This is a genomic window from Paraburkholderia sp. BR10141 (genome assembly GCF_056155635.1).
On the sequence record NZ_JBMIQH010000013.1, the window covers coordinates 1 to 110,720 of the forward strand.

Below are 110,720 nucleotides of genomic sequence, written 5' to 3' on the forward strand. Positions count from 1 at the left end.
CAGGCGCAGCTCTTCGGGCGTGATGCGGAAATGCACGCCCGACCAGTGCAGGCCCGCGCCGCCCACGCCTTCGCCGGGCAGAAACGCGGCGAGCTGGCGGTAGGGCAGGGCCGTGTCGTTCACGCCGTGGCGGATCGAAACCGTGGTCTTCGAAAGATCGAGAAAGAGCTTCTTGCGGATGTTGTACGTGAGCTCGTCGATGGTGTTGGGGTACGCACCGTCCGGGTAGGTGTCGCGATACTCGCCGCGCTCGAGCGCCACCACCTTCAGACCCGCTTCGGTCAGTTCCTTCGAGAGGATCGCGCCGGTCCAGCCGAAGCCGACCACGACGGCATCGACGTGAGGTTTTTTGATCGCCATTCAGGTACGCTCCCCGTTGATCGAGACCGGGCCGTACGGATAGGGCTTGCCGTTCTGGTTCACGAAATCCATGAAGTCGGCGCGTGCGCCGGGAAAGCCGATCATCTTCCACGCAGCCATGTTGCGGTTGCCGCCGTGGATCGGGTCGCAGAAGTAGCCTTCGCGCGTGTTCTGCAGCAACTGCCCGAAGAACACGGAGGCCGGCACGCCGTCCAGTTCGACCTTGCCCGCCTCGAGCGCGCCGAGCACGCTGTCGCGCGTGCTCGCGTCGAGCGCGTCGAAGTCCTTGCCGTAGGCCTTCGTGCAGTACGCGTTCACGGCCTTGATGCCGAGCCGGTAGATGTCGCGCGGCACGAGCTTCAGCTGGTAGCCGAGTTCGGGCACGCCTTGCTGGAACGGCCCCTGCATGTACCAGAGTGCGCCGTGCGCGTAAGGCGTGTCCATCTGCCGGTCGATGAATTCGGGCACGCCGGCTTCCAGCGCGCCGGGGCCTTCGGCGTCGGCGGGAATCAGACGGTCGGTGGCGGCTTCGACAAAGGCCCACTCGCGCGCGTCGAAAAAGCGCGGCTTGTAGGCGACGGCCTGATGGGCTTCTGGCTTGACGTTGGGCGCAGAGGCGGCGCTGCCCGCCGCGGCGGTTTCGCTCGACGGCTGCTTGCCGCCCTCGCAGCCCGCCAGTGCGCTGGCGGGCACGAGCACCGCTGCCGTGCGCAGGAAGCCGCGGCGTGTCGTGAGAGGAGAGTCTGACATAGTTGAAATCCGTATCAAGACTGCGCGGCCGGCTTCGGCTGAGGCGGCAAGCGGGGACTGGAGATCACCAATTGGTGAAGCAGACCACTGATTGCTCCGGCAATCAGGACGCGGTACCAACGAGGGTTAGATCGCGGCCAGTAAGCGTACCGATTAGCGCTACCAACGATGCATTTCTATGGGTACTGGATCGGGTGCCGTATGCCACGGGCCTCGTCCTTTTGAGTCAGATAAAGATACATTCGGCATCCTAATTTATATCAATGCTCAGCTGCGTGGTCACAATAAGCGCTGTGCCGATGAGCACGACCTCGAACCCAATCCGTATGTCCAGAAGTAACGGAAACGTTACCCCTTACGGCACCAAGTAGGCCTATGTGCATGACAAGCTGGCCGAGGAGACCCAAGCCACTAAGCGGGGAGACACTCTACGCCGCCGCGTCAATGGCTTTAAAGATCATTAGTCTCTCGGGTTGGCCAAGTCGGCCGCTTCCTGAAATCCACAACAAGCCTTCCGCCTGAAAGCCAATCTAGAGTAAGCCAAGCGTAGACGCAAATGCACTTTGGGTTACATGTGACACGGCGCTACTTCCCATCGACACATAGATGTAGGTAAGCCATTGTGCAGTGGACCGCTACACCGATTGCAGCCTAGAGTGCTGTCATGTCCCGTTGTTCACTGACTGCATAGCACCGTCCTCACCAAAATTTCACTTCGACATTACTGTCCTCTCACGACTTTCGGGCACATCCACACCAATAATGCTCCCGTCGTAACCATCTCTTTGAAGTAGATGGTATGGACGCGTCGCAATGGTGATGCTGCAGAAGCGGAACCAAAACGCCCGTAGGCCATACTGTCGTAATCCGGCAAGACCGGACTGTTGACCATAGCCTCATATCTAACGAGAGGACCATGATGAGCATGTACGCAAGGGATTTGCTTGAGCTACGCCGAGAAGATCCGACGTCGACAGAACTACCGAAGATGGCGATGAACATCATCGCTGCCGGCACACGAGATCAACGTGAAGGCTGCTGACATGAACGCAATCGAACGGTGGCGCTCACGACCGTTGCAGTTCCGTGCCTTGACTCGCTGCGATGAATGCGGCGAATTGAAAGAGGACGCCCAGAAGCGCGTGAACTATTGCTCGAATATTACAGTCATCTGTTGTACGAAGTGTTTCGCGGAAATGACTGAAGGTCATGAGGCGGAGTGAGTCAACAAACTGCGATTTCCGGTAAACCACGACGCCTCAGTGACTCAGCATCAGCCACCGAGCGCGATTCATTCCTGCGCACGTGGCTCCTGCGTAACCGTTAGCGGCGGGTGATCGCGCAACCAATCGCTGCGCCCCATCTGTGCAATGATTTCGCAAAACTGCGGATAACGATACAACCGGTGTGACAAAGGAAAATATCTGGAAAAGTAAAATAAATTAGTGTCGCGAATTTCGCACGCTTCGCGGGCGTAGCGAATCACCTCATCCTCCCTCGCCACCGCACAAGCCGTGATAGCGAGCGCCGTTGGCGTAACATATTCACGACGGGCTCGGGCCTGCATTTCGGCGAAAATCGCATCGGCGTCAGTGGCTTTGCCCCAACTTGCGAGTGCCACGGCAAGCCAGGCCATGGACCAGGGGTGCCGGCCGGACATGGCCAATGCCGATTCTCCCGCCGCGATAGACTCTTCGAACTGGCCGTTCAACAGCAGTGCCATTTGCAGCACCCAGTTAGCAAGGAAGCTCTCGGGATCGAGATGGACGGCGCGCCGGCTGACCTCCACGCCTTCCCCGGTTTTGCCCGCCACAATACAGGTCAGTGCGTATAAGGCGTGTGCGTAGGCTGATAGGGGGTCCGCTGCCAGCGCTAGCTTCGCTTGCTCCATTCCCTCCGCCAGCCGCCCTTCCGAGAACTGGAGATAAGCACTCCCGTACCAGCCGAGTGCCGAGATGTACTTCGGATTCAGTTGTAGCGCGCAAAGAAACTCACGCTCGGCCTCCGCTGTGTTCCAGGCCCAGAGCAGGTAGGCGAGAGCCAAGGTGCAGTGTGCTTCGGCGAGCGAAGGATCTAATGCCACCGCGTGCCGAGCGGCCTCTATGGCCTTGGGCATGAAAGCCTGAGGAGCCGCAAACCCGTAGAAGCAAAGCATCGAGTAGCAATCGGCAAGATCGGCCCACGCCAATGCATAGCCTGGATCGAGATCCACTGACCGCTGGTAACAGGCGAGGGCACGTGAAATAGCGGGACCCCTCTTGTAGAGCAGAGCGTGACCCTTCAGGTAGGACTCGTATGCCTCGAGATTCGGGGTTCCAGGATTAGTCAGGTTTCTCGTATTCCACGGGAACGTGATCTTCAACCGCTTCACTATCGCTTGGGCAATCTCTTCCTGAATAGCGAAAACATCGTTCATCTCACGGTCATAGCGCTCCGACCAGAGATGATATCCGTCCACCGCAGACACAAGTTGCGCCGTGATACGCAGGCGATTATCCGCTCTGCGCACACTTCCCTCGAGAACGGTGCGCACGTTCAGTTGCTCGCCCACAATCCGCAAGTCGATGTGCTTACCCTTGAACGAGAAGGCGGAGCTTCGTGCCACGACGTGAAGCTCCTGGATCTGGGCGAGCGCGTCGATGATTTCTTCAGTGATCCCGTCGGCAAAGTATTCTTGCTCCGGATCTGCGCTCATGTTGACGAACGGCAGGACCACGATGGAATCGCTTACCACACTCTCAGTGGGCGCAGGCGTGGCGCTGCCTGCAGTTACCGGTGCAAGCAGTCGATAGCCTCGTTTCGAAATTGTCTCGATGACGCGCGGATCGCGGGCATCGTCGACAAAGGCGCGGCGCAACTCAGCGATGCAGCGCTTCAATACATCCTCGGTCACCACGGTCTTGGGCCACACAGCTTGAAAGAGCTGCTCTTTGGAAACCGTGTCTCCCGGGTGCTGGGCCAAACACACCAGCACTTCCATTACTTTCGGCTCGACGCGAACGGTCCGGCCCATGGAAGAGATGCTGTTGAGGCTGGGGGTGACCACCCAGTTCCCCACTCGGAGGTCGTCCATCGGGTCTCTCCACCAGCCGGTCGGTTATCAGAATTATAGCTTTGCTGAATACCGTCCGCACGAGCATCCGCCTGGTCAGGAACGGTATAGCAAGTCTGGACAACTACCGTAAAGGCTCCATCGATATTATTAAAGGCAGGCCGGAACACTGAGCGTCGTGACGGAGGGCACATCGACACGGATTGGATTCGAGGTGCGCCACCAAAGGCTCCGATCGCCGAAAGCCATTCCTCACTAAAATTCCCCGCCTATATCACCGTCTCCTCACGACTTCCGGGCACTTTCAGACTAACAATGGTCCCGTCGGAGCGATCTATTTTGAAGGGAATACTTAAGTTTTCGTGAGCCTTCGACGTGCGCATCTCTTCCGGGAATGGCCAGAAGTGCAGCGCGCGCCAATACGGGCGCAGATTGGAAAAGCTCGCGCTGGTAGCGCGCCTGAAGGGAAGGACCGCGATGGAATATGAACTCAGAAGTACGGTGGATGCGCTCCCGGGCCTGGTCTGGACCGCACTGCCGGACGGTCGCATTGAATTCGTCAATCGCCCCTGGTCGGACTATACGGGTCTCTCCGTCGAGCACGCGTGCGGCGAGGGCTGGCAGTCTGCGGTCCATCCCGAGGACCGGCCCGCGCTGCTTGAAGCCTGGCGAGCGGTCGTTGCTTCCGGCGTGCAGGGCGAGTTGGAAGCGCGAATGCGTCGCTTCGATGGCACGTATCGCTGGTTTCTATGCCGTGTCAGTCCGGTCGTCGACGCTGCCGGCAAAGTCGCGAAGTGGTGCGGGATCAACACGGATATCGAGGACCGTAAGCAGGCCGAAGCGGCCCTGAAGGCACACGAGGAGCGCTTTCGGCTCATCGTGGACGGACTGCCTACGCGCGTCATTCTCTTTACGCCGGACGGGGACGTGTTTCAAGCCAACCGCCATACGCTCAAATATTCAGGGGCGACGCTCGAAGAACTGAAGCAGTGGACTAGCAGAGACTTTACCCACCCGGATGATCGACGTGCGACTGTTGCCCGATTTTATGCGTCACTCAGAACCGGCGAGCCTTACGATTTTGAGTCCCGTCATCGTCGCGCGGACGGCGTCTATCGATGGTTTCGCGTACAAGGCTTTCCGTTGCAGGACAAGGAGGGGCGAATCGCTCTCTGGTACTTCCTGCAGACGGACATCGACGAGCGGAAGCGAGCCGAGGCGCTGCTTGCGGGCGAGAAGCGCCTGCTCGAAATGATCGCCATGGGCCTGCCCTTGCCCACGGTTCTTGATGACTTATGCCGGCTGGTCGAGCAGATCGTGAGCGACTGCTTCTGCAGTATTGCGCTGATCGAACCCGGCGACATGACATTCCAGCAGGTGAATGCGGCAGGCCTCGCTTTGACCTACACCTATCCTTCGAGTGGCGGCCGCGTCCACCTGGACTTGGGACCCTGCGGATTAGCAGCGTCGCGCAGCGAGCAGGTCGTCGTATCAGATATCGCGTCTGATTCACGCTGGCCCACGGCATGGCGCGACCTGAGTCTCGCACATGGTCTGCGCGCGTGCTGGGCGACCCCGATCCTGTCACGTACAAACGAAGTGCTGGGAACATTCGCGTTATTCCGGTCGGAGCCTGGAACCCCCTCTCCGTTTCAATCCGATCTAACAGGACGGCTTACACACCTTGCGAGTATTGCGATCGAGCGTGCACAGGGCGAACTCGCACTGAAGCGAAGCGAGGAGCGCTTCCGTGCGATCGTGGACACGACGCCGGACTGCGTGACGGTCCTCGCAAACGACGGGACGGTATTGTGCGCCAACTCGGCTGCACGCCGCGCTTTGAGATCGGTGCGTGCGGAAGGTGTGATCGGAGCGTGTTACTTCGATTTCGTGGCTCCTGAACATCGCGCGCGCTATGTCGAGTTCAACAGAAACATTTGCTCGGGACGGGACGGCGTCCTGGAGTTCGACTTCATCTCGCCACACTATGAGCGACGGCACCTCGAAACCCATGCCGCGCCGATGCACGATTGCGACGGCGCAATCGTGCAACTGGGCGTTACACGTGACATCACGGCACGCAGGAAGGCGGAGGAGCAACTGCGCAAGAGCGCGGCGCTGATGGCCAAAGTCGAGCAGCTCACCTTGAGCGGAAGCTTTAGCTGGCGCCCAGAGACTGGTTCATTCACCTGGTCGGAACAGCTTTATCGCATCTTCGGCTTCGAGCCAGGGGTGAGAGTCACGATGGATACGATCGCCACGCGCGTCCACCCCGGCGACCTTCATCTATTGCACGAAATGATCGAGCGGGCGAAAGACGGCCAGCACCTGGAGTTCGAGCACCGCCTGCTCCGGTCCGACGGCTCGGTCAGGTACGTGCGCATACAGGCTCACGCGACGCGTAGCCCACAGGGCTGGCTGGACTACATCGGTGCGGTACATGATGTCACCGAGCGCCGGGAGTCCGAAGAAGCGCTCTACGGCCTGCGCGTCGAATTAGCTCACGCAAGTCGGGTCAACAGCCTGGGTGCGCTGACCGCCTCGATTGCGCACGAGATCAACCAGCCGCTGGCCGGCATCATGACCAACGCCAGCACTGGCTTGCGCATGCTGAGCGCCCAGCCGCCCAATGTCGAAGGTGCGCTCGGGACCGTAAAGCGCACGATCCGGGATGGACATCGCGCCTCGGAGATGATGACGCGTCTGCGCGCACTGTTCAGCAAGAAGGCGGTGACGAAGGACGCCGTCGATCTGGTTGAAGCCGCGAACGACGTCATCGAACTGCTGCGCGCAGAGATTCGGAACAAACGGATCGTGCTACGACTGGAAACTGCCGACAACCTGCGGCCGGCCACAGGCGACCGGATCCAACTCCAGCAGGTGGTGCTGAACCTGCTTCTCAATGCCGTCGAGGCGATGAATGGCATCGATGATCGTCCACGGCAGATGCTGGTCAAGATAGAGCGCGAGGATGGCGACCACGTGCGATTCGCTGTCACTGATTCCGGCGTGGGCATCGACCCGCAGCATGCGGGCAGGCTATTCGACGCGTTTTTCACGACCAAGAGGGAAGGGATGGGCATCGGGCTGTCCGTATGCCGACGCATCATCGAGAGCCACGGTGGCCGCTTGTGGGCCAGCTCGAATGAGCGCTTTGGCGCGACGTTTTCATTCTCGCTACCGTCTCGAGCCGAATTCGAGGCGCCCGCGGCCCGTTCTGTCGATAGGAGCTTGCCGGTGCGCCCGGACGCAGAGCAGTTCGTGAGCGACCTGTGATGGTCGAACGCTCGCTTATCGTGGTGGTCGACGACGACGAGTCGGTGCGCGAATCGCTGCCTGACCTGTTGCACGAGTTCGGCTTCGCAGCGCAGGCCTTTGCTTCGGCGGAGGCGTTCCTGGCCTCCAGCTGTGTAGGCGAGGCGCACTGCCTGATCGTCGATATGTGCATGCCCGGCATGTCCGGCCGGGACCTGCAGCGCGAACTGGTGCGGCGCCGGCAAACCGTTCCGATCGTCTTCATTACAGCGCATGAAGATGAATCCCTCCGCCCACGCGTGCCAGGACAGGGCGCCGTTGAATGTCTCTTCAAACCATTCAGCGACACCGCTCTGCTCGGGGCGATCCGGGCCACGCTCCGCGTCAAATGATTCGTCCAGGCGCTTACGAATGGAGTTTTCAATGACACCATCTCATGTAGTTGAACGTGAATCGGAACTTTCGCCGGCGCAAGCCACGCCGGTCGTCTTCGTCGTCGACGACGACGTCTCGGTGCGTGAGGCACTCGAAGCCATGATTCACTTTGCCGGTCTCAGGGCAGAGACGTACACCTGCGCACAGGACTTTCTCAAACGTCCGCGCGACAGGGCCCCGAGCTGTCTGGTGCTAGACGTCATGCTTCCCGATCTCAGCGGCCTCGACCTTCAGAATCTTATTGCCGCCGAGCGTTCCGACACGCCGATCATCTTCATCACCGCCTTCGGCGACGTGCCGATGACCGTGCAGGCCATGAAAGCTGGCGCGGTTGAATTTTTCACCAAGCCCTTTGACGACCAGGTCCTGCTCGATGCCATCCGGCATGCCATCGAGTGCAGCCGCGTGGCGTTGAACGAGGAAGCCGAGCTGCAGTCGATCAAGGATCGCCACGCTTCACTCAGTGGGCGCGAGCGCGAGGTCATGGCGTTGGTCGTGACCGGACTTCTGAACAAGCAGGTGGGGGCCGAGATCGGCATCGCCGAGATCACTGTGAAGATGCACCGCAGGCAAGTCATGCGAAAGATGAACGCCCACTCGCTCGCCGAACTGATAAGCCTGGCGCGAAGACTTCATCCTGACCGCGCGCCGAAGGCCGCGCTGCAAAAAGTCGCGTAAAGCGGTCGGCATATCGCTGGAAGACTACTCGAGCGACCTGACCATGCACCAGGAAGCCGTGTGCGCTCCGGCTCCCGCTTCTCCGATCGGCCAGCGACGAATTCGGGCATCGATCCGGGAGTGTCGAGCACGGATGCAGCGCGGCGTTCGTATGAGCGCTTGCACGTACGCGCCATGCGTCTGACGCGCAAGTATCGACGCTGCCCGCCTGGTGCGCTGATTCTGCCGATACAATGCGGCCCGGAAGCTCACGTTTGGTCGTCGGTCGTGCGTTTTCTTACGCTCAGATGGACGCCAACACTGTCTCCTGCTGACGACGCGATGGCGAACGATGCAACGCACGCCGCTTTGCCGATGCACTCAACCGTCGAGAAGATCGCAATGGCAACGCTGCGCGAATACTCAAGAGGTAACGCTGGTGCTATGGCGAACACGCCGACTCCACAGATGAACGTGAAAACCTGACGGGTAAAGCGCAGGTTGGCTATAGCGGCCGTGCCAATGAAGCCGAGCAGTACCTTCGACGCTACCAAGGCAAGCAGCCCGGTCCGATCAAGCGCGCCACCAAGCTCCAAAGGTGTCTCAATCACTGCCCAGACGCATACCGCGATGACAGATGCGTTGAACAGCAGGTTCCTGTTTTTTGCTAGCTCGACGAGGTTCTTTGAAATACGTTCGGATAAAACGTCCTTGTAGCCCATCGGGTTGATCATATTGGCTGTTTTCTTGCGATCCACGAGAAATCCTCCTCTGGGCGGGAAACCTGTCCTTATCGCGCAGCCGCCATGGAGCCAAGCTACGTTCAACGGATTGAGCAGGCGTTTCTGTTAAAGGGCGGCAATGCTGCTGCCACGGCTTTAGCGGCACAGCACAGTGCAATGCACATAGCGGCCATTTACGGAGAATCTGTGCCGACGTAGGGGATGCCATGCGTCGGCGCGTGGAAGACCTGCGTTTGGAGCATCGGCCTGTGAACGAATTTAGGCCATGCCCAATGTGGCCGCAATGACACTTTGGGTGAGGGGTGAAACGAAATTCACTCGCGTCGACGCGTCGACCTTCCTACACCATTGTGCATTTGAGTCGGGCGCCGCCTTGCGCTTAACCTTATCTCTGAAAGGCGACTATCAGGACGACTCGATAGGCAATCGCGGCAGCAAGGCGTCTCGATGATTCGGTAGGCCGAGCGGGTACATCGAGGGGCCCATCGAATGAAGTTCCGCTCCGGGTTGTGCAGTCTTCCTTCGCCCCTTTCCCTGCCGCTTTTAGGGCGGCCATAGAGCAAGGTGCCTTTATGAGAGAAATATGCCGGAAAGTTCTTTGTCGCTCTGCCGTAATCGCGGGGCTATCAGGCCTCGGTGGCTGCAGCTGGGTCCTGTTTAACACGAAGGGCAGCGTCGGCCTTCAGGAGCGCGACCTCATCATCCTGTGCGTCGGGTTGATGCTGATCGTGGTCTTGCCGGCCATCGTGCTGACCTTTGTATTTGCGGGGCAGTACCGGGCGTCGAATCACAACGCCACGTATATGCCCGAGTGGGCGCATTCCACACGGATCGAAGCAGTGGTGTGGGGTATCCCGATCCTGATCATCGTCACGCTGGCAACCATCGTGTGGAAATCGACACACGAGCTGGATCCGTACCGGCCGCTCGATGTGCCCGGCCAGCCCATCAACGTCGAAGTCATCGCAACTGACTGGAAGTGGATCTTCATCTATCCAGACCTCGGTATTGCCACAATCAATCAACTGGTATTCCCTGCACATCGCCAGGTGGCGTTTAGCATCACCTCGAACTCGACGATGGGGACGTTCTTTATTCCCCAGCTCGGCGGCCAGATCTACGCGATGGCGGGCATGCGAACCCAGCTGCACCTCATGGCAAACGAGGAGGGGAAGTTCCGCGGCATGTCGGGCAACTTCAACGGACCCGGCTTCTCCGACATGAAGTTCATTGCGACCGCCACCAGCGAGGATGACTTCCAACGCTGGGTGAGGCAGGTCCAGACCTCACCTAATCGGCTCGATTTCTCCACCTTCCAGAAAGTGGCGAAGCCCAGCCAGGGTACTGCCATTGTGCAATTCTCGCGGGTTCAGCCAGGTCTTTTCAGGGCTGTGATCGACCAGTTCGTTGCTCCGGGAGCGGACGCCGCGGCACATACAGCTCTCAACGTCAGCGCTTCGTCGAAAAGAGAGGAGTAACCCATTCATGTTCGGCAAATTGACATGGGCGGACGTGCCACTGCACGAGCCGATCATCGCGGTCACCCTCGCGGGCATTGTGGTCGGCGCCGTGGCGGTTCTGGCCGCGATCACATGGTTCAAAAAATGGGCTGTGCTCTGGAACGACTGGATTACTACGGTCGACCACAAGCGCATTGGCATCATGTACATCTTTGTGGCAATCGTGATGCTGATCCGCGGCTTCGCCGACGCCATCATGATGCGAACACAGCTTGCGCTCGCCGGTCCCGGGCACCAAGGCTACCTCCCGCCGCATCACTACGACCAGATCTTCACGGCGCACGGCGTAATCATGATCTTCTTCGCGGCTACGCCGTTCGTCGTTGGCCTGATGAACATCGTCGTGCCGCTTCAGATCGGGGCTCGTGACATGGCGTATCCCTACCTGAACGCCTTCAGCTTCTGGCTGTTCGTCGTGGGCGTCGTGCTCGTCATGCTGTCGCTCGGCGTCGGCGAATTCGCGCAGACAGGCTGGGTCGCCTATCCACCATTGTCGGACATAGAGTTCAGCCCTGGAGTGGGGGTGGACTACTACATATGGTCGCTACAGGCATCAGGTCTGGGGACGCTGTTGACGGGCGTGAACCTCTTCGTGACCATTCTCCGGATGCGAGCACCTGGGATGACGCTGATGAAGATGCCGATCTTCACGTGGACGGTGTTCGTCACTAGCGTGATCATCATTGCCGCCTTCCCGATCCTGACCGTTGCGCTGGCCGCGCTCGCACTCGATCGCTACCTGGGCTTCCATTTCTATACGAATGAGTTCGGCGGCAATCCGACGATGTACGTGAACCTTATATGGGCGTGGGGGCATCCTGAGGTGTATATCCTCGTTCTCCCGTCGTTCGGGATCTTTTCCGAGGTCACATCGACGTTCGCGCGCAAGAAGCTGTTCGGCTATAACTCGATGGTGGGCGCGACGCTGGCGATCGGTATCCTGTCGTTCCTCGTCTGGCTGCACCACTTCTTCACGATGGGTTCGGGCGCGGACGTCAATAGCTTCTTCGGTATTATGACGATGATCATCGCCATTCCGACCGGAGTGAAGATCTTCACTTGGTTATTCACGATATACCGCGGGCGCGTCGAGTTCACGACGCCCATGCTCTGGACGCTGGCGTTCCTCGTGACTTTCACGATCGGCGGCATGACCGGCGTTTTGCTCGCCATTCCGGGGGCCGACTTCCTCCTTCACAACAGCCTGTTTCTCGTCGCCCACTTCCACAATACGCTCATCGCCGGCGGGTTGTTCGGCTATTTCGCCGGCTTGAACTACTGGTTCCCAAAGGCCTTCGGTTTCAAGCTTAACGAGCGTCTCGGCAAATACTCGTTCTGGTGCTGGGTCATTGGCTTCTATCTCGCGTTCATGCCGCTTTACATGCTCGGCTTCATGGGCATGACCCGGCGCCTGAATCACTACGACAACCCCGCCTGGACGCCGTATCTCCTGGTCGCGTGGGTGGGGGCTGTCTTCATCCTTGCGGGGATTGGTTTCCTCATCGCGCAGATTCTTGTCGGTATCCGCGACCGCAAGCAGAACCTCGACGTCACGGGTGACCCGTGGAATGCGCGCACGTTAGAGTGGTCGACGTCATCGCCGCCGCCGTTCTACAACTTTGCCGTGGTGCCGCGCGCGGATGCCGTCGACGCATTCTACGAGGCGAAGAAGCGCGGAGTGCCGCCGCCCGCGAGGAAATACGAGCCGATTCATATGCCGCGCAGCACCGGTGTGCCGTTCATCCTGAGCGTATTCATCCTGCTGCTGTGCTTCGCGCTGATCTGGCACATCTGGTGGCTCGCGGGTGCAAGCTTCTTTGCCACGATCGCGATGGTGATCGTCCGCTCTTACGACGACGATACGGATTACTACGTTCCGGCCGACGAAATCGAACGGATCGAGAAAGCACACGTTCCTCCCATGAAGCGAGATCTGAACCATGTCTACGCAAACACTAATTGAATCAATCGGGGCCGGGGAGGAGCATGCGCAGGATGGCCACGACATAGGCTCGCGCAAGGTACTGGGCCTATGGATCTACCTGATGTCGGACTGCATCCTGTTCGGTTCGCTGTTCGCGTCGTACGCGGTATTGAGCGGCGCATTTGCAGGTGGTCCCGGCCCGAGGGACATCTTCGAGCTGCCATACGTGCTCGCTGAGACGTTCGTGCTGCTGCTTTCCAGCATCACCTGTGGCTACGCGATGCTTGCCGTGCACCGGCGCGATCAGGGCAACGTGCTCCGGTGGCTGAGCCTGACTTTCATTCTGGGCGCTGTCTTTATCGGCATGGAAATACACGAGTTTGATCATCTGATCTCGTTCGGCTTCGGACCGCAGCGCAGCGGGTTCCTGTCTGGCTTCTTCGCGCTCGTCGGCACGCACGGTCTGCATGTCGCATCCGGCCTGCTGTGGATGGCGGTTGTCCTGCACCAGGTGGCGATCAAAGGACTGACACCGGCCAATGTGACACGCCTCTCGTGCCTGAGCCTTTTCTGGCACTTCCTGGATCTTGTCTGGATCTGCGTGTTCACGATTGTCTATCTGATTGGAGCATTCTGACCATGGCAAGCGATGCGACTACCCGCGCCGGCCAAGCCCACGGCAGCGCGAGGTCCTACAACACGGGCTTCATCCTCTCGATCGTCCTGACGGCCATCCCGTTCGCGCTGGTCATGCATCCGATGCTGCCGCGTGCGACGACGCTTCTCGTGGCGGTGATATTCGCGGTCCTGCAACTCGTGGCGCACCTCGTGTACTTCCTGCACATGAGCCGGTCCTCGGAGGGCGGCTGGAACCTGATCAGCTTCGTATTCACGCTTGTGATCCTGTTCATTGTCGTGGCGCTCTCGGTCTGGATCATCTGGAGCATGCACTTCAACATGATGATCCACTGATCCAGCGCACGCATCCGACGAAGAACACCCTGCACCATGTATCGACCTTACCTGCAACTGACTAAGCCCGGCATTGTGATCGGCAATCTCGTCGCCGTCACGGGCGGTTTTCTGCTGGGTTCGCACGGCAGTGTCGACTGGTTGCGGGGCGGCCTCGTTGCCGTCGGCGTCATGCTGGTCGTCGCGTCCGGGTGTGTGATCAACAATGTGATCGACCGGGATATCGACGGCCTGATGGCGCGAACACGCAATCGTCCCATGGTAACCGGCTGTGTACCGGTGCCGTTCGCGTTACTGTATGGTGTCGTGCTCTGCCTCGCAGGCATAAGCGTGCTTTACGCTGGCTCGCGTTCGCTCCTGCCCCTCGCGCTGATACTCGTCGGCTACGCCGTGTATGTTGGACTGTATAGCCTTTACATGAAGCGCAATTCGGTATATGGGACGCTGGTCGGCAGCATTGCCGGCGCGATGCCGCCAGTCGTCGGATATTGTGCGGCGACCAGCCGGTTCGACACCGCCGCCGTCACATTGCTAGTCATGTTCAGTCTCTGGCAGATGCCCCATTCGTATGCGATCGCCATCTTCCGGGCCCAGGATTATCGCGCGGCTGCCATTCCAGTTTTTCCGGTTGTCTGCGGCTTTGCGGCCGCGAAGCGCCACATGTTGGCCTACATTGTCGCCTTTACGGCGGCCACCCTGACGCTCGGCTTCCTGGGGTATGCTGGCAAGATCTATATGCTCGCGGCGCTGGTGGCGGGGCTGTACTGGTTCGGGCTCGGCGTTGCGGGACGCACCGCGGCAAACGAGGGCAGATGGGCACGCAAGATCTTCTTTGCATCGATCATCATCGTGAGCGTATTGAGCGCCGCGATGTCGGTGGATGGCTGCCCGCCTCAACCGGCATCCCATCTCGCGCCGATTGCGAGGGGTTTCCGGGGGTAGTGCGCTGCGAGCTTGCTACTGTCCTCGGCACTTTCCTCATATTGCAGCGCGAAGCGCACCACACCCTTCGTGTCGATTGCGTAAGCGAATACCGGGTGTTCCATCGAACACGAGCTACCGGACGGGACGTTCCGGTAGTACGCTCCGAAGGATCGGGCGGTTTCAACTGTCTGTTGCGCGTCGCCGTATAGTCCGATAACCGTCGGCTCGAAGGCCGCGGTGTAGGCCTCCAGAATCGCCGGCGGGATCAAGCGAAATAACGACTGTCTTCGGCCCCTTACCCTGATCTCCGAGCAGCCGTTTGATCTGTGCAGCGCGAGCCAGAGTCGTTGGGCACGCGTCTGGACGCCGCATGTATCCGAAGAGAAGCAAGGCCACATTGCCCAGGAAGTCCTCAAGCGTTCGCGGATTGCCGTTGGTATCGCGCAGATAGAGCGTCCCCGGTAGCTTCGTCGATGACAGATCGATACCGTGCAGCTTCGATGAGATTCTTTTGCCGTTCGAGAAGGAGCGTAGCACCGAGCAGACGGCGGCGACGTGGTAACGGAGCATTTTGGGACGGACGGCGCTTCATGGCCTCGGACATGCTGAAATCCCATGAGTCGGAGGCAGTGGCGACGCTGGTTGCGTGCGGCGCACAGCGTGTCGTTAGCATGACCAACGATACACCTCTATCCGTGCCGGCCGCGGGCGGTATACCAGGGGCAATAGCAGCCGACGGCGACCATCGGAACAGGCTCGACATGTAACCCTTCGACCAGCTTGTTGAGAATCGGCTCCACGAAACTGTTGTTCGAACTACAGACAAGGCCCGTGCTGTAGGGTCCCGCGTAGGCGAGCTTTCCATTCGCATCCCAAATCGCGATAGCGGGACTGGCCGGTATGCGCTCCATTCCTTCGATTCCCCGTAATGGCTTGATTTTGCCTCGCAGAAAGGCCGGTAACTGTCCGTGGGTACCGGGCTTGCGCACGCTGTAGAAGTCAATATCCGCATCCCTGAACATCGTGATGAGATAGTTCAAGTGGGCGCCGGTATTCTCGTTACAGCTTACGCAGTCGGGGTCCCAGAAATGCACGACACGAATGCGTCCGGTATTACCCGCGAGGTCCGGCGGCAGACGCAGGTCGGCGTCTTCGAAGAGAACAGGCTGATTCGAGTAACTGGACACTCCACCAACGCCGAGGTATCGCCACAGTGCAACACCGGTCCCGACCAGAATGCATACAGCTGCACAGAGAAACAGGATGAATAGGCGGCGACGCATCAGGGGAACGATTGATTGAGGGGGGTGCCCGGTATCGGAAACATGTGCGGCAGGCGAAGTGTCGCGGCTTGTGATCAGCGTCGGAACCGATCATAGACAGTGTGGCCGACGAGTCGGTTGCCGCACGCAAAGCGCAACAGGGTAGTGCGGCTGGCCGAACAAAATTTTCCTAGAAATCGCAATCCCGAGATTTGCGAACGAGGTCGATAGCCTCCCTCAAAGTCATTGCGGTTACACCATTCTTCTGCGTCTTGATGCGGGGCAGTGTTATGTAGGTGCGGCATAGCTGACGGTAATACTCGTCATGGGCCTGCTCACTTAGCCAGTTGAGCCGTTCGCTGTCCGCATTGCTGGTATGGGCTTCGACCAAGTGCTTGCGAAGCAGCTCGATCTCGTTGGCGACTTGACGAAGGGTTTCGGCCACTTCACCTGTCATCCATTCTGCCTGTTTTCTTATCTGTTCAAGATCAACGCACATAATCAGGTATTAAAAATATTGCAATAATGTTGTCTGGACAACGTTCGCTTCCCACGCGGACTGTGAGAAACAATCTGGCTTATTCACTCAGCTCGCGGCTCAGCATGGCCGCCACAATCAACGGTGCGCCGATGAGCGCGAGCTCGAACCCAATCCCCATGCTCTGGAGGGGAAGACACTCCACGCCTTTCGGCACGAGGTCGCCAACGAAACGCAGGGTTATGCGTGTGACGAGGTGGCCGAGGATGTTCAGCCCGCAAAGCAGGTAGGGAAACCATGCTGCGGTGGAGGGGCGCAAACCGTGGCGAAAGGCCCTTCATGTAGTCTCTCGCGTCGATCGTGCCAGCCGCTTTGATCAAGTCCACAACAAGGCCTCCGTCTACGAATGAATTTAAAGTAAGCCCTGCGCAGTCGCAATTCCACTTTGGGTTACATATAAGATGGCGCTTCGTGCCGCCGGTACGAAGGCTTACCTAAACCATTGTGCAATGGACCGGTGCACCCCTGGCAACGTAGAGTTTCCGTCATGTCACTGTCCACTGACCGCATCGGGTGCGTGACTTTCGCGTTCATACTGGTCCGGATTAGCCTCCTGTTCCCGGCGATGAACGGCTACAACCTGTACCAACCCGCGATTTCCGTGGCTAGGTGAAGGGCAGGACTCACGCCGCGGGGAACGCGATTCAGGTAAACGGCTTGTTTCCAGGAGCAGGCAATGAGGACGAAAGAGTACGCTGCAGAAGACGTTGCACGGGTCCAGGTCGAAATTCTCGAACAGGCAGAAAATACACTCCTTATTCGATGGGTTGAGCCCGGTCGATGCCATTATGGCGAGCAACGTTGGCGTCGTCGTTCCGCGAGGGTGTCGGGAGTGTGTGTTGTGTCGCAACGAGCAATCCGACGCGGCGATGCCGTATTTCGCCCGGCTGAGCGGCCCGTCCCGGCGAACGGATCGGCGATGATCTCGGTGGAGGCGCTCAGGTCATTCGAAATAGTGCCAAGGGAATTCCGATTGACGCGCGTACGCCGGCGACTGACTCACCAACCTAACTGTGAGGCTGCGCAGGACAGGGACGAGTCCATCGAGCGCGAGTAGTTCGCGCAAGACTTCGCGGCACGGGAGTCAAGCCAACGGGATCCGGCTCTCGCGTCTAGTCAGGATTCACTTCCACATTTCTGGCGTTGCGCCGCAGCGCCGTTTCCTGGAGGCTCGCATTGCTGCTCGTGAAAATCTCTCATTTGCTTCGATGTGCCGCGGTCGGCTCAGCGCTCGTCTCGAATGTGACTAACGCAAACGAAATTGGTAGCAGGCTGGATTGCCATTTTGGCGCCCACGAGTTCATTGAACAGTTGGTCGAGGAAAAGGAGATCGATCCGGTACCGATGAATGTGTCAAGCAACTCGGTCAACGCGTACCGGCTGAGGCCGAATCAAGACTTGACAGCACTCGGATTCAAGGTGCGAGCTGTCTTTGGCTTCTCCCCGAACGACGAGATGTTCGCCCAGAAGAGCGGTGGAGGTACTGTGTCCCACCAGGTCTATGGTGTTGTCGTCCTGGCAGGGAAAGAGGCGGTTAGTGAGCGCCTTCTTGAAACGGGAAGCTCGGCGACAGTCAAGGAAGTCATGCCGCTCGTCATGTCGGCCGTCGTTTGCGAGATATAGCTTGCCTTCGACCGTCCGCTGCTCCTCGACCGGTTGGGCTGTGCGGTCGAAATGTCGGGCGGCACCCGAAGGGCAACACCATTCCCCGCTTTTTCCGGTTCACGTCCGCGTCGTACGAAATCGAGCCCCCGTGCTGTCGACGAATCCGGACCGGACGAAAGAGTGCTGCCTCGGCGATCGCGAATCGTATGGGAATGTGCTAACTCATCGTAGTTTTGGACCGACGTGGGGAAATGCACGTTTCTCCTGCCTGAAGGTAGCCGCGGTCGCGCGTCAAGTGTGGGCCGGTGCTGCTCGATGTGCTCTGCTGCGACTCTGTGGAAGAAACGTCGGGAGTGCGCTGTGCGGGCGCAAGACGGCACATTGGTTCGCAGGCACGGAACGCGCCTTGCTGCCGACTTCGTATCCGACCGGCCGGCACAGACAGCGATGACTTACGGAACCTTCCCATCTTGGCTTGACACGCTTTCACTCGCCTGGATCATTTTGGGCGCTATTTGTGCTGTTGCTATCGTGGTCGACGAAGTTCGACACCCCCAGAAGATGTGGATCATGAATGTCGTCTGGCCCCTAACGGCGTTATTCGGCAGCGTCCTATGGATTGCCGCCTACTACGCGTGGGGACGGAGTGTTGGCGACGCTCGACGCAGGAGCGACGCCCAGCCGTTCTCCGCGACCGTGATGAAAGGAACGAGTCACTGCGGCGCCGGCTGTGCACTCGGCGACATCATCGTCGAATGGACCGCATTTGCCTTTCCCGCATTGGCAGTCTGGTTCGGATGGCACACAGTGTTTGACGACAAGACGTTTGCGGTCTGGATCCCGGACTTCCTCGTCGCCTTTCTGCTCGGCATCGTGTTTCAATATTTCACGATCAAACCCATGCGCGGGCTGTCGGCAACCGAAGGCGTGGTCGCGGCAGTCAAAGCGGATATCGCGTCGATTACGGCGTGGCAGGTCGGCATGTATGGACTTATGGCCATCATCCAGTTCCTGTGGTTCAAGCCGGCCTACGGGATGGTCGCGAACGTTGGGACTGCTGAGTTCTGGTTCGCCATGCAGCTCACGATGCTCGCAGGATTCGCAACCAGCTACCCTGTCAACGTGTGGCTGATCCGTTCTGGGGTGAAGGAAAAGATGTAATTCTGCATGGGATCTGCGGCGGGCCTCGCCCGGCCGGTGCAGATATATTGCAATGAACGCGTCCTGATGTTTTCCAGCAGTCGGGAAGCTTCCACCGCGTCAAGACCAGGCACGTAGCGCGTTCTGATATCCTCGCCTCTCATTCTGGCTGTCCAGGAGTAGCGACATGCGTTGGATAGTGACCGTTGTGTTAGCAATCGTATGTACGTGTTCCGCGCTGGCCGATCCGGCTACTTTTAACGCAGGGGTAATCCGTCTCACGGTGGTGGGCGATGCTGCTCCTTTCGACACCGTTGTCTTTTACCCTACGCATGAGCGCGAGGTGCCATGGCAAGCGGGTCCATTCACTGTCGAGGCGACACTCAATGCTCCGCCTGCACTGGATAGCCGCTTCCCGGTTGTATTGATTTCGCACGGACGAGGGGGAGGCCCGTTAAGCCATCGTGAATTGGCGACCGCTCTGGCTCGCGCCGGATTTATCGCGGTCTTGCCGACGCACGTAGGGGACGCTTCGGGCTTTCCCCGCGCGCCGTCCCAAGCCCAGATTCTGATCGACCGTCCCCGGCAGGCAGAGGTCGCGCTTAATGCAGTGCTCGGAGATCCACGGTTTTCGGCAAGCGCCGATGTCAACCGGATTGGCATGATTGGATACTCGGCGGGTGGCTACACCGCACTGATCCTGGCGGGAGCGAAACCCGATTTTACCTATGCCAGTGCGTACTGCGCAAATCACGATGATCCGGGGTCATGTCCGCGTTCAGCAACCAGCAATCGTGCGCACGGCACTCAGGTTAAAGTAGCTGTACCTGCTGAACTGATAGCTTGGCAACCGCCCGTTGATCACCGCCTGAAGGCCCTGGTGCTGATGGATCCACTGGCCATGATGTTTGGGGCACCTGGCTTGTCCGCTGTGCGCGTACCGACCATGCTCTATCGCCCGCAGGATGACAGCTACCTTGGTTCTGCGAGCAACTCTCTTGCTGTCGTCTCAAGCTTGCCTACACCGCCTGCGGTTCACATCGTGCCAGGCAATCACTTCGTTTTCATCGATCCTTGCCCGGCCTCGGTCGCAACCAATGGGGCGCTGATCTGTCAGGACGCGCCCAGGATTGATCGCGTGGAGGTCCATCGTCAGATCGACCATGAGGTCGTGGACTTCTTGCATGCAAATCTATAACGCATCAGGTCGACCCTGTGTTGCGGATCATGACACCGCGATAGGGTGTGCGGTCTTCAGTCCTGCTCCGACGCCCGCGTCGCTTCACGTCCCAGCTTTGCCTCTCGCCGGGACCTTTCATTGAGGATCTGATGGCGCCGGTGGTCCGTCATCTTTTTCCAGCCGCGGGCTTCCTCACGCGTCCGATAGCAGCCCGTGCAGAACCCGGTCTTGCCATCGAACGCACACAGGTCGATGCAGGGCGATTTGGCAGCCATGGTTTACGTGGCGGCGCGAGGGGCGTTCACTTCGACCGTCACATGGGACAGCCCCTTAAAGCGCTTGAGCGCCGCGTGATAAAAGCCGGGGCTGCGTTGTGCTTCACTGGTGACGACTGACACCACCGCACTCATGTGGCCCGGACCGACCCGCCAGACATGGAGATCGAGCACGGCGTCACCGTTGTCTTCAATAATGTGACGAACGTTTTCGGCCATGCGCTTATCCAGATTCATGTCGAGCAGAATGCCTCCCGTATCGCGCATCAGGCCCCACGACCAGTTAGCGATCACCAGGGCGCCGATCACGCCTGCGAGCGGATCCATCCAGACCCAGCCGAACGCACGGGCGAGCAGGAGGCCGATGATCGCGAGCACGGAAACTGCCGCGTCTGCGATGACGTGAATGTAGGCCGAGCGGATGTTGTGGTCGCGGTTCGCGGCAGCATGTGCGTCTTCGTGACTGTGATCGTGCTCTTCGAATTCGATTGACTGCTCGCCATCGGGCAAGCCGACAATCGCCCTGAATGCATGCGGCTCGGGAATGTCATCTTTCGACTCCAGATAGCTCCCACGGTCGGCAAACGCGAAGGTCTGACGCGAACCGTCGGGGCGGACCGTCGTGACTGATACCGCGTCGGCGGTCAGGTTCGAAGAAGCCGTCTCAGGCGTAATACGGAAGACGGGTGGCACGCCATCTTCGAAGATCGACACGGCGAAAACTCCAGCAGTACCGAAGATGCGATGCGCCTCTTCCTCATGACCGTGTTCGTCTTCATGTCCGTGCCCGTGGCCGTGGCTGTGCCCATGTCCATGACTGCGGCTGTGATGGTTGCCGCTGAGCAGCCAGACGCTTGCAAGATTCACCAGCAGGCCAAGAACGGCGATGGGGATCGCCTGGCCGAAGTGAATGGGCACGGGCGAGAGAAAGCGCGAAACCGCCTCGTACCCGATCAGCAGCGCGATCATGGCGAGCACAATGGCGCTGGTAAAGCCCGCGAGATCGCCCAGCTTCCCCGTACCGAATACGAAGCGGCTGTCGCTCGCATGCTTTCGCGCGTACGTATACGCGAGCGCAGCGATGAGCATCGCGCCGGCGTGTGTCGACATGTGCAGGCCGTCGGCAACGAGCGCAAGCGAGCCAAAAAGACTTCCGCCGACGATCTCGGTCACCATCATCGCGCTGCACAGCGCAATCACCATCCACGTCCTGCGCTCGTTTTCCTCGTGGGCAGCGCCCAGGAAGATATGGTCATGTCCCGCCCCGAAGGCGGCATCCTCGAACTTGCTCATGCTTGTCTCACTTGAAGTAGCTGTGGACTACTTCGATCAGTTGCTCTGTTCCGCTGCCATGCTCGTCGTCCGGTTCTGCATCGACGAGATGGGTGCGAATGTGGTCCTCGAGCACGACGGCGAGCAGCCCGTTCATGGCGCCACGACAGCTCGTGACCTGTTGCAGCACGGCCATGCAACCGCGTTCTTCTTCCAGTGCCCTTTCAATCGCTTCAACCTGCCCTTTAATCCGGCGAATGCGGTTAAGCAGCTTCTGCTTTTCGCGAATCGTATGGCTCATACCTGTTCTCCCGTTTGCGGGCGAAGTCTATCACCAATAGGGTAAGGGGGTATACTAAAAATCACTTGTGGATCGCGGCAGCATGCATTTGGGACAATCGCCGCGCGCTTCGGGGAGTAGCCGCTCCGGACGCGATGTTCGCTGCTGCCGAAGCACGACTGAGCGGCCTGGGAGAGCGGCCACAAGGCGAAAGTGTTTGCGCCTGGCAGACTCTCCGTATGGAGATAGCCGCCTTTCTCTTCCTTGAAGGGAATACCGAAGGCCCGACTGCAGCCCGCCCAACCGCTTACGCATTCGCAGTGGCAATGGCTGCTCTCAGGACCACAACTCCCCATCCAGGTATCGCCCGCTGAACCTGTTGCCATCTCCGAGGCACGGAATAAACCGGCTAGCGAACTGTTGTAATAAGCAACCCGTTCGCGACAGATGCTTTGAGTCCGACAACACTCGTGGAGACTTTCATGGCGAAAGAAAAGTGGAGCTTGTTTCGCTGGATTCCCAAGCAGCACGCAGCCACCGCGGTGGAGGAAAAGCTTATGTCGCATAACGGGTCAGCGCTGTGGGTGTTTGACCTTGAGCAGTCCTATCGGCCAGGGCGGGCAATTTCCGGGAATGCCTGGTTAGTGGCCTACGATCTCGACCGAACTGCCGAATCCAATATCAAAACTCGTCAGCATATCGATTTCGAGTCGGCGGGCTTCCGTGGGGAGGCGGCTCATCCCGCAGACGTCATCATCAAGGAAAACGAGAAGGGCGCCTATGGTATCGGGCGAATGCGCCAGAGCACCACCAAATTTCACGTTACCGCCCGGTTCGCCACGAAGAACGAGGTCGCCAGCGCCCTCGGACTGGACAAGAAGGAAGTTACCGATGGTTATCGTCCGGGCAGGACCTGGCCGACGTGAGTTTCCAGGAAGTCGTCGAAGCCACCAGAGTGACACGCTGTCACGCCGGTACGGTTGATCACACAGGGGCTTGGCTGCGAGTGTCTGTGCTCTGGCCGATGACGGTCGGCGCGAAGTTCGGTAACGATATCCTTCCCTTCGGCTGTGAGTTAGCCCGCAAGCGGACGTTGGCCATCGACCGCGCCTGGGTCAGTGGGCGTCGCTCCAAGTCCGTTGAATGGCAACGAGGCCAGCAGCAGCTCTGCGGGCTGCGTCTGCGGTAGGGATCGGGGGTCGCGCAAAGCCGATCAGCACTCGCCTTTTTTGGCGTGTCCCGGAGGGCAGTGCCATCCTTTGTCGTGATGGTGATGTTTTTCCCAGTCATCGCGATTCCAGTAGCGATGTCCATCCCAATATCGGTCGTCGTGCCATCCAGGCGTGACGACCACGGCAGCGGGTGGGGCAACCACGACAGGCGCGCCTACATTGATGCCGACATTGACATCAGTCGCGTGGACGGCACTGGTGAGGCTGACTGCAGCGGCGGCGAATGTCAGATGCGCGAGCGCGGGATTCTTCATGAACCAGTCCTCAAAATATGAACGCGTGCACGAGTCGGAACTTGCCCGATAACAGGAACAGGGCGTCTTCCGACGGAATGTTGCGCCTCGTTGCCCTGTTTCCGACAACGATTCTGCTCGTGTGCGGCATCATTTTCGCAGAATCCCTGCGATTCTGATCGTCGACGCCATGCAGTAGCCTTTGCGGGACCAGGACCGCGACACCATAAGGCAGCCTTAAGGCTGCCTCCCATACCATCGCCGATTCGAGTCATTCAAGTGATGCGACGCATCATCCACTGACCGTCTTCGGCCTGTCCCTGCTCACGCCGTGTCTCACGCTGCCATTGTCGACGTTCACCCTGAGAACTGCACGACGATTTGTTGCGTTGCGCATGAATTGGTTCACTCGCGTGCCACGGGGGCGATAGAGAACGTGCTTATTACGACCCCAAACCGGTGGCTGCTTCTCTGCGTGCTGCTGCTTGGCGCTTCGCTCGGCCTTCTTGTTGCTGTGCTGCTGGGCATCCGGATCTGGCCATGAGGCGAGCCTTGCTTCAGGATGGACGTTGCGCAATGGAGCGCACCGCATCAAGGGGACTTTCGCGCACGCCCATTTCACGCGCGAGCGCCGCAACCTTTGCCGGTCCCTTCCGCTGGGTGGCCGATCTGATGCTCGCCAGGCGGTACGCTGCTCTCGGCGGCGACAACGCGCGGTAGTCGCAGGTAGCCGTGGGACGATGCTGCGCTGCGCGCCATTTGCAACGCATCGGACCCGATGCCGAATCGGACCTCAGGTGCCGTTTCACCTGTCGCGCGCCGACTCAATGCGGTGGCGGGAGGCGTCTGAAACGATTCCATAGCTTCTTTAGCGTTTGATGATCTGCAGCGACGCGTGAAGAGAGATAGCCTCGGGCATAAGCCGCGCCTGGCGCTGCGTCCCTCGACCTGCGCGAAACGGTCCGCAGAAGCTGATCGGCGACCACCGCATCGTTACGCCAGCCGAGATCGTCCTGAAGTGCAGTCAGCGCTTTCACGTAGTGCTGCACGGCCCGTTTCGGGAACAACGACGCAAAGAACTCTGTCGCATACCGAACCTTCTTCGCCGCGATACGCGCGCGGTGCCGGCGGTGATCGTCGAGATCGGCGAGGCCCTTGCCACGCTTGATCAGCCTGCTGTGCCTGCGCCGCAGCACCTTGTCGGCGAACTGCCTCGCGGGGCTGTCAAGCGCTGCGCGTTGTTTGCCGGTCATATCGTCGCGCCATTTTTTGCAGGCCAGCCACAGCGCGAGTTCGAGCACCAGACGCGTGTAGCGAACCGACTCGACCGCGGCCGCCGCACGCTGCCGGTTGTCGACGGCGACCAGCGTGCACGCCTGCCGCACCGGCATGAGTTCGTCTGCATTGCCGTCCGCGCCCGCCCGATCGAGTGTGGCCCCGGCAAGGACCTCCCAGTCACGCGCGGCGCCGAGTTCCGCCGCGATCCAGCGCAGTTCGTCGTCGAGCCCGGAATAGGGAGGAATCGCCTTGGCGAACAGGTCCAGCGCCGAGCGCAAACGTCGCAGTCCGACCCGCATCTGATGAACGCTTGACGGATCATGACCGGACACGACGCCGCGCTCGTTGGCATGCACCTGCGAGAGGCAGTTATGGACGATCGTACAGAACACGTCCTCAATCGAATTGTCTTTCGACAAGCGCACGGGTTCGGCCTTCACGGGCGCGGCGTGCTCGGCCACGAGCAATTCGTAGCCGATATCGGCCTTGCTGCGATGGTCGATGCTCAGCGGTACGGTCTTCAGAAGTTCGAGCGCCGTCGCATGGAGCGCCTCCGGCTTGCCCTGTTTCAGTTCGAGTTCGACAGCGGCGAGCGGCACCGAGCGCGTTTGCGCGTCGACAGTTCCCTCGTCGAGCGCTATTTCGAGTTCGTCTTCCGACGGCAGGTGCAGCGCGATTGCAGTGCGATGGATGCGTGTGACGAAAACAGGAGCGAGTTGCGCGGCGACGGCCTGATCACGGATCAGCCTGCCGCAATCGCTATCGGCCGATATGGCGTCATAGAGCAGCGCCAGATCGGGCGTGTCCCTTTTGATCGGCATTTCATATTCGGCCCTGTCGAACACACCGGCCTCCACAGCGCCCTCGAGCTTCAACGTCTGGATTCGCCGCTTTCCGACGGCGCGTACGCGCAGCGAGGCTTTGCAACGGTGGAGGGCCAGTTCCGGCGTGTCGAAGTACGTGCTGTTCAGGAATTCCGGTCGATCGGCAGTGGCCTGAGCGCGCGCCAGCAGCGGTGCGCCACGAAGCTTGGCGAGGTCCTCCGGGGCGATTCGTAGCTTTAACTCCCGTTCCATGATTGCCTCCATGCCGCGCGCCGCATCATCACACAATCCCGGACGCGCAAGTTTCGGTCCGCATCGATTACGGGAAACCAGGCTGCCCGGTAGCCAAATCAGTCTTTGGTCGAGCGGCCGTAGATGGCCGCACTATGTCGCACGATCGCCTGTGGCGGTCATCACCGTGTTCGATAACACTGCCCCGCAGGCACGACAGGTGCGCTACTCGAATGGACCGGATCCGCACGACGTCCTGTGCAGCGGACCGCCCCTTTCGAAAATAGACCATGAAAAGAACACTTCTCACTTTTGCGATCGTTATGTCACTTCCAGTGATTTCACCGACGTCAGCGGTGGCGGCTGGCTGCATGAAAGGCGCTGCCGTGGGTGGCGTTGCGGGCCACGTCGCGGGTAAGCACGGCACGGCAGGCGCCGCGGCTGGGTGTGCCGTCGGACACCACGAGGCAGCGAAGAAGCAGAAGGCGGCGAGTGACGCCGCGGCGAGCAAACCAGCGAGCCAATAGTTGGCGATCTCGGTAACCTCGCGGGGCCATCGAGGGTCGCCATGCTCGCGCGCCACGGCGCGGCACCGTGCTGCTCCGTTCCGCGCGCGAGGGTGCGCGTCGTGCCTGCGCCATTGGCGCAGGGCTCGGGCGGCAGACGCGTGCCGTCGATGAAACGCACGGCGCAGACTTCGGCGGCGCTTGCATTAGCAGAAAGAGCGAGGCAGGCGTGCGTTCACGCGCTCGTCCCCGCACTCTGCACGTGAGATTCGAGCGCGCCGACCACGTCGAACAGGTCGCCGACAAGCCCCACATCGGCCACCGAGAAGATCGGCGCGTCCGGGTCCTTGTTCACGGCGACGATGAACTTCGAGTCCTTCATGCCGGCGAGGTGCTGGATCGCGCCCGAGATGCCGAACGCCACATACACGTCGGGTGCCACGCTGCGGCCGGTCTGTCCGACCTGCGCGGCGTTCGGCGCATATCCGGCATCCACGGCGGCGCGCGAGGCGCCGAGCGCCGCGCCGAGCTTGTCGGCGAGCTTGCCGAGACGCGCCATGTTCTCCTGCGAAGCGAGGCCGCGTCCACCCGCGATCACCACGCGCGCGCTGCCGAGGTCTTGGCCGCTCTGCCCGGCGGCGCGGCGCTCGATTAGCCGCGTGGCTGTGAACGGCGCACCGGGTGCGAGCGCAACGACCTGCGCCGCGCCACCTTCCGCCTCGACCGGTGCGAATGACGAAGTCCGCACGCTGGCATAAGTGCGCGCCGTGGCGCTCGTCACCGTCGCGATCACGCTGCCCGCATAGAGGCCGCGCACGAACTGCGTGCGCTCGCGAATGGCGATTACGTCGGCGATAAAGGCGTCTTCGGTGAGCGCCGCCGCGCGCGGCAATGCAGCGCGGCTGGAGGCGCGGTGCGCCGCGAGCACCGCCGAATACCCTTCAGCGAGGGCGTGCAATTGCGCCGCGATCGTTTCCGGTGTGAGCGCATCGGCTGCGCCAGCGGATGCGACCAGCACGCGCTCGACTCCACTCACATGCGCCGCCGCTGCTGCGCTCGACGCATCGAATACGAGCAGATCGACGGGTTGCCCCAGTTGCAGCGCCGCGCCAATCACGCGCAGCGTGACATCGGAAATCGATCCCACGTCGGCATCGGCCAGAACCAGCGTTCTCATAGTCAAACTCCCACGGATTCAAATACGCGTCGATCGGCGAGTGCGGCGAGCAGCGCGTCGACACTGTCCACCTTCACACCAGGCTCGCGTACGGGCGGATCGTTCAGTTTCAGCACGTGGCTGCGGGCGCTCGACACGCCGCCGAGCGCGTCCGCCTCTCGCGTGGCGAGCGGCTTTTGCTTCGCCTTGACGATGCTCGGCAGTGTCACGCGGCGCGGCTCGGCCAGGCGCAGATCGGCGCTGATCACGGCGGGGCCGTCGAGTTGCCACGTGGCGGTGCCCGCATCGTCGCCGCAGCTCGCGCGCCAGCCGCCGTCGATGGCGTCGAGCGCGCTCGCATTCAGCGCCTGCGGCCAGCCCAGCAGTGCGGCGAGCATGGCGGCCACGCCGCCCACGTCGCCGTCGATGGCCTGCTTGCCGCACAGCACGAGACCGTAGTCGACCTCGTTCATGTGTGCGGCCACGAGCCGCGCAACGGCGAGCGAATCGAGCGTGGCCGTGGCGGCCCCCGTGTCGATCAGCACCGCGTCGTCGGCGCCCATGGCGAGCGCGGTGCGCAGCACGTCCTGGTGCGCGGGCAGGCCGCAGGTCAGCACCGTGACGTGCGAGGCCACCCCGGCTTCCTTCAGTTGCAGCGCTTTCTCGAGCGCGCATTCGTCGAACGGATTGAGCGACATCTTGAGCCCTGCCGTTTCGATCGCGCCGGCGCTGCTCACGCGCACGCGCACGTTCGGGTCGACCACGCGCTTGACGGGTACGAGAATGCGGACAGTCATCTGTTTTCTCCTGTTTGCATGAGAAAGCACATTGCGCGCTGGTGTTACGACACCGCGCCGAGACCGTACTTGCCGGTCAGCAGCGCGCCGCTCGCAAAGCGTTCGAGTGCGTACGGTTCGAGAGAGACGTCGGTGGCCAGGCCGAGCGCGTGCTGGGCGAGCAGCTTGCCGATGCCCGGCGAGAGCTTGAAGCCGTGACCCGAGAAGCCGAAGCCCACCGTGAGGCCTTCCACATCGGCAACGTTGCCGAGCACGGGGTTCCAGTCGGGTGTGACGTCGTACACGCCGGTCCACGACGAGGCGAGCCCCGCCGTTTCGTAGGCGGGAAAGTGTTCGGCCACCTGTGCGCCGACTTCGGCCACATAGTCGAGGGAGATCTCGCCCTGCTCGGTCTCGGGCGCATTGAGCGTTTCGCCCACCACGCCTTCGGAGACCAGCATCTGGCTGCCGCCGTAGCTGCGGAAATAGAGCATCCCCGGCGAGCCGAGGTCCTTGAATGCGGGCATGGCGAACGTGTAGGGGGCGGCTTCGCATTCGAGCGCGAGCACGGTGTGGCGCTCGGGCTTGACCGGCAGCGGCACGCCGATCCATTCGGAGAGTTCAGGGGTCCAGATGTTTTGCGTGCTGACGAGCGTGCCGCAACCAAAGCGTCCCGCCGACGTTTGCACGCCCACCACGCGGCGGCCTTCGCGCACGAGGCCGGTCACGCGCACCCCTTCCATGATCTTTACGCCGCGGCGGCGCGCAGAGCGTGCGAAGCTGGTCGCGACGAGATAGGCGTCGGCGAAGCCGGCTTCTGGCTCGAAGCCGATCAGCGCGGCGTCGTCGAAGGTGGCGATCGGCAGGCGCGCCTGCGCCGTCTGGCGGTCGAGCAGTTGTACCTCGATGCCCATTTCCTGCTGGGCGCGCAGCGAGGCTGCCAGCGGGTCGAGCTTGTGGCCCTCGGGCGCGCTGATCATGTAGCCGCATTTGACGAGGCCGCAGGAGGCTTCGTCGTCCCCGAGATAGTCGGCGAAATTGTTGAAGGCCCACCAGGAAGCGCGGGCGAGTTGGACGTTCTGGCGCACCGAGTAATGCGTGCGCAGCAGCCCGGAAGACTGCGAGGTGGTGCCCGCCCCGATCGTCCCTTGATCGAGGACGAGAACGCTGTTCGCGCCGAGCGCGGCGAGATGGTGGGCGACGGACGTGCCGATGACGCCGGCGCCTATCACGACATAGTCGAAGTGGCTCATGGGGCCCTCGTGGGTGAACGATGGGCAAATTCTGCGTCCCTGCTGCCCGCCATTATTTTGTATTAGGCAAACTTATGGTTCATCGACGCAATTGCTCATCGTCCGTGTGTTGAGCCGTCCGGGCGGCACCATGTGGAAGACGACGCGGTAGCGTCATTTGCGCAGACTTCCGCGGAGCTCCTCATGAGACGTACCCAGGCGCCAATCGACCTCAACGCCTTGCAGGCTTTTCTCGCGGTGTGCGAGACCGGATCGATGACCGGCGCGGCGAAGCAGCTCGGCGTGAGCCAGAGCGCGGTGAGCCAGGCCATCGCGGCGCTCGAGCGAGATCAGGGCGTGGTCCTGTTCGATCGCGAAAGCCGGCCTCCCCGGCCGAACGTCGCGGGCCGCGCGCTGCTCGAACTGGCGGGCCCGCTGCTCGAGCATGCGCAGATGGTCAGCGCGCGCATCGGCGACACATCGAACGCGGGCAGCTTGCCCGTGCGGCTTGGCTGCGTGGATTCGTTCGCGGCGACCGTGGGCCCGGAGCTGATTCGCGCGGTGTCGGGCTCGGCACGGCAGATTGCGTTGTGGTCCGGTTTGACCCCCGGCTTGAGCAAGCAGTTGCACGATCGCGAGCTCGATCTCGCGGTATGCACGCAGACGACGCTCAACGACGCGCGCATCGTCGAGGCGCCGCTCTTTTCGGAGGCGTTCGTCGTGGTCGTCTCGCGCGCCTTGATTGCCGAGCGCGGGAACATCGACTGGCGCACGCTTGCGCTCGAAATGCCGATGATCCGCTATACCCCTCGCTCTGTGATCGGACAGCAGGTCGAGCGCTATGCGCGGCACCTCGGCATCAACAGTCCGCGCCGCTATGAATTCGACGCGACCGATCCGCTCCTGAGCCTCGTCGCGGCCCGGCTCGGCTTCTCGATTTCCACGCCGTTGTGTCTCTGGCAAGCGCGCCATTATTTGCCTGAGATCGCCGTGTTGCCGCTGCCGGCCGGACGGCTCGGGCGGCGCGACTTCTTCCTGCTGCATCGACAGGGCGAGTGGGACGCGTTTGCGCACGAGATCGTTGCGTTGACGCGGCGCGTACTTGACGCCTCCATCAGGCCGGCACTCGCGCGCGCGCTGCCGCAACTGCCCGAAGACGCATTGATGTAGCGGATCTGCAATATTTTTTACGAGAGGCGGCGCTCGACGCGTTAAGGCGCTCGCACCGATGCTCGTGCGTACATAAGTATTTCTGATAACCGAGCGTAAGCCCGCGTCCCGATTCAGTGCAGCAGCGCACGGCAGACAGGAAAAACGCGCACCGTCAGCAGGCAAACGCCGGTGCAAGCGAATTGGGAAAGTAAGCGGGACAGGGCCGGCGTGCGTGCCAGATGTTTATCTGCAGGAATTTTTAGTTCATGAAGATAAACATGGCACGGACGTTGCATAAGAAGCAGCACAGGCGAGGCTGCAAGGCTTGCGCCTCAGTCGGCGGTTCCCGGCGGATAGATGAAGATCGACAGGAACTGGATGGGCGTCTTGATGAGGCGCTCGGGGCCGTGAGGAATATCGGCCTGGAAAGTAAGCGTGTCGCCGGGATGGAGGATGTAGGTTTGCTGGCCGTGGCGGTATTCGATCACCCCCTTGAGCATGTGGATGAATTCGGTGCCGGGGTGTTCGAAGGTCGGGAAGCGTTCTGCTTCGTCCTCCATGGTGATGAGGAAGGGCTCGAAGGCTTTGCGCGGGCCCTGGTCGTAGGCGAGCAGATGGTAGGTATGGCCGCGTTTGGTGCCCTTGCGAACGACTTCCATGCCCGCGCCTTTCTTGACGAGTTGCGCGTCGCCTTGCGGCACGTCGAAATTGCGAAAGAGCGCGGAAAGGGAGACGCCGAGCGCCTGGGCGATGCGGTGCAGGACGTCGAGTCCCGTTGAGGTCTGCGCGTTCTCGATCTTCGAGAGCATGCCGCGGCTGATGCCGGCCTGGTCGGCGACCTGGGCGATGGTCAGGTCGTGGCGCTGGCGCAAGTCGCGAATGGTGGCGCCCAGAAAGCGCTCGAGCGCAGTTTTGTTGTCGTCCCCAGCGTGCATGATCGGCCTCGGTAGAAATGCTTGACGCGTAGCTGGCCGGCACGCAGTGGCGCGCGCCGGCTGTTTCACGCCATGAAGCATTGTTGCATGGCAGGAAAAGAAGTTCCAGACGGAGCGCGTAACGAGAAGTGCAACGAGTGCGCAATGGCGGGTGCGCATGAGCGCCCTGAACGATGGCCAGCAAGTCCCCGGAACCGGCCCAGGCACGATGTGCCCAGCCTCTTTCAACCGCAAACGGAGTTGGTGCAAGGAGTGACGATGAATCTGAACGACGCGAGTAAGCTGCCGCTCAGCGAGCCCGGAAGCGTGCCCCGTTTCGACTCGGCAGAAAACGCGCAGGGCTGGCTTGCTCAGCAGGGCGTGAAATACGTTTTGGCGCAGTTCGTCGACATCCATGGTGTCGCAAAGGCCAAGTCGGTGCCGGTCGCGCATTTGAAGACGGTGCTCGAGGCGGGAGCCGGCTTCGCAGGGTTTGCGATCTGGGGTGTCGGCATCGAGCCGAACGGCCCCGATTTCATGGCCGTCGGCGATCTCGCGACGCTCACGCCCGTTCCCTGGCAGCCGGGCCTCGCACGCATCGTCTGCGAGGGGCACGTGAACGGCGAAGCGTGGCCGTTCGATTCACGCGTCACGCTCAAGCGCCAGGTAGCACGCCTGACCGAGCGCGACTGGACCCTTTTCACAGGACTCGAGCCGGAATTCTCGCTGCTGCGCCGCTCCGCTAGCGGAACCCTCGAACCGTGCGACCCCAGCGACACGCTGGCGAAGCCGTGCTACGACTATAAGGGGCTATCGCGCACGCGGGTGTTTCTCGAGCGGCTCACCGAAGCACTGCGCTCGGTCGGCATCGACGTCTATCAGATCGACCACGAGGACGCCAACGGCCAGTTCGAAATCAACTACACGTACACCGACTGCCTGACGTCGTGCGACCACTACGTGTTCTTCAAGATGGCCGCATCGGAGATTGCCAACGAGCTAGGCATGATCTGCTCGTTCATGGCGAAGCCGTTCGCGAACCGGCCCGGCAACGGCATGCACATGCACATCTCGATCGGCGACGGCAAGCGCAATCTGTTCGCCGACGGCGGCGACCCGCTGGGCATGGGCCTGTCGAAGCTTGGCTACCAGTTCACCGCCGGCATTCTTGCGCACGCCCCCGCGCTCACCGCGCTGTGCAATCCGACCGTCAACTCGTACAAGCGCCTCGTGGTGGGGCGCTCGCTCACCGGCGCGACGTGGGCGCCAGCCTATGTGAGTTATGGTGACAACAACCGCTCGACCATGGTGCGCATGCCCGGCGAGCGCATCGAACTGCGTCTGCCGGACGGCTCCTGCAACCCGTACCTCGCAACGGCCGCCGTGATTGCCGCGGGGCTCGACGGGATCGACCGGCAACTCGATCCGGGCGCGCCGGCAAACGAAAACCTTTACGAGTGGTCGTCCGAGCGACTTGCCGCGCACGGCATTGCGGTGTTGCCGCAAAACCTCGAGCAGGCGCTCGACGCGCTCGAGGCGGACACACTGATCTGCGAAGCGCTCGGCCCCCTGGCCGGTGAGTTCCTCAAGCTCAAGCGCATGGAATGGCTCGAATACATGCGGCACGTGTCCGACTGGGAACTCAAGAGCTACCTCGAATTTTTCTAAGGAGAACACACAATGTGTGGAATCGTAGGGTTGCTGGTGAAGACGCCGGCGCTACGCGAGCGGCTCGGCGAGCTGATGGTGCCGATGCTGATCGGCATGACCGAGCGCGGACCCGATTCGGCGGGGCTTGCGGTGTTCGGCAGCGAGGTGGATGCGAGCCAGCGCAAGCTGAGCCTCTACGCGGGCTTCACGGACGAGGGCGCGCAATTTCCCTGGGCCGCACTCGCCGACGCACTCAACCACGCCATGGACGTCACCGCGCGCTTCGACGTGAAGGGCAATCATGCAGTGCTCACGCTCCAGGGCGATGCGGAGCGCGTCAAGGTGTGGTTGCGCGAGCACTATCCGAAGCTCTATCTGCTTTCCACTGGACGCTCGATCGATCTCTACAAGGACATCGGCTCGCCGGCCGAAGTGGCCGCGCGCTATGACTTCGCGAACCTCAAAGGCTCGCACCTCGTCGGCCACACGCGCATGGCCACGGAATCGGCCGTCACGCCGGACCGCGCGCATCCGTTCACGGCGGGAGAGGACTTCTGCCTCGTGCACAACGGATCGCTTTCGAACCCATATGGCGTGCGGCGCAAGCTCGAGCCGCTCGGCATCCGCTTCGATACCGACAACGACACCGAAGCCGCTTGCCGTTTCATCGAATGGCGTTTGCGCGAGGGCGATGCGCTGCCCGAGGCGCTGCAAAAAGGCTTCGAGGAGCTGGACGGCTTCTATACGTTCCTGATGGGCACGACGACCGAGCTCGCGCTGATCCGCGATCCGTTCGCGTGCAAGCCGGCCGTGGTCGCGGAGAACGACGACTACGTAGCGATTGCCTCTGAGTTTCGCTCGCTCGCGCATCTGCCCGATATCCGCAATGCGAAGGTCTTCGAACCCGCTCCCGAGGAGATGTACGTATGGAAAGCCTGAATTTCGACCTCGAGACGCAGACGGTCCGGGACCTGAACCAATACCTGCACGGCGACACCGCGGCGCTGGCGGGGCAGCGCATCGCCGTCACGTCGCCGAATGGGGCACACAACATCGCCGTGGGCGTAGATGCCGACCTGCATGTGACGATCAAGGGCCACGCGGGCTACTACGCCGGCGGGATGAACCAGCAGGCGACGATCGTGATCGAGGGGAGCGCCGGCACGGGCGTCGCCGAGAACATGATGAGCGGCAAGGTGCATGTGCGAGGCTTCGCCTCGAACGGCGCGGGCGCTTCTGCGCACGGCGGACTGCTCGTGATCGACGGCGACGCGGGTCTGCGCTGCGGAATCTCGCTCAAGGGCGGCGACATCGTGGTGGGCGGCTCCGTGGGCAGCTTCTCGGCCTTCATGGCACAGGCGGGCCGCATGGTGATATGCGGCGACGCGGGCGACGCGCTGGGCGATTCGCTCTATGAAGCGGTGCTCTACGTGCGCGGCGAAGTGAAATCGCTGGGGGCGGACGCGCAGTACGAACCGATGAGCGATGCCGATCTCGACGCAGTGCGCGTGTTGCTGGCGGCGGGCGGGCTGGATCACGATCCAGCGTCCTTCAAGCGAATCGCGTCGGCACGCACGCTCTATCACTGGAATGCCGACGCCAACCAGGAATATTGAACACACGCTCTCTGAGAAGGTTCCCAATGGATGCCAAACCCGTTCAATTCGTTCGTTTGCAGCACGAAGAGTCGCACGGCTACGACCGCAAGACGATCGACTATATCCACTCGGCGGCACAGCGAGGTCTCTATGAGATCCGCGGTCTGGGCGCGAAACGCCACGTGCCGCATTTCGACGACCTGCTGTTTCTCGGCGCCTCGCTGTCGCGCTATCCGCTCGAAGGGTACCGCGAGAAGTGCTCGACCCAGACCGTGCTGGGCACTCGCTTCGCAAAGAAACCTGTCGTGCTGGATATTCCGGTCACGATTGCGGGCATGAGCTTCGGCGCACTGTCCGCGAACGTCAAGGAGGCGCTAGGGCAGGCCGCGACGGCGATGGGCACGTCCACGACCACCGGCGACGGCGGCATGACCCAGGAGGAGCGCCGCGCTTCGAAGACGCTGGTCTATCAGTGCCTGCCGTCGCGCTACGGCTTCAATCCGGACGACGTGCGCCGTGCCGACGCGATCGAAATCGTGATTGGCCAGGGCGCAAAGCCGGGTGGTGGCGGGATGCTGCTCGGGCAGAAAGTCAATCCGCGCGTGGCGGCGATGCGTACCTTGCCAGCCGGCGTCGATCAGCGCTCGGCGAGCCGCCACCCGGACTGGACCGGTCCCGACGATCTGGCGATCAAGATCCAGGAACTGCGCGAAATTACTGACTGGAACACGCCCGTGTATGTGAAGGTCGGGGCAACCCGCACGTTCAACGACGTCAAGCTTGCGGTACATGCTGGCGCGGACGTGGTCGTGATCGACGGCATGCAGGGGGGCACCGCGGCCACCCAGACCTGCTTCATCGAGAACGTCGGGATTCCGACGCTGGCTGCGGTTCGCCAGGCGGTGGATGCTCTCGAAGAACTGAATATGAAAGGGCAGGTGCAGCTGATCGTTTCGGGCGGCATACGGACCGGAGCCGACGTAGCCAAGGCGCTGGCGCTCGGTGCAGACGCCGTCGCGATCGGGCAGGGCATGCTGATGGCACTCGGCTGCAATAGTGACAGCTACTTCCAGAACGGCGCACTGCATTCGGCGGCTGCCGACTATGCAGCGCTTGGCACGTCGCCGGGCTTCTGCCACCACTGCCATACCGGCAAATGCCCCGTTGGCGTGACGACCCAGGACGCCGTTCTCGAACAGCGCGTCCTGCCCGACGAAGGTTCGCGCCGTGTGCGCAACTACCTGAAGACGTTGAACATGGAACTGACGACGATCGCGCGCGCCTGCGGGAAGCAGAACGTGCATCACCTCGAGCCCGAGGATCTGGTCGCCCTGACCGTGGAAGCCGCAGCCATGGCACGCGTGCCGCTCGCGGGCACTTCGTGGATTCCTGGCTGGAACAATTAAATTCAGTTGGCTGGAATTTTTGACTCTGGGAAATTAAAGCAAAGTCCGTTAAATCCCCAATCTTTCAGGAGCCCTACATGAGTACGCAAAGCACCACACAAGCAGCGCCGGCATCGTCAACCGGCCTGCGTGCCGGTACTTTAGGTTTTGCCGAGGTGATTGGCCAATCTATCGCAAACGTTTCGCCAACCTTTACTCCTTCGATCAATGTGACCGCGATCGCGGCGCTGGCGGGCGCGGGGACCTGGCTGATTTATGGACTTTCGACGCTCGGGCTGCTGCTGGTCAGCATGAGTATCATCGCGCTCTCGAGCCGGATTGCAACCGCTGGATCATTCTTCATCTATATTTCGCGCGCGCTCGGGCCGATGGCAGGGGGCATGGCCGGCTGGGGGTTGATCGCGGCGTATGTGGGCACCGCGATGGGGGTAGGTGCCGCAGGTGTGGTTTTCGTGCAGAATGCCTTCTCTTCCTGGGGCATCAATATCCCGTCGTGGGCGGTCTACACCGTTTTCATTGCTCTCGCCTGGTTCTTCTCCGCACGCGACGTGAAGCTTTCCTCGCGCCTCTCACTGGCGATCGAGGCAACGTCGGTGGTGATCGTGGGCGGCGTGCTGATCTACGTGCTCGCCCTGCATCCTGACCATATCATCGACCATACGCAATTGAGCCTGCAGGGCGTGAGCGGGAAGGGTATGGCGCAAGGCATGGTGCTCGGCATCTTCTCGTACGTGGGCTTCGAAAGTGCCGCCTCGCTCGGCCAGGAGACCCGGGACCCGCTGCGCATCATTCCGCGCGCCGTGGTCTGGAGCGTGATCCTGTCGGGCCTTTTCTTCATGTTCGTCGCCTATTCGATGACGATCGCCTACCACGACGACACAGCCAAGCTCGGCGCCGATTCGGCCGTGCTCAACACCTTGCTTGCGAGCGTTGGCGCCTCGCCGCTCGGCCCGGTGTTTTATCTGATCGCTTCGGTCAGCGCGTTCTCGTGTGTCCTTGCGTGCATCAACTCGTCCAGCCGCCTGCTGTACTCCATGGGGCGCTACCAGTTCGTGCACCGCTCGATGGGAATGATTCACCGCACGCATCAGACGCCGTATCTCGCTGTGGCGTTTTCATCGATCGTGACGCTCGTTGTGTGCATTGCGATGCTTGGCGCCGGTCCGCTCAATACCTTCGGCTACACGAGTACGTTCGCCACCTTTGGCTTTCTGGTGACCTATTTTCTCGTCGCGGTTTCCGCGCCTCTCTATCTGAAGAAGATGGGCGTGCTCAAGCCGGTCAACGTGCTGTGGAGCGTGCTTGGCGCGCTGGCGATGGTCGGCGCAGTGATCGGCAGCGTGTATCCGGTGCCTGACTATCCGTATAACATACTGCCGTATCTGTTCGTGGCGTACATGCTGGTCGGCACGGTCTGGTTGCTCATGCTGAAGAAGCGTTCGCCCCAGGTGCTCGAGAAGATCGAACACGATCTGGAAACCAGCGACGTGATGACTCACGGCAAAAAGTAAATGACTGAACCGCGCTCCGTGGACCACCTTTCCGCACCGGCTGCGGACCGGAGGTCGGTCCATGCAGCCGGGACGGCCTTTGCAACTCGCGAAGCGGATTCTCAGGAAGTCGACCTGCAGTTGCGGCCCGAGCGCGGCGAATGCGCCGCGCTCGAGATCGGCTGCGTCTCCCGCCCCGCGCGTCTGCGTGGGCAAAATCGCGTCAACGAGGACTATTTCGGCGTGATGCTCGGCGACCTGGCCGCACGCGCCGCGCGTGGCAGTGTGATCGCGCTGGCTGACGGAGTGAGCGGAAGTCAGGGTGGCCGGGTCGCGGCCGAGCTTTCAGTGCGTACCTTCATCGATGCGTATTACGGGCTACCCGAAACGCTCCAGCCCAGCGTGGCCGCTGCGCGTTCGCTACAGGCGCTGCACGGCTGGCTGCACCACATGGGCCGCGTCGATCCAAAGCTTAAACAGATGGCCGCGTCATTTGCGGCGCTGGTCATACGGCGCGCCACAGCGTATCTGGTCGCAGCCGGAGATGTGCGGCTCTATTTGCTGCGCGACGGGCAACTGGCACAAATCGGCGAAGACGACATTGTGCCGGTCGCTTTTGGTTCGTACGTGGCGCACGCCATTGGCATGAACCCGGCGCTCGTGACCCGCTTCGAAACGTTCGAACTGCGTGAGGATGATCGCCTGCTATTGTGCTCGGACGGTCTTTACCGTCATGTGCCAGTGCGTGAACTGCAGACGGTGCTCGCGACGCGCAATGGCGCGCTCGAAACTGCGCGCCGACTCGACGCGCTGGCACTGACGCGCGGTTCCCAGGACGACGTGACGAGCGCCGTGATTGACGTTGGCAGCCTGCCTTTGCTCGACGGCGGGTACCTGGAGCGAGTGGTCGGAATGCTGCCGATTCTCGCCGTGCCCGACGCCGGTGAGGTTATCGATGGATATCTGCTCAAGAGCGTGCTCAGCGATGGCTTTTATTCGCGGATCTTCGCCGGCTACGATCTGGCCGATCCGGACACGCCACTGGCGCTCAAGTTTCCCAAACCGCGCGTCGAGCAAGACGAGAACATACGCCAGTCGATCGTGCGTGAGCGCTGGCTCGCAGGCAAGGTTGGCGACGCCGGCGTGCTCGCGCCGCTGCCTGTTGACGCCAATCGGCAAACCCGGCTTTATGTGGTGATGCCGCTCGGTGCGGGGGTCACGCTCGAACAGCTGCTTTCGGCGCCCGAGCCCATGGGGCTGCCGCGCGCGCTCGGAATAGCACGGCAATTGGGCCGCTCGATCGACGCGCTGAATCGGCGCAATGTCTTCCATCGCGATATCAAGCCCGAAAACGTGCTGGTGATGCAGGACGACAGGACGTGCCTGCTCGACCTGGGCTTTGGTCATATGCCCGGTATGGAACTGCCGGGCCCAGCCTGCGCGCCTGGCTCGCCCGCGTACATGGCGCCTGAGTTGATGAGGGGTGCGCAAGGCGATGCGCGCTCCGAGGTATTTGCGTATGGCGTGACGTTGTACCGGCTGTTCAGCGGCGGCAAACTGCCGTACGGCTTCAATGGTCGCGTGCCGCTCTACGAGTACCGGCTCGACGCGCCGCATTGGCTTGACCTCGTGCTGGAGAAAGCGCTGCAGTCCGATCCCGCACGCAGGTATCAGGACGTACTCGCAGTCTGCGCCGATCTCGAGCGCCTTTCGAGCGGCCAGGGCGCGATGGCCCCGGTTAGACGTAAGCCCTTGCTCGAGAGCGAACCAGTGCTGTTCTGGCAGGGGATCTCGGTTCTGTTGCTGGCGCTGCTGCTGTGGTCGCTGATACGGCGATGAGCTTTCGCGTTGACATGCGGACAGATTGAACCGCGAGACCGAGGCGCGGTGGGCTTTCGGATGGAAGGTTGCCTCGAAGTGCGATGTGGCACCCGTGTATCTGCGCGCACGTAGGCGCCGACTGAAGCGAAGTATCACGGAACTTGCGTTGCGCCTGCCTGCTAACCGTGTGTGTCGACCCACGCCTTTGCCCAGGCGATTCCCGCGTCCTGCGCTTCCTCCTCCGAATCGAACAGGTCGAGGACTCCGGAAGTGCAGATGAGCTTGTTCCCCTGGATGATGGTCCCGCCCCCCGCGTAGCGCTCTGGCGTCAGCAGCTCTGCCTGTTGCGCGATGGCATGACCCCACAAATCGTAGCCCTTGTAAGTCTCTCGTTCCATCTTTCTGGTGCCTGAAGGCGGGAGCCGTTGCTTATCTCGTTCTCATCTTAACTTCTCTCCTCGACGAGGGCATGCCGTCAGGCGCCGAAGCGGCAGCCTGCGCTTCCTGATCGCCGGCCCGGCAAGGCTTTCGTCCTGTCGGCATTGTTTAAGCTCGATTTAAGTGACGCTACGTACTCTTCGAAAGCATCCTTGAGCGGACAACGACTCGAGGCATCCATAGACGCAAAGAGGTTGAAATGGTGTACCTGATTACCGACCTGAAGATGATCGAAAGCTACGGCCGCATCAAGGCTGACAGCGGCAAGGATGCGCTGGAAGCGTTTGCGCTCAGCGAGGGCTTCCCCAACCTGATGGAGTTTGCTTCGGCCCAGCCCACGTTCGTCAACGACTTGATGGCTGTTCAACTGCAATAAGGAATACTGACGTGGCCATGACTTTGGGGCAGGCCCTCGTGCACGCTGAGCAGCTGGAAGTCTCCGGGGTGATTTCCAGAACGGCGCAGGCGCTCATCCGGCTGAAACAGGAGTACCGTGACGTCGTCGGCGCGGAAAAATACGAACAGATCATCGAGGAAGCGGGCCTGGCGCATCCGGACCCGCAGTGACTCTGGCGCCGCCGGTCGCTACTTTTGCGACTCGAGCATGTCCAGGTTGGCTTGCGCGATCTCCTCGGGATGTATCGAGCAGTAAGCGTCGAAGAGGGTCGAGCATAGTTGCGCGAGCGCCGCGAGATTCACTGCCTGGCTCGCATGTTCGACTTCTCCGGCGTTGAGTATGTCGTCAACGACGGGGGCGAGACGGCGCAGTCGCCGGAAAGTCTCCGCATCGATTTCCATTGCACTTCTCGTGTTCAAGCGCCGGGGCGCACTCGACAAACCCTTACGGTAGCACTTCAACGACGCACCCGCAGAATGCGACTTCGGCAAAAGCTGAATACCCAACACTGATACTACCCTTTGGGGCGATGTTGATGCGTTGCACAATGAAAATCGAATGCCCGTCCGATTTGGCCGCAACGTTTGCATCGACCTGAATGTAAGACCGCCCGATATGGCCCGATAACGGGTGCAAATTCGAATCCATGCACATTGCCTGGTTTATTGTGCAATGCACAGAAACAATGGCTTTTCAGCGGCCAACAAAGGGAATACCCTTAGAAAATTCCCTTATCGGAGGCTTGTGGTTGTGTCGACTCTTCTCGAGCAGGACGGGCTGGTAGCGACCTGGCGTCGGATGCACTCCAGCGCCGATTCCGGGGCGTGGGAATGCTGTGAACTCGATGGCCGCGGTGAAGTGGTGCCGCATCCTCAGCCCTCGGCACGGCGCCAGATTGTTCTCACCGACGTGTACTGCCAGATCGCCGAGCAGATTGGTCACGTGGCAGCGATGTCGGTTGCCGTGGCGACACCGTCATTTGGCATCCGCGTACCCGACGTCGTCTGGATGCCGCCTGAAAAGTGGGAAGGGTTTGACCGGGACGATCCTGTTCCGTTTGTGCCGGATCTGTGCGTCGAGGTGCTCCTCGACCGCAAGTATGCGCATGACATCGGCGCGCGGGTCAGGGCGTACCTCGAGGGCGGCGCCCAGGAGGTCATCGTTGTCGGCCAGCGCGGAGAGCTGCAGTTCTGCGGCGCCAATGGGCTGCGGCAAACTTCGCAGTTCGGCATCATGCTCACACTCGAGCGGATGTACTTCGAAGCGTTCGCTCCGTCTTCGCACTGATCATAAGATGAGCGTCGGCCGACGCTCGCGACTCCACCAGCAGTGCTGACTAATCCAGCGCGAAATCCGCCGGGGCCTCCGGCTCCCTGGCGTAGCGGAACACGTTCAAATCATCGTGCTCGATAGCGGGCTTCCTGCCTGAAATCAGGTCGGCGAGAAGCTGCGCCGAACCGCACGACATGGTCCACCCAAGCGTGCCATGGCCCGTGTTCAGGAAGAGGTTGGGCACGGCAGTGCGGCCAACAATGGGCGTGCCGTCCGGCGTCATCGGCCGCAGCCCGGTCCAGAACGTCGCCTTCGATGTGTCGCCGCCACCCGGGAACAGATCGTTCACGCACATTTCGAGTGTCTCGCGCCGAGCCTCGCGCAGGCGCTTGTCGAACCCCACGATCTCGGCCATGCCGCCCACGCGAATTCGTTTATCGAAGCGCGTGATGGCGATCTTGTAGGTCTCGTCGAGGACAGTCGAGACAGGGGCGCGTGCCTCGTCCAGGATCGGCGCCGTGATGGAATACCCCTTGAGCGGGTAGACCGGAATCTTGACGAGGCCAGACAGGAAACTCGTCGAATAGGAACCAAACGCGACAACGAACGCGTCGGCATGGATGAGCCTCGTTCCGTGACGGACGCCAACGACCTTGCAGTCTTCGACGACGAGCGTATCGACGATCGTGTTGTAGCGGAACGTCACACCGGCCTCCTCGGCGAGCGCGGCAAGCCTGGTCGTGAACAGCTGGCAGTCGCCTGTCTCGTCGCCAGGCAAGCGAAGACCGCCGGTCAATTTTTGCGAGGTTGCGGCGAGGGCCGGCTCGACCCGCGAGAGTTCGCCTGCACTGAGCAACTCGTAGGGAACGTTCGCCTCTTTGAGGACGGCGATGTCCTTTGCCGCGCCGTCGAACTGCTGCTGTGTCCGGAAAACCTGCAGCGTCCCGCCGGTTCGTCCTTCGTACTGGATGCCCGTTTCCGCGCGCAGCGCGATCAGGCAATCGCGGCTGTATTGCGCAAGCCGCACCATGCGGTTCTTGTTGATGGCGTAGCGCTCCGCCGTGCAGTTCTGCAGCATCTGCCACATCCACTGCAGCTGGAACTGCTTGTCCGCGTCATCCGGGCGGATGGCGAGCGGGGCATGCTTCTGGAACATCCACTTAACGGCTTTGAGCGGAACACCAGGGGCCGCCCACGGCGCCGCGTATCCCGGAGAAATTTGCCCGGCGTTCGCGAAGCTCGTCTCGAGCGCAGGACCGTGCTCGCGGTCGATGACAGTGACTTCATGGCCGGCGCGCGCCAGATAGTACGCGCTCGTCACGCCGACGACCCCACTGCCCAATACCAGAACTCGCATATCCGTAGTCTCCCCAGCCAGGCGGCCGCCAACATCTGATGAACGCTGCCGGTATTCGATCTGGCAGTCGATGAAGGAATGCTAGCGACATGCGAGCAGTTTTCAATAATGTTTAGCGGGTTATTTCTGGTTGAAATAGCCATGTCGCCTGGAGGAGGACGGATGTTTTCAAACCGGCTTCCCGGCTGAAGGATTGTTTGCGAAATACGCGAACAGTATTGGAAGGAATCGGGATAAATTCATCGACGTGTGCATATACACTCTGGCTCATCGATGTCACGGCGAAGGAAGCTAACTCTGCGGCTTCGTCGCTGTCACGTCGGACAACCAGCAATCGACGCGCCTTCCCATCTTTCTTCGGGTAAATCATGTCCAAGCTCTTTTCTGAAGTCAAAGTCGGCCCTTACACGTTCTCGCACCGGGTCGTTCTTGCACCGCTCACCCGCATGCGCGCCGAAAGCGGCGCGATTCCCGGCGCACTCATGGCGGAGTATTACGCGCAACGCGCGTCGGCCGGCGGCTTTCTGATCGGCGAGGCCACCATCGCTGCGCCGAACGGCAACGGCTATCTCGGTGCGCCTGGCTTGTACGACGATAGTCAGATTGCGGGCTGGAAGCGCGTGACCGATGCCGTGCACGTGAAAGGCGCGAAGATTTTCCTTCAGCTCTACCACGCTGGGCGCCAGTCGAACTCGGAGCTGCAACCCGATGGCGGGCGGCCCGTGGGTCCCTCGGAAGTCCCTCACGGCGGCGTCGCCTACACGGACGCCGGCTGGTTTCCGAATACGCCGAATCGCGCCCTTGAGACGGATGAAATTGCGGGTATCGTCGAGAGCTTTCGCGCTGCGGCGGCACGCGGCGTCGCGGCGGGCTTCGACGGCGTGGAACTGCACGCCGCAAACGGCTATCTGTTCGACCAGTTCCTGCAGGACGGCAGCAACAAGCGGACGGACATCTATGGCGGTTCGTTCGAAAACCGCGCCCGCCTGTTGATGGAAGCCACACGGGCTGTGATTTCCGTGTGGGGAAGCGACAAGGTTGCCGTGCGCCTTGGGCCGAGCGGGTCGTGGGGCGATATGTCGGATAGCGATCCTGTCGGCTTGTTCGCGTATGTTGCGCAAGAACTCGCCAAGCTGAATCTCGCGTACCTGCACCTCATCGAGCCCCGCATTCTCGGCAATGTCGAAAACGAGGGCGCCGATCCCAATCCCGTTGCTGCCCAGCTCATTCGCAAGCACTATGCGGGCACCATCATCGCGGCCGGCGGCTTCGACGGCGAAAAGGCCGAGGCCATCCTGCAGGCCGGCGATGCCGATCTGGTTGCATTCGGTCGTCACTTCATTGCGAATCCCGATCTTCCGGAGCGGCTGCGTCGCAAGCTGTCGCTCAACCGGTACGACCGCCCCACGTTCTTTGGCGGCACACACGTCGGTTATACGGACTACCCGTTCTATCAGTCCGGGACGCAGGCAGTAGCCTGAGCAGGGCGGCCGCCCAATTGCGCGAATTCAGCGCGATATTGGGCTCGTTTCGGGCAATTGGTTCAGCGCGTCTACGCCTACACTGTCTTTCATGGAGCGAGACGTTGGCTCCATCCCAGGATTCCCCTCCTGCGGTCGAGTTGGACCATACCGTGTACCCGTTGCAGAACAGCAGTCCGGCAGTTGTAGTCGTATGTGGCAGAGTTGAGTGTCAATGTCGAAGCACCACGCTGTTGAATCAATGAGGAGTGCAGGGCAACTCGTTGTTGAAGTGCAGAGTACCGTGCAGTTGAAGAGCAGAGCATCGCGCAGTTGAATCACGCAGTTGAAGTGCGGAGCAACACGCAGTTGAAGTACCGCTTCATCCAGGCAGTATGTGATTGCAAGTCCAGGCCGCTTACATCGGAACGGGTGTGAGCGGCCGCCGTTCGTCTGCCTGGGTCACGTGTACGAGTGCGTGTTCCCGGTCGAGCATTGATTCGCTCCGCCATTCGCGCTACCTTTACGTTTGTCCTGTTCGTCGAGTGCCGGTCAACGAGGGGAGAATCGTTTCGTGAAGAGAGCGTGGGTTTTCCCTTGCGTCGTCGCCTTGGGCGCGATCCTTGGCGGTTGCGGCAAGGAGAGTTCGCGAAACGTCACCGAGGCGTCGGGGGCATCTGCGAGCCAGGCGCCGGGTCAGCCCGCGCAGGGCGCAAGCGGCACACCTGCCGCATCAGGCGCGCAGGTTGCGGGCGCGCTGGGTACCGTCACCATGAAGCAGTTGCCGGGGGAAGCGACCGAGACACTGCGGCTGATCAAAGCGGGCGGCCCCTTTCCTTTTGCGGACGACGGCGTCTTGTTCCGTAACACGGCGCAATTACTGCCGCAGCATCCACGCGGCTACTACCACACATACACGGTGCGCACCCCGGGCATGACGGATCGTGGGCAGCGCCGGGTCGTATGTGGTGGACCGCGCAAGCAGACCAGCGACTGCTATTACACCGACGACTACTACGTCAGCTTCAAGCGCATTGCCGGGTAAAGGCGAATCCAGATTTTCGTCGTACCTGAGCGCATGCTCGGGCGCTAAATCAATAGCTCCAGGGTTTTGAACAAGGCGAGGTCTTCTTTCTTCGCCGAGCGCGCGTGGCGGCGTATCACCTGCAGCAAACAGTCGATGAAAGCAACGGCCGCGCGGCTCAGTGTGCTGTTGCGGCGCGTGACGATGCCCAGTTGTCGGGGTTCGAACGCTTCGCGCAACGCGAGCGAGCGCAGGCGGCCTCCGAACGGCGGCACGTGGCTCAGGATCGTCGGGCTCCACGTGCACATGTCTGCCTGCTCCACCATGGTTTGCAGCGTCGCTACCGACTGCGCGCGCACAATGCGGCGTTCGTCGATCTGCGCGCCGTGGCGCGTGAACAGATAGTCGACCAGATCGCGTTTGCCGTCCGGTGCGAAATTCAGCACCCAGTCTTCATCGAGCAGTTCGCGGATCGAGCGCGCCCGCACTTTCCGGTGTCCTTCCCGCACCATCACCGACGATTCGTAAGTGAGCACAGCCTCGGATGCGAACTCCTGCTCACTCGCGCCGGGCTGCAACTGGCCGACGGCGAAATCCATGCTGCCGTCGCGCAGCAGCGGCTGGGCAACGGCCATCAATCCTTCGACCAGTTCCAGACGGATGTCGGGCATGCGCTCGCGAAACAGCCGTACGGCCTCGGCCAGAAAGGTCAGCGTAATCCACGGCGTGACGCCCACCGTGAGACTGCCTTCCACACGGCCTCTCAGTCGCTCGAGGTCGTTGTGTGCGTGTTCGAGTTGATTGAGCACGATGCGCGCGTGCGTGAGCAGCACCTTGCCGTGCTCGGTGAAGGTAATGCCTTCGGGCGCGCGGATCAGGAGCGGCAGGCGCTCGTTTGCCTCCAGTTCGCGCAGCGCGCGCGTGACTGCCGCCTGCGAAAGCCCAAGCGACCGGGCCGCGCCGCGAATACTGCCGGCGTCCGCGCTGGCGACCAGCGCTTCCAGTTGGTGCAGTTTCATGTCAGCGTGCGCGGCGAGAGAGGTGGGGTGACAACGGTGGGTTGTCATCATAACAAAACGCTGGCTGTTCCCCGGAATTTGCGCTGCATACGATTCGCTCCACGATGCACGAATGGACTGAGGAGGCGAATTGAGCAGACAGTGGGTTTTGCCCGAGGTGGCGGCAATCGAAGGCGACATGATTGCGTTGCGCCGCCAGTTGCATGCGCAGCCCGAACTGGGCTTCGAAGAACATGTGACGAGCGCGCTTGTCGCCGAAAAGCTCGAAGCATGGGGCTATCGCGTGACGCGGGGCGTGGGCGGCACGGGCGTGGTCGCCACGTTCGAGCGCGGCAGGGGGTTCAGGCTTGGGCTGCGCGCCGACATGGATGCGCTGCCCATACGCGAGGCGACGGGCCTTCCCTACGCCAGCGGCAACGAAGGCGTGATGCATGCCTGCGGCCATGACGGCCACACGGCGATACTGCTGGCAGCCGCTCGATGCCTCGCGCAAACCGCACAGTGGCGCGGCACGTTGCACCTGATTTTTCAGCCGGCCGAAGAAGGCCTGGGCGGCGCGCGCAAGATGATCGAGGACGGCCTCTTCGAGCGCTTTGCCTGCGACGCCGTGTTCGCGATGCATAACGTACCAGGCTTCCCAGCAGGACGAATCGGCTTTCACAGCGGCGCCTTCATGGCCAGTGCGGACGAGGTGACGATCCGCGTGATCGGCCGCGGCGGCCATGCGGCCGCCCCGCAGCAGACGATCGATCCCGTCGTGGTCGGCGCCTCAATCGTCATGGCGCTGCAAAGCGTGGTGGCGCGCAACGTGGCGCCGCACGATCAGGCCGTCGTGAGCGTCGGCGCGCTGCACGCGGGGAGCGCCTCGAACGTCATTGCATCGCACGCCGACCTGCACCTGAGCGTGCGCGCGCTTTCGGCGCCGGTGCGCGAACTGCTCGAGCGCCGCATCCGTGAAGTGGCGCACGGGCAGGCCGCGAGTTACGGCGCGCGCGTGGAGATCGACTACCGCCATGACTACCCGGTGCTCGTCAACCATAGCGACGAGACCGAGGTGGCGCGCCGCGTCGCGCTCGAATGGGGCGGCCCGGAGATGCTGCTCGACGGCCTGCGCCCGCTCATGGCGAGCGAGGACTTCGCGTACATGCTGGAGCGCTGCCCCGGCAGCTACCTCTCGATCGGCAATGGTGACGGCGAGCAGCACTGCTCGCTTCACAACCCCGGCTACGACTTCAACGACGCGAGCCTTGCCATTGGCGCGAGCTACTGGGTCAAGCTCGCAGAACACATTCTGCAATAGCACCACAGAAATCGCAGAAACCACCGAAGCAATTGAAACAACCGAAACGACACGAAGGAGACGGGCAAATGAAGCAATGGACGATGGCGCTTTCACTGGCGCTCGCTGCGGCGGCAACGGCGGGACAGGCGCACGCGGTGGACCTGAAGGGCCGGGAGATCCGGCTCGCGGTCGATCCCACTTACCCGCCGCTCGAATACAAAACGCCGGACGGCAAGCTCACGGGCTTCGGCGTGGACATTGCCAATGCGTTGTGCGCGCAACTGAACGCGCGTTGCGTATGGGTGGAAACGAGCTTCGACGGCATGATTCCAGGCCTCATCGCGCGCAAGTTCGACGTCATCTCTTCGTCGATGACGATCACGCCCAAGCGCGCGGAGCAGATCGCCTTCACGAACAAGATCTCGAATGCGCCCGCGCGGCTCGTCGTACGCCGCGGCTCGCCGCTCCTGCCCGATGCGGCTTCGCTCAAGGGCAAGCGCGTGGGCGTGGAGCAGGGCACGAGTCAGGAAGACTACGCGCGCGCGAAGTGGCAGCCCGCGGGCGTGGAGATCGTCCCCTATCAAAACCAGGACCAGGTCTATACCGATTTGACGTCGGGCCGCCTGGATGCCGCGTTTCAGGCGTCGATCGCCGCAAGCGACGGCTTTCTGAAGCGCCCTGAAGGCAAGGACTTCACGTTCGCGGGCCAGGCCATCGACGACCCGAAATTCTTTGGTCAGGGCGACGGTCTCGGCCTGCGCAAGCAGGACACCGAACTGCGCGAAGCCTTCAACGGCGCGCTCGCCGACATTCTCGCAAACGGCACTTACGCGCGTATCAACAAGAAGTACTTCGACTTCGATATTTACGGCGCGAAATAACTCTGGACAGGTCGTGCAATTGACCAGGGCGGACGCGAGGCATGCGATCCGCCTGGTGAGGATAAGCGGGCTACGTATTCGCCTGATAGTAAGTATGACTTATAAAAACGGAAGACATATGAGCAAGAGGAAGATCGTTTGCGTCATGGCGCTGTGCGGTGCGGCGGCGCCAGCCTTTGCGCAAAGCAGCGTGACCCTGTACGGTTTGATCGACGAGGGCATTGACTATACGAACAACGTCGGCGGTCACGCCGTCTACGAAATGACGAGCGGCTACGCCCAAGGCAGCCGCTGGGGTCTGAAGGGCACTGAAGACCTGGGCGGCGGCAACAGCGCGGTCTTTCAGATCGAAAGCGGCTTCAATGCGAGCAACGGGACGCTGGCACAAGGCGGCCGAGCCTTCGGACGCCAGGCGTACGTTGGTCTCGCCAATGAACGCTACGGCACGCTCACGTTCGGGCGTCAGTACGACGCCGTGGTGGACTATCTCGCGCAGACGACGGCGAACGGCAACTGGGGCGGCTACCTGTTTTCGCACCCCTACGACAACGACAATACCGACAATACCTTTCGCCTGAACAACACCATCAAATACGCGAGTCCGACGTTCGGCGGCTTCTCGTTCGGCGGCACGTATAGCTTCAGCAACGACACGAACTTCGCGAACAACCGCGCGGTGAGCGTGGGGGCGCAATACACGGTGGGCGAATGGCTCATCGCCGCGGCCTACCTGAACGCCAGCAACCCCGCGCTGACCTCGGGCGGCGCGATTGCGGGCGCGAGCAGTACGAACGGCGCGGACGGCAATTTCGCTTCGTCGCGTCTGCAGATTTTCGGCGCTGGCGTGAGCTACACAGCGGGCTCGGCAACGGTCGGCTTCGCGTACACCAATACGTACATCGGCCAGCCTGTGGCGAACGTCGGGTATCTCACCGGTGACGAGACGATCCAGCCGGTGACGGGGCCGCTCGCCGGCGGCCGGGTGACGTCGCTCAGGTATCAGAACTTCGAGGTGAACGGCAAGTATCAGCTTACGCCGGCTTTCTACGTCGGAGCGGACTATGTCTACACGCTCGTACACTACGACGCGACGACAGGCAGCGTGAAGCCATCGATCCACTCCGTGGGCGTGATGGCCGACTACAACCTCTCGAAACGCACGGACGTGTATCTGCAGGGCGCATTCCAGCTCGTGGCGGGCGACAAGACCGGCTCGTCGCTCGACCAGGCTTATGTGCCCGGCGCGCAGGATCTCTCGTCCACTTCCCGCCAGGTCGTGGTACGTGCCGCCATTCGTCACAGCTTCTGACGTCGTAGCCTGCACGCGGCGCTCTGCACGGTCTGAGCGCCGCCCATGGTGATTTTATGAAAGACTCAGGTTTCGAAAATTAATCGGATAACTAAGTATTGTCGCGCGTCGGCGTATGCCGCATCGCGGGAACGAAACCGAATCGCCCCCGTTTTTTTCCCAGCATTTTTGGGCCGTTCCCTTTAAAATTGCCTGATCCTGCAGTACCGGAGCACTACCATGGAACGAAAGAAAGCTGAACACATCCTGCTCGAAGCCGACGAGATCGCCGGCCTGGTTCTCAACGGCTTCGACATGACGATGGAAACCGACGCCGGGCGTGCGCTCTACGACCGCGCGTTTAACGCCTATATCCACAACGAAATCGGCGACTTGCCCGTTGGGGATCTGTACGACGCCTTGAACGGCTCGCCCGAAGCCTTTACCACAACCACGCCGCATTGAGCCGGCACCCCGCCGGATAACCACGAAGAGCCACGCTGCGAAAGCGCAAGAAATCGCAGCATGGCCTCATCTCCTCGTTACCCGTTCACTTCACATCGAACGAGTAATGTCCGGTCGTGCGATGCCCATCGGCGGCAACGGCGACCCACACCACCGAATACTTGCCGGGCGTCAGCGCGTTCAGCGCAACCGACATGCGCTTGCTGTTGCCCGCATCGACCTTGGCCTTCTCGCGAATGACGGATTTGCCCTGCGCGTCGGTCACGTCGATGGAGCTGAACGCGGGCTCGAGCCCATCGTCGAAGTCGATCACGACCGCGTTGAGCGTGGCCGGCGCGGTCGATCCCGCGGGCGGTTCCTGATGCTTCGGATAGGCGTGCGCCCATGCGAGGTGGGCGGCGAGTAGCGCGATCGAGGCAACAGCCGTGCGCAAAGTAGCGAGTTTCATGGCGATATTCCTGTGTGAATGTGCTGGCTTACTGGAACAGCGGCTTGCCGATCGTGCGCGGCGCGACATCGTCGAAGAAAATGTGCACCTGCGCGAGGATGCCGACGTGCGAGCCGCTCGCCCGGTTGATCGGGATCTGTGCTTCGATGCCGAGCTGGCCGTAACGGTTCATCCAGACGAAGCCGGGGTTGACGGTCCCGGTCGTTTGTCCCTGGCTGCGCGAGAGGGGCACTTCGACCAGCGGGATGAGGTTGGAAAACGGCTGCGGCAAGCCGAGGTCGTGCACGTGCTGCTGCAGGTAGGGCAGGCTGTACTGGAACGTGAAGCCATAGTCGAACGAGTTCGGTTGCCCGCCTCCGGTCGTGAACGACGGTCCCGCTTCTCCGGTGATGGCGATGGGCCGCAGCCAGGCGAGCGAGTCGGGCAGATCGCCCATGCCCTTGCCGGCGAAGACCGTGGGCGAGATCGTCGAGAAGTTGTTGGCGATCGCCCGGCTGCCGGTGCCGCCGAGTTCGGCGTTCACGCCGACCGAGGTCATGAATTCATGCGCATCGTTCACGTAGAGCAGGTACTTGAGCCCCACGCCGAAGTTGTCGAAGCCGCGCGCCGTGGGGTTGTTCTGCATGACGTAGCCGCCGTCCACCGAGAACGCGAGCCGCGGCGTGATGAGCTTGTCGTACTCGAAGCGGAAGGTGTTGATGCTCTGGTCGCCGGCGTCAGCCGGCACGCGCTGGTGCCCGAATTCGAGGTTGGCTTCGTCGCCTACGCCCGGGTCGTCGACGGAGAGCGTGGAGGGGAAAACGCGGTCGCCCGCGATGGCGTGTGCATGGGCCACGCACGGTCCGAGCAGCAGCGCGCAGCCGACGAGTCGACCGAGTGTGCGAAGGTCGGAAAGAACGCCCGGCGCCATGCGGCTGGAAGGCGATTGGTCAGACATGAGTTGTCCTGTCGAGGAGCGAGGCACGCGCGCGAGCTTCGGCGGCGCGCGGGCAGACCCGGCGACACGCTGGGCGCGTCGGCCGGGATTGGCATGGTCGAGCCAGTCAGGACAGGGGTGGGGCGCGTGCGTGGATGCGGCCCGCGGGCGCGACGAGGCGAACGCTTTCGAACTGCGCCGCGATGCGCGCTTGCACGAGCCGGCCGACGACGAATAGCGCCACGGGTACGCCGGACACGACGGGCAGGTGCGCGAAGAAGCTGCAATAGCCGCAGTCCTGCATGTCGCCCGACGTTGCGTGCGTGCCCGCTGTGCCGCTCGCGCCGTGAACGTGATGCTCCATCGAAGGCATGCCGCAGGGCGCGCGTTCCACCGTGCCGGGCGCCATCTGCATGGCCTGGGCGGCAAGCAGATGCGAAACCACCGGCGCGAGCGTCGCCATGAGGAGCGCAAGCGTCCCCAGTAGACTGCCCAGCCTGAGATGGAATCGGCGCACGGCGTGAAGTGGCGGAAATAGTGCGGTGATTATGCCACGCGAGCCGCCATCCCCGCCGCGCGGCTGACGACGGCAGCGCCGCCCGTCAAAGCGATCGAGCCCGCGTGAAGCCGGCACGAAAGTGCCTTGAAGCGATCAGCCGCGCAGGCCGACTGTGTGACGCAATTCCTGGTAGCTGCGCAAGCCCGCGACGCCCAGTTCGCGGCCGATGCCGCTCAGGCCGAAGCCGCCCCAGCACACTTGCGGGAAGATCAGTTGCGGGGTGTTCACCCAGACGAGCCCGGCGCGCAACTGCGCCTTGTAGCGTCGCGCGGCCTTTTCGTCGCGCGTCACGACCGTGGCGACCAGTCCGTAACGTGTATCGTTGGCGAGTGCGATTGCTTCGTCATCCGAACGGAAAGACTTCACGCACGCGACCGGTCCGAAAACTTCGTCGGTCCACAGCACGTTGTCCGCCGCGGGCTCCGCGATGACGACGGGCGCCATGAAGAAGCCATCGGCGCAGGCGGGATCGAGTTTCCCCGCGAACGCAATCTGTGCGCCCGCTTCGACGCCTTGCGCCACAAGGGCGGCCACGCGCGCGTGTTGGGCCGCGCTGATGAGCGGTCCCATTGCCGCGTCCGCACCTTGAGGCGGCGCGACCACGACGGCTCGCACCGCGGTCTCGAACGCGGCCATGAACTTGCGATACACGTTGTCGTGCACGAGGATACGCGCGGTGGCCGAGCACATCTGTCCGGCGTTGGTGAACGCGCCGCCCACCGCGAGCGAGACGGCCTGCGCCACGTCGGCGTCTTCGCGCACGATCAGCGCGGATTTGCCGCCCAGTTCGAGCGTGAGGCGCTTCATGTCCTGCGCGGCGGTCTGCATGACCTTGCGGCCCGAAGCCGTGCTGCCGGTGAACGAGATCTTGTCGACGAGCGGATGCGTCGTCAGCCACGCGCCGACGTCGCCGCCGCCGTTGACCACGTTCACGACACCATCGGGCACGCCCGCTTCGCTCACGATTGCGGCGAGCATGTGCTCGGTGGGCGAGGTGAGTTCCGAAGGCTTGATGACGACCGTGCAGCCCGCGGCCAGCGCGGGTGCGAGTTTCCACGCCGTCGTGACCATCGGGAAATTCCACGGCACGATCAGCGCCGCGACGCCGACCGGTTCGTGCACGCGTTCGGCCAGCAGCGCATCGTCCGGCACCGCGACCGGTTCGGCGGCGAACGCCGAGGCGTCATCGCAGAGGCTGGCGTAGTAGTTGAACGTCGCGACGGCGTCGCTCACGTCGAGGTCTGCTTCGAACGGCGGCTTGCCGCTCACCTGCATCTGCATGGCAGCGAGGCGTGCGCGGTCGGCTTCCACCAGTTCGGCGATCTTGCGCAGCAGCCTGCCGCGCGCGGCCGGTGTGGTGTGCCGCCACGCGATGAGCGCATCGTGCGCGGCGTGCACGGCCCGATCGACCATCGCGGCCGTCGCGTGCTCCTGCCAGCCGATCGTTTCGCCCGTGGCCGCATTGCAGATGCGCGAGCACACTTCGCTGTCCGCGGCGCAAAAGGTTTCGCCCGCAATCGTTGCGGCGGGCAGCACGAAGGCTTCGCCGTCGATCCGACGTTCGGTATTCGTAGCCATGAGGTGTCTCCTCGCGCCCTAGCGGTAAGCCACGCCGGGCATGATGCAAAGCATTTCGAAGGCGAGATTCGCGCCCACGAGCGCGGTCGTGCCGGCCTGGTCGTACGGCGGCGAGACTTCGACGAGATCGGCGCCCACTACGTTGAGCCCCTTCATGCCGCGCACGATTTCGAGGCCCTGGTGCACGGTGAGGCCGCCGATTTCGGGCGTGCCGGTGCCGGGCGCGAAGGCGGGATCGAGCCCGTCGATATCGAAGCTCAGGTACACGGGCGTGTCGCCCACGCGCTCGCGCACCTCCTCCATGAGCGGTGCGAGCGAGCGGTTCCAGCAGGCTTCGGCTTGCACGACGGTGAAACCCTGCTTGCGGCACCAGTCGAAGTCTTCTGCGTGATAGCCGGTGCCGCGCAGGCCGATTTGCGTGACCTTGTCGCATTGCAGGAGGCCATCCTCGACGGCGCGGCGAAACGGCGTGCCGTGCGCGATCTTTTCACCGAACATGGTGTCGTTCACATCGGCGTGAGCGTCGATGTGGACGACGGCGACCTTGCCGTATTTCTTGTGCAGCGCGCGCAGGATCGGCCACGCGATCGTGTGGTCGCCGCCGAGCGTGATCGGGCGGCAGCCCGTCTCGACGATGCGGTCGTAGGCCGCTTCGATCAGACGAATCGAATCCTTCAGGTCATACGGATTCGTTGCGACGTCACCGATATCGGCCACCTGCAGCGAATCGAACGGCGCCGCGCGCGTGGCCATGTTGTACGGGCGCAGCAGCACCGATTCCGAGCGGATCTGGCGCGGCCCGAAGCGCGTGCCGGAGCGATTCGAGGTGCCGATATCGAGCGGCACGCCCACGAAGCAGACGTCGAGGCCCTCGGTGGTCTCGGCCTGCGGCAGGCGCATCATCGTGGCGATGCCGCCGAATCGCGGCATCTCGTTGCCGCCCTGCGGTTGGTTGAAGTGGCGTTCCATCTGGTGTGTCTCCGATCGTTAGAGTCAAATCGATCGGGCGATGGTAGGGGAGATCCCGCGCGGCCAAATATTGAAGTTGAGATGTTTACATCGATGGAAATCGATGTATGCGGGTCCTTAACAGGCCGACCGGCCTGACTAAACCGCGGCGTGGCCCCAGGCGATCAGTTCGCGCTTGGTGCGCACGCCCAGTTTCGCGAAGGCGCGCTTCACGTACGACTCGGCGGTGGCCACCTGCACGCCCAGGATCTGCGCGGCTTCGGGCACGGTCTTGCCGGTGATGAGGTGCGCACAGGTTTCGTATTCGCGCTTGGACAGGCGCACGTTGTCGGCCGCAAGGCGTGCGTCGAACTGCGCGAGCGGATGCATGAACGGAGCCGCATGGGCGATGCGCCGGGCCGCGCTCGTGGAGGCGTGCAATTCGAGCAGTGGAAACAGAAACTCGCTCACGCTGCGAAAACGGTTCATTTCCATGAGCGTAAACGGCGGTTCGCGCAGCCCGCGTTCGAGCGCGATGGAGTCCTGCGCGTGGCGGGTGCCGCGAGCGAGCACGCATTCGTGGGCAATGCGCGCCTCGTCGAAGAGCCGCTGGCGGAATTCGCCCGGCGGCATCGCGCCGATGTCGCGCACCACCAGCATCGTGCCGAGCTTGCCGCGAATGCCCGCGAAGAGCGGATCGCTTTCATAGAAGCGGTCGTAGTAGAGCGTCATCACGTCCGAGATCGCGCCCGAATCCATTCCGACCCCGCCACTGCCGATCCATTCGCAGCGATAGCCCGTGGGCATCGTGTTGTCCGCGCGCGAACGTTCGATATGCACGACATTGACCGGCACGACCTCGTTGAGCAGCAGCGTGAGACGCGGCACGAAATCGGGCGTGCCGACGGCCTCGATCACGTTGCCGAGGGTCTTGAACGAGAGCGGAAAGTTCGGTTGATCGCGGTTCAGCGGGGGGACGTTGAGCAGCATGGCACGCCCATTCATAATGGCTGATTGATTATAGCCGAACGCTATTGGCCGCCCAAAATGCCCAAATCACGCAGCAAAATACCGCTTGCCCCCCCTGAGGGGGGGCATACCGCAACCGCGCGAGTCGGTAACTTTGGCGTCACTCAATCAACTGGAAGCGACGCAAATGAGCAAACTGATTCAGGACATCGTGCCGCTGGGCGCTGGCATCGGCGAATTCACCAAACTGGAATACGGCATGGACGAAAGCGACTGGCGCGCCACGGTCGGCAAGAACAATCACTACGTGATCGGCTGGTGGGAAGGCAAGGTCGGCGCGGTGGACTTCCCGGCCACGACCGCCGACGAAGCGGTATGGCTCGTGGAAGGCAAGATCGCCCTGACCGACGCGAACGGCGCCCGCAAGGAATTTGCGGCCGGCCAGGGCTATCTGCTGCCCGCCGGCTTTGCAGGCCGCTGGGAAACCCTCGAAGACGCGAAGAAGTTCTACGTCGTGCTCGAACAGGCCTAAGGACCATGGCGAGCCGCCTTCAACGGGAGGCGGTTCTGTTTCTCTCGTTCCGCGCAGTGAAGCCAATCATGAGTACCCCTGCAGAAGTTGAAGTCGAATCGCGCCCGGGAGCCACGCTCAGCGTGCAAGAGGCGCTTTCGCGCACACGGTTCTTTCCGTACTGGCTCGACAACCCCGCCGAGCCGCCGACCGAGCCCAGGCTCACCGCCAACGTCGAGGCCGACCTGCTGATCGTCGGCGGCGGTTTCACGGGGCTATGGGCCGCCGTGCAGGCCAGGGAGCAGATGCCGCATCTGAACGTCGTGCTGATCGAGGCGGGTAAGGTCGCGCACGGCGCGTCGGGCCGCGCGGGCGGCATCATCTCGACTTCGGTGATGCATGGACTGCCCAATGCCGTACGGGTATTCCCCAACGATATTGCGCAGCTCGAAGAATTCGGTCATCACAACCTCGATGGCTTCGAGCAGACGCTCAAGCGCTACAACATCGACGCCGACATCGAATGGAACGGCGAAATGACGGTGGCGGTCGATCCGGAGCATATCGAGCACTTGCGCGGCGACTACGAGCTGCACAGGCGCTACGGGCACGATGTCGTTCTGCTCGACAGCAAAGCGACGCGCGAGCAACTCGATTCGCCGTTGTTCGCCGGCGCGCTGTGGTCGCGCAATCGCAGCGGCATCGTGCATCCGGCCAAGCTCGCGTGGGGCCTCAAACGCGCGGCGCTTTCGCTCGGCGTGAAGCTCTACGAGCACACGCCGCTCATCGATGTCATCGACGAAGGCCAAACTGTTTACGTGAAGACGCCCGAAGGCAGCGTGCGCGCGCCGCGCGTGGTATTCGGCAGCGGTACGGCGAAGGTCGGCATTCCCGATATCAACCGGCGCGTGCTGCAGGTGCGCGACCACGTGCTCGCCACCGAAGCGCTCACCGAAGAACAGCTCGCGCGTATCGGCTGGAAGCATCGCCAGGGCATTTACGACACGCGCACGCAGCTCAATTACTTCCGCCTCACGAAGAACAACAACATCATCTTCGGCGGGCTCGTGAGCTATCACTTCGACGGCGATCCGAATCCCGCGCAGGACCAGAAGGCCGAGACCTACTATCGGCTCGCGCAGGCGTTCTACCGCACCTTCCCGCAGCTTGCGGACGTGCGCTTCTCGCATGCATGGGGCGGCCCGATCGACTACTGCTCGCGCGGCTCCGTATTCGCGAAGCGCTATCTGAACGACAAAGCTGTTTTCGTGGCGGGTTACACGGGCTTTGGCGTGGCGGCGAGCCGCTTCGGCGCCTTCATGGGCCTGAATATCCTGTTCGACCGCAACAGCCCCGAGCGCACGCTCGATATCGCCAACCAGAGCCCGACCTATATCCCGCCGGAGCCAGTGCGCTGGCTGGCCGCCAAGGTCACGTTCCATGCGTTCGACGGCGCCGACGCCGAAGGCGGCTGGAAGCGCGCGTGGATCAAGGGTATCAAGGCGATGGGCTTTCCGATGTGAGGGACTAGCGGCATGTTCTCCAATACCTCCGATCTCGACCTGCGGCTCATCCGCGTGTTTCTCGCCGTGGTGGACGCGCGCGGTATCACGGCAGCCGAAGCGACGCTAGGCGTGCGGCAGTCCACCATCAGCACGCAGCTCTCGGCGCTCGAGGCGCGCGTGGGCTTCAAGCTCTGCGAGCGCGGACGCGGCGGCTTTCGTCTCACGTCGAAGGGCGAACGTTTCGTGCCCTCGGCGCGCGCGCTCGTTGCGGCCACCACCGAGTTCGTCGCGCGGGTGCGCGATATCGACCGAAAACTCGTCGGCACGCTCGGCATCGGCCTGATTGGCCAGGCTTCGCACGTCGAGAACGCGCGGCTCGCGGAAGCGATAGGCGCATTCCGCAAACGCGATCAGGCCGTGCGTTTCACGATGAAGGTCGCGGCGCCGCAGGAACTCGAAGAAAGCCTCGTCAACAACCACCTCGACATTGCGATCGGCTACTTCTGGCATCGCGTGGCGGGCCTCGACTACACCGAGCTGTTCAGCGAGCGCCAGGTGCTGTGCTGCGGGCGCGGGCACGCGCTGTTCCATCATGCGCCGCACGTCAATGTCGATGACCTGCGCGAGCACGACTGGGTCTGGCGCAGCTATCCGATCCCGGAGGAGCTTGCCGGTATCGGCGACCGGCAGGTGACGGCGATTGCCGACAGCATCGACGCCGCCACGGTCCTGATCCTCTCGGGCAGCCATATCGGCTATCTGCCTGCGCATCACGCCGAGCCGTTCGAGCAGCGCGGCCTCATCCGGGCGCTCGGACGCACCACGTTCGGCTTCGACGTGCCGATGCATCTGGCCGTCAAGCGCAGCGCGGCGGAAAAGCCCATCGTGCGCGCGTTCTGCGACGATCTGCTGGGCGTCTACGGGCAGCATGCCGCCGCGCCCGAAGCGCTGGTTGAATGAAAGAAGCGCTGCGCGCCATACATTGGCTGCGCAAGATGTAAACGTATGGAATGCAGAATAATTAGCCCGCTGCGATCGATTAAAGTGGGCGAGAGACGTTGATAGTGCGTTGGCCGGTTGTTGCAAAAGCAGCCAGATCAGCGCGGCAAGGAGTGAGACAATGAGCAATAACAGCATTACCCAGATCGAAACCTTCGGTTTCGAACGCATTCCCGATGCATCGCGCTACGCGCGGCCCATCGATCTTTTCCGGCTGCTGTTCGGCGGCTGCAATACCTTCTCCACCTCGGTGCTGGGCAGCTTTCCGGTGCTGGTCGGCCTCTCGTTCAAGGCGGGCGTGTGGTCCCTCGTGCTCGGCGTGCTCGCCGGCACCTGCATTCTCGCGCCCATGAGCCTGTTCGGTCCGCGCAACGGCACGAGCGATCCCGTTTCGTCGGGGGCGCACTTCGGCATCCATGGGCGGATCGTGGGCTCGTTCCTCGCGCTGCTCACATCGATCGCGTTCTTCGCGCTCGCCGTGTGGAGTTCGGGCGATGCACTCGTGGGCGGCGCGCACGACATGGTCGGCGTGCCGGTCAACGCCTGGACACTCAGCTCGGCTTACATGGTGTTCGCCGTGCTCGTGGTGGTGGTGTGCATCTACGGCTTTCGCTTCATGCTGTGGGTGAACAAGATCGCCGTATGGGCGGCGAGCCTCATGTTCGTGGTGGGCGCCTTCGCGTTCGCGGGCGCATTCGATCCCAACTACGCCGGCACGCTGCATGAGGGCGGCGCGGGTTTCTGGGTGGCCTTCGTGAGCGCCGTGCTCGTCGCATTGAGCAACCCGGTGTCGTTCGCCTCGACGCTCGGCGACTGGGCGCGCTACATTCCGCAGCACACACCGCGCCACCGCGTGATGGGCGCCGTATTCGCCGCGCAGATCGCCACTTTCGTGCCATTCTTCTTCGGCCTCGTCACGGCTACGCTCATCGCTACGAAGGCGCCGAGCTTTATTGCCTCGAACGACTATGTCGGCGGACTGCTGGCCGTGTCGCCGCGCTGGTTCCTGCTGCCTACGTGCCTCATTGCGATCATCGGCGGCATGTCCACGGGCACGACCGCGCTCTATGGCACCGGCCTCGACATGTCGAGCATGTTTCCGAGACTCCTGAATCGCGTGCGTGCGACCATGCTGATCGGCACGCTGGCCATCGGCTTCATCTTCGTCGGCCGCTTCGCGTTCAATCTCGTGGAAAGCGTCTCGACGTTCTCCACGCTCATCTGCACGTTCAGCTGCCCGTGGATGGCGATCATGGTGATCGGGTTCGTTACGCGCCGCGGCCACTATCTCAACGATGACCTCCAGGTCTTCAATCGCGGCGGCCGTGGCGGCCACTACTGGTTCACGCACGGCTGGAATCTGCGCGCGATGGGTGCCTGGCTGCCGGCGGCGTTCCTCGGTCTTTCGTTCGTGAATCTGCCGGGGCAATTCGTCGGTCCGCTTGGCTCGCTGGCGGGTGGACTCGATCTGAGCGTGCCGGTTTCGCTGGCGGTGGGTGGCATGATCTACGTCGTACTGCTGACGATCTTCCCCGAGCCGGATGCCGTGTACGGCCGGGAAGGGCGCCGCTTCGTGCGCGGCGGCGCGCGCGGGCAAACCGCTGGCGCGGTGCGTGAACTGCAACGCAGCCCGGAATACGCCGAGTAAGTCGGCAAGCACCAGGTCGCTTCGCCGGGAGCCGTTGCGCAGAGAGCGGGTAAGATCACCGCTTTGCGCAGCGCGTAAGGAGGCGATCTTGCTTCGTTCACTCGTAAGGGGCGGTGCCGGTGCCCTGCTCTTCGCCATCGCCATAAGCGGTCCCGGCTTTGCCGCCGAACCTGCCACCGGCAGCGACGCTCAAATACGCGAAGCCGCGCTCGCCTTCATGCGCGAGAACGGCATCGCCGGTCTCGCGATCGGGGTCGCCGTGAACGGCACGGAGCGCTTCTACAACTTCGGCGTCGCATCGAAGGAAACGGGCGAGCCGGTCACGAACGAAACGCTGTTCGAACTCGGCTCGATGAGCAAGACGTTCGCCGCCACCCTGGCCGGGTGGGCGCAGGTGAATGGCAAGCTCTCGCTCGATGCGCCGGTGAGCACCTATGTGCCCGAGATGCGCGGAACGCCGTTCGGCGCGCTCACGCTCGTCAATCTCGGTACGCACACGGGCGGCGGCTTCCCGCTGCAGGTGCCCGATGAAGTCACGAACGACGCGCAGCTGACAGCTTGGCTCAAGGCATGGCGGCCGCGTTATCCGGCAGGCACGCAGCGCACCTACGCGAACCCGAGCATCGGCATGTTCGCGCGCATCGCGGCGCAGCAGCTCGGCATGAGCTACCCGGATGCGGTGGAGACACTGCTCTTTCCGAAGCTCGGGCTCACGCACACGTTCATCCGCGTGCCGGCCGCGGAGCGCGCGGCCTATGCGCAGGGCTACAACAGCAAGAACGCGCCGGTGCGTCTGCATCCCGGCGTGCTAGCCGACGAAGCCTACGGCGTGAAATCGGATACGCGCGACATGCTGCGCTTTCTCGAAGCGAACCTGGGCCAGGTCGAAGTGGAGCCGGAGATGCAGCGCGCGCTGGAGGCCGCGCATGTGGGCTATTTCCGCACGGGGCCGTTCGTTCAGGACCTCGTATGGGAGCAGTACGCGCAGCCAGTGGGCCTGAACGATCTCGTGAAAGGCAACGCGAACGTGATGGTGCTGGAGGACAACCCGGCCACGGCGTTGATTCCGCCGCTGCCGCCGCAGCCCGACGTGTTGCTCGACAAGACGGGCGCGACCAATGGTTTTGGCGGCTATCTGGCGTTCGAGCCTTCGCGCAAGACGGCCATCGTCATTCTCGCCAACCGCAATCACCCCACCGAGTCGCGCGTGCGGTTCGCCTATCGCGTGCTGGAACGGGTGCAGGGCGTGCCTGCACCTTAGGCCGAATCGCTCGTCGCCCGCGCGGTTCGGCTGGCGGGCGCATTCGTGTTAGCCGCCGGGCTCTCGTGCACAGGCAGCCCGCTCACCGCCGCCGTGAGACCGCGCCCGCCCGGGTTGTTGCGCAGCGTGAACGTCAGGCCATGACGCTGCGCGATGCGCGCCACGATCGAAAGACCGAGCCCGCTGCCTGTGCCCTGAGCATGATCGCCGCGAAAGAAGCGGTCGACCACGCGCTCGAGATCGGCTTCGGGAATCCCGGGCCCGTTATCGATGACTTCGAAGCCGAGCGTGTCCTGCGAACGGGTGAGCACGAGATCGATCTTGCCGCCTGAGGGCGTGTAGCGGATCGCGTTGTCGAGCAGGTTGTTCAGCAGGGTGTTCAGGCCGTGCGCGTCGGCGTTCACGTTGCAGATGCAATTGGGCGTGATGGGCGGCCGCGACTCGAGGCCGAGGTCGATGCCTTTCTCTTCCGCGAGCAGCGAGAAGTCGCCGATGGCCTGCTCTCCCAGCCGCCGCAGGCTCACGACAGTGGCGGGCGTGCTCGCTTGCGCATCTTCGCGCGCAAGCGTGAGCAATTGCTGCACGAGGCGGATCGTGCGGTTCAGGCGCGTTTGCATGCGCTCGAGCGTACGCGGCTCGCCGTTGAGCGTGCCGTCGTGCAGCGCCGCCTGCCATTGCAGCTTGAGCGCGGCGAGCGGCGAGCGCAGCTCGTGCGCCGCGTCGGCGATGAAGGTGCGCTGCGCCTGCGAAGCCGTATTCAGGCGGTCCAGCAGATCGTTGAGCGCGACGACGAGCGGGCGCAGTTCGACGGGCACCGAGCCGTCGAGGCGCAACGGCTCCAGCTCATGCGCCGAGCGCGAAGCGAGCAGCGCCGACAACGCGCCCACCGGCGCGAGCCCGCGCGTCACCACGAACAGCAGCAGCACGATGGCCACCGGCACGAGCAGTGCGAGCGGCCACAACGTATGCAGCGCGAGATGCAGCGCCAGCCCGTCGCGCACGGAAATGGGCTGCGCCACCTGAACGAAGCGATCCGGTTGCGCGATGCCGTACACGCGCCAATGCACCTCGTCGTGCTCGATCGTGCGAAAGCCCGTGGCCTGGCGCGGCAGCACGGGCGTTTCCTGCGAGCGGTAAACCAGCTTGCCGTCGTGGTCCCAGATCTGGATGAGAATACGGTCGTCGGCGATCTCGTCGAAGCCGGGGCCGGACTGCTCGACCTCGCGCGCCATCGCGGCGTTCGCGGGCATGGATTGCGCCACGGCATGCAGCTCGTAATCAAAGAGCTCGCCCGCTTCTTCACGCGCGCTGTGAAAAATGCCGAAGCCGGCCACGATGGAGGCGGCCGCGAATCCGCAGATGAGCCAGCCCAGCAGGCGGCGGCGGATGGAGTTCATTCCGATCTCTTGAGCCGGTAACCTACGCCGCGCACAGTCACGATCTGCTCGGTGCCGATCTTGCGGCGCAAGCTGTGCACGTGCACCTCGATCGCGTTGCTGCCGACTTCCTCGCCCCAGCCGTACATGCGCTCTTCGAGTTCGGCCTTCGTGAAGACGCGCGCGGGCTGCTCGATGAGCACGCGCAGCAGCGCAAATTCGCGCGGCACGAGCGCGACGCTTTCGCCGTCTTTCGTCACCTCGTGCGCGGCGGGGTCGAGCGCGAGGCCGCTGTGCGTGTAGACGGGCTGTTTCTGGCCCGTGCGGCGGCGGAGCATGGCGCGCGTGCGGGCGGCCAGTTCGTCGAGATCGAAGGGCTTGATGAGGTAATCGTCGGCGCCGGCGTCGAGCCCGGCGATGCGGTCTGTCACCGAGTCGCGCGCGGTCAGGATCAGCACGGCCGCTTCGCCGCCCTTGCGGCGATAGCCGTTCAGCACTTCGATCCCGTCCTTCTTCGGCAGTCCGAGGTCGAGCAGCACGAGGTCGTACACGTCGTTGTCGAGCGAAAGCTCCGCTTCCCGCCCGTCGCGCGCCCAGTCGACGGCATGACCCTCGCGGCGCATCGAGTCGAGCACCGTTTCCGCAATCATTTCGTCGTCTTCCACCAGCAACAGGCGCATCGCTCGCTCCCCCAATTCCCAGCCTTACATTGTCGCTCATCCCGGCTTAACCGGTGCTTAAGCGGCACGCTCCCACGGCCAGCACGCCGGGCGCGATATCGCGCAGCGTGGGCTCGGCGCACGCATCGGATATGCCTTGCGGCAGCACGTTGCGCGAGAGCGTGAAGACTTCGTCGAGCGTGAGGACGATGGTGGCGGACATGGCATCCCGTGTAAAAAAACAAACCGGGCCAACGTGGCCCGGTTTCGGCGATTCGAATGAAGATTGGGAGAGAGGCGCGTTGAATGCGTAGCGCTTACAGACCGACGTCCGGCAGGGCGGGGCGCGTGGCGAGCGCCTTCTCGACCACGGCCTTCACATGCGCGAGCGCTTCGCCTTCGAGCGGCAGGCGCGGCGGGCGCGTGACGGCGCTGCCGCGGCCCACCAGTTCCTCGCACAGCTTGATGCATTGCACGAGGTCGGGGCGCGCGTCGAGATGCAGCAGCGGCATGAACCAGTGGTAGAGCGCGAGCGCTTCGTCAAAGCGCTTTTGCTTCGCGAGGCGGAACAGCGTTTCGCCTTCCTTCGGGAACACGTTCGACATGCCCGAGACCCAGCCTTGCGCGCCCACGGCCACGCTTTCGACCACTACGTCGTCGAGGCCCGCGAACAGCACGAAGCGATCGCCCACGGCGTTGCGCAGATCGATGAAGCGGCGCGTATCGCCCGACGAATCCTTGAAGCAGACGATATTTTCGCAATCCTGAAGAGCGATCAGGATGTCGGGTGTGACGTCGTTCTTGTAGATCGGCGGATTGTTGTAGACCATCACCGGCACGTCGGTGCTCGACGCCACGGCGCGGAAATGCGCGGCCGTTTCGTGCGGCTTCGAGGAATACACGAGCGCCGGCATGACCATCACGCCGTCCACGCCGACGCGCGCCGCTTCCTTCACGGTTTGACGCGCGAACTCGGTGGTGAATTCGGCAATGCCCGCGATTACCGGCACCTTGCCGCCTGCCGCGTCGCGCGCGGCCTCGATCACCGCAATCTTTTCGCTCGTCGCGAGCGAGGTGTTCTCGCCGACGGTGCCGCACACCACGAGGCCCGACACGCCGTCCTTGACGAGATTGCTCACCACCCGGTGCGTGGCGTCGATATCGACCGAGAAGTCCGCCTTGAACTGCGTGCTGACGGCGGGAAACACCCCGCTCCACTGGATAGCGCTCACTGTGACTCACTCCTTGAATGCGTAGCGGCTCGCGCCGGTACCTGTTGAATATGAGTGAAGTATCGCTGTCCAGATCGTTTGACGCTTGAGGCCTTTCGCGCCTCAAAAAGACGAAATCTGCATAGTCCGCCGCTTGCTTCAGCGGCCCAGGGACAACCCTGGGCGCGCGAGGCTCAGGCGGCGGACGCCTGCGCGCTTTCGGGCGTTTGCAGCAGCGCGCGGTACTGGCTGGGCGTGACACCCACCGTGGCCTTGAATTGCCGCGTGAACGCGCTGTGATCGTTATAACCGCACTGCGTGGCGATGTCGGTGATGCTCAGGTCGCTCGCGAGCAGCACCGAGGCCGCATCCAGACGCGTTTTCAGCAGCATCTGGCGGGGCGTGAGGTGAAAGATCTTGTGGAAGTAACGCTCGATCTGCGCCACCGACATGTTGATGAGCTTCGCCAGGTGCGCGAGCTTGAGCGGTTGCGCATAGTTGTCCTGGATGTACTTCGCGGCGACCGCGAGCCGCTGGTAAGCGGGATGCGTGCCTTCGGCGGCCTGCAGGTCGCGCGAAATGCCCGCCACGCCCAGCACGCGGCCGCGCGCGTCGTGCAGCGGGACTTTCGAGGTGAGACACCAGCCCGGCTGCCGGCCCGGATACAGATGCAGTTCGAGCTGGTCGATGAGACTGCTGTCGAGCCGCACCACGGCCCGGTCCTGGGCGGTATAGCTGTGGCCGAAGCGCGAGGGAAAGACCTGCTCGGCCGTCTTGCCGAGCAGCGCGCGTTTCTCCTTGAAACCGCAGCGCGCGGCGAGCGTGGTGTTGGCGATCACGTAGCGCGCCTCGTGATCCTTCACGAAGAACACCACGTCGGGCATGGCGTCGAACAGCGGTTCGAACATGGTGAAATGCGCGATCATCTGCGCAAACGTGGCGTTTTCGAGGGCGGCGGGCAGGACCGGTTCGGACATCGCGAGGCGCTTGGGGCGGTATCGGCGGAAAATACCATTGTGCCGATTTGCGCACGCGCGCGCATCTGCAACAAAAAGCGGGTGTGGCGCTATTGCGCCGCTTCTACGTGCAGCAAGGTGTCGATGCGCGCGGGCGAGAACGGAGGGCGCTGGCCATTTTGCGGCCAGCCGAAACAGAACGCCGCCGCCTCGCCGCAAATCTTGCCCTGACAGGGACCCATGCCGCAGCGCGTCTGCAGCTTGGCGTCGCGCCACGACGTATGGCGCGCGACGTCGCCATACGCGACGTCTTCGCAACGGCAAAACACAGTGTCGGGCTGCGGCAGCGCCCGCAACGCGGGGGCGAGTTCGAACGCCGCGTGCAGGCGCGTGGCGAAACGGCGGTAACGCTCGCGTTCGGCGAACAGGTGCCGGGCGTTCGCGTGGTCGCCGAGCGCAGCATACGCGGCGATGCGTCCTTCCACCGCCGCGAGTTCCATGCCGCCCACGCCTGTGCATTCGCCGGCCGCGTAAACGGCTTCGGCTGAGGTCTGCTGCCATTCGTTCACGGCGATGGCGGGAGAACCCGCATGGGTTTCGAGGCGGCAACCCAGCGCCGCGCCGATGCCCGTATTCGGCACGAGGCCATAAGCGCATGCGATCCGGTCGCAATCGACCAGCACGTCGTCGTTGCCGCGCCGCACGCGCGCCTGCGTCACGCGCGTCGTGCCGATGGCTTCGGCAACGTACGCATCGCACCAGTAGGGCGTCGCGCGCAGATCGAAGCGCATGCGCAGCGCCTGGGCGAGCTTCGCGGGCGTATGGACGAGGCCTGCCGCGAAGCGGCGCACCGCCTGGGGCGGCGCCTGCTCGACGACGGCGGCGATCGTTGCGCCATGCTGGCGCGCGGTGACCGCGGCGGCCCAGAGCAACGGCCCGCTCCCCGCGATGACGATGCGTTCGCCGCGCACGGGCATCCCGCCCTTGATGAGCGCCTGCAAGCCGCCCGCGCCCGTGACGCCCGGCAAGGTCCAGCCGGGATAAGGCAGGAAGCGTTCGCGCGCGCCCGAGGCGACGATGAGCTTGCCGTAAGCGAGCGCGAGCGCACGGTCGGGGCTCTCCGCGAGCAGTTGCCGCCCGGGCAGCGCCTGCACGATGCGGGTGGCGCCCAGCAGCGTGACGTTGGTGCGGGCCGCGAGGGCGTCTAGTACGGCGCGTGCGGGACCGGCGGCGCGATGCCCGGGACCCTGACGCCAGATCTGGCCGCCGGGCAGCGCATTGTCGTCGACGATGGCAACGCTTGCGCCCGCCTGTGCGGCGATGCGCGCGGCGTTCAATCCGGCCGGACCGGCGCCAATGATCAGGATATCGAACTTCATGGTGCCGCATTCCCGGTGACGACGTTCATGCCCGCGACGCAAACCGTCTGGCAGGCAAGCCGATGCGGCACGCCGTCGATGGTGACGCGGCATTCCTGGCAGACGCCCATTCCGCACAACGGCCCGCGCAGCGCGCCGCTCACCGAGCACCGCGTGACGGGCGCTGCGTGTTCTGCATGCGCGGCAATGGCGATGGCGGCTGCGACCGAGCTGCCCGGCGCGACGCCCACGTTGCGACCGTCGATCGTCAAGGTCGTATTGGCTTCAGGCATGCACGGCCCCCTGGTCAGCGAAGCGCGCGGGCAGATACGGCGTCGCGTCGATCTCGGCGGCGCGTCCGAGCATCTGCGCGGCAATCAGCTTCGCGGTGCCGAGCGCCGTGGTGACGCCGAGGCCCTCGTGCCCGGTGGCGAGCCACGTCGACGGATGGCTGTCGTCATCGGCGAACGCCGCCGCGGGGCCGATCAGCGGCATGCCGTCGCTCGATGCCGGGCGAAAGCCCGTCCATGCGCGGATCGCGTTGAGCGCGGGCAGTTGCGGCAGATAGTCGGCGGCGCGGCGCAGCATGCGCGCGAGAATCGCCGGCTCGACGGCGGGGTCCGTGCTGTCGAACTGGCGCGACGAGCCGATCAGCAATTGACCGGTCGGCCGCGGCTGCACGTTGAACGCCACCGAGGTGCCGCTCGCGTTGTGCGCGCTTTTGATGTAGCCGAGTTCGAGAATCTGATGACGAATCGCGCCGGGATAGCGATCGGTAATGAGGAGGTGTCCCTTCTTCGCCTGGAGCGGCAGGCGCGGTAGCAACTCGAGCGCCGCCAGGCCGTTCGCGATCAATACCGCGCCCGCGCCGACGACCTCGCCATCGGAGAGGTGTACGCCCACGCGGTCGATACGCACGACCTGCGTCTGCGTGCGGCAGGTCAAGCGGCCGCTAACGGGCTGCTCGAGCATCCATGCGGCTACGGCAGGCGCGTAAACCACGGCATCGTTGTCGACGATCATGCCGCCCACGAGGCCCTTGCGCAGCCCCGGTTCCGCTTTGCGCAACTGGCGCGCGTCGAGCATCGAACACGCCACGCCCTGGTGTTGCAACGCCTGCTGACGCGTCTGCGCGAGCGCCAGTTCTTCTTCGTCGGCGGCGACCCAGAGCGTGCCGCAGCGCAGGAACGCGTGGCGCTCGTCGAGACGCGGCGCCAGCGCGTGCCACAGCGCCAGCGACCAAGCGCTCAGCGCGAATTCGGCGGGGGTGTCGTCCATCACGACGAGGTGGCCCATGCCCGCGGCCGTCACGCCGCCGCCTATGCCGGCGCGCTCGATGACGAGCACGTTCAGGCCCTGCGCCGCGAGTTCATGCGCGCAAGCCGCGCCCACGATGCCCGCGCCGATCACGACGACATCGTGTCGACGGCTCGAACCTTGCATCACGCGGGAATGCCCCACGCGAACGGATCGTCGTCGGAGAAAATCAGTTTGGACTCCGCGCTAATATGCGCGCTGCCGCGTATGCTCGGGCGCACATGGCCTGCGGGAAGGTCGGGCGTGATTTCATAGCAGGCTTCGAACACGCTGCCGATGATGCTTTCCTGGCGCCACCGCGCGCCGGGCGCGAGCGTGCCGTCCGCTGCGAGGCACGCGACTTTCGCGCTCGTACCGGTGCCGCACGGCGAACGGTCGTAAGCCTTGCCGGGACACAGCACGAAGTTGCGGCTGTCGATGCCCTCGACGTCCGAGTGCGCGAACAGTTCGATATGGTCGATCAGCGCGCCGTCCGTGCCGGTCACGCCGTTCGCTTCGAGCGCCTGGCGCATGGCCCACGTGGCTTCGGTGAGCGCTTCGACGTTGCGCGCTTCGAGCGTCAGGTTGTGATCGGCGACGAGGAAGAACCAGTTGCCGCCCCACGCGATGTCGCCGTGCACGCGGCCGTAGCCTGGCACGTCGAGCGGCACGGCCCGGCGGTAGCGATACGCGGGCACGTTGCGCACGGTGACGCTGCCGTCGGCGTGCAGTTCGGCTTCGACGTTGCCGACCGGCGTTTCGATGCGATGCACGCCTGGCGCGATGCGCCCGAGATGCGCGAGCGACGCGATGAGGCCGATGGTGCCGTGGCCGCACATGCCGAGAAAACCGACGTTGTTGAAGAAGATCACGCCGGCAGAGCAGGACGGATCATGCGGCTCGCAAAGCAGCGCGCCGACCATCACGTCCGAGCCACGCGGCTCGTTGACGACGCCTGCGCGCACGCGGTCGAAGTCGCGACGGAATACGGCGAGGCGTTCGGCGAGCGGGCCGCGGCCCAACTCGGGGCCGCCGTCGATCACGAGGCGCGTGGGCTCGCCGCCCGTGTGGGAGTCGATAACGGTCAGGGCTTTCATGCCGACAATCGTAGGTCGCGCCATTTTGGCCGTCTTGCTCGAACGACCCATGCGCGGTGACGATTTCGGCATAGTGCGCCGGGCGTGAATGCGCGGCGGTGAGGCGGAACCCTTGCGCGTGCTTTCGTCAGGCTTTCACGAGCGCCAGCTGCTCCAGCTGGCGCACCACTTCGGCGCGCAGGCGCGGCGGCATGTTCTGGTAGCCGAGCAGGTCGGAGATCCACAGGCCGTCCGCCGCGAGCCGGCAGATCATGAGGCGGGCGGCGGCTTCGAGCGGCAGCGGGTCGGGGCGCGTCCACTTGCGCATGGGCGCGGCGTAGCGCTCGCGAATCGCGGGATCGGTCATCATCGCGGCCACCAGCACGCGCAGCACGTTGGTGCTGGCGGCAGGGCTCGTTTCGTCGATGGTGGTGTGCAGGTAGGCGCGCGCGGCGGCGCCGTGTTTCGGCGTGCCTTGCGCCACGCCTTCGTCGATGCGCGTGTGCATCTGCTGCTCGAAGCGCGTTAGCGTCTGCTCGAAGAGGGCATCGAGCAAGCCCTGCTTGTTGGCGAAGTGATACTGCAGCGCGCCTTTGGTCACGCCCGCGCGTTCGGCCACGGCGTCGAGCGTGACGGCGGGCACGCCTTGATCGGTGGCGATATCGGAAGCCGCTTGCAGCAACTGCGCGCGCACCTGGGCCGGGGCTTTCTTGCGGCGCGTGCCGGCGGCGGGCGCCGCGTCCTTGCGTGGGGAACGGGGTTTCGGGGCCGGGGAGGCCGGCGGAGCCGAGGGGGCCGCTGCGTCAGCCGCCTTCGCGCTGCGCCTTGTCGCGCGCGCGGGCGCCTTGACGGAGGAGTCTTTCATGGCGGCGATCATACCATTCAGGCGCTGCTGCTAAACATTCCGTACGGATGGTATGATCCGCCGATGAAAAATTCCAACCCGCCTTTTACCGCCTCTGCAGCCGCCGTGGCGGCGCTCGACGCCTCGATCGTTCGCGGCCGCGACGCGCTCGTGCGAGAGCAGGACGCCGATGGCAGCTGGTGCTTCGAGCTCGAATCGGACGCCACGATCACCGCCGAATACATCCTCATGATGCATTTCATGGGCAAGATCGACACGGTGCGTCAGGAGAAGATGGCACGCTATCTACGCGCGATCCAGCGTTTGCAAACGCACGGCGCATGGGATCTCTACGTGGATGGCGCGCCCGATGTCTCGTGCAGCGTGAAGGCGTACTTCGCGCTGAAGGCGGCAGGGGATTCGGCGAACGCGCCGCACATGGTGCGCGCGCGGGAGACCATTCTGAAGCTCGGCGGCGCGGCAAAGTCCAACGTGTTCACGCGCATTCTGCTCGCCACCTTCGGTCAGGTGCCGTGGCGCGCCACGCCGTTCATGCCGATCGAATTCGTGCTGTTCCCGAAGTGGGTGCCCATTTCGATGTACAAGGTCGCCTACTGGGCGCGCACGACCATGGTGCCGCTGCTCGCGCTCTGTTCGCTGAAGGCGCGCGCGGCCAATCCGCATGACGTATCGATCGCCGAACTGTTCGTCACCCCGCCCGAGAAGGAGCGCGAATACTTTGCGCGCGGCAAGGGCATCCGCCGGTTCTTTCTCGCGGCTGACCGGGCGCTGCGCCATATCGAGCCGCTGCTGCCGCGCGCGCTGCGCCAGCGCGCCATGAAATATGCCGAGGCCTGGTGCGCCGAGCGCATGAACGGCGAGGACGGCATGGGCGGCATCTTTCCGCCCATCGTCTACAGCTACCAGATGATGCAGGTGCTTGGGTATCCGGAGGATCATCCGTTGCGCCGCGATTGCGAGAACGCGCTGGAAAAGCTGCTCGTCGAGCGCCCGGACGGCAGCGTGTATTGCCAGCCATGTCTCTCGCCGGTGTGGGACACGGCCTGGAGCACGATGGCGCTCGAGCAGGCGTGCACAGTCGTGCCCGCCGATCCGGCGTCGGCCGCGCTCAGCGACCAGGAACTGCAGCGGTGCATTGCGCGCGCGTACGACTGGCTCGCCGAGCGTCAGGTGGACGACGTGCGCGGCGACTGGATCGAGAACGCGCAGCCCGACACGCCGGTTGGCGGCTGGGCCTTTCAGTACGAGAACCCGTACTATCCCGACATCGACGATACCGCCGTGGTCGCTGCGATGCTCCATCGTCGTGGCCTTGGGCAGGCGCGCAAAACGGGCACCGACCCGTATGCGGCACGCGTCGCGCGCGCGCTCGACTGGATGCGCGGCCTGCAATCGCGCAACGGCGGCTTCGGGGCCTTCGACGCCGATTGCGACCGCCTCTATCTGAACGCGATCCCCTTCGCGGATCACGGCGCCTTGCTCGACCCGCCTACGGAAGACGTATCGGGCCGCGTGCTGCTGTGCTTCGGCGTGACGGGCCGCGAGGAGGACAAGGCGGCGCTTGCGCGCGCGGTCGAATATGTGAAGGCCACCCAGCGAGCCGACGGCAGCTGGTGGGGCCGCTGGGGCACCAACTACATCTACGGCACGTGGAGCGTGCTGGCGGGTCTCGCGCTCGCGGGCGAGGACCCGAAGCAGCCGTACATTGCACGCGCGCTGGCGTGGCTGCGCGCCCGCCAGCATGCCGATGGCGGCTGGGGCGAGACCAACGACAGCTATATCGACCCGCGCCTTGCCGGCACCAACGGCGGCGAAAGCGCGTCGAACTTCACCGCGTGGGCGCTGCTCGCGCAAATGGCGTTCGGTGACTGGGAATCCGAATCGGTGCGGCGCGGCGTGGCGTATCTGCTATCCGTGCAGCAGGAAGATGGATTCTGGTGGCACCGTTCGCACAATGCGCCGGGGTTCCCGCGCATTTACTACCTCAAGTATCACGGGTACACGGCCTATTTCCCGCTGTGGGCGCTGTCGCGCTACCGGCGGCTGGCGGCCGGTGCGGTCGCGGTGCGGGAAGTGGAAGAAGCTGTGCTCGCAGTCTGAATTCGAAGCGGGGCGCAAGCGCCCCGCGTGGCTCGCTTAGCGTGACTTCGCCAGCGTAATCGTTTCGAACAACTCATAATTGCCGGTCGGCGTTTGATCCGCACCGGGTGCGTGATAGTAGTTCATCGTGATCGTCGTCTTGCCGCCGTGCGTGCCGGGATCGACGTCGAACACCGCGATGCCATAGCCCGTGCCCGTATCGCGCTGCGCCGACCAGATCGCGTCTTCGAGCGCATCCGCCGTGGGGCGCGCGAAGGTGCCCGCGGTCGTGCCCGCCACCGGGTGATTGGGCTTCGTGAACACCTGCGCCTGCGGATTGCCGTTGCCGGCATCCACGCCGTACACGTCGAGCGGCGCGCTCGTGCCGCCGCCGCCCAGGATCAGGTGGATCGTGCCGTGGCTCGTGTCGAAGGTGTTGCCCGTGCCCTGAGCGTGCGTGACGGGGCGCGGCTGAAGCGTGTCGACGCTCGCGCCGGTCTTCGCATCGACGCCCGCGTGATGATTGCAGCCGCGCACCGGGTAGCTGCGCTCGTAGTCGTGATCGTGGCCGCACACCACGAGATCCACGCCATAGCGGTCGAAGAGGGGCAGCCACGCTTCGCGTATGCCCTTGTCCGAGCCGTTGCCCGTCTTCGACGAGCTGAGCGCGTCCTGGTGCATCTGCACCACGATCCAGTCGATATCGTCGTCCTCTCTTGCCTGCTTCAAGGTTTGCTCGAGCCAGCGCGTCTGCACGCCGTTGCTGTAGCCGCGCACGTAGAACGACGTGCCCGGCTGAACCGGCGCGTTGCCCGTGCTCGCCGCGGGCACGAGCGGCGACGGGCCGGCCACGAACGCGGCGGCGTCCTGGTAGACCACGTCGTCGGCGTCGAGCGAGACGAACAGCACGTTGCTCACGCGGAAGCTGTACCACCGGCCCGAAAACTGCGTGCCGTTATGCGGCAGTGTATAGCGCGTGAGATACGAATTCAGACCCTGCGGGCCGTTGTAGAACTCGATCTCGTGATTGCCGGGGCACGGCATCCAAGGACGATTCGCGGACGACGTCTGATTGTTGTTGCCGAAGTCGCGCCACACGTCGGTCTGGTGCGCGGGATTCAGGTTCGCATAGCAGAGGTCGCCATTGAGCAGATGAAAGAGCGGCTGGAAGCGCTCCACGGCCTCGACGGCGAAGCGGCTTTGCGGCGACGACAGCACCCAGCCCGTGTTCGGCGTGGCGAGGTCGCCGTAGCTCGTGAAGCGGAACTTTACGCGCCCGCGCGGCGCCGTGGTGAAGCTCGACGAAAACGGGCTGCTCGCGTGGCTGTCGTTATCGGCGGTGACTTCGTAGCGGTAGGTCGTGGCCGGGTCCAGCCCGCGCAGCCGCGCGTGATACGTGAAGACGACGACGCCGGTGAGCCCGTCGGTATAGGTGCGTTGAATGGCGTGCACCGTCTCGTGTTTGCCGCGATCGGCGCTGTAGATCACGCGCGGATTCGTGGAGGAGGCGAGCGATGCCCACGAAACGACGACTTCGCGTGTCGGATCTTCGCCCCAGGTGAGGTGGATCTGCTCGGGCGTGCCGTCGGCTGCGGCGGCGTCGGCTTTCGCACTGCCCGCGAAAGCGCTGGCCGCGCTCGCGAAGCCGGAAGCGCCGGCGAGCTTGAGGAAGCCGCGGCGCGAGACACTGGCGCCGCTTTCGGTGGATGCATTCTCGGGGATGTCTTTATTCGTCATGTCGTCTCGCCTCGGGAGCAGAAGGCGAAGCCTGCGCTGGCGGACTTGCATGACTGACGCGCGCGGGCGCAAGCATCGCAGGGTGAGTGTCTGCGAAACGATGGCGCGCTTGCATGACCTGGCGATGACACTGCCCTTATTTTACGGAGCACGACGGGCCGCGCTTGCATCGCGCGGCCCGCGCTTGGCCGTTAAGCATGGGCTTGGAACTTCAGGCGCATGCCTGCCGCGACGACTGCTTGCGTATTGCTCGGGAAGTTATTGAACCTCAGGTAGTCGGCGTCGAACGCATTGAGCGAGCCACCCCGGGCGGTCTGCGTGGGCTCGGCAACCATCGTGCGCGTGAACACGAGCCCCACCTTTGCCGGCCCGATCGTCTAGCTGCCGCCCGCGCCGGGCGTCGTTCGCGCTTCGGTCAATCGACGATCTTCTTCGTAACCACGAGTGCGATCACGAGGAATACCACGCACAGCACCACAAAGATAAAGAACAGGATCTTCGCAATCGCGGCCGCGCCGGCCGCAATACCCGTGAAGCCAAACAGGGCCGCGATCACGGCGATCACGGCAAAGAACAGGGCCATTTTTAGCATGATCGGTTTCCTCCTCGCGTGAAGGCGCCGCCACATGGGCCGCGCTGCTTGATGGACTGACAGCGCACCTGCTCAGCAATCGATGTGCCCAGCACCGGGGCACGCAGCCAGGCGCCTAACCGGGCGGGAATGAAAAACGGCCCGGCGTGCGGAGGCACACGCCGGGCCAAAACGGCGCCGTACAGGGGAGCACGGCGCCGTCGAGGTCGAAAAACGAACTTAACGTTTGCGGGACTGCAGGTGCGTTGCGCTTACAGGTAGGAGGTTCCGTCAATATAGGCCTTGCGCCAGCGAACGATCTTCACGCTCTCGAACAGCCCGACATGCGTGAACGGATCCTGCGCGATGAAGCGCTCGGCTTCCTCGCGCGTTTCGAGATCGACGATATAGATGCCGCCGCCTGCGCTGCTCCCGTCGTCGTTGAGCTTCGCGCCGCAGGCCAGCAACAGCGCCTTGTTTTGCGCGAGAAACGCCAGATGTGAATCGCGCTCGCGTGCGCGCACTTCGGCGTGACCGGGCTTGTCGAACGTTTCGATGAGAAAAGGCATGGCGCGTTCCTCTTAATTCGGCACGATGGCCGACGGATGCTGGGCGAGCGGCGTCACGCTGATCTTCAGGAACGGGAAGAGCGGCAGCGCGGTCAGCAGCGTATGGAGTTCGTCGTTCGATTCGACATCGAACACGCTGTAATTCGCATATTCGCCGGCCACGCGCCACAGGTGGCGCCATTTGCCTTCTCGTTGCAGCTTCTGCGAAAACGCTTTTTCCTCGGCCTTGAGGGCGTCGGCGAAGGCGGCGTCGGTGCCGTGCGGAATCTGCACCTGCATGTGCACAAGAAACAGCATGAATAGTCTCCGGTGAGGATGGGGTTCAGAAAGGGGCGCCTATAAGGGAGAGCCAATCAGCCCCAGGCGAGAATCGCAACCGAATACACGATGCCGATCCAGAACATCATGATGACCGTGTAGCCCATGATGTCCTTGAGCTTGAGCTTCGAAAGCGCAAGCGCGGGCAAGATCCAGAACGGCTGCACGAGGTCGTTCCATGCGTTGCCGAGCATCACGGCCGTCGAGGTATGGCCCACGGAGGCGCCGATGGTCTTCGCCGCTTCGATCATGAACGGTCCCTGGATGACCCAGTGGCCGCCGCCCGAAGGCGCGAAGAAGTTGATCACGAACGAACTGATCAAGCCCCAGAACGGCAGCGTGCCCGGCGTCGCGACCTTCACGAACGCTTCGGAAAACGTATTGACCAGACCCGAAGACGCCATGATCGCCATGATGCCCGCGTAGAACGGGTACTGCAGAATGATGCCGCTGATCGTGCGAATGCCTTCGTTGAGCTTCTCCACATAGCGGATCGGCGTGCCGAGCAGCAGGATGCCGAGGAACAGAATGAAGAAGTTGATGAGGTTCAGGTCGATCGAGCCGCCCTGCACGAAGTGCAGCGCGACATAGCCCATGCCGATCAGGCCGATCACGTAGCTCAGAAGACGGCTGTTGTTCAGGCGGTTGGCGAGCGTGTTGCCTTCGTCGAGATCCACGCCGAGCGCGGCGGCCTTCTGCTGCTTTTCTTCCTGGGCGCGGTCGATTTCCTTGATCGGCTGACCCGGCTTCGGGTGCAGCCATGCGTTCAGCAGCGGCAGCGTGATGAGGGTCACGAGGCTCGTGATGAGCATGGTGGGCGAGAAAATCGTTTCGGAGAGCGGAATGACGCCCATCTGCGCCTCGAGCGGATGCCCCTTCGTGGAGATCAGCACGGGAATGCTGGCGGAAAGCCCGAGGCCGTAGAGCGTAAAGCCGCTATAGGCCGAAGCGATGATGAGCGGGTAGTGCACGCCTTTCACGCGCAGCGCGAGCTTGCGCGCGACGATCCCACCCACCACGAGGCCGAAGCCCCAGTTCAGATAGCTGCCGATGCCGCCCACCAGCGTCGCGACGATGATCGCCATGCGCGGATCGTTCACGCGCGCCACCAGGCGGTTCAGAAAGCGGTCGGTGAGCGGCGCGGTCGCGAGCACGTAGCCCATCGCGAGAATCACCGCCATTTGTGTGGTGAACGCGAGCAGCGCCCAGAAGCCCTTGCCCCAGCTCGTGGTGAGCGCCGTGACGGCTTGTCCTTGCACGATCACGGCAAGGGCCATCGTCAGCAGGGTGAGGCCGATCGCGAAGACGAACGGATCGGGCAAATACCGGCGCATCAGCTCGGTAAAGAAAGCGGTGACTTTCTGCATGGAAGTGTCTCTATCTGAAATGTAATAGTTGTCGGGTCTCTTCGGCTCTCGGCGCGTGTTCGATGCGCTTATGAGTCGTCGTGGCTTTGGGTCTTGCGATGGCGGGCGAGATGCATGAGCTGGCGGTCGCGCCAGGCCACGCGCTCGTCCCATTGATCGAGCGGCAATGCCGCGCGTCTCGCCGCCTCGACCTCGGCGACGAGTTCGGGCGTCCACGGGTCGTGCTGGCCGCGCTCGGCGCCCATGCGCGCGTACGAGGGACCCATCTTCTGCGCATGCGAGGCGATGCCGCCGCGCGTGTTCAGATCGACGGTCTCGAACGGGCCGATCACCGACCAGCGCGGGCCGAGGCCTTCACGCATCACGGTGTCGATGTCTTCCACCGACGCGACGCCGTCGCGCACGAGGCAATACGCTTCACGCAGCACGGCGCCTTGCAGGCGGTTGAAGATGAAGCCTTCCACTTCGTGCTTTACGCGCACGGGCTTCATGCCCGCTTCGGCGTAGAGCGCGATCGCGCGCGTGGTCGCCGCTTCGGACGTGAACGGTGCGGGCACGACCTCGATCACGGGTACGAGGTAGGGCGGGTTGCCGGGATGGGCAACGAGGCAGCGCGCGCGACCCGGCAGTGTAGCGTCGACGAATTTCGAAGCCGCGAGAAACGACGAAGCGCTCGCGAGGATCGCTTCGGGCGGCGTGGCGCGGTCGAGCTGCGCGAAGATTTCGCGCTTGAGTTCGGCGCGCTCCGGTGCGCATTCCTGCACGAGATCGGCGTGCGCCACCGCGGCTTCGAGCGTGTCGACGATCGCGACGCGTGTGGCGATTTGCTGTGCGCTTTCGTCGAGCAGCGCGTATTGCGTAAGAGCGTCGAGGCGCAGCGCAATCTCTTCAGGCGCGGCGGCGCGGCGTGCCGCGTCGGGATCGTAGAGGCGCACGCGCCAGCCGGCCCGCGCAAAGCAGATCGCGAACGCCACGCCGATGCTGCCCGCGCCGACGATGCCGGCGCGGCGCGGTTCGCATGGTTGTGCAGGCGTTTCGAGGGCCGCCATCGTCAGACTCCCGCGACGCCAACGGTCATGCCGCCGCACACGTAGAGCACCTGGCCGGTCACGAAACCGCTGCGCGCGTCGAGCAGATACGAGGCGGCGTGCGCGACATCGTCGGGGGTACCTACACGTTTGACCGGCACGGCGTTGATGATCGCTTCGGTGCGCGGCGCGCCGGGCGGGTTGGCGCGGTCGAACAGTTCGGTGCGAATCGGGCCCGGCCCAATGGCGTTCGCGGTCACGCCGAATGCGCCGAGTTCGAGCGCCCACACGCGCGTCATGCCGATCAACGCGGCCTTGGTGGCCGAATAGGCCGTACGCAGCTCTTTACCGAGCGCGGCGCGCGACGACATGTTGACGATGCGCCCGAAGCGCGCCGCCTTCATGCCGGGCAACAGCGCCTGCATGCACTGCTGCGCGCAGCGCACGTTGAGGGCCCATGCGCGTTCGAGTTCTTCGAGCGACTGGTGCTCGGCGTCATTGGGCACGACCACGCCCACGTTGTTGATGAGGCGCGTGATCGGGCCGCCTTCCAGCGCGCGGGCGAGTGCGGCTGCCGTTGCCTCGGTGTCGGAGAGATCGGCGATGATGCCGTCGCCCACGCGGTCGATCACGACGGCTTCGTAGCCATCGGCCGCGCAGCGCGCGGCGCACGCGGCGCCGATGCCGGCGGCGCCGCCGGTAATCAGGACTCTTTCTTTAGCCATGTTTTTCGGGAATGCGGATAAAACAGAGGATAGCGAAGCAGTTCGTCAAACCGTGGCGACCGGCGTGACGGGCGAGCCCATGGCCCCAGGCAGCCGCAGCGGCGGCGCGGTGAGCATGAAGCGCGAGCGCCGGTGCTCGCGCAGCCACAGGGCGAGATCGCGCAAATACCAAAGCTCGCCCAGCGGCAGGCCGAGCTTGAAGAGACAGTGGTGATGCAGCGGCATGAGCGGGTGATCGCCGGGTGTGGCGGGCGCACGCGCGGGGTAGCGTTCGACTGCGTAGTTGTCGGCAGCGAGCGCCGCGATGCCAGAATCGGTGATCCATTGCAGCAGGCGCTCGTCGCGCCCGTCGAGTGCGCTGCAGTGGCTCGACAACACGGCTTCGTCGGGCTGGCGGTTCATTTCGAGCACCATCTCCGCGAAACCGGTGCGCAGCACGAGCATGTCGCCGCGCTCGACTTCCACGCCGTCGGCCTCGATCACGCGCATCAGGTCGTCGTAGCCCACGGTGCGAAACTCGCGGCCAAAATGCGCGGCGAAATCGATCAGCACGCCGCGCCCTTGCATGCCCTTCACGGCAAGATGCTCGATGCCGAGCACATCGGCATGGCTATGCTCTCCCCCGCACGCGTGAGGCGCGAAGTTGTCTTCCGCGCGATATTCCATCGGGCCGACCACGTCCACGTTCGCGCGAAAGCCGTTGTAGTAGACGCTTTCGGCCACGCCGTCGCCGTTGGCGTCGAAGCGTGCGCCCACGTGCGCGAGCGAATCCCACTGCGTGGAGTATTGAAGCGAGAGCAGTACCTGGTCGTCGCTCACCACGTCGGTCGCGCCCGCAACGTTCCGCGCGAACGGGAAGTTCACGTAGGGCAGGCCGTCGCGGAAGGTAGGGCGCAGCACCGGCGGATGGCGGCGCACGTTGAGCTTGCTGTCGCCGGGAAAGTCGAGCGGCAGCGAAAGGGTGAACGTGAGGCCCGCGCGAATTTCCTGCGCGCCCTTGATCACCTGCTCGGCGCCGATGAGGTTGGGGCGCCCCAATTGATCGTCGGGACCGAAGTCGCCCCAGTTCGAGCCTTGCGGCCGGTTCTTCCAACGCATGCTTTACCCTCCACTTCAGGAAATTCGCGCTTCGCGCATCGCTGCAGTCAGTGCCCGAGACGCCTCACGCGGCTAACAGCGTTGGCGGGATTTGCGCGTACACCTCGAGCAACGCCTTCACGGCGTTCTGCTCGTTCTTGAGAAGGCGCGCCTTGGGCGCGCCGATGACGAGCGCAAACGCCTCGCCATGGATCAGGAAACCGCGCGCGAGGCCGGCTACGTCCTCCACGCTCTCGCCCGTCGAGCGATGCCAGCCGTCCGTCACGCCCTGCTCGACATCGCGCTCGAACGCGCCGCGCTCGATCACCGCGCCGTTGGCCGAGTGCAGCTGCGGCTCGCAACTGTCGAGCAGTTTGCGGCGCGCGGCCGGAGCGAGCGCGCCGAGCAGCGCCTTGCCCGCGGCGCTCGCAATGGTCATGAAGCCGCCCGGCTCGTCGCTGTAGCGGATCTTCTGGCGCGACTCCATCACGTCGAGATAGACCACGCGGTTGCCCGCAAGCGTGGCGAGCGCGGCGGTTTCGCCGGTTGCGTCGCGCAACGCGGAAAGCAGCGGCTGGAACATCAGCGTGAGCGGGTCCTCGCTGCAGATGTCGCGCGCCACATGCAGAAGACGCTGCGTGGGGTAGTAGCCCGCCTTCACGCCCGGCGCGTACAGATAGCCTTTGGCCACCATCGTCTGCAACAGCGCGTGGCAGCTCGACAGCGGGATCTCGGTTCGACGCGCAATCTCGCTGTAGATCATCGGTTGCCGGACTTCGGCAAAGAGGTTGATCACGTCGAAGACGCGCACTGCAGTTTTCACATCCATGAGAGCATTATCGACATACCGATAACCAGCTGACAATACGATTACGGGTAAACACCTAAATCGGCGCGTCGATCAAGTCCGCGCCCCGTTTGCGTTCCAGCACTTGCCGCTTCGCGTTTTGTAACGTATCGTATTGATACGTTACGATTCGAGCTATTAGGAGGCAATGTGCATTCACGCTTCGACCGTTTCAAGGCGACACCGCTCGCCAGCCAGCTGGAAGCCTTGATCGACGCGCCTGGGCGCTATGTGGAGTACGCAGTGCTCTCACGCGTCGGCGTGGCGGCGATTGCCGCCGTGGCCGAGGAAATCGCGCAGAAGTTTCCGGAAATCGGCGAAGACACCACAGCGCGCCAATACTGCGGCGCGCTGGTTGCCGAGGTGATGCGCCGCCACGGCCACGAAGTCGCTCAGGCGCGGGGCCGCGTGAGCGGGGCGCTTTTCAGCTATGGTGCGGTGTTCAGCGCGCAGCCGGTGGTCCTGCCGTTCGAAGCGGTGATCGAAGCGCTCGCAACCATGCCGGAGCGCTTCGCGGCGCTCGTCAAGCGCGTGCCTATGGATCTATGGGCGCGCCGGCCAGGCGGCACGGGCTTCTCGTTGCTCGAGCACGCGTGCCATTTGCGCGATCTCGACGCCGTTTTCGCCGAACGATTCAGTGTCGTGCGCAAGGCTCAACTGCCGGAAATCGCATCGGTGAACGGCACGGTGCTCGCGGAAGAACGCAAATACTTGAAGCAGGATCTCGTCGCCGCAATGGGCGAATTCAGCGAGGGGCGGCGCCGTCTTTGCGCCTCGCTCAAACGCCTCACGCCCGAGCAGCGTTTGCGCTGCGGGCTGCGCGACGGCGTCCGGCGCATGACGCTGGAAGAACTCGTGCGTGAACTGCTCGACCACGACCGTACGCACGGGCTGGAGCTGGAAGAGCTGGAAAGCGAGCTGCAGGAAGCGGCTTAACCCCGCGCCTTTTCGGCCTCCTGGTACAGCTCGCGCAGCGACTGCCCGAAGGTGGCGTCGACGTCGCGCAGCACGCCCGCGCGTGTGAACATCGCAACCGGCGGCAGCGTCCAGTCGAGCGTGTACGGCACGATCGCCACGCCCGCGAAGTGCACGAGTTCCTCGGCGATATCGGCGGGCACGATCGACACGGCGTTCTCGTTCGTGCTGATCATCTCGCCGATCAGCCGCGACGTGTAGCTCTCCACGATCGGCACGGGCGGCGCCACGCCCGCATGCAGGAAGAGGTCGGAAATCTGCTCGCGGATGGGCGTGTGCGGCGCGCCCAGGATCCAGTCCAGTTCGACAAGTTTTTCCCAGTCGAGCTTGCCGCGCGCGAGCCGCGCCGCGAGCCGGCGGCTGGCGATGAGCCGCGGCTTTTGCTGATGCAGCACCTCGAAGCGCAACTGCGAGACGTCGACCGCCGAAGACGCGCGCCCGATCACGATATCGAGCGTATGGTCGCGCAGTTGCGGCAGGAGTGCGTCGCTCGTGCCTTCATGAATCGTCATGGTGACGCGTTGCGGCAGCCGCGACTGCGTGAGGCGAATGGCGGCGGCGAGCGTGCGCCCCGAGATGAACGGAATCACGCCCACGTGCACGCGCGTGGCGTGGCCGGCCACCACGGCTTCGATGTCGCGCGCGAGGTGGTCCAGGTCGTGCAGCATGGCCTGGGCACGTGCGAGCACCACATTGCCGAGCGCTGTAGGCGTCATACCGCGCGGCGTGCGGTCGAAGAGCGGCGCGCCGAACATGCTCTCCATTTCAGCCAGCGCGTTGGTGACGGCGGGCTGGCTCGTCGCCATGTGTTCCGCCACGCGCGTGAGCGAGCCGTGCTGGCGGATCTGCAGGAGCAGGACCAGATGGCGCATTTTCAGGCGCGTATTCAACCGCCTCGTCACGTCGTCAATGCTGAAAGACACGATTCCCCAGGGTATTACCAAAAAATGATGGCCCCATACTAAATCAAAATGAGCAGGTTATGAGGTCTCTCTAGAATCGCCTCATTCGAACATGACCGCCGCGCCTTCCGTGCGTGCGGCACACCATCAGAGTGAGGAACATGAACAAGACCGATCGTCAGGCCGCCCTCGAATATCACGAATTCCCCACCCCGGGCAAGATTTCGGTGACGGCCAGCAAGCCGCTCGTCACCCAGCGCGACCTCGCGCTCGCCTATACGCCGGGCGTGGCCGTGGCCTGCGAGGAGATCGTCGACAATCCGCAGAACTCGTTCCGCTATACGGCGCGCGGCAATCTGGTGGGCGTGATCACGAACGGCACGGCCGTCCTCGGCCTCGGCAACATCGGCGCGCTGGCCTCGAAGCCGGTCATGGAAGGTAAGGCGGTGCTCTTCAAGAAGTTCGCCGGCATCGACGTGTTCGACATCGAAATCACCGAAAGCGATCCGGACAAGCTCGTGGACATCATCGCGAGCCTCGAAGCCACCTTCGGCGGCATCAATCTGGAAGACATCAAGGCCCCCGACTGCTTCACGGTCGAGCGCAAACTGCGCGAGCGCATGAAGATTCCGGTCTTCCACGACGATCAGCACGGCACCGCCATCACCGTTTCGGCCGCGTTCATGAACGGCCTGAAAGTGATCGGCAAGGACATTTCGAAGGTCAAGGTCGTGACCTCGGGCGCGGGCGCGGCGGCGCTGGCCTGTCTGGATCTCATGGTGGATCTGGGCCTGCCGCTCAAGAACATCTGGGTGACCGACATCGACGGCGTGGTCTACCAGGGCCGCACGACGCTCATGGACCCGGACAAGGAACGCTTCGCGCAGGACACCTCGGCGCGCTCGCTGTCCGACGTGATCGAAGGCGCGGACGTGTTCCTCGGCCTCTCGGCCGGCGGCGTGCTCAAGGCCGAAATGGTCAAGAAGATGGCGGACCAGCCGCTGATTCTCGCGCTTGCCAACCCCACGCCGGAAATCTTCCCCGAGGTCGCGCTCGAAGCGCGCCCGGACGCGGTGATCGCCACGGGCCGTTCGGACTTCCCGAACCAGGTCAACAACGTGCTGTGCTTCCCGTACATCTTCCGCGGCGCACTCGATGTCGGTGCAACGACCATCACGCGCAACATGGAAATCGCGGCGGTGCACGCGATCGCCAAGCTCGCGGAAGAAGAGCTGAACGATTCGGTGGCGGCCGCTTACGGCGCCTATGATCTGCGCTTCGGCCCGAAGTACCTGATTCCGAAGCCGTTCGACTCGCGTCTGATCGTGCGTATTGCGCCGGCCGTTGCGAAGGCGGCGATGGAAGACGGCGTGGCCACGCGTCCGATCGACGACTTCGCCGCCTACACGAACGAGCTTCAGCAGTTCGTGTATCACTCGGGCGCGTTCATGAAGCCGATTTTCGCGGCCGCGAAGCAGTTCGTGCGTGACGGCGGCAAGTCGCGCATCGTGTTCGCCGAAGGCGAGGAGGAGCGCGTGCTGCGCGCGGTGCAGGTGATCGTCGACGAGAAGCTTGCGCGTCCGATCCTGATCGGCCGTCCGGAAGTGCTGCTCGCCCGCATCGAGAAGTTCGGCCTGCGGCTGAAGCTTGGCGAAGACGTGGAAGTCACGAACCCCGAGTACGACGAGCGCTTCCACCAGTACTGGACGACCTATTGGGAACTGCGTTGCCGCGACGGCATTTCGAAGGAAATGGCGCGCGTGGAAATGCGCCGCCGCCTCACGCTGATCGGCGCGATGATGGTGCGCCTGGGCGACGCGGACGGCATGGTGTGCGGCACGGTGGGCGCGTATCACGACCACCTGCGCTTCGTCGACGAGGTGATCGGCAAGCAGCGCAACGCGAATACGTACGCGGCGATGAACATCCTGCTGCTCGACAAGCGCACGGTCGCGATCGTCGACACGCACGTGAACGACAACCCGAACGCCGAGCAGATCGCCGAATTCACGCTGGCCGCGGCACGCCAGATGGAATGGCTGAACCTGCAACCGAAGGTCGCGCTGCTCTCGCGTTCGAACTTCGGCTCGGGCAGCTCGGCTTCGGGCACGAAGATGCGCGAAGTGCTCAAGCTGGTGACGGAAAAAAATCCCGACCTGGAAATCGACGGGGAAATGCACGGCGACTGCGCGCTGGACGAAGCCCTGCGCCTGCGCATCCTGCCGCATTCGAAGCTCAAGGGCGCGGCGAACCTGCTCGTGTGCCCGAACGTGGACTCGGGCAATATCGCCTACAACCTGCTCAAGACGGGTGCGGGCAGCAACGTGGCGGTCGGCCCGTTCCTGCTGGGCGTGAATGCGCCGGTGAACGTGCTGACGTCGAGCTCGACGGTGCGACGCATCATCAACATGGCCGCTTTGACCGTGTTGCAGGCGAACCGCGACTAAACGCAGGCACAGGACGCACACAGTGCGTCCCGATGAAAAACGCGCGATGGCTTCCGGCTGTCGCGCGTTTTTTTGCTTGGGCAGGTCAGGGCGCCGTTGCGGCGAGCTGTTCGTCGATCAGGCGGCAGGCCGCGCTGTAGCCGCCCATCAAGGCGTCGATATCGGAGTGGAAGGGCAGCCCGGCGGCGTTGTCGATTCTCAGGGGCGAGGGGACGGCGCGCTCGTCGATTGCCGCGATGCTCACCACCGCTGCATAGCGAGGCCGTTCGATTTCCAGGCGCTCGAGCGGGAGCGTGCCATTTGCTTCGACGCCAACGCGGATTGCGTAGCCGCGATATTCATAAGTGCGATTCATGACTGCATTGCCGTGCGGATTACAACCTGCAAGGGTACGGCGCGCGAGCTTAAGTCAACCTTAGGTAAGCACTGAATGAACTGGAAGAGACCTTTCTGCGCTGCGCATCAATCGAGGCAAGACGAAAGGCGCTGAAAGGCGTTGGTCGGTAAGGTGCATAAACAATTATCGTCCGACGATAAAAGCGTAATCGCAGGCACCTTTCCTTAAGGTTCTCATCAGCCTGGAGCAGGCACGATCCCTTCACGCTGCCCAGCTTCGCGCGTTGCCATGCGCCTGACATTCGCGAGGCGTAGGGTATAACCAGCCAGACTCGATATCGTTGTCCGCGCAACTTTCTGGAGTGCAGCCCCATGAAGCCGCCGACCGATCGCCTGCACGCCTACCTGTTCGTCGCTTCGCTTTCGGCGATCCTCATTCAGGTCGCCGTGTTCATTTCCATTCTTCTGCTGCACGTGCCGGAACGCGCCTTCGAATCGTCGCCGTTTCGCGTGGCCGTGGTCGCCGCAATCGGCTGCGTGCTGCTCGTCGTGCGCAGGCAGGCGCGGCGCGCCACGCGCGAGGTCGAGTCCCGCAACCGCAGTCAGGCGAAGCGGCGTGCCACGCGCGCAGCGTGCGCCTCGAAGCGCGCGGCCCGCGCGCCGCTGCGGGCGCGCCATCTCCGCAATGCCATGACGGCGGCTGCGGCCCGCTCGAGCGCACGTTGAGTCGCGAGGCGCGCGCTCGCCTCAGCCGTCCACCGGCGGGGCGGGCATCTCCAGATTGAGCTGGTAAAACGCGGCGTCGAGCCAGCGTCCGAACTTGAATCCCGCTTCCTTGATCGTGCCCGAGTGCGTGAAGCCCAGCTTGACGTGCAGCGCGATGCTGCCGGCATTGGCGGCGTCGATGCAGCCGACGATCACGTGAATCTGTTCCTCACGGGCGCGGCGGATCAACTCGAGCAGCAGGCGTTCGCCGAGGCCACGGCCGCGCTGGTCGCGGTGCACGTACACGCTGTGCTCGACCGTGTACTTGTTGGCGGGAAACGCGCGAAACGTACCCCAGCTCGCGAAGCCGAGCAGTGTGCCGGCCTCGTCTACGGCGCCCACTACCGGAAAGCCGTTCGCGCGCTTGGTGCCGAACCACGTGACCATGGCCTCGGGCGGACGCGGCTTGTAGTCGTAGAGCGCGGTCGAATTGACGATCGCGTCGTTGAGGATCTCGAGAATCGCCGACGCGTGGTCCGTTTCGTTGCAATCGATGAAGCGCACGCCATCGCTGCGTGAGTTCGAATTCATGGGGAATCCTCTTTAAATGGATAGGGTGGAAGATCGAGGCGAATGACGCGGGTTCAGAGTCCGCTCGCGTCGCAAATCGCGACGACGTAACGCGCGGCCTGCGAACCGGGATTGCTGAAGATGAGCGGCCGATCGAGCCGCATAGCGAGGCAATCGCCCGCATGAAGCGCATGGCGTTCGGTGCCCAGTTCCACGTCGATCCGTCCTTCCATCACCCAGACTTGCTGGTGAATCACAGTCTCGCGGCTGCCCGTTTCGTAGGCTACGCGCGCGCCGGCCGGGAAATCCACTTCGACCAGCTGGATCGGCGAAGGCCAGTTGGGCGGCGACACGCTCCGGCGCGTATAGCCCGATTGCGGGTCGCGCCACTGTGCCTGCTGCGCGCGGCGTACCAGCGGCTCGGCGGGCGCGCTCTCGCCGCTGGCGCCGAACAGGCTCGCCATCGAGACCGACAGCCCCGCCGCGAGCTTTTCGAGCACTACGGCCGTGGGGCTGGCGGCGCCGCGCTCGATCATCGAGATCATCGAACGGCTCACGCCGCTGCGCGTCGCCAGCGCGTCGAGCGTGAGGCCGCGCGTGGCGCGCAGGTCGCGCACGCAGCGGGCAATGCGCTCGTTGATGCCGGCGTCGGTCGGGGTATCCATTGGGTTCGTTTCCAAGATGATGGAGATATTATCCAGTAAATTGGAAATTGCGGTCAATAAAAAAGCGCGCGGCCCAGTATCGGGGCCGCACGCTCAGTAAGGTTACGGCTTTTCCGGCAGGAACCAGTTCATCACGAGCGCGCAAATGCCGCCCGTTGCGACGCCCGACTCCAGCACGTTCTTGAGCGCATGCGGGAGGCTGGTCAGAATCTCCGGCACCTGCGAGACGCCCAGGCCCAGTGCCAGCGACACGGCGATGATGAGCAGCGCGCGGCGGTCGAGGCGCGTGCCCGCGAGAATGTTGATGCCCGAAGCGGCCACCGCGCCGAACATCACCATGGCTGCGCCGCCCAGCACGGGTTCGGGTACGGCCTGCAGCACGCCGGCCACGGGCGGGAAGAGGCCCAGCACGACGAGCATGCCCGCGATCCAGAGGCCAACGTGGCGGCTGGCAATGCCGGTGAGCTGGATGACGCCGTTGTTCTGCGCGAACACGGAGCTGGGAAACGTGTTGAAGAAGCCCGCGAGCAGCGAGTTGAAGCCGTTCACGAGCACGCCGCCCTTGATGCGCCGCATCCACACCGGGCCTTCCACCGGCTCCTTCGACACCTTGCTGGTGGCGGTGACGTCGCCGATCGCTTCGAGCGAGGTCACGAGGTAGATGATCAGCATCGGCACGAAGAGCGACCACGAGCAGCCCAGGCCGAAATGCAGGGGGGTCGGAATCTGGAACAGCGCGGCTTCGCGCGCGCCGGTGAAGTCGAGCCGACCCATTGCGCCCGCAACGATATAGCCGATGGCGAGTGCGATGACGAGCGCCGTGCTGCGCACCCAAACGACGGGCACGCGGTTGAGCACGATGATGGTGCCGAGCACGAGGCCCGAGAGCGTGAGGTTCTGGACGCTCGCGAAGTTGCCTTTGGCGATGGCGCCATAGCCGCCGCCCATGCTGATGAGGCCGACCTTGATGAGCGTGAGGCCGATCAGCAGCACGACGATGCCGGTGACGAGCGGGGTGATGAGCCGCTTGATGAAGGGCAGGATGCGCGACACGGCCATTTCGACGAACGAGCCCGCAATGACGACGCCGAAGATGGCGGCCATCACGGTTTCGACGGGCGTGCCCTGCTTGACCATCAGGCTCCCGCCCGCGATGAGCGGGCCGACGAAGTTGAAGCTCGTGCCCTGCACGATGAGCAGGCCTGCGCCGAGCGGCCCGACGCGCTTGCATTGCAGGAAGGTGGCGATGCCGGAGATCACCAGCGACATCGAGACGATCAGCGTGGTGTCGCGGCTGGAGACGCCCAGCGCCTGGCAGATCAGGAGCCCTGGCGTCACGATCGGCACGAGGATCGCGAGCAGATGCTGGAGCGCGGCCACGAAGGCGATGGTGGGCGCGGGGCGGTCGTTGGGGCCGTAGACGAGGTCGTGGGTGAGTTCGGTGTCGTTCGCTTCGCGGGCAGCGGCGGGCGAGGTCGATGGAGCGGAGTGCATCGGGCGCGGCGGGGGAATAGAGAAAGCGCAGCATTTTAACGGAAGCTTCGGGGCAACCCTGGGCGCGCCTGCTTCAGGGCGCGCCCGCGTCCCGCTACTTGCCGTTGCGCGCCCGCGCCTGCTCGGCGAGCGCCTTGTAGTCGTAGGTCGGATAAAACTCCGTGTGATAGCCGCCCCATGCGGTTTCCTCGATCGCGCGGTTCACCTCGCGCAGCCGGTCGGCCGGCACCCGCAGCGTCACGACCTGGCCGATCCCCATCATCACGTACCACGAGACCACTTCGATGCCGGGCGGCGGAAAGGCCTTGTAGAAGCCCTGTTCCGCGAGTTGCTGATTGATCTTCGGCAGCGGCTTCGACTCGTCGTGCTTCAGGAAGATCGTCAGGAGGAAGGTGCCGTCGCCGGCTGGCGTGGCGGAGGCGGCGGGCGCAGCCGGAGGCGTCGCGCCGGGGTTCGTTTGCGCGGCGGCGGGAAGCGGGTTCAGCAGCGGGGCCCACAGCGGGGCCAGCATGGCGGCGACGGCGGCGCCTGCTATCCATTTGCGTACGGCATGCATCGGCTTTCTCCTGATTCGGGTGGGCAAGCCCTTACAATAGGTCGGTCCTCACTTGCATGCCAAACGAGCCAATGACACGAGATCCTCGCCTCACCCTGAACGCGCGCCAGCAGGCAATGCTCGAATGGGTGCAACGCGACGGCTTCGTCACGGTCGACGATCTCGCCTCGCATTTCGACGTCACGCCGCAAACCATTCGCCGCGACGTGAACTGGCTCGCCGACATGAATCTGCTGCGCCGCTATCACGGCGGCGCGAGCTTGCCCACGAGTGCGGAGAACGTCTCGTACAGTGCACGGCAGCACATGTTCCACGAGGAGAAGCGCCGCATCGCGGCCCTGGCGGCCCAGCACATTCCCGATCAGGCCTCGCTCTTCATCAACCTCGGCACCACGACCGAGGAAGTCGCGCGCGCGCTCAATCATCATCAGGGACTGCGCGTTGTCACGAACAACCTCAACGTGGCGAGCGTGATGAGCGGCTATCCCGACTGCGAAGTGATGATCACGGGCGGCGTCGTGCGACCCTGGGACAAAGGCATCGTCGGCGAGCACACCATCGACTTCATCCGCCAGTTCAAGGTGGATTACGCGATCATCGGCACCTCGGCCATCGAGACCGACGGCACGCTGCGCGACTTCGACACGCGCGAAGTCCGCGTGGCGCAGGCCATCATCGAGCATGCGCGCACGGTCTACCTCGTGGCCGACCATTCGAAGGTCGGCCGCCCGGCGCTCGTGCGCCAGGGGCACCTGAGCCAGATTCACGCGCTCTTCACCGACCAGCCGCTGCCCGAGGAAATGAACGAGGCGGTGCTCGCCGCAGGGACGCAGGTTCACGTCGCCGCATAAGCCGCGGGGTTTTCGTACGCGCTTTTCCGGACGCGTCGTCTGCGCCTTTTCTCCATTTCCGATCTGCCATCCAACGCGCTTCGCGAGCGGGCGGGGTGCTGCCCATCGGGCGCGCAAGGCCCCGTTTTCATTCGCGCCTGACGAACGTTCGATAATGTCCGATGTATGTTCGTTTACGCACTGCTTTCGGTCAAAAGCCCGAAAATCGAACCTTTACTTTTTCGTTAATGTTCGATAAATTTCGAATTCGAACATTTCGAGGTTCGTTTTTCTTTCAGGGACACAGCAGGGTGACTCAACAGAACCGGTACGATCTGCTCGTCGTGGGCGGCGGGATCAACGGCGCGGGCATCGCGCGCGACGCGGCCGGCCGCGGGTTGTCGGTGCTCCTTTGCGAGCAGGACGATCTCGCCTCCCATACCTCGTCGTGCAGCACCAAGCTGATTCACGGCGGGCTGCGCTATCTCGAGTACAAGGAATTCGGGCTCGTGCGCAAGGCGCTGCAGGAGCGCGAAACGCTGCTGCGCGCGGCGCCCCACATCATGTGGCCGCTGCGTTTCGTTATGCCGCACATGCCGAATCTGCGTCCCGCCTGGCTCATTCGCATGGGCCTCTTTCTCTACGACCATCTTGCGAAGCGCGAATTGCTGCCGGGTTCGCGCGGCATCGACATGCGCCGCCATGCGGCCGGTGAGCCGCTCATCGACTCGATCCAGCGCGGCTTCGTGTATTCGGACGGCTGGGTCGACGACGCGCGCCTCGTCGTGCTCAACGCGCTCGACGCGCAGGAGCGCGGCGCGAAAATCCTCACGCGCACGAAGCTCGTTTCCGCCGTGCGCACGAACGCCACGAACGGCGCGCAAAGCGAATGGCAGGCGCTCCTGCGCCGCCCGGACGGCAGCACCTTCGACGTGCGCGCCCGCGCCATCGCCAACGCGGCCGGGCCGTGGGTGGGCGAGGTGCTGCATGGCGCGCTCGGGCGCGGTGCGCAGCACAGCGTGCGGCTCGTGAAGGGCAGCCATATCGTCACGAAGCGCCTGTTCGAGCACGACCACGCGTACATCTTCCAGAACCCGGACAAGCGCATCATCTTCGCGATTCCGTATGAGCACGACTTCACGCTCATCGGCACGACCGACGTGGAGTATCACAACGACCCCGCGAAGGTCTCGATCGATGGCGACGAAACGCGCTACCTGTGCGAGTCGATCAACCGCTATTTCAAGCGCAAGATCTCGCCGGCCGACGTGCAATGGACCTACTCGGGCGTGCGACCGCTGCTCGAGGAAGAGGGCGCGGAGAATGCGTCCGCCGTCACGCGCGACTACAAGCTCGAACTCGACGAAACCGCTGGCGCGCCGCTGCTTTCGGTGTTCGGCGGCAAGATCACGACCTTCCGCAAGCTCGCGGAAGAAGCTTCGGACATGCTGTGCCGCGTGCTCGGCCACGCCGCGCCTTCGTGGACGGCCGGCGCGCCGCTGCCCGGCGGCGATATCGCGAACGCACGTTTCGAGCCCTTTGCGCAGGACTTCGCGAGACGCCATGCGTGGCTGCCTGCACCGCTTGCGCGCCGCTACGCACGCGCATACGGCACGCGCGCCGAGCGGCTGCTCGACAACGCGCAATCGCTCGCGGGCCTCGGCTGCGAAGTCGCGCCGGGCATCTTCGAGGCCGAATTGCGCTACCTGCGCAACGCCGAATGGGCCACGCGCGCCGAAGACGTGTTGTGGCGCCGCTCGAAGCTGGGCCTGCATGTCGCGCCGGGCACGCTCAACGGCGTGGCCGCCGCAATCGATCACTGGTTTGCCGCAACAAGCGCGACGGCGACCGCGCAGCACTGAAGTTCGCCGGCATCACGCAAGGTAGGTCACGTACCCCCCACGCACTGTCCCCGCGGTGCGTCATCACAACTAGTACAGACGGAGATGAGAGACATGCAGGAACAGTACATTCTTGCGCTCGACCAGGGCACCACGAGTTCGCGCGCCATGCTTTTCGACCGCCAGGGCAACATCGTTTCGGTTGCCCAGAAAGAGTTCGAACAGATTTATCCGCAACCGGGCTGGGTCGAGCACGATCCGCAGGAAATCTGGTCGACCCAGGCTGGCGTCGCTGCCGAGGCCGTGACGCGCGCCGGCATGAACGGCACCAACATCGCCGCGATCGGCATTACGAACCAGCGCGAGACGACGATCGTCTGGGATCGGGAGACGGGCCATCCCGTCTATAACGCCATCGTTTGGCAGGACCGCCGCACGGCCGACTTCTGCGACTCGCTGAAGGCGCGCGGCCTCGAAGAGAAAGTGCGCGCGAAAACGGGTCTGCCGATCGATTCGTATTTCTCGGCAACCAAGATTCGCTGGATTCTCGACAACGTGCCCGGCGCACGCGAAAAAGCGCGTCAAGGCAAGCTCGCGTTCGGCACTGTGGACAGCTGGCTCGTGTGGAACTTCACGAAGCACGAACTGCACGTGACCGACGTGACGAATGCGTCGCGCACCATGCTCTTCAATATTCACACGCGCCAATGGGACGACGAGCTGCTCGACGCGCTCGAAATTCCACGCAGCATGCTGCCGGAAGTCCGTTCGTCATCCGAAGTGTATGGTCCGACCAAGACCACGGTGTTCGCCTCGAAGATTCCGCTGGCCGGCATCGCGGGCGACCAGCAGGCCGCGATGTTCGGCCAGATGTGCACGAGCACGGGCATGGTGAAGAACACCTACGGCACGGGCTGCTTCCTGATGATGAACACGGGCACGAAGCCCATCGAGTCGAAGAACAACCTCGTTACGACGATCGCGTGGCAGATCGGCGACGAAGTCAACTATGCGCTCGAAGGCAGCATCTTCATCGCGGGCGCGGTGGTGCAGTGGCTGCGCGACGGTATGGGCATCATCAAGAGCGCGCCGGAAATCGAAGCGCTCGCCGCAAGCGTGCCGCATACGGACGGCGTGTACCTCGTGCCGGCGTTCGCGGGCCTCGGCGCACCGCACTGGAACGCGCACGCACGCGGCACGCTGTTCGGCGTGACGCGCGGCACGACCTCGGCGCATCTCGCGCGCGCGGCGCTCGATTCGATCGCGTACCAGTCGCTCGACGTGCTGGCGGCCATGGAAGCGGATTCGGGCATCAGCGTGGGCGAGCTGCGCGTGGACGGCGGCGCGAGCGCGAACAACCTGCTCATGCAGTTCCAGGCGGATCTGCTCGGCGTGGATGCTGTGCGCCCGAAGATCACCGAAACCACGGCGCTCGGCGCGGCCTACCTTGCAGGCCTCGCAACCGGCTACTGGCAGAACGTGGGCGAACTGCAGAGCCAGTGGAAGCTCGACCGCCGTTTCGCGCCGTCGATGCAGGGCGCGCAGGTCGACGCCTGTCGCGCAGGCTGGCAGCGTGCGGTGCGCGCGGCCAAGGCCTGGGCGGACGACTCGCACTGAGCCGCGAGTCAGCTTTACAACATACAAGCATAACTAATTAACATAACCCGCAGCGGGATCGCATGCGCTTCGTGCGCATGCACCGCGCGGGCAGAGAGAGACTACGACAATCATGTCACCCTATATTGCGGAATTCATCGGCACGGCCATTCTCGTGCTGCTCGGTAACGGCGCCGTTGCGAACGTGCTGCTGGCAAAAACGAAGGGCAAGGGCGCCGACCTCATCGTCATCGTGATGGGCTGGGCCATGGCCGTGTTCGTGGCGGTCTACGTGACTGCCTCCTTCAGCGGCGCGCACCTCAACCCGATCGTCACGATCAGCCTGGCGCTCGCGGGCAAGTTCGCGTGGTCGAAGGTCGGCGGTTATATCGCGGCGCAGATGCTCGGCGGCATGGCGGGCGCGCTGCTCGTATGGCTTGCCTATCGACAGCACTTCGCGAACGAAGCCGATCCGGATATCAAGCTCGCGGTGTTTTGCACGGCGCCCGCTATTCGCAGCAAGCGGCACAACGTGTTGACGGAAGCGATCTGCACCTTCGTGCTGATCCTCGGCGTGCTCTATCTGGCCTCGCCGCAGGTGGGACTCGGCGCACTCGACGCGCTGCCCGTCGGCCTGCTCGTGCTCGGCATCGGCATTTCGCTCGGCGGCCCGACCGGCTACGCGATGAGCCCGGCGCGCGATCTCTCGCCGCGCATCATGCACGCGCTGCTGCCGATTCCGGGCAAGCGCGACAGCGACTGGCGCTATGCGTGGATTCCGGTGTTCGGGCCGCTTGCCGGCGGTGCCGCGGCGGCCGGTCTCTATCACTACCTGCACGCGATGCACTGACCATGCTGTGACTCATGCCGCGCCTGCGAGCCAGGCGCGTTGCAGTGCACAAAGCCCGCGTACGCCACGGCGTTCGCGGGCTTCTGTTTTTCTGCGTACCCACGACACATAAGGCGACAAAGGGCGCGATCCGCTTTCGCTATCGCCTCATGCGGCTTTCGGATTGTTCGGCTATCGCGGCACCCCTATATTGGCTGTCAACGATCCATTCCAATATCAGGAGACGCCGCATGAAGCTGGTCCGCTGGGGCAGTAAGGGGGCTGAAAAGCCGGGTGTGATCGATAACGAGGGGCGCGTGCGCGATCTCTCCGGCGTCACGCTGGACGTCGCCGGTAACGGCCTCGGCGCGACCGCGCTGCGCCAGCTCGCCGGACACGATCTCGCCGCCTTGCCGCTCGTCCCCGCCGACACCCGCCTGGGTCCGTGCGTGGGTAGCGTCGGCAAGATTGTCTGCGTGGGCCTCAATTATTCCGACCACGCCGCCGAATCCAATATGCCCGTCCCCACAGAGCCCGTGCTCTTCCTCAAGGCAACGAGTTCGATCACCGGTCCCAACGACGACGTGCTGATTCCCCCGGACGCGAAGAAGGTCGACTGGGAAGTCGAGCTGGGTGTGGTGATCGGCGAAGCAGCGCGCGATGTACCGCGCGAGCGCGCGCTCGATTATGTGGCCGGTTATTGCGTGGTCAACGATGTTTCCGAGCGCGCATGGCAGATCGAGCGCGGCGGCCAGTGGGACAAGGGCAAGGGCTACGACACCTTCGCGCCGCTCGGCCCCTGGCTCGTCACGCGCGACGAGATCGCCGACCCGCAGGCGCTCGACATGTGGCTCGAAGTCGACGGCAAGCGTTACCAGAACGGCAACACGCGCACGATGATCTTCGACGTGGCCACGCTCGTTTCCTATATCAGCCAGTTCATGAGCCTGCAGCCCGGCGACGTGATCTCGACCGGCACGCCGCCTGGCGTCGGCATGGGGCAGAAGCCGGAACCCATCTATTTGCGCGCGGGACAGACCATGCGGCTGGGCGTGAGCGGCCTGGGCGAACAACAGCAACGCCTCGTGGCGGAACAAGGAGAGCAGGTGCAATGAATCAACTGGATCTGAACAATCGCGTGATGGTCGTGACGGGCGGCGCGCGCGGTCTGGGTTATGCCGTGGCGCAGCGGGCATTGCGTTCGGGCGCGTCGGTCGCGCTCTGGGACATCGACGCGGAACGGCTCGAACGCGCGCGCGCCGAGTTGTCGGAGCTGGGCAAGGTTTCGGTGGTGACGGTCGAACTGACCGACGAAGCCTCGGTCGAGGCAGCCGCACAGCAAACCGTGAAAACGCACGGCGCGATTCATGCGCTCGTGAACAGCGCGGGTATTACGGGCGGCAATGGTCTCACGTGGGAACTACCCGTCGACGTGTGGCGCCGCGTGATCGAAGTGAACCTGATCGGCAGCTACCTGACCTGCCGCGCCGTGGTGCCGCGCATGATCGAGCAGGGCTATGGGCGCATCGTCAATATCGCCTCCGTGGCCGGCAAGGAAGGCAATCCGAATGCTTCGCACTACAGCGCATCGAAGGCCGGGCTCATCGGACTGACCAAGTCGCTCGGCAAGGAGCTGGCCACGAAGGGCGTGCTCGTCAATGCCGTGACGCCGGCGGCGGCCAAAACCGAGATTTTCGATTCGATGTCGCAGCAGCATATCGACTACATGCTCGCGAAGATCCCGATGAACCGCTTCCTCATGCCGGACGAAGCGGCTTCGATGATCGTCTGGCTCACGACGGAAGACTGCGCGTTCAGTACCGGCTCGGTATTCGATCTTTCGGGCGGGCGCGCGACATACTGAGGCGGGAAGCAGGACCCGCGCGTATCGGCCGGACAACGCGCGGGATCACGATAACGGCGCGGTGGTAACAGGAGAGCGCCGACAGGAGACATCGATGTCGATCGAGGCACCTACCTTGGCACCTACGCTGGCGGAAGCCGCGGGCCGCAAGGCCATGCGCCGCCTTTTGCCCTTCCTGCTCTTGATGTACGTGCTCGCGTTTCTCGACCGCGCGAACATCGGCTTCGCGCAAAAGGCGCTGTTGCACGATACGGGCCTTTCGGACGCGGCATTCGCTTTCGGCGCGGGCGTGTTCTTCGTCGGCTACGCACTCTTCGAAGTGCCGAGCAATCTCGCGCTGCACCGTGTGGGCGCGCGGATCTGGATGTGCCGCATCATGGTCACGTGGGGCATGATTTCCGCGGCGATGGCGTGGGTGCAGGCGCCGACTTCGTTCTATGTGCTGCGATTCCTGCTGGGCGTGGCCGAAGCGGGTTTCTTCCCCGGCATCATCTATTACCTCACGCAGTGGTTTCCGCAGTCCTCGCGGGCGCGCGCCATCGGCGTGTTTTATTTCGGCGCGCCGCTGGCCTTCATCTTCGGCGGCCCGTTGTCAGGACTCCTGCTCGAGATGCACGGCACCTTCGGGCTCGCAGGCTGGAAGTGGCTCTTTCTCGTGGAAGGCGGGCTGGCCTCGGCCGTTGGCGTGTGGGCCTTCTGGTATCTCGTCGACAAGCCCGGGGACGCGCGCTGGCTCTCCCCCGACGAGCGCCGCGCGCTCACGAGCGCGATCCAGCTCGACGCGCGCGAAGCCGCCGCGCACGGCCCGCGCGATGCGCTCGCCGCGCTGTTCGACCGCCGCGTGCTCGCCTATGCCGGCATCTATGCGCTGATCCAGATGAGCGTGTACGGCGTGATCTTTTTTCTGCCGCAACAGGTGGCCTCGCTCGTGGGCGCCTCCGTGGGCCTCGAGGTAGGCCTGCTCGCGGCCGTGCCCTGGCTGTGCGCCGTGGCGCTCACGTGGATCGTGCCGCGCCGCGTGGACCGCCTCGGAGGGCATCGCGCTTGGGCCGCGCGCCTGCTCGTGATGTCGGGCATCGGCATCGCCGTCTCGGGCCTGGCGGCAGGCCTTGGCGGCACCGCGGGCGCGATCGTCGCGATGCTCGGCCTGTGCTGCGCGGCGAGCGGCTTCATCGCGGCGCAGCCGCTCTTCTGGACCTTCCCGGCGCGCGATCTCGCGGGCGCGGCCTCGGCCAGCGGCATCGCGCTCATCAATTCGCTCGGCGGCCTGGGCGGCTTCATCGCGCCGATGCTGCGCGCCGCCGCCGACCGAAACTTTGCTTCCCACGCGGCGGGCCTCGAACTGCTCGGGCTCGCAAGCATTGCCGCCGCGCTGCTCATTCTTGTCGTCGCGCCGCGCGCCGTTGCGCCGGCGGCTCGCTCATTCGAGCCGCCCGTGCGGCGCGCGCGCTAATCCTTTACCCAGGAGCTACGTAACATGGCCATGCCAACCATCAAACACGTGCGAGCCTTCACCGTGCGCGGCGGCGGCGCCGACTATCACGATCAACCCGACGGCCACTGGATCGACGACCATATTTCCACGCCGATGGCGCGCTATCCCGAGTATCGTCAGAGCCGCCGCTCGTTCGGCATCGACGTGCTCGGCACGCTCGTCGTGGAGGTGGAGGCGAGCGACGGCACTGTGGGATTTGCCGTGACCACGGGCGGCGAGATCGGCGCATTCATCGTCGAGAAGCATCTCGCGCGTTTTCTTGAAGGGCAGCGCGTGACCGACATCGAGAAGATGTGGGATCAGATGTACTACGCCACGCTCTACTACGGCCGCAAGGGTGTCGTGCTCAACACCATCTCGGGCGTCGATCTCGCACTGTGGGACCTGCTCGGGCAGATCCGCAAGGAACCCGTGTATCAGTTGCTCGGCGGCCCCGTGCGCGACGAGCTGATGTTCTACGCCACCGGCGCGCGCCCCGATCTCGCAAAGGAAATGGGCTTCATCGGCGGCAAGCTGCCGCTGCTGCACGGTCCGGCCGAAGGCGAGGAGGGCCTCAGAAAGAACCTCGAACTGCTCGCCACCATGCGCGAGCGCGTGGGCGACGACTTCTGGCTCATGTACGACTGCTGGATGAGCCTCGACGTGCGCTATGCCACGCGCCTCGCCCAGGCCGCCAAAGAGTACGACCTCAAGTGGATCGAGGAATGCCTGCCGCCCGACGACTACTGGGGCTATGCCGAACTGCGCCGCAATGTGCCGCGCGGCATGATGGTTTCCACCGGCGAGCACGAAGCCACGCGCTGGGGCTTTCGCATGCTGCTGGAAATGGGCTGCTGCGACCTGATCCAGCCCGACGTGAACTGGTGCGGCGGCATGACCGAACTCATCAAGATCTCGGCGCTCGCCGACGCGCACAACGTGCTGGTCGTACCGCACGGCTCCTCGGTGTACAGCTATCACTTCGTCGTGACGCGCCAAAACTCGCCGTTCGCGGAATTCCTCATGATGGCGCCGAAGGCCGACAAGGTGGTGCCGATGTTCACACCGCTGCTGCTCGACGAACCGGTGCCGGTGCAAGGACGGCTCAAGGTGCCGGATGCGCCGGGCTTCGGTGTGCGGCTCAATCCGGACTGCAAACTTTCCCGGCCATACACGCACTGAGCGCGCCGAACGCGCACCAGGCGAGTCTCATCACAAGCTACGAGGAGAAACACGTGCTGCTCAAGGACAAGGTGGTGATCGTCACCGGCGGTTCGCGCGGCATTGGCCGCGCCATTGCGATTGCGAGCGCCCGCGAGGGCGCCGATGTCGCGATCAACTACTGGGGTGACAACGACGCCTCGTACGGCCGCCGCTCGGCGATCGACGAGGTGCTGGGCGAGATCGAGCGGCTAGGACGCCGCGCGCTCGCGCTGGAAGGCAACGTGGCCGCGCCGCAAACGGGCGTGGATCTCGTGCGCCAGACGGTGGAGCGCTTCGGCAAGGTCGATGTGCTCGCCAGCAATGCGGGCATCTGCCCGTTCCACTCGTTTCTCGACATGCCGCCCGCCGTGCTCGAACGCACGATAGGCGTGAACCTGAACGGCGCGTTCTACGTGACCCAGGCGGTCGCGCGGCAAATGAAGGAGCAGGGCACGGGCGGCGCGATCGTGGCGACGAGTTCGATCAGCGCGCTCGTGGGCGGCGGCATGCAGACGCACTACACGCCGACCAAGGCCGGCGTGCATTCGCTCATGCAGTCGTGTGCGATCGCGCTCGGGCCCTATGGCATACGCTGCAATTCGGTGATGCCGGGCACCATCGCCACCGACCTGAACGCCGAAGACCTGAGCGACGAAGGCAAGCGTGCGTACTTCGAAAAGCGCATTCCGCTCGGGCGGCTGGGCGCGCCCGAGGACGTGGCCGAATGCGTGGTGTTTCTCGCCTCGGACCGCGCGCGCTATGTGACGGGCGCCGCGCTGCTCGTGGACGGCGGGCTATTCGTGAATCTGCAGTGAGCCCTGGGCCCACACGTATCAATGAGGAGCGAGCACGACCGCGTGCGAACCATCGTGAGCGATATCGTCCATCTTGAAGGGCTGCGAAAAGCGCCGCAGCAAGCCGACGAAATGCTCGGCGGGCTCGGCGAGCGGCTCGTTCTTGCGCGTGAGCACGCCGTAGCCCGGCAGGCTCTTGCCGATTTCGAGCGGCAGCACGACGAGCAGCTTGCCGCGTACATGGTCGCGCACGACCGGCTCGGGCAGCATGGCCACGGCGTCGAAACTTTCGAGCAGTTGCAGCGTGGCGAAGATCGAGGCCGACTCGGTGAGATTGGCGGGCGTGCCGAGACCGGCGCGCGCGAGTTCGCCTTCGAACAATTCACGCGCGGGACTCGTGATGGGCTGCGCAACCCACGGCCAGTCCATCAGTTCCGCGAGCGTGACCTGTTCGCGCCGCGCAAGCGGATGGCGCGCGCGCACCACGAGCACGAGCGTTTCCCGCGCGATCGGTTCGAAGCTGAAATCGTTGTGCTGCAGCGGCGTGGTGAGGCGCCCGAGCGCGAGATCGACTTCGCGGCGATGCAGCAGCTGCACGACCTGGTCGCTCGTTTCGCCGAGGATGCGCACGTGCAGCAGCGGCCGTTCGGTCTTGAGCGTGGCGACGGCTTGCGCGAGCAGGTCGGGCGCGGCGCCCATGATCGCGCCCACGGTGAGCTGGCCGTGCCCGCCGCGGCGCTTCACGTCGAGGTCTTCGGCAAAGCGCGTGAGTTCGGCAAGCGCGCGGCGCGCGTAGGCGAGCGTGACGACGCCGAGCGCGGTGGGCTGCATGCCGCGGGCGTTGCGCTCGAAGAGCCGGAAGCCGAACGCTTCCTCGATGTCGCTCAGCATGCGGCTCGCGCTGGGCTGCGCCACGTTGATGGCATCGGCGGCCTGATGCACGTTGCGCGCGTCGTCGAGCGCGACGAGCAGGGCAAGGTGCTTGAATCTGAGCCGGTTGACGAGTGCGACAACGGAAGTGTGATGGTTCATGGAGCGATCCGGTTTGTGCATCGCCCGATCCCAACATCGGATTGGTTGGCTATCGATGCGGGAATTATAGTCGGATCACAACGCAGCTAACCACGTAAAAACGCGTGCGACCGCGCACTGCGAAGCCAGGGCAAACACCGAGTCGACGCGTGCCCCTGCTTCGCATGAGCGGTACAAGCGCACGACGTATCAAGGCTGGACGGAGACACGATCATGGAGACAATTGCGTTTCGCATGCAGCTCGATCCCGGCAAGCGGGACGAATACGAGCGGCGTCACCGCGAAATCTGGCCCGAACTGGCGAGCGCGCTGCGCGATGCGGGCGTAAAAATTTACCGCATCTTTCTCGACGAAGCGACGCACCATCTCTTTGCCGTGCTCGAGCGCCGCGACGATCACACCATGGACGCGCTGCCCGAGCTGCCCGTCATGCGCAAATGGTGGGATTACATGGCCGACATCATGCAGACGGATGCCAACAACGTGCCGCTGCAACAGCCGCTCGTGCAGGTCTTTCATTTGCCTTGAGCACACGCGAGGAACATGCCATGCAGGTCGTCGATCCGCACGTCCACTTCTGGAACCTCGATACGCATCATTACCCGTGGCTCGCGAATCCGGGCACGTCGTTCGTCTGTGATGCGCGCGAACTCAAGCACAACTATCTGCCCGCCGACTTGTTGCGCGAGGCCGGCGACATCGACGTGCAAAAGGTCGTGCATGTCGAAGCGAATCACGACCCGGACGATCCGGTGGAAGAAACGCGCTGGCTGGAAGGGCTCGCGGATATTGCCAAGAATGCGGGGGAGCCACGTGCGTTGCCCGACGCAATCGTCGCGGCCTGCGATCTCAGTTCTCCCAATGCGCCCGCGCTGCTCGAGGCGCACGCGGCGTTTGCGCGTACGCGCGGCATTCGCCAGATTCTCAACGTTCACGAGAACCAGCTCTACGACTACGTGGGGCGGCATTACATGCGCGAGGCGGCGTGGCGCGAGAACTTCGCGCTGCTGGAGAAGCACGGTCTGTCGTTCGATCTGCAGCTTTATCCCTCGCAGATGGAGGAAGCCGCCGCGCTCGCGCGTGCGCATCCCGGCATTCAGCTCGTGATCAACCACGCGGGCATGTTCGTCGACCGCAACAGCGTGGCGGGCTTCCGCGCGTGGCGCGACGGCCTGCGCCTGCTTGCGGCATGCGCGAACGTGGCCGTGAAGATCAGCGGACTGGCGATGTTCGACCATGCATGGAGCGTCGAAAGCCTGCGGCCTTATGTACTGGAAACGATCGACGCGTTCGGCGCGGATCGCGCGATGTTCGCCTCGAACTTTCCGGTCGACCGCCTGTTCGGCGGCTATTCGAAGCTTTGGCATGCGTATGCGTCGATCGTGAGCGGCGCCAGCGAGAGCGAACACACGGCGCTGTTTCGCGGCAACGCGGAACGTATCTACCGTATTTGAGTGTACGCGCAACGACATGGAGACAGGCGTGGAAGCAGAAGCAAAAAGCAGGTCCGGCGACACTCCGCGGCTCGAACTGCGTAACGCGAGCAAGTCGTTCGGGCGCGTGCGCGCGCTCATCGACGGCAGCCTGAGCCTCATGCCCGGCGAGGTGCACGCGCTGCTCGGCGAAAACGGCGCGGGCAAGTCGACGCTCGTGAAGATCCTCGCGGGCGTGTATCAGCCCGATGGCGGCGCAATGCGCATCGACGGCGTGGAGCGCGCGTTCGCGACGCCCGCTCAGGCGCGCGACGCCGGTATCGCGGTAATTTATCAGGAGCCCACACTGTTCTTCGATCTGTCGATCGCGGAGAACATCTACATGGGGCGTCAGCCCGTGGATCGCGTGGGCCGCATCGACTACGACACGATGCATCGCGAGGTCGCGGCGCTGCTCCAGTCGCTCGGCGTCGAATTGAAGCCCGAACGGCTCGTGCGCGGACTTTCGATTGCGGACCAGCAGGTGATCGAAATTGCGAAGGCGCTTTCGCTCAACGCGAACGTACTCATCATGGACGAGCCCACGGCCGCGCTCTCGCTGCCCGAGGTCGAGCGGCTCTTTACGATCGCGCGCACGCTGCGCGACCGTGGCGTGGCGATTCTCTTCATCACGCACCGGCTCGAAGAAGTCTTCGCGCTCACGCAGCACGTGACCATCATGCGCGACGGCGCCAAGGTGTTCGACGCGCCCACGGCCACGCTCAAGACCCAGGACATCGTCGCGAAGATGGTGGGACGCGACCTTGCGACGTTCTATCCCAAGGCGGACGTGCAACCGGGCGAAGTGATGCTGCGCGTGCGCGGCCTCACGCGCCGCGGCGTCTTCAAGGACATTTCGTTCGACGTGCGCGCGGGCGAGATCGTCGCGCTCGCGGGGCTCGTGGGCGCGGGGCGCAGCGAAGTGGCGCGCGCGATATTCGGCATCGATCCGACCGACGCGGGGCAGGTGCAGATCGCGGGCAAGCCGCTGGCCTCCGGCATGCCCGCTGCCGCCGTGAAGGCCGGCCTCGCGCTCGTGCCCGAGGACCGGCGTCAGCAAGGTCTCGCGCTCGAACTGAGCATTGCGCGCAACGCCTCGCTCACGGTGCTCGGGCGGCTCGTGCGCTTCGGCCTCATCTCCACGGGGCGCGAAGCGGAGCTGGCCGGGCAATGGGGCAAGCGTCTGCGTCTGAAGGCGAGCGATCTGAACGCGCCGGTGGGCACGCTCTCCGGCGGCAACCAGCAGAAGGTGGTGCTCGGCAAGTGGCTCGCCACCGGGCCGAAGGTGCTCATCATCGACGAACCGACGCGCGGCATCGACGTGGGTGCGAAGGCCGAAGTCTACGGCGCGCTCGCGGAACTCGTGAAAGCGGGCATGGCCGTGCTGATGATTTCTAGCGAACTGCCCGAGGTGATCGGCATGGCCGACCGCGTGCTCGTCATGCACGAAGGCCGCATCACGGCCGATATCGCACGTGCCGACGCCAACGAAGAGCGCATCATGAGCGCCGCGCTCGGCGAAACCAACATTCATCTGGGGCACGCCGCATGATGCGCCATTCCACTTCTCCTCATCCCCTGCACGGCGGCGAGCCGCGCCCGCAGCGGCGCAACGCGGGTGCTTTGGCCGAAGCGCTGGCGCGCAGCCGCGAGACCACGCTGTTCGTGGTGCTGCTGCTGATCGTGGGCGGTACGGCGCTCGCCCGGCCGCAATTCCTCAACCTGCAGAATCTGCGCGACGTGCTGCTCAACGTCTCCATCGTGAGCTTGCTCACGGCGGGCATGACGATCGTGATCCTGATGCGCCATATCGATCTCTCGATCGGCTCGACGGTCGGCATCAGCGCCTATGGCGTGGGCAGTCTCTACGTCGCGTTCCCGCACATGCCTGTGCTCGTGGCGCTGGTCGCGGGGCTCGCCATCGGACTCGTGGCTGGCTCGATCAACGCGCTGCTCGTGGCCGTGGGGCGCGTGCCGTCGCTCGTCGCGACGCTCTCCACGCTCTACATCTTCCGCGGCGCCGATTACGCGTGGGTGCATGGCGGCCAGATCAACGCCACGAGCCTGCCCGACGCGTTTTCGCGGCTCGCCACGGGCTCGGTGCTCGGCGTTCCGGTGCTGGCGCTCATCGCGATCGTGCTGCTTGCTGCGCTCTCCGTGTATCTGAAGCAGTTCCGGCCGGGCCGCGAATACTACGCGATCGGCTCGAACCCGGAAGCGGCGCGCCTTGCCGGTATCAACGTGGAGCGCCGCGTCGCGACGGGCTTCTTGATCAGCGGCGCGATAGCGGGCCTGGCCGGCGCGCTGTGGCTCGCCCGCTTCGGCACCGTGGACGCGAGCACCGCCAAGGGCATCGAGCTGCAGGTGGTGGCGGCCGCCGTGGTCGGCAGCGTGGCGATCACGGGCGGCGTGGGCACGATACTCGGCGCGACGCTCGGCGCGCTCGTGCTGGGCGTGATCAGCATCGCGCTCGTGGTGCTGCACGTCTCGCCGTTCTGGGAGCAGGCGATCCAGGGCGCGCTGATCGTGGCCGCCATCGCCGCCGATACGTTGCTCGCCCGCTCCGTGGCAAAACGCATGATGAGGAAACGCGACCATGGCTAAGAACGCCCCGAAACCCGACGCCGCGCTGCTCACTCGCAAGCCCGGCTTGCCGCTCAGTTGGGAAGCGCTGCTCGTCGTCATTCTCATTGCATCGCTGGTGGTGGGGCGCGTGCTCTCGCCGGTTTTTCTCACGGGGGCGAACATCAGCAACGTGCTCGCGGACCTCACCGAAGTCGCGCTCATGGCCTTGCCGATGACGCTCATCATCGTCGCCGCCGAAATCGATCTTTCGGTGGCCTCGGTGCTCGGCGCCTCGAGCGCCTTGCTGGGTGTGCTCTGGCACATGGGCTTGCCGATGCCGGTCGCCATGGCGCTCGTGCTCGTGGCAGGCGGCCTCGCGGGTCTCTTCAACGGGCTCGTGATCGTGAAGCTCAATCTGCCTTCGCTCGCCGTGACGATCGGCACGCTCGCGCTCTTTCGCGGGCTGGCCTACGTGTTGCTCGGCGATCAGGCGATTGCCGACTTCCCGCCGGGTTATACGCTCTTTGGCATGAGCAACCTGGGCAGCACGTTTATCCCGTTGCCGTTCCTGATCGTCGCGGCGTGCGCGATCGTGTTCACGGTATGGCTTCAGGCCACGGCGTTCGGCCGCAGCCTCTTCGCGATCGGTGCGAACACCACGGCCGCGTCGTTCTCGGGCATCGACGTGCCGAAGATCAAGCTGCGCCTCTTCGTGCTGTCGGGCGTGATGAGCGCGCTCGCGGGCATCGTCTATACGCTGCGGTTCACGAGCGCACGCGGCGACAACGGCGAGGGCTTCGAGCTTTCGGTGATCGCGGCGGTGCTGTTCGGCGGCGTGAGCATTTTCGGCGGGCGCGGGTCGATGTACGGCGTGCTGCTCTCGCTGCTGATCGTCGGTGTACTGAAGAATGCGCTCACGCTCGTCGATGTGTCGAGCGAAACGCTCACGATCGTGACCGGGGCGCTGCTGCTGGCTTCGGTGCTGATCCCGAATCTCGCTGCGCGCTGGCGCACGATGCGTGACCGGCGCGCACTGGCGCGGGCGGCATGAACGAGGTGTGAAGAAGGGCAAGGAAGTCAAGAGGCAGTCAATCAGCCGGACGCGTCCGGTACCCATCGAGGAGACGATTCATGAGAAAGCCAGTACGTCACGTGTGCACGGCCCTGCTGTGCGCGATGCTAGTGGGAGGCGGTGTCGCGGCGCATGCGGCCGGCATCAAGGAAGGGTTGAAGATCGCGTTCGTGCCCAAGCAGATCAACAACCCCTACGAGGTGATCGCCGATAACGGCGGTCTGGACGCGATCAAGGAGTTCAAGGGCGAGGGCAAGGCAGTGGGTCCTTCGGACGCGGGCGCGTCCTCGCAGGTCTCGTACATCAATACGCTGACCACGCAGCACCAGGACGCGATCGTCATCGCGGCCAACGATGCGAATGCGCTCGTGCCGTATTTGAAGCGCGCGATGGATCAAGGCATCAAGGTCGTGACTTTCGACTCGGACACGGCGCCCGAAGGGCGGCAGATCTTCGTGAACCAGGCGAACGCGGAGAGCATTGGCCGCGGCCAGATCCAGCTCGTTTCGAAGCTGATGGGCGGCGAAGGCGAGTTCGCGATTCTCTCGGCCACGCCTAACGCGACGAACCAGAATACCTGGATCAAGTGGATGCAGGAAGAGCTGAAGAAGCCCGAGTATTCGAAGATGAAGCTCGTGAAGATCGCCTACGGCAACGACGACGACCAGAAGTCCTTCGTTGAGACGCAAGGCTTGCTGCAGGCGTATCCGAACCTGAAGGCGATCGTTGCGCCCACCTCGGTCGGCATCGCCGCGGCGGCGCGCTATATCTCTTCGTCGCCGAGCAAGGGCAAGGTGGTGGTGACGGGCCTCGGCACGCCTAACCAGATGCGTGCGTTCGTGAAGAACGGCACCGTGAAGGCGTTCCAGCTTTGGGATCCGGGTGCACTCGGCTACCTCGCCGCGTATGCGGCCGCCAATCTTGCTTCGGGCACCATCACGGGCAAGGAAGGCGAGTCGTTTGAAGCGGGCAAGCTCGGCAAGCGCACGATCGGCAAGAGCGGGGAAGTGATTCTCGGGCCGCCCACGACGTTCGATGCTTCGAATATCGATAACTTCAACTTCTGATTTACGTTGCTGGTTTGATTGACGTGGAGTGCTAAACGACCCGGCTTGCCGGGTCGTTTTCCCGGGTCGTTTGCTATTGGCCGTTCGTATCGGGCTTCGGGCTCACGCGCGGGGGCAGGGGCTGAGGCTCGGCCGCCATCCCCTCCACCGGATACAGATTGAGAAATGACCTCGCCTCGTCCATCGAACGGCTCGCCAGCCAGCTCTCATACTCGGAAGGCGGCACGATCACCACGGATCGTTTCTCGTCCCCGGGCTTGTGGAAACGCTTCATGAGCGGATGATCGCTCGCATTGACGGTGAGCATCGTGAACGAGTACGCCTTGCCGGCCTCGCCTTCGTCCCACTCGCGCCATAAACCGGCAATGGCGAATGGCGCGCCGTCGGCGAGACCAATGCGCCAGCGCACCGCCTTGCCGGTCTCGTAGCTCGGCTCGAAAAACGCCTCCACTGGAATCAGGCACAGCTGTAGCTTCTTCCATGCGCCGCTGAAGCTGCGCCTCTCGCCCACCGATTCGGCGCGCGCGTTCATCGTGTCGAACACCTTCACGCCGGGCGCAATCTGTTTGCGCGGCACCATGCCGAACGTCGCGAGCAGGGCTTCGCGCGCATCGGGAGTCCCGGGCAGATCGTCCGTCGGGCTCGCCCGGCGGATGACCGGCGCGGCATAGTCCTTGAAGATCTCGTCGCGCCACGGGTCGTCAGGCGGCAGGACGCCGTAATGCCTGAAGAGGTAGTCACGGCGTGCGGCGGCGTAGTTCGTGCACATGGTCGTCTCCGTCCCGTCCTTCAGAATCATTCTGACATGTGATAGGCTGTATAAATATACAGTGTTTTTGGGGCGGAAAATGGGACGGGATCATCGTCACTTCCCTCCGCTCACGGCGGCGGAACTGGCTGAAATCTACGACCGGAATCCCTTGCCCGTCGTATTGCGGTTGCTATGGGAAATCCACCGGTTGCGCTCCACCATCAGCCGGGCGAACCAGATCCGGCTCACGATCGGCACGCGCGTCGGCAAGGCGAATACGCCTGCGGGCATGTGGGAGCGTTTCGAGCAGGAACTCGACGCGGAGCCGTGTTTGACCGATCCGCTCACGGCGCGTCAAAAGGGTTTGTTGCATGAGGGCGAGCCCGAAGGGCGGCTGCGGCGCAGGCGGCGCAACGGCGATTGATCGTTGGCCTGCGCAGCCGGCTTGGTGAGATAGAGGGTGCGCTCGAAAATGCGGCGTGCGGGGTTTCGTCTCCCATCATGTGGGTTCCCGCAAGGTCGCCAACCATTCGTATGGCACGCTGAAATTTGGCTGTAAGTGGTCCTTGTTAGAGTCTACGAAAGCAGTTGTCTTTCGTGGCAGTCAACACAAGAGCGACTTCTCATGGCTATTGTCCGCGCGTGCTGGTTCGTTCTGGCGCTGCTTCTCAGTGCTCCCGTCTGGGCCTACCAGACGCGTGTCGTTTCGATCCCTAGCGCCGCGATGCAGCGCTCGTTCGACGCGACCGTCGTCTTGCCCGACGACTACGCGCGTGGCAACCACGCCTCGCGCTTCCCGGTGATCTACGTGCTGCACGGTTCGGGCGGCAGTTATGCCGACTGGACCTCGAACACCCGCATCGGCAAGCTCGCCGACCGCTATCACGTCGTGCTCGTGATGCCGGACGGCGGTCACGAGAGCTGGTATATCGACAGCCCGTTCGATCGGAGCAGTCGTTACGAAACGTATGTGGGCAGCGAGGTCGTGTCGTATATCGACACGCATTTCCGCACGATCGCGATGCGCGAGGCGCGGGCGATCACGGGTTTGAGCATGGGCGGATTCGGCGCGCTGCGTATTGCGCTGGACCGGCAGGAGACGTTCGGTGCGGCCGGCAGCATTAGCGGCGCTGTCGATCCGCGCAACTGCGAAGACGAGCCCGGCATCGATCACGTATTCGGCGACCCCGCGCGACACGCGTCGTTCTGGAACAACAATGCGATCGTGGATAGCGCGCAGGACTTCGCACACGCCCATATCGCGCTCACGATCGACTGCGGCGTGAGCGACTTTTTCGTACAGTCGAACCGCACGCTGCATGAAAAGCTCGTCGAACTAGGCGTGCCTCACGATTACGCGGAACGTCCAGGCGGCCACACGTGGTCCTATTGGTCGAACTCGATCCGCTACCAGGTGCTCTTCTTCGCCACGGCGTTCCAGCGCGCCGGCTGGCATCCGCAAGTGGCGTAACGCACCACGAAGCGCGCGCTTGTCCGGTGCGCGCTTGTTTGCCAGCACCCTTCCGGGGCGATTCCGTCACATCATTCCCCTCGGACACCTGCCCGATGCCGGGCACCGCGCTTGCTGCAGTGGATTCTGCAGGGGCGGGCGCGTAGATCCGTCCTGCTCAACCAGATGCCGGGCATCAGGCGACCGCACGCGGCGCCGGGGCGCGGCGACCACCCTTGAGCCGGGTTGCACCGGATGCAGGAGGACGTCATGCTTCAATACGCTGTCATTTTCTTCATCATCGCGATCATCGCGGCCGTGTTCGGTTTTGGCGGCATTGCGGCGGGTGCGGCATCGATCGCCAAGATCCTGTTCTTCATCTTCCTCGTGATTTTCCTCGTCACGTTGGTGCTTGGCGTCGTAAGAAGGGGCTAATAGCGAGCCACGCTAGTGGCAGTCGAATCGCAGCCCGCCCAGGCGGGCTGCATTTTTGTATTCGACGGATGCCTTCGTGTCATTCGTATTGCGAATTAAACAGCCAGGCTTGCAGCCGGAGGCATCACGCGATCGTATCCACCACGCCGCCATCCACACGCAAGGCCGCGCCCGTGGTCGCGGAAGCCTCTTTTGAGCATGCGTAGACGATCATGTTCGCCACTTCCTCCACGCTCGCCGCGCGCCGGATGATGGAAGAGGCGCGATGCGTCTGCACGAACTGCGCGGCGACTTCCTCGACGGTCTTGCCCGAAGCGGCCACTTCGTCCTTGAGCATGTGCGTCACGCCATCGGAAAGGGTGGGGCCCGGCAGCACCGAATTGACCGTGACGCCTGTGCCCGCAAGGCGCTTGGCGAGGCCGCGTGCGAGTGAGAGTTGCGCGGTTTTCGTCATGCCATAGTGGATCATGTCGGCGGGAATGTTCAATCCCGATTCCGACGAGATGAACACGATGCGCCCCCAGCCGCGCTTGACCATTGCATTCGCATAGGCGCGCGAGAGCCGTACGCCCGACATCACGTTCGTTTCGAAGAAGCGGAGCCACTCGGCATCGGGAATCTCGAAGAAGTCCTGCTGCTGAAACACGCCGAGATTGTTCACGAGGATGTCCACCTGCGGATGCGCCTTCACGAGCGCGTCGCATCCCTGGGCACTGGAAAGATCGCCGACGAAGCCCTGCACCCGCGCGCCGGGCGCAGCGGTACGCAGCGCCGCCTCGGCTTCGCGCACGTTTTCGGTGTGACGGCTGCTG

At 63.6% G+C, this 110,720-nt stretch carries 112 protein-coding genes and 4 pseudogenes (1 of these 116 running past the window's edge); 58 read left to right on the forward strand and 58 right to left on the reverse strand.

Features of this window, described 5'->3' with window-relative positions; all coding sequences use genetic code 11:
• Together ACOJB8_RS19015 and ACOJB8_RS19020 are read right to left on the reverse strand one after the other, a co-directional pair.
• Nucleotides 1–360: pseudogene (locus tag ACOJB8_RS19015) on the reverse strand (GMC family oxidoreductase); the annotation flags it as partial.
• Nucleotides 361–1,119, reverse strand: coding sequence for a gluconate 2-dehydrogenase subunit 3 family protein (locus ACOJB8_RS19020; RefSeq protein ID WP_475013836.1), 759 nt, complete (start codon nt 1,117–1,119; stop codon nt 361–363).
• Nucleotides 1,120–2,026: 907 nt separating this feature from the next.
• Here ACOJB8_RS19020 and ACOJB8_RS19025 point away from each other — a divergent pair.
• Nucleotides 2,027–2,152 (forward strand): hypothetical protein, encoded by a 126-nt coding sequence (locus tag ACOJB8_RS19025; protein WP_256094829.1) that lies wholly within the window; start codon nt 2,027–2,029, stop codon nt 2,150–2,152.
• 249 nt (nt 2,153–2,401) lie between these two features.
• Here the strand turns inward: ACOJB8_RS19025 and ACOJB8_RS19030 are convergent, their stop codons facing one another.
• Nucleotides 2,402–4,183: a winged helix-turn-helix domain-containing tetratricopeptide repeat protein gene (locus ACOJB8_RS19030; protein ID WP_069266168.1), complete on the reverse strand. Its 1,782-nt coding sequence runs from the start codon at nt 4,181–4,183 to the stop codon at nt 2,402–2,404.
• 456 nt (nt 4,184–4,639) lie between these two features.
• On the opposite strand from ACOJB8_RS19030, the gene ACOJB8_RS19035 reads away from it, so the two are divergent.
• Genes ACOJB8_RS19035 through ACOJB8_RS19045 form a run of 3 tightly spaced genes read left to right on the forward strand, consistent with a single transcriptional unit; the run spans nt 4,640 to nt 8,530 of the window.
• Nucleotides 4,640–7,438 carry a PAS domain S-box protein gene (locus tag ACOJB8_RS19035; protein WP_475013687.1) on the forward strand — a complete coding sequence of 933 codons (2,799 nt, stop codon included), beginning with the start codon at nt 4,640–4,642 and terminating at the stop codon, nt 7,436–7,438.
• On the forward strand, nt 7,438–7,809 hold the full coding sequence (locus ACOJB8_RS19040) for a response regulator (RefSeq protein ID WP_475013688.1): 372 nt from the start codon (nt 7,438–7,440) through the stop codon (nt 7,807–7,809). The genes ACOJB8_RS19035 and ACOJB8_RS19040 overlap by 1 nt, the downstream gene beginning before the upstream one ends.
• A 31-nt stretch (nt 7,810–7,840) precedes the next feature.
• Nucleotides 7,841–8,530 carry a response regulator transcription factor gene (locus tag ACOJB8_RS19045; protein WP_475013690.1) on the forward strand — a complete coding sequence of 230 codons (690 nt, stop codon included), beginning with the start codon at nt 7,841–7,843 and terminating at the stop codon, nt 8,528–8,530.
• 248 nt (nt 8,531–8,778) lie between these two features.
• Here the strand turns inward: ACOJB8_RS19045 and ACOJB8_RS19050 are convergent, their stop codons facing one another.
• Nucleotides 8,779–9,267 (reverse strand): hypothetical protein, encoded by a 489-nt coding sequence (locus tag ACOJB8_RS19050; RefSeq protein WP_475013691.1) that lies wholly within the window; start codon nt 9,265–9,267, stop codon nt 8,779–8,781.
• A 557-nt stretch (nt 9,268–9,824) separates the two neighbouring features.
• On the opposite strand from ACOJB8_RS19050, the gene cyoA reads away from it, so the two are divergent.
• From cyoA to cyoE, 5 genes are read left to right on the forward strand one after another with little or no spacing between them, the layout of a single operon-like run.
• Nucleotides 9,825–10,730, forward strand: coding sequence for a ubiquinol oxidase subunit II (cyoA, locus tag ACOJB8_RS19055; protein ID WP_475013693.1), 906 nt, complete (start codon nt 9,825–9,827; stop codon nt 10,728–10,730).
• A gap of 7 nt (nt 10,731–10,737) precedes the next feature.
• Complete coding sequence (cyoB, locus tag ACOJB8_RS19060) at nt 10,738–12,735, forward strand: cytochrome o ubiquinol oxidase subunit I (RefSeq protein WP_475013694.1); 1,998 nt, start codon at nt 10,738–10,740, stop codon at nt 12,733–12,735.
• Nucleotides 12,713–13,333, forward strand: a complete 621-nt coding sequence (cyoC, locus tag ACOJB8_RS19065) for a cytochrome o ubiquinol oxidase subunit III (protein WP_475013696.1) — start codon at nt 12,713–12,715, stop codon at nt 13,331–13,333. The genes cyoB and cyoC overlap by 23 nt, the downstream gene beginning before the upstream one ends.
• A 2-nt stretch (nt 13,334–13,335) precedes the next feature.
• Nucleotides 13,336–13,668 (forward strand): cytochrome o ubiquinol oxidase subunit IV, encoded by a 333-nt coding sequence (gene cyoD / locus ACOJB8_RS19070; protein WP_368729102.1) that lies wholly within the window; start codon nt 13,336–13,338, stop codon nt 13,666–13,668.
• Between the two features lie 36 nt (nt 13,669–13,704).
• The gene (gene cyoE / locus ACOJB8_RS19075) at nt 13,705–14,610 is read left to right on the forward strand and encodes a heme o synthase (RefSeq protein WP_475013698.1); all 906 of its coding nucleotides are present in this window, start codon (nt 13,705–13,707) and stop codon (nt 14,608–14,610) included.
• Here cyoE and ACOJB8_RS19080 read toward each other — a convergent pair.
• The 4 genes and pseudogenes from ACOJB8_RS19080 to ACOJB8_RS19095 all read right to left on the reverse strand — a co-directional run bounded on the left by ACOJB8_RS19080 (nt 14,562) and on the right by ACOJB8_RS19095 (nt 16,651).
• Nucleotides 14,562–15,162: pseudogene (locus tag ACOJB8_RS19080) on the reverse strand (SCO family protein). The gene cyoE and the pseudogene ACOJB8_RS19080 sit on opposite strands and share 49 nt — an antisense overlap.
• A 119-nt stretch (nt 15,163–15,281) precedes the next feature.
• Complete coding sequence (locus ACOJB8_RS19085) at nt 15,282–15,779, reverse strand: DUF6436 domain-containing protein (protein WP_475013699.1); 498 nt, start codon at nt 15,777–15,779, stop codon at nt 15,282–15,284.
• Between the two features lie 265 nt (nt 15,780–16,044).
• Entirely contained in the window at nt 16,045–16,311 is a 267-nt protein-coding gene (locus ACOJB8_RS19090) for a hypothetical protein (RefSeq protein WP_475013701.1), read from the reverse strand.
• A 121-nt stretch (nt 16,312–16,432) separates the two neighbouring features.
• On the reverse strand, nt 16,433–16,651 hold the full coding sequence (locus tag ACOJB8_RS19095) for a hypothetical protein (RefSeq protein WP_475013703.1): 219 nt from the start codon (nt 16,649–16,651) through the stop codon (nt 16,433–16,435).
• 417 nt (nt 16,652–17,068) lie between these two features.
• Between ACOJB8_RS19095 and ACOJB8_RS19100 the strand changes: the two are divergent.
• The 4 genes and pseudogenes from ACOJB8_RS19100 to ACOJB8_RS19115 form a co-directional block, all read left to right on the forward strand.
• Nucleotides 17,069–17,332 (forward strand): annotated as a pseudogene (locus ACOJB8_RS19100) (DUF3331 domain-containing protein); the annotation flags it as partial.
• Nucleotides 17,333–17,577: 245 nt separating this feature from the next.
• Nucleotides 17,578–18,015: a hypothetical protein gene (locus ACOJB8_RS19105; RefSeq protein ID WP_475013838.1), complete on the forward strand. Its 438-nt coding sequence runs from the start codon at nt 17,578–17,580 to the stop codon at nt 18,013–18,015.
• Between the two features lie 429 nt (nt 18,016–18,444).
• On the forward strand, nt 18,445–19,158 hold the full coding sequence (locus tag ACOJB8_RS19110) for a DUF4396 domain-containing protein (RefSeq protein ID WP_475013705.1): 714 nt from the start codon (nt 18,445–18,447) through the stop codon (nt 19,156–19,158).
• A gap of 166 nt (nt 19,159–19,324) precedes the next feature.
• A complete protein-coding gene (locus tag ACOJB8_RS19115; protein WP_475013706.1) occupies nt 19,325–20,335 on the forward strand; it encodes an alpha/beta hydrolase family protein in 1,011 nt (336 codons plus the stop codon).
• A 56-nt stretch (nt 20,336–20,391) separates the two neighbouring features.
• On the opposite strand, the gene ACOJB8_RS19120 is transcribed toward ACOJB8_RS19115, so the two are convergent.
• From ACOJB8_RS19120 to ACOJB8_RS19135, 4 genes and pseudogenes are all read right to left on the reverse strand, one after another.
• Complete coding sequence (locus ACOJB8_RS19120) at nt 20,392–20,592, reverse strand: DUF1289 domain-containing protein (protein ID WP_342947065.1); 201 nt, start codon at nt 20,590–20,592, stop codon at nt 20,392–20,394.
• 3 nt (nt 20,593–20,595) lie between these two features.
• Nucleotides 20,596–21,885, reverse strand: a complete 1,290-nt coding sequence (dmeF, locus tag ACOJB8_RS19125) for a CDF family Co(II)/Ni(II) efflux transporter DmeF (protein WP_475013709.1) — start codon at nt 21,883–21,885, stop codon at nt 20,596–20,598.
• Between the two features lie 7 nt (nt 21,886–21,892).
• Nucleotides 21,893–22,165 carry a metal/formaldehyde-sensitive transcriptional repressor gene (locus ACOJB8_RS19130; protein WP_368603373.1) on the reverse strand — a complete coding sequence of 91 codons (273 nt, stop codon included), beginning with the start codon at nt 22,163–22,165 and terminating at the stop codon, nt 21,893–21,895.
• A gap of 143 nt (nt 22,166–22,308) precedes the next feature.
• Nucleotides 22,309–22,431, reverse strand: a pseudogene (locus ACOJB8_RS19135) (glyoxalase); the annotation flags it as partial.
• A 195-nt stretch (nt 22,432–22,626) separates the two neighbouring features.
• Between ACOJB8_RS19135 and ACOJB8_RS19140 the strand changes: the two are divergent.
• The gene (locus ACOJB8_RS19140; protein WP_342947068.1) at nt 22,627–23,070 is read left to right on the forward strand and encodes a hypothetical protein; all 444 of its coding nucleotides are present in this window, start codon (nt 22,627–22,629) and stop codon (nt 23,068–23,070) included.
• Nucleotides 23,071–23,357: 287 nt separating this feature from the next.
• On the opposite strand, the gene ACOJB8_RS19145 is transcribed toward ACOJB8_RS19140, so the two are convergent.
• Together ACOJB8_RS19145 and ACOJB8_RS19150 are read right to left on the reverse strand one after the other, a co-directional pair.
• The gene (locus ACOJB8_RS19145; protein WP_368603375.1) at nt 23,358–23,630 is read right to left on the reverse strand and encodes a hypothetical protein; all 273 of its coding nucleotides are present in this window, start codon (nt 23,628–23,630) and stop codon (nt 23,358–23,360) included.
• A gap of 803 nt (nt 23,631–24,433) precedes the next feature.
• The gene (locus ACOJB8_RS19150) at nt 24,434–25,963 is read right to left on the reverse strand and encodes a CYTH and CHAD domain-containing protein (protein WP_368729113.1); all 1,530 of its coding nucleotides are present in this window, start codon (nt 25,961–25,963) and stop codon (nt 24,434–24,436) included.
• A 302-nt stretch (nt 25,964–26,265) separates the two neighbouring features.
• Here ACOJB8_RS19150 and ACOJB8_RS19155 point away from each other — a divergent pair, with 302 nt between their 5' ends.
• On the forward strand, nt 26,266–26,469 hold the full coding sequence (locus ACOJB8_RS19155; protein WP_309249571.1) for a hypothetical protein: 204 nt from the start codon (nt 26,266–26,268) through the stop codon (nt 26,467–26,469).
• Between the two features lie 214 nt (nt 26,470–26,683).
• On the opposite strand, the gene ACOJB8_RS19160 is transcribed toward ACOJB8_RS19155, so the two are convergent.
• From ACOJB8_RS19160 to ACOJB8_RS19170, 3 genes are read right to left on the reverse strand one after another with little or no spacing between them, the layout of a single operon-like run.
• Complete coding sequence (locus tag ACOJB8_RS19160; protein WP_368616369.1) at nt 26,684–27,625, reverse strand: electron transfer flavoprotein subunit alpha/FixB family protein; 942 nt, start codon at nt 27,623–27,625, stop codon at nt 26,684–26,686.
• Between the two features lie 2 nt (nt 27,626–27,627).
• Nucleotides 27,628–28,401 (reverse strand): electron transfer flavoprotein subunit alpha, encoded by a 774-nt coding sequence (locus ACOJB8_RS19165; protein WP_368684917.1) that lies wholly within the window; start codon nt 28,399–28,401, stop codon nt 27,628–27,630.
• A gap of 44 nt (nt 28,402–28,445) precedes the next feature.
• Nucleotides 28,446–29,633, reverse strand: a complete 1,188-nt coding sequence (locus tag ACOJB8_RS19170) for an NAD(P)/FAD-dependent oxidoreductase (protein ID WP_475013712.1) — start codon at nt 29,631–29,633, stop codon at nt 28,446–28,448.
• Between the two features lie 183 nt (nt 29,634–29,816).
• Here ACOJB8_RS19170 and ACOJB8_RS19175 point away from each other — a divergent pair, with 183 nt between their 5' ends.
• The gene (locus tag ACOJB8_RS19175; protein WP_342947072.1) at nt 29,817–30,782 is read left to right on the forward strand and encodes a LysR family transcriptional regulator; all 966 of its coding nucleotides are present in this window, start codon (nt 29,817–29,819) and stop codon (nt 30,780–30,782) included.
• A 314-nt stretch (nt 30,783–31,096) separates the two neighbouring features.
• Here the strand turns inward: ACOJB8_RS19175 and ACOJB8_RS19180 are convergent, their stop codons facing one another.
• Entirely contained in the window at nt 31,097–31,699 is a 603-nt protein-coding gene (locus ACOJB8_RS19180; RefSeq protein WP_069266161.1) for a helix-turn-helix domain-containing protein, read from the reverse strand.
• A gap of 258 nt (nt 31,700–31,957) precedes the next feature.
• Between ACOJB8_RS19180 and glnT the strand changes: the two genes are divergently transcribed.
• The 6 genes from glnT (at nt 31,958) to ACOJB8_RS19210 (ending at nt 39,661) form a co-directional block, all read left to right on the forward strand.
• Nucleotides 31,958–33,346 (forward strand): type III glutamate--ammonia ligase, encoded by a 1,389-nt coding sequence (gene glnT / locus ACOJB8_RS19185; RefSeq protein WP_368616365.1) that lies wholly within the window; start codon nt 31,958–31,960, stop codon nt 33,344–33,346.
• Nucleotides 33,347–33,358: 12 nt separating this feature from the next.
• A complete protein-coding gene (locus ACOJB8_RS19190) occupies nt 33,359–34,267 on the forward strand; it encodes a class II glutamine amidotransferase (RefSeq protein WP_368603380.1) in 909 nt (302 codons plus the stop codon).
• A complete protein-coding gene (locus tag ACOJB8_RS19195) occupies nt 34,255–34,944 on the forward strand; it encodes a GltB/FmdC/FwdC-like GXGXG domain-containing protein (RefSeq protein WP_069266159.1) in 690 nt (229 codons plus the stop codon). Before ACOJB8_RS19190 ends, ACOJB8_RS19195 begins: the two co-directional genes overlap by 13 nt.
• A gap of 26 nt (nt 34,945–34,970) precedes the next feature.
• A complete protein-coding gene (locus ACOJB8_RS19200) occupies nt 34,971–36,332 on the forward strand; it encodes an FMN-binding glutamate synthase family protein (RefSeq protein ID WP_368603381.1) in 1,362 nt (453 codons plus the stop codon).
• 77 nt (nt 36,333–36,409) lie between these two features.
• On the forward strand, nt 36,410–37,843 hold the full coding sequence (locus ACOJB8_RS19205) for an APC family permease (protein WP_069266157.1): 1,434 nt from the start codon (nt 36,410–36,412) through the stop codon (nt 37,841–37,843).
• The gene (locus ACOJB8_RS19210; protein ID WP_475013717.1) at nt 37,844–39,661 is read left to right on the forward strand and encodes a bifunctional protein-serine/threonine kinase/phosphatase; all 1,818 of its coding nucleotides are present in this window, start codon (nt 37,844–37,846) and stop codon (nt 39,659–39,661) included.
• 161 nt (nt 39,662–39,822) lie between these two features.
• On the opposite strand, the gene ACOJB8_RS19215 is transcribed toward ACOJB8_RS19210, so the two are convergent.
• Nucleotides 39,823–40,041 (reverse strand): hypothetical protein, encoded by a 219-nt coding sequence (locus ACOJB8_RS19215; RefSeq protein WP_069266156.1) that lies wholly within the window; start codon nt 40,039–40,041, stop codon nt 39,823–39,825.
• 239 nt (nt 40,042–40,280) lie between these two features.
• Between ACOJB8_RS19215 and ACOJB8_RS19220 the strand changes: the two genes are divergently transcribed.
• Complete coding sequence (locus tag ACOJB8_RS19220; RefSeq protein WP_176732920.1) at nt 40,281–40,457, forward strand: hypothetical protein; 177 nt, start codon at nt 40,281–40,283, stop codon at nt 40,455–40,457.
• Between the two features lie 11 nt (nt 40,458–40,468).
• Complete coding sequence (locus ACOJB8_RS19225) at nt 40,469–40,648, forward strand: hypothetical protein (RefSeq protein ID WP_069266155.1); 180 nt, start codon at nt 40,469–40,471, stop codon at nt 40,646–40,648.
• 18 nt (nt 40,649–40,666) lie between these two features.
• Here the strand turns inward: ACOJB8_RS19225 and ACOJB8_RS19230 are convergent, their stop codons facing one another.
• The gene (locus tag ACOJB8_RS19230; protein WP_475013720.1) at nt 40,667–40,879 is read right to left on the reverse strand and encodes a hypothetical protein; all 213 of its coding nucleotides are present in this window, start codon (nt 40,877–40,879) and stop codon (nt 40,667–40,669) included.
• A gap of 349 nt (nt 40,880–41,228) precedes the next feature.
• Between ACOJB8_RS19230 and ACOJB8_RS19235 the strand changes: the two genes are divergently transcribed.
• A complete protein-coding gene (locus ACOJB8_RS19235; protein WP_475013722.1) occupies nt 41,229–41,765 on the forward strand; it encodes a Uma2 family endonuclease in 537 nt (178 codons plus the stop codon).
• Nucleotides 41,766–41,814: 49 nt separating this feature from the next.
• Here the strand turns inward: ACOJB8_RS19235 and ACOJB8_RS19240 are convergent, their stop codons facing one another.
• The gene (locus ACOJB8_RS19240) at nt 41,815–43,107 is read right to left on the reverse strand and encodes a D-amino acid dehydrogenase (protein ID WP_475013723.1); all 1,293 of its coding nucleotides are present in this window, start codon (nt 43,105–43,107) and stop codon (nt 41,815–41,817) included.
• Between the two features lie 112 nt (nt 43,108–43,219).
• A complete protein-coding gene (locus ACOJB8_RS19245) occupies nt 43,220–43,477 on the reverse strand; it encodes a hypothetical protein (protein ID WP_141710742.1) in 258 nt (85 codons plus the stop codon).
• Between ACOJB8_RS19245 and ACOJB8_RS19250 the strand changes: the two genes are divergently transcribed.
• Nucleotides 43,476–44,588, forward strand: a complete 1,113-nt coding sequence (locus ACOJB8_RS19250; RefSeq protein ID WP_475013725.1) for an alkene reductase — start codon at nt 43,476–43,478, stop codon at nt 44,586–44,588. The two genes, ACOJB8_RS19245 and ACOJB8_RS19250, sit on opposite strands and share 2 nt — an antisense overlap.
• Before the next feature lie 553 nt (nt 44,589–45,141).
• Nucleotides 45,142–45,612, forward strand: coding sequence for a ribonuclease (locus tag ACOJB8_RS19255; RefSeq protein ID WP_069266150.1), 471 nt, complete (start codon nt 45,142–45,144; stop codon nt 45,610–45,612).
• A gap of 44 nt (nt 45,613–45,656) precedes the next feature.
• Here ACOJB8_RS19255 and ACOJB8_RS19260 read toward each other — a convergent pair whose 3' ends face one another.
• Entirely contained in the window at nt 45,657–46,610 is a 954-nt protein-coding gene (locus ACOJB8_RS19260; protein WP_368684924.1) for a LysR substrate-binding domain-containing protein, read from the reverse strand.
• A gap of 178 nt (nt 46,611–46,788) precedes the next feature.
• Between ACOJB8_RS19260 and ACOJB8_RS19265 the strand changes: the two genes are divergently transcribed.
• From ACOJB8_RS19265 to ACOJB8_RS19280, 4 genes are all read left to right on the forward strand, one after another.
• Nucleotides 46,789–47,910, forward strand: a complete 1,122-nt coding sequence (locus ACOJB8_RS19265) for a M20 aminoacylase family protein (RefSeq protein ID WP_475013841.1) — start codon at nt 46,789–46,791, stop codon at nt 47,908–47,910.
• A 68-nt stretch (nt 47,911–47,978) separates the two neighbouring features.
• A complete protein-coding gene (locus ACOJB8_RS19270; RefSeq protein WP_406952929.1) occupies nt 47,979–48,773 on the forward strand; it encodes an ABC transporter substrate-binding protein in 795 nt (264 codons plus the stop codon).
• A 118-nt stretch (nt 48,774–48,891) separates the two neighbouring features.
• Nucleotides 48,892–50,082 (forward strand): porin, encoded by a 1,191-nt coding sequence (locus ACOJB8_RS19275; protein WP_368684926.1) that lies wholly within the window; start codon nt 48,892–48,894, stop codon nt 50,080–50,082.
• Between the two features lie 219 nt (nt 50,083–50,301).
• Nucleotides 50,302–50,526, forward strand: a complete 225-nt coding sequence (locus tag ACOJB8_RS19280; RefSeq protein WP_342947083.1) for a hypothetical protein — start codon at nt 50,302–50,304, stop codon at nt 50,524–50,526.
• An 85-nt stretch (nt 50,527–50,611) separates the two neighbouring features.
• Here ACOJB8_RS19280 and ACOJB8_RS19285 read toward each other — a convergent pair whose 3' ends face one another.
• The 6 genes from ACOJB8_RS19285 to ACOJB8_RS19310 form a co-directional block, all read right to left on the reverse strand.
• Nucleotides 50,612–50,974, reverse strand: a complete 363-nt coding sequence (locus ACOJB8_RS19285) for a copper resistance protein CopC (RefSeq protein ID WP_069266144.1) — start codon at nt 50,972–50,974, stop codon at nt 50,612–50,614.
• 28 nt (nt 50,975–51,002) lie between these two features.
• Entirely contained in the window at nt 51,003–51,884 is an 882-nt protein-coding gene (locus tag ACOJB8_RS19290; RefSeq protein WP_342947185.1) for a hypothetical protein, read from the reverse strand.
• Between the two features lie 133 nt (nt 51,885–52,017).
• Nucleotides 52,018–52,524, reverse strand: coding sequence for a DUF2946 domain-containing protein (locus tag ACOJB8_RS19295; protein WP_342947084.1), 507 nt, complete (start codon nt 52,522–52,524; stop codon nt 52,018–52,020).
• A gap of 18 nt (nt 52,525–52,542) precedes the next feature.
• Complete coding sequence (locus tag ACOJB8_RS19300; RefSeq protein ID WP_342947085.1) at nt 52,543–54,027, reverse strand: aldehyde dehydrogenase family protein; 1,485 nt, start codon at nt 54,025–54,027, stop codon at nt 52,543–52,545.
• An 18-nt stretch (nt 54,028–54,045) separates the two neighbouring features.
• Nucleotides 54,046–54,996: an agmatinase gene (gene speB / locus ACOJB8_RS19305; protein WP_342947086.1), complete on the reverse strand. Its 951-nt coding sequence runs from the start codon at nt 54,994–54,996 to the stop codon at nt 54,046–54,048.
• A gap of 138 nt (nt 54,997–55,134) precedes the next feature.
• On the reverse strand, nt 55,135–55,965 hold the full coding sequence (locus ACOJB8_RS19310; protein ID WP_342947087.1) for a helix-turn-helix transcriptional regulator: 831 nt from the start codon (nt 55,963–55,965) through the stop codon (nt 55,135–55,137).
• 166 nt (nt 55,966–56,131) lie between these two features.
• Between ACOJB8_RS19310 and ACOJB8_RS19315 the strand changes: the two genes are divergently transcribed.
• From ACOJB8_RS19315 to ampC, 5 genes are all read left to right on the forward strand, one after another.
• Complete coding sequence (locus ACOJB8_RS19315; protein WP_342947088.1) at nt 56,132–56,476, forward strand: cupin domain-containing protein; 345 nt, start codon at nt 56,132–56,134, stop codon at nt 56,474–56,476.
• Between the two features lie 68 nt (nt 56,477–56,544).
• Nucleotides 56,545–57,978, forward strand: coding sequence for an NAD(P)/FAD-dependent oxidoreductase (locus ACOJB8_RS19320; protein ID WP_069266190.1), 1,434 nt, complete (start codon nt 56,545–56,547; stop codon nt 57,976–57,978).
• A 12-nt stretch (nt 57,979–57,990) separates the two neighbouring features.
• On the forward strand, nt 57,991–58,920 hold the full coding sequence (locus tag ACOJB8_RS19325; protein ID WP_342947089.1) for a LysR family transcriptional regulator: 930 nt from the start codon (nt 57,991–57,993) through the stop codon (nt 58,918–58,920).
• Nucleotides 58,921–59,080: 160 nt separating this feature from the next.
• Nucleotides 59,081–60,607: a purine-cytosine permease family protein gene (locus ACOJB8_RS19330; protein ID WP_342947090.1), complete on the forward strand. Its 1,527-nt coding sequence runs from the start codon at nt 59,081–59,083 to the stop codon at nt 60,605–60,607.
• An 88-nt stretch (nt 60,608–60,695) separates the two neighbouring features.
• Nucleotides 60,696–61,868: a class C beta-lactamase gene (gene ampC, locus ACOJB8_RS19335; protein ID WP_342947091.1), complete on the forward strand. Its 1,173-nt coding sequence runs from the start codon at nt 60,696–60,698 to the stop codon at nt 61,866–61,868.
• Here ampC and ACOJB8_RS19340 read toward each other — a convergent pair.
• From ACOJB8_RS19340 to ACOJB8_RS19385, 10 genes are all read right to left on the reverse strand, one after another.
• Complete coding sequence (locus tag ACOJB8_RS19340) at nt 61,865–63,265, reverse strand: ATP-binding protein (RefSeq protein WP_342947092.1); 1,401 nt, start codon at nt 63,263–63,265, stop codon at nt 61,865–61,867. The genes ampC and ACOJB8_RS19340 overlap by 4 nt on opposite strands.
• Nucleotides 63,262–63,924 carry a response regulator gene (locus ACOJB8_RS19345; protein WP_342947093.1) on the reverse strand — a complete coding sequence of 221 codons (663 nt, stop codon included), beginning with the start codon at nt 63,922–63,924 and terminating at the stop codon, nt 63,262–63,264. Before ACOJB8_RS19345 ends, ACOJB8_RS19340 begins: the two co-directional genes overlap by 4 nt.
• A 46-nt stretch (nt 63,925–63,970) precedes the next feature.
• Entirely contained in the window at nt 63,971–64,126 is a 156-nt protein-coding gene (locus ACOJB8_RS19350) for a hypothetical protein (protein ID WP_342947094.1), read from the reverse strand.
• Nucleotides 64,127–64,220: 94 nt separating this feature from the next.
• Nucleotides 64,221–65,135, reverse strand: coding sequence for a dihydrodipicolinate synthase family protein (locus ACOJB8_RS19355; RefSeq protein WP_342947095.1), 915 nt, complete (start codon nt 65,133–65,135; stop codon nt 64,221–64,223).
• Nucleotides 65,136–65,308: 173 nt separating this feature from the next.
• Entirely contained in the window at nt 65,309–66,091 is a 783-nt protein-coding gene (locus ACOJB8_RS19360; RefSeq protein ID WP_342947096.1) for an AraC family transcriptional regulator, read from the reverse strand.
• A gap of 89 nt (nt 66,092–66,180) precedes the next feature.
• Entirely contained in the window at nt 66,181–67,449 is a 1,269-nt protein-coding gene (locus ACOJB8_RS19365) for an FAD/NAD(P)-binding oxidoreductase (protein WP_342947097.1), read from the reverse strand.
• Nucleotides 67,446–67,721 carry a 2Fe-2S iron-sulfur cluster-binding protein gene (locus ACOJB8_RS19370; protein ID WP_342947098.1) on the reverse strand — a complete coding sequence of 92 codons (276 nt, stop codon included), beginning with the start codon at nt 67,719–67,721 and terminating at the stop codon, nt 67,446–67,448. The genes ACOJB8_RS19365 and ACOJB8_RS19370 overlap by 4 nt, the downstream gene beginning before the upstream one ends.
• A complete protein-coding gene (locus tag ACOJB8_RS19375) occupies nt 67,714–68,871 on the reverse strand; it encodes an NAD(P)/FAD-dependent oxidoreductase (RefSeq protein ID WP_475013844.1) in 1,158 nt (385 codons plus the stop codon). The genes ACOJB8_RS19370 and ACOJB8_RS19375 overlap by 8 nt, the downstream gene beginning before the upstream one ends.
• Nucleotides 68,871–69,830, reverse strand: a complete 960-nt coding sequence (locus tag ACOJB8_RS19380) for a 4-hydroxyproline epimerase (RefSeq protein WP_342947186.1) — start codon at nt 69,828–69,830, stop codon at nt 68,871–68,873. Before ACOJB8_RS19380 ends, ACOJB8_RS19375 begins: the two co-directional genes overlap by 1 nt.
• Before the next feature lie 118 nt (nt 69,831–69,948).
• Nucleotides 69,949–70,665, reverse strand: coding sequence for a TetR/AcrR family transcriptional regulator (locus ACOJB8_RS19385; protein WP_069266187.1), 717 nt, complete (start codon nt 70,663–70,665; stop codon nt 69,949–69,951).
• 63 nt (nt 70,666–70,728) lie between these two features.
• On the opposite strand from ACOJB8_RS19385, the gene shc reads away from it, so the two are divergent.
• Entirely contained in the window at nt 70,729–72,765 is a 2,037-nt protein-coding gene (shc, locus tag ACOJB8_RS19390; protein ID WP_342947099.1) for a squalene--hopene cyclase, read from the forward strand.
• A 36-nt stretch (nt 72,766–72,801) separates the two neighbouring features.
• On the opposite strand, the gene ACOJB8_RS19395 is transcribed toward shc, so the two are convergent.
• The 10 genes from ACOJB8_RS19395 to ACOJB8_RS19440 form a co-directional block, all read right to left on the reverse strand.
• Nucleotides 72,802–74,481 (reverse strand): purple acid phosphatase family protein, encoded by a 1,680-nt coding sequence (locus ACOJB8_RS19395; RefSeq protein ID WP_342947100.1) that lies wholly within the window; start codon nt 74,479–74,481, stop codon nt 72,802–72,804.
• 191 nt (nt 74,482–74,672) lie between these two features.
• Nucleotides 74,673–74,831, reverse strand: a complete 159-nt coding sequence (locus ACOJB8_RS19400) for a hypothetical protein (RefSeq protein ID WP_342947101.1) — start codon at nt 74,829–74,831, stop codon at nt 74,673–74,675.
• A gap of 65 nt (nt 74,832–74,896) precedes the next feature.
• Nucleotides 74,897–75,073 (reverse strand): DUF1328 family protein, encoded by a 177-nt coding sequence (locus tag ACOJB8_RS19405; RefSeq protein ID WP_028203043.1) that lies wholly within the window; start codon nt 75,071–75,073, stop codon nt 74,897–74,899.
• Nucleotides 75,074–75,324: 251 nt separating this feature from the next.
• Complete coding sequence (locus ACOJB8_RS19410) at nt 75,325–75,621, reverse strand: YciI family protein (protein ID WP_069266127.1); 297 nt, start codon at nt 75,619–75,621, stop codon at nt 75,325–75,327.
• Between the two features lie 12 nt (nt 75,622–75,633).
• Entirely contained in the window at nt 75,634–75,918 is a 285-nt protein-coding gene (catC, locus tag ACOJB8_RS19415) for a muconolactone Delta-isomerase (protein WP_069266126.1), read from the reverse strand.
• Between the two features lie 56 nt (nt 75,919–75,974).
• Entirely contained in the window at nt 75,975–77,306 is a 1,332-nt protein-coding gene (locus ACOJB8_RS19420) for a short-chain fatty acid transporter (protein WP_342947103.1), read from the reverse strand.
• A 68-nt stretch (nt 77,307–77,374) separates the two neighbouring features.
• A complete protein-coding gene (locus ACOJB8_RS19425) occupies nt 77,375–78,355 on the reverse strand; it encodes a 3-hydroxyacyl-CoA dehydrogenase (protein ID WP_342947104.1) in 981 nt (326 codons plus the stop codon).
• 2 nt (nt 78,356–78,357) lie between these two features.
• Nucleotides 78,358–79,059 carry an SDR family oxidoreductase gene (locus tag ACOJB8_RS19430; RefSeq protein ID WP_069266123.1) on the reverse strand — a complete coding sequence of 234 codons (702 nt, stop codon included), beginning with the start codon at nt 79,057–79,059 and terminating at the stop codon, nt 78,358–78,360.
• A 45-nt stretch (nt 79,060–79,104) separates the two neighbouring features.
• Nucleotides 79,105–80,157: a cyclase family protein gene (locus tag ACOJB8_RS19435; RefSeq protein WP_342947105.1), complete on the reverse strand. Its 1,053-nt coding sequence runs from the start codon at nt 80,155–80,157 to the stop codon at nt 79,105–79,107.
• Between the two features lie 64 nt (nt 80,158–80,221).
• Complete coding sequence (locus ACOJB8_RS19440; RefSeq protein ID WP_069266121.1) at nt 80,222–80,965, reverse strand: IclR family transcriptional regulator; 744 nt, start codon at nt 80,963–80,965, stop codon at nt 80,222–80,224.
• Nucleotides 80,966–81,133: 168 nt separating this feature from the next.
• Here ACOJB8_RS19440 and ACOJB8_RS19445 point away from each other — a divergent pair, with 168 nt between their 5' ends.
• On the forward strand, nt 81,134–81,919 hold the full coding sequence (locus ACOJB8_RS19445; protein WP_342947106.1) for a DinB family protein: 786 nt from the start codon (nt 81,134–81,136) through the stop codon (nt 81,917–81,919).
• Here the strand turns inward: ACOJB8_RS19445 and ACOJB8_RS19450 are convergent.
• The gene (locus ACOJB8_RS19450; RefSeq protein ID WP_069266119.1) at nt 81,916–82,881 is read right to left on the reverse strand and encodes a LysR family transcriptional regulator; all 966 of its coding nucleotides are present in this window, start codon (nt 82,879–82,881) and stop codon (nt 81,916–81,918) included. The two genes, ACOJB8_RS19445 and ACOJB8_RS19450, sit on opposite strands and share 4 nt — an antisense overlap.
• 140 nt (nt 82,882–83,021) lie before the next feature.
• On the opposite strand from ACOJB8_RS19450, the gene ACOJB8_RS19455 reads away from it, so the two are divergent.
• On the forward strand, nt 83,022–85,307 hold the full coding sequence (locus ACOJB8_RS19455; RefSeq protein ID WP_069266118.1) for an NADP-dependent malic enzyme: 2,286 nt from the start codon (nt 83,022–83,024) through the stop codon (nt 85,305–85,307).
• Nucleotides 85,308–85,392: 85 nt separating this feature from the next.
• Here ACOJB8_RS19455 and ACOJB8_RS19460 read toward each other — a convergent pair whose 3' ends face one another.
• Nucleotides 85,393–85,662, reverse strand: a complete 270-nt coding sequence (locus ACOJB8_RS19460) for a hypothetical protein (protein ID WP_069266117.1) — start codon at nt 85,660–85,662, stop codon at nt 85,393–85,395.
• A gap of 353 nt (nt 85,663–86,015) precedes the next feature.
• Between ACOJB8_RS19460 and ACOJB8_RS19465 the strand changes: the two genes are divergently transcribed.
• The gene (locus ACOJB8_RS19465; protein ID WP_342947107.1) at nt 86,016–86,369 is read left to right on the forward strand and encodes a hypothetical protein; all 354 of its coding nucleotides are present in this window, start codon (nt 86,016–86,018) and stop codon (nt 86,367–86,369) included.
• A gap of 21 nt (nt 86,370–86,390) precedes the next feature.
• Here the strand turns inward: ACOJB8_RS19465 and ACOJB8_RS19470 are convergent, their stop codons facing one another.
• The 4 genes from ACOJB8_RS19470 to ACOJB8_RS19485 form a co-directional block, all read right to left on the reverse strand.
• A complete protein-coding gene (locus ACOJB8_RS19470; protein WP_069266115.1) occupies nt 86,391–86,939 on the reverse strand; it encodes a GNAT family N-acetyltransferase in 549 nt (182 codons plus the stop codon).
• Nucleotides 86,940–86,992: 53 nt separating this feature from the next.
• Nucleotides 86,993–87,583 (reverse strand): helix-turn-helix domain-containing protein, encoded by a 591-nt coding sequence (locus ACOJB8_RS19475; RefSeq protein WP_342947108.1) that lies wholly within the window; start codon nt 87,581–87,583, stop codon nt 86,993–86,995.
• 102 nt (nt 87,584–87,685) lie between these two features.
• Entirely contained in the window at nt 87,686–89,077 is a 1,392-nt protein-coding gene (locus ACOJB8_RS19480) for a uracil-xanthine permease family protein (RefSeq protein ID WP_342947109.1), read from the reverse strand.
• A gap of 94 nt (nt 89,078–89,171) precedes the next feature.
• The gene (locus tag ACOJB8_RS19485; protein ID WP_342947110.1) at nt 89,172–89,633 is read right to left on the reverse strand and encodes a hypothetical protein; all 462 of its coding nucleotides are present in this window, start codon (nt 89,631–89,633) and stop codon (nt 89,172–89,174) included.
• Nucleotides 89,634–89,704: 71 nt separating this feature from the next.
• On the opposite strand from ACOJB8_RS19485, the gene ACOJB8_RS19490 reads away from it, so the two are divergent.
• The 9 genes from ACOJB8_RS19490 to ACOJB8_RS19530 all read left to right on the forward strand — a co-directional run bounded on the left by ACOJB8_RS19490 (nt 89,705) and on the right by ACOJB8_RS19530 (nt 100,085).
• On the forward strand, nt 89,705–90,484 hold the full coding sequence (locus ACOJB8_RS19490; protein WP_069266111.1) for a DeoR/GlpR family DNA-binding transcription regulator: 780 nt from the start codon (nt 89,705–89,707) through the stop codon (nt 90,482–90,484).
• A 290-nt stretch (nt 90,485–90,774) separates the two neighbouring features.
• Nucleotides 90,775–92,325: a glycerol-3-phosphate dehydrogenase gene (glpD, locus tag ACOJB8_RS19495; RefSeq protein ID WP_475013731.1), complete on the forward strand. Its 1,551-nt coding sequence runs from the start codon at nt 90,775–90,777 to the stop codon at nt 92,323–92,325.
• Nucleotides 92,326–92,418: 93 nt separating this feature from the next.
• A complete protein-coding gene (gene glpK, locus ACOJB8_RS19500; RefSeq protein WP_342947113.1) occupies nt 92,419–93,921 on the forward strand; it encodes a glycerol kinase GlpK in 1,503 nt (500 codons plus the stop codon).
• A gap of 112 nt (nt 93,922–94,033) precedes the next feature.
• Nucleotides 94,034–94,750: an MIP/aquaporin family protein gene (locus ACOJB8_RS19505; protein ID WP_028203061.1), complete on the forward strand. Its 717-nt coding sequence runs from the start codon at nt 94,034–94,036 to the stop codon at nt 94,748–94,750.
• Between the two features lie 230 nt (nt 94,751–94,980).
• Complete coding sequence (locus ACOJB8_RS19510) at nt 94,981–95,844, forward strand: fumarylacetoacetate hydrolase family protein (protein ID WP_475013733.1); 864 nt, start codon at nt 94,981–94,983, stop codon at nt 95,842–95,844.
• Complete coding sequence (locus ACOJB8_RS19515; RefSeq protein WP_069266107.1) at nt 95,841–96,593, forward strand: SDR family NAD(P)-dependent oxidoreductase; 753 nt, start codon at nt 95,841–95,843, stop codon at nt 96,591–96,593. The genes ACOJB8_RS19510 and ACOJB8_RS19515 overlap by 4 nt, the downstream gene beginning before the upstream one ends.
• Before the next feature lie 94 nt (nt 96,594–96,687).
• On the forward strand, nt 96,688–98,046 hold the full coding sequence (locus tag ACOJB8_RS19520; RefSeq protein WP_475013736.1) for an MFS transporter: 1,359 nt from the start codon (nt 96,688–96,690) through the stop codon (nt 98,044–98,046).
• A gap of 24 nt (nt 98,047–98,070) precedes the next feature.
• A complete protein-coding gene (gene rhmD, locus ACOJB8_RS19525) occupies nt 98,071–99,249 on the forward strand; it encodes an L-rhamnonate dehydratase (protein ID WP_475013738.1) in 1,179 nt (392 codons plus the stop codon).
• Nucleotides 99,250–99,302: 53 nt separating this feature from the next.
• Entirely contained in the window at nt 99,303–100,085 is a 783-nt protein-coding gene (locus ACOJB8_RS19530) for an SDR family NAD(P)-dependent oxidoreductase (RefSeq protein ID WP_368616325.1), read from the forward strand.
• A gap of 18 nt (nt 100,086–100,103) precedes the next feature.
• Here ACOJB8_RS19530 and ACOJB8_RS19535 read toward each other — a convergent pair whose 3' ends face one another.
• Nucleotides 100,104–101,096, reverse strand: coding sequence for a LysR family transcriptional regulator (locus ACOJB8_RS19535; protein WP_069266186.1), 993 nt, complete (start codon nt 101,094–101,096; stop codon nt 100,104–100,106).
• A gap of 213 nt (nt 101,097–101,309) precedes the next feature.
• On the opposite strand from ACOJB8_RS19535, the gene rhaM reads away from it, so the two are divergent.
• From rhaM to rhaS, 6 genes are all read left to right on the forward strand, one after another.
• Nucleotides 101,310–101,624 (forward strand): L-rhamnose mutarotase, encoded by a 315-nt coding sequence (gene rhaM, locus ACOJB8_RS19540; RefSeq protein WP_475013740.1) that lies wholly within the window; start codon nt 101,310–101,312, stop codon nt 101,622–101,624.
• 20 nt (nt 101,625–101,644) lie between these two features.
• Complete coding sequence (locus tag ACOJB8_RS19545) at nt 101,645–102,550, forward strand: amidohydrolase family protein (RefSeq protein WP_475013742.1); 906 nt, start codon at nt 101,645–101,647, stop codon at nt 102,548–102,550.
• A gap of 28 nt (nt 102,551–102,578) precedes the next feature.
• A complete protein-coding gene (locus tag ACOJB8_RS19550) occupies nt 102,579–104,120 on the forward strand; it encodes a sugar ABC transporter ATP-binding protein (protein ID WP_475013744.1) in 1,542 nt (513 codons plus the stop codon).
• The gene (locus ACOJB8_RS19555; RefSeq protein ID WP_368727684.1) at nt 104,117–105,172 is read left to right on the forward strand and encodes an ABC transporter permease; all 1,056 of its coding nucleotides are present in this window, start codon (nt 104,117–104,119) and stop codon (nt 105,170–105,172) included. The genes ACOJB8_RS19550 and ACOJB8_RS19555 overlap by 4 nt, the downstream gene beginning before the upstream one ends.
• On the forward strand, nt 105,165–106,184 hold the full coding sequence (locus tag ACOJB8_RS19560; protein WP_475013747.1) for an ABC transporter permease: 1,020 nt from the start codon (nt 105,165–105,167) through the stop codon (nt 106,182–106,184). Before ACOJB8_RS19555 ends, ACOJB8_RS19560 begins: the two co-directional genes overlap by 8 nt.
• Before the next feature lie 80 nt (nt 106,185–106,264).
• On the forward strand, nt 106,265–107,272 hold the full coding sequence (gene rhaS, locus ACOJB8_RS19565; RefSeq protein WP_069266098.1) for a rhamnose ABC transporter substrate-binding protein: 1,008 nt from the start codon (nt 106,265–106,267) through the stop codon (nt 107,270–107,272).
• 73 nt (nt 107,273–107,345) lie between these two features.
• Here the strand turns inward: rhaS and ACOJB8_RS19570 are convergent, their stop codons facing one another.
• A complete protein-coding gene (locus tag ACOJB8_RS19570) occupies nt 107,346–108,041 on the reverse strand; it encodes an SOS response-associated peptidase (protein WP_475013749.1) in 696 nt (231 codons plus the stop codon).
• Nucleotides 108,042–108,120: 79 nt separating this feature from the next.
• On the opposite strand from ACOJB8_RS19570, the gene ACOJB8_RS19575 reads away from it, so the two are divergent.
• From ACOJB8_RS19575 to ACOJB8_RS19585, 3 genes are all read left to right on the forward strand, one after another.
• Nucleotides 108,121–108,447 (forward strand): hypothetical protein, encoded by a 327-nt coding sequence (locus tag ACOJB8_RS19575; protein WP_141710740.1) that lies wholly within the window; start codon nt 108,121–108,123, stop codon nt 108,445–108,447.
• 201 nt (nt 108,448–108,648) lie between these two features.
• Complete coding sequence (locus tag ACOJB8_RS19580; protein WP_342947120.1) at nt 108,649–109,494, forward strand: alpha/beta hydrolase; 846 nt, start codon at nt 108,649–108,651, stop codon at nt 109,492–109,494.
• 249 nt (nt 109,495–109,743) lie between these two features.
• A complete protein-coding gene (locus ACOJB8_RS19585; protein ID WP_028210724.1) occupies nt 109,744–109,908 on the forward strand; it encodes a DUF1328 family protein in 165 nt (54 codons plus the stop codon).
• Between the two features lie 124 nt (nt 109,909–110,032).
• Here the strand turns inward: ACOJB8_RS19585 and ACOJB8_RS19590 are convergent, their stop codons facing one another.
• A protein-coding gene (locus ACOJB8_RS19590; RefSeq protein WP_069266094.1) for an SDR family NAD(P)-dependent oxidoreductase crosses the window boundary here: on the reverse strand, nt 110,033–110,720 show its 3' portion. The gene runs 107 nt beyond the window's last position; 688 of the gene's 795 nt are visible here — the last part of the coding sequence; the start codon falls outside the window, past its right edge; its stop codon occupies nt 110,033–110,035.

Excerpts from the sequence above, each read along its gene's own strand:
- cyoB (WP_475013694.1), top strand. The coding sequence starts at position 10,738 with ATGTTCGGCAAATTGACATGGGCGGACGTGCCACTGCACGAGCCGATC.
- speB (WP_342947086.1), bottom strand. The coding sequence starts at position 54,996 with ATGGAACGCCACTTCAACCAACCGCAGGGCGGCAACGAGATGCCGCGA.
- ACOJB8_RS19045 (WP_475013690.1), top strand. The coding sequence starts at position 7,841 with ATGACACCATCTCATGTAGTTGAACGTGAATCGGAACTTTCGCCGGCG.
- ACOJB8_RS19130 (WP_368603373.1), bottom strand. The coding sequence starts at position 22,165 with ATGAGCCATACGATTCGCGAAAAGCAGAAGCTGCTTAACCGCATTCGC.
- ACOJB8_RS19320 (WP_069266190.1), top strand. The coding sequence starts at position 56,545 with ATGAGTACCCCTGCAGAAGTTGAAGTCGAATCGCGCCCGGGAGCCACG.
- cyoE (WP_475013698.1), top strand. The coding sequence starts at position 13,705 with ATGTATCGACCTTACCTGCAACTGACTAAGCCCGGCATTGTGATCGGC.
- ACOJB8_RS19090 (WP_475013701.1), bottom strand. The coding sequence starts at position 16,311 with ATGACAGGTGAAGTGGCCGAAACCCTTCGTCAAGTCGCCAACGAGATC.
- ACOJB8_RS19195 (WP_069266159.1), top strand. The coding sequence starts at position 34,255 with ATGGAAAGCCTGAATTTCGACCTCGAGACGCAGACGGTCCGGGACCTG.
- ACOJB8_RS19275 (WP_368684926.1), top strand. The coding sequence starts at position 48,892 with ATGAGCAAGAGGAAGATCGTTTGCGTCATGGCGCTGTGCGGTGCGGCG.
- ACOJB8_RS19475 (WP_342947108.1), bottom strand. The coding sequence starts at position 87,583 with ATGGATACCCCGACCGACGCCGGCATCAACGAGCGCATTGCCCGCTGC.
- ACOJB8_RS19545 (WP_475013742.1), top strand. The coding sequence starts at position 101,645 with ATGCAGGTCGTCGATCCGCACGTCCACTTCTGGAACCTCGATACGCAT.
- ACOJB8_RS19205 (WP_069266157.1), top strand. The coding sequence starts at position 36,410 with ATGAGTACGCAAAGCACCACACAAGCAGCGCCGGCATCGTCAACCGGC.
- ACOJB8_RS19385 (WP_069266187.1), bottom strand. The coding sequence starts at position 70,665 with ATGAAAGACTCCTCCGTCAAGGCGCCCGCGCGCGCGACAAGGCGCAGC.
- ACOJB8_RS19555 (WP_368727684.1), top strand. The coding sequence starts at position 104,117 with ATGATGCGCCATTCCACTTCTCCTCATCCCCTGCACGGCGGCGAGCCG.
- ACOJB8_RS19120 (WP_342947065.1), bottom strand. The coding sequence starts at position 20,592 with ATGGCTGCCAAATCGCCCTGCATCGACCTGTGTGCGTTCGATGGCAAG.
- ACOJB8_RS19180 (WP_069266161.1), bottom strand. The coding sequence starts at position 31,699 with ATGCACGCTGGGGACGACAACAAAACTGCGCTCGAGCGCTTTCTGGGC.
- ACOJB8_RS19300 (WP_342947085.1), bottom strand. The coding sequence starts at position 54,027 with ATGGCTACGAATACCGAACGTCGGATCGACGGCGAAGCCTTCGTGCTG.
- ACOJB8_RS19435 (WP_342947105.1), bottom strand. The coding sequence starts at position 80,157 with ATGCGTTGGAAGAACCGGCCGCAAGGCTCGAACTGGGGCGACTTCGGT.
- ACOJB8_RS19485 (WP_342947110.1), bottom strand. The coding sequence starts at position 89,633 with ATGCATGCCGTACGCAAATGGATAGCAGGCGCCGCCGTCGCCGCCATG.
- ACOJB8_RS19170 (WP_475013712.1), bottom strand. The coding sequence starts at position 29,633 with ATGAGCCACTTCGACTATGTCGTGATAGGCGCCGGCGTCATCGGCACG.
- ACOJB8_RS19405 (WP_028203043.1), bottom strand. The coding sequence starts at position 75,073 with ATGCTAAAAATGGCCCTGTTCTTTGCCGTGATCGCCGTGATCGCGGCC.
- ACOJB8_RS19030 (WP_069266168.1), bottom strand. The coding sequence starts at position 4,183 with ATGGACGACCTCCGAGTGGGGAACTGGGTGGTCACCCCCAGCCTCAAC.
- ACOJB8_RS19240 (WP_475013723.1), bottom strand. The coding sequence starts at position 43,107 with ATGCGAGTTCTGGTATTGGGCAGTGGGGTCGTCGGCGTGACGAGCGCG.
- ACOJB8_RS19035 (WP_475013687.1), top strand. The coding sequence starts at position 4,640 with ATGGAATATGAACTCAGAAGTACGGTGGATGCGCTCCCGGGCCTGGTC.
- ACOJB8_RS19290 (WP_342947185.1), bottom strand. The coding sequence starts at position 51,884 with ATGGCGCCGGGCGTTCTTTCCGACCTTCGCACACTCGGTCGACTCGTC.
- glpK (WP_342947113.1), top strand. The coding sequence starts at position 92,419 with ATGCAGGAACAGTACATTCTTGCGCTCGACCAGGGCACCACGAGTTCG.
- ACOJB8_RS19430 (WP_069266123.1), bottom strand. The coding sequence starts at position 79,059 with ATGGCTAAAGAAAGAGTCCTGATTACCGGCGGCGCCGCCGGCATCGGC.
- ACOJB8_RS19280 (WP_342947083.1), top strand. The coding sequence starts at position 50,302 with ATGGAACGAAAGAAAGCTGAACACATCCTGCTCGAAGCCGACGAGATC.
- ACOJB8_RS19465 (WP_342947107.1), top strand. The coding sequence starts at position 86,016 with ATGAAGCCGCCGACCGATCGCCTGCACGCCTACCTGTTCGTCGCTTCG.
- ACOJB8_RS19365 (WP_342947097.1), bottom strand. The coding sequence starts at position 67,449 with ATGAAGTTCGATATCCTGATCATTGGCGCCGGTCCGGCCGGATTGAAC.
- ACOJB8_RS19115 (WP_475013706.1), top strand. The coding sequence starts at position 19,325 with ATGCGTTGGATAGTGACCGTTGTGTTAGCAATCGTATGTACGTGTTCC.
- ACOJB8_RS19350 (WP_342947094.1), bottom strand. The coding sequence starts at position 64,126 with ATGTCCGCCACCATCGTCCTCACGCTCGACGAAGTCTTCACGCTCTCG.
- ACOJB8_RS19215 (WP_069266156.1), bottom strand. The coding sequence starts at position 40,041 with ATGGAACGAGAGACTTACAAGGGCTACGATTTGTGGGGTCATGCCATC.
- rhmD (WP_475013738.1), top strand. The coding sequence starts at position 98,071 with ATGGCCATGCCAACCATCAAACACGTGCGAGCCTTCACCGTGCGCGGC.
- cyoA (WP_475013693.1), top strand. The coding sequence starts at position 9,825 with ATGAGAGAAATATGCCGGAAAGTTCTTTGTCGCTCTGCCGTAATCGCG.
- ACOJB8_RS19395 (WP_342947100.1), bottom strand. The coding sequence starts at position 74,481 with ATGACGAATAAAGACATCCCCGAGAATGCATCCACCGAAAGCGGCGCC.
- cyoD (WP_368729102.1), top strand. The coding sequence starts at position 13,336 with ATGGCAAGCGATGCGACTACCCGCGCCGGCCAAGCCCACGGCAGCGCG.
- ACOJB8_RS19410 (WP_069266127.1), bottom strand. The coding sequence starts at position 75,621 with ATGCCTTTTCTCATCGAAACGTTCGACAAGCCCGGTCACGCCGAAGTG.
- ACOJB8_RS19155 (WP_309249571.1), top strand. The coding sequence starts at position 26,266 with ATGTCACTTCCAGTGATTTCACCGACGTCAGCGGTGGCGGCTGGCTGC.
- ACOJB8_RS19375 (WP_475013844.1), bottom strand. The coding sequence starts at position 68,871 with ATGCAAGGTTCGAGCCGTCGACACGATGTCGTCGTGATCGGCGCGGGC.
- ACOJB8_RS19560 (WP_475013747.1), top strand. The coding sequence starts at position 105,165 with ATGGCTAAGAACGCCCCGAAACCCGACGCCGCGCTGCTCACTCGCAAG.
- ACOJB8_RS19110 (WP_475013705.1), top strand. The coding sequence starts at position 18,445 with ATGACTTACGGAACCTTCCCATCTTGGCTTGACACGCTTTCACTCGCC.
- ACOJB8_RS19210 (WP_475013717.1), top strand. The coding sequence starts at position 37,844 with ATGACTGAACCGCGCTCCGTGGACCACCTTTCCGCACCGGCTGCGGAC.
- ACOJB8_RS19175 (WP_342947072.1), top strand. The coding sequence starts at position 29,817 with ATGAGACGTACCCAGGCGCCAATCGACCTCAACGCCTTGCAGGCTTTT.
- ACOJB8_RS19535 (WP_069266186.1), bottom strand. The coding sequence starts at position 101,096 with ATGAACCATCACACTTCCGTTGTCGCACTCGTCAACCGGCTCAGATTC.
- ACOJB8_RS19310 (WP_342947087.1), bottom strand. The coding sequence starts at position 55,965 with ATGCTGCTCAACGTCCCCCCGCTGAACCGCGATCAACCGAACTTTCCG.
- ACOJB8_RS19200 (WP_368603381.1), top strand. The coding sequence starts at position 34,971 with ATGGATGCCAAACCCGTTCAATTCGTTCGTTTGCAGCACGAAGAGTCG.
- ACOJB8_RS19345 (WP_342947093.1), bottom strand. The coding sequence starts at position 63,924 with ATGCGCCTGTTGCTGGTGGAAGACGACGAAATGATTGCGGAAACGGTG.
- rhaM (WP_475013740.1), top strand. The coding sequence starts at position 101,310 with ATGGAGACAATTGCGTTTCGCATGCAGCTCGATCCCGGCAAGCGGGAC.
- rhaS (WP_069266098.1), top strand. The coding sequence starts at position 106,265 with ATGAGAAAGCCAGTACGTCACGTGTGCACGGCCCTGCTGTGCGCGATG.
- ACOJB8_RS19230 (WP_475013720.1), bottom strand. The coding sequence starts at position 40,879 with ATGGAAATCGATGCGGAGACTTTCCGGCGACTGCGCCGTCTCGCCCCC.
- ACOJB8_RS19505 (WP_028203061.1), top strand. The coding sequence starts at position 94,034 with ATGTCACCCTATATTGCGGAATTCATCGGCACGGCCATTCTCGTGCTG.
- ACOJB8_RS19285 (WP_069266144.1), bottom strand. The coding sequence starts at position 50,974 with ATGAAACTCGCTACTTTGCGCACGGCTGTTGCCTCGATCGCGCTACTC.
- ACOJB8_RS19025 (WP_256094829.1), top strand. The coding sequence starts at position 2,027 with ATGATGAGCATGTACGCAAGGGATTTGCTTGAGCTACGCCGAGAAGAT.
- ACOJB8_RS19480 (WP_342947109.1), bottom strand. The coding sequence starts at position 89,077 with ATGCACTCCGCTCCATCGACCTCGCCCGCCGCTGCCCGCGAAGCGAAC.
- ACOJB8_RS19040 (WP_475013688.1), top strand. The coding sequence starts at position 7,438 with ATGGTCGAACGCTCGCTTATCGTGGTGGTCGACGACGACGAGTCGGTG.
- ACOJB8_RS19460 (WP_069266117.1), bottom strand. The coding sequence starts at position 85,662 with ATGAATCGCACTTATGAATATCGCGGCTACGCAATCCGCGTTGGCGTC.
- ACOJB8_RS19150 (WP_368729113.1), bottom strand. The coding sequence starts at position 25,963 with ATGGAACGGGAGTTAAAGCTACGAATCGCCCCGGAGGACCTCGCCAAG.
- ACOJB8_RS19315 (WP_342947088.1), top strand. The coding sequence starts at position 56,132 with ATGAGCAAACTGATTCAGGACATCGTGCCGCTGGGCGCTGGCATCGGC.
- ACOJB8_RS19330 (WP_342947090.1), top strand. The coding sequence starts at position 59,081 with ATGAGCAATAACAGCATTACCCAGATCGAAACCTTCGGTTTCGAACGC.
- ACOJB8_RS19520 (WP_475013736.1), top strand. The coding sequence starts at position 96,688 with ATGTCGATCGAGGCACCTACCTTGGCACCTACGCTGGCGGAAGCCGCG.
- ACOJB8_RS19570 (WP_475013749.1), bottom strand. The coding sequence starts at position 108,041 with ATGTGCACGAACTACGCCGCCGCACGCCGTGACTACCTCTTCAGGCAT.
- ACOJB8_RS19490 (WP_069266111.1), top strand. The coding sequence starts at position 89,705 with ATGACACGAGATCCTCGCCTCACCCTGAACGCGCGCCAGCAGGCAATG.
- dmeF (WP_475013709.1), bottom strand. The coding sequence starts at position 21,885 with ATGAGCAAGTTCGAGGATGCCGCCTTCGGGGCGGGACATGACCATATC.
- ACOJB8_RS19340 (WP_342947092.1), bottom strand. The coding sequence starts at position 63,265 with ATGAACTCCATCCGCCGCCGCCTGCTGGGCTGGCTCATCTGCGGATTC.
- ACOJB8_RS19370 (WP_342947098.1), bottom strand. The coding sequence starts at position 67,721 with ATGCCTGAAGCCAATACGACCTTGACGATCGACGGTCGCAACGTGGGC.
- ACOJB8_RS19270 (WP_406952929.1), top strand. The coding sequence starts at position 47,979 with ATGAAGCAATGGACGATGGCGCTTTCACTGGCGCTCGCTGCGGCGGCA.
- ACOJB8_RS19220 (WP_176732920.1), top strand. The coding sequence starts at position 40,281 with ATGGTGTACCTGATTACCGACCTGAAGATGATCGAAAGCTACGGCCGC.
- ACOJB8_RS19515 (WP_069266107.1), top strand. The coding sequence starts at position 95,841 with ATGAATCAACTGGATCTGAACAATCGCGTGATGGTCGTGACGGGCGGC.
- ACOJB8_RS19585 (WP_028210724.1), top strand. The coding sequence starts at position 109,744 with ATGCTTCAATACGCTGTCATTTTCTTCATCATCGCGATCATCGCGGCC.
- ACOJB8_RS19470 (WP_069266115.1), bottom strand. The coding sequence starts at position 86,939 with ATGAATTCGAACTCACGCAGCGATGGCGTGCGCTTCATCGATTGCAAC.
- ACOJB8_RS19165 (WP_368684917.1), bottom strand. The coding sequence starts at position 28,401 with ATGACTGTCCGCATTCTCGTACCCGTCAAGCGCGTGGTCGACCCGAAC.
- ACOJB8_RS19510 (WP_475013733.1), top strand. The coding sequence starts at position 94,981 with ATGAAGCTGGTCCGCTGGGGCAGTAAGGGGGCTGAAAAGCCGGGTGTG.
- ACOJB8_RS19190 (WP_368603380.1), top strand. The coding sequence starts at position 33,359 with ATGTGTGGAATCGTAGGGTTGCTGGTGAAGACGCCGGCGCTACGCGAG.
- catC (WP_069266126.1), bottom strand. The coding sequence starts at position 75,918 with ATGCTGTTTCTTGTGCACATGCAGGTGCAGATTCCGCACGGCACCGAC.
- ACOJB8_RS19580 (WP_342947120.1), top strand. The coding sequence starts at position 108,649 with ATGGCTATTGTCCGCGCGTGCTGGTTCGTTCTGGCGCTGCTTCTCAGT.
- ACOJB8_RS19245 (WP_141710742.1), bottom strand. The coding sequence starts at position 43,477 with ATGATTTACCCGAAGAAAGATGGGAAGGCGCGTCGATTGCTGGTTGTC.
- ACOJB8_RS19440 (WP_069266121.1), bottom strand. The coding sequence starts at position 80,965 with ATGGATGTGAAAACTGCAGTGCGCGTCTTCGACGTGATCAACCTCTTT.
- ACOJB8_RS19260 (WP_368684924.1), bottom strand. The coding sequence starts at position 46,610 with ATGAAACTGCACCAACTGGAAGCGCTGGTCGCCAGCGCGGACGCCGGC.
- ACOJB8_RS19575 (WP_141710740.1), top strand. The coding sequence starts at position 108,121 with ATGGGACGGGATCATCGTCACTTCCCTCCGCTCACGGCGGCGGAACTG.
- ACOJB8_RS19160 (WP_368616369.1), bottom strand. The coding sequence starts at position 27,625 with ATGAGAACGCTGGTTCTGGCCGATGCCGACGTGGGATCGATTTCCGAT.
- ACOJB8_RS19325 (WP_342947089.1), top strand. The coding sequence starts at position 57,991 with ATGTTCTCCAATACCTCCGATCTCGACCTGCGGCTCATCCGCGTGTTT.
- ACOJB8_RS19455 (WP_069266118.1), top strand. The coding sequence starts at position 83,022 with ATGAACAAGACCGATCGTCAGGCCGCCCTCGAATATCACGAATTCCCC.
- ACOJB8_RS19145 (WP_368603375.1), bottom strand. The coding sequence starts at position 23,630 with ATGAAGAATCCCGCGCTCGCGCATCTGACATTCGCCGCCGCTGCAGTC.
- cyoC (WP_475013696.1), top strand. The coding sequence starts at position 12,713 with ATGTCTACGCAAACACTAATTGAATCAATCGGGGCCGGGGAGGAGCAT.
- ACOJB8_RS19360 (WP_342947096.1), bottom strand. The coding sequence starts at position 66,091 with ATGTCCGAACCGGTCCTGCCCGCCGCCCTCGAAAACGCCACGTTTGCG.
- ACOJB8_RS19425 (WP_342947104.1), bottom strand. The coding sequence starts at position 78,355 with ATGGCGGCCCTCGAAACGCCTGCACAACCATGCGAACCGCGCCGCGCC.
- shc (WP_342947099.1), top strand. The coding sequence starts at position 70,729 with ATGAAAAATTCCAACCCGCCTTTTACCGCCTCTGCAGCCGCCGTGGCG.
- ACOJB8_RS19420 (WP_342947103.1), bottom strand. The coding sequence starts at position 77,306 with ATGCAGAAAGTCACCGCTTTCTTTACCGAGCTGATGCGCCGGTATTTG.
- ACOJB8_RS19140 (WP_342947068.1), top strand. The coding sequence starts at position 22,627 with ATGGCGAAAGAAAAGTGGAGCTTGTTTCGCTGGATTCCCAAGCAGCAC.
- ACOJB8_RS19250 (WP_475013725.1), top strand. The coding sequence starts at position 43,476 with ATGTCCAAGCTCTTTTCTGAAGTCAAAGTCGGCCCTTACACGTTCTCG.
- ACOJB8_RS19265 (WP_475013841.1), top strand. The coding sequence starts at position 46,789 with ATGATTGCGTTGCGCCGCCAGTTGCATGCGCAGCCCGAACTGGGCTTC.
- glnT (WP_368616365.1), top strand. The coding sequence starts at position 31,958 with ATGAATCTGAACGACGCGAGTAAGCTGCCGCTCAGCGAGCCCGGAAGC.